Below are 86,160 nucleotides of genomic sequence, written 5' to 3' on the forward strand. Positions count from 1 at the left end.
CTCGTCGGGGCCGTCGGCCAGGCGCAGGGTGCGGGCCTGGGCCCAGAGGGCGGCGAGCGGGGTGTCCTGGCTGACGCCCGCGCCGCCGTACCCCTGGATGGCCTTGTCGATCACCCACTCCGCCGTCGCCGGGGTGGCGATCTTGATGGCCTGGATCTCGGTGTGCGCGCCCTTGTTGCCGACGGTGTCCATCAGCCAGGCGGTCTTGAGCACCAGCAGCCGGGCCTGCTCGATGCGGACCCGGGACTCGGCGATCCACTCCCGGACCACGCCCTGCTCGGCCAGCGGCCGGCCGAACGCGATCCGCTGGTTGGCCCGGCGGCACAGCAGCTCCAGGGCCCGCTCGGCCATGCCGATCAGCCGCATGCAGTGGTGGATGCGGCCCGGGCCGAGCCGGGCCTGGGCGATGGCGAAGCCGGCGCCCTCGGCCCCGACCAGGTTCTCCGCCGGCACCCGGACGCCCGTGAAGTCGATCTCCGCGTGCCCGCCGTGCGAGGCGTCGCTGTAGCCGAACACCGTCATCCCGCGCCGCACGGTCACCCCCGGGGTGTCCCGGGGCACCAGGATCATGCTCTGCTGGCGGTGCCGGTCGGCGTCGGGGTCGGTCTTGCCCATCACGACGAAGATCTCGCAGCGCGGGTCCATCGCCCCGGACGACCACCACTTGCGGCCGTCGACCACGTACTCCTCGCCGTCGCGGGTGATCCGGGTGGCGATGTTGGTGGCGTCGGAGGAGGCCACCTCCGGCTCGGTCATGCAGAACGCCGAGCGGATCTCGCCGGCGAGCAACGGCTTCAGCCAGCGCTCCCGCTGCGCCTCGGAGCCGAACTCCGACAGCAGCTCCATGTTGCCGGTGTCCGGGGCGGCGCAGTTGACCGCCTCCGGGGCCAGGTGCGGGCTGCGCCCGGTCAGCTCCGCCAGCGGCGCGTACTGGAGGTTCGTGAGCCCGGCGCCGTAGCGCGGGTCGGGGAGGAAGAGGTTCCACAGGTCGCGCCGGCGCGCCTCGGCCTTCAGCTCCGCCAGCACGGGCGACCGCGACCACGGGTCGCCGGCCGCCGCGACCTGCTCGGCGTGCACCGCCTCGGCCGGGTACACGCACTCGTCGAGGAACGCGGTCAGCCGCGCGCGCAGCTCCTCGGTGCGGGCGTCGAACCGGAAGTCCATCACTTCTCCCTGACTGCGCGCAGCCCGTGCTCGACCAGCGGCGCCACCAGCTCGCCGATCCGGTCGAAGCCCCCGCCGAGCGTCTGCCCGAGGGTATGCCGGTAGTGGATACCCTCGCAGATCACCGCGAGCTTGAAGCAGCCCAGGGCCACGTGCCAGTGCAGCGGGCCGACGTCGACGTCGCTGCGGCCGGCGTACCGGTCGATCAGCTCGGCCCCCGAGGGGAAGCCGGCGCGGGGGCCGAGCCCGTCGGCGACCGGGTTGTCGACGACCGCGTCGCTGTCGCCGAGCACGGTCCAGTACGTCAGCAGGAGCCCGAGGTCGGCCAGCGGGTCGCCGAGGGTGGCCATCTCCCAGTCCAGCACGGCCCGCACCGACACCGGGCCGGGGTGCGGGCCCGCCGGCGCTCCGGCCCCGAGGGCGCCGTGCACCTCCCCGGCGGCGGCCGGGTCGGGTGCGCTCGCGCCGGTGCCGACGGTGGCGAGGAGGTTGTCCAGCCGGTAGTCGCCGTGCACGATCCGGCCCGCGTTCGTGCCCTCGGGGACGGAGCCGGCGAGCGCGTCGCGCAGCTCGTCGACGCCCGGCAGCGGGCGGCTGCGGGACTGGTCGAGCTGGCCGGCCCAGCGCCGGACCTGCCGGCCCAGGAAGCCCTCGGGGCGGCCGAAGTCGGCCAGCCCGACCGCGGCGGGCTCGACCGCGTGCAGGGCGGCCAGGGTGTCCATCATCGCCGTGGCCAGGTCGCGCCGCTGCCCGTCGGTCAGCGGGTCGGTCTGCGACCGGCTGCGGAACACCTCCCCGTCGACCTTCTCCATCAGGTAGAAGGGCGCGCCGATCACGTCGGTGTCGGGGCAGAACAGCAGGGCCTCGGGGACCGGCACGGCGGTCGGGGCGAGCGCGGAGATGATCCGGTGTTCCCGGGCCATGTCGTGCGCGGTGGCCAGCACGTGCCCGAGCGGGGGCCGGCGCAGCACCACCTCGTGCCCGTCGGAGCGGAGCAGGTAGGTCAGGTTGGACTTGCCACCGGCGATCAGCCGGGCCCGCAGCGGCGCGGCGGCCAGCTCGGGGCGACGCGCGCCCAGGTACGCGGCGAGCCGGTCGAGGTCCAGCCCTCTCGGAGCACCCGCGCCGGCGCCGCTGCCCACGTCGGCGACGGCCGGATCAGTCATCCGAATAGTTGATGGCACCTCAGCCGTCCTGTCAAGGCGGGTTTTTCCCCGGGGACACGCTGCGGCAACAGGGGCGAAATGGTCAACCGGCAGGCTGGTGCCCAGCCTGCCGGCCGTCACGTGCCGGCCCGCCCAGCGGAGGGACGACCATGTTGCTGAGAGTTCGGGTGACCCTGCCGGACCGTCCCGGCACCCTCGGCCAGGTGGCCCGCACACTCGGGGTCTCCGGTGCCGACATCGTCCAGGTCGTCGTCCTGGAACGGCTCGGCGGGCGGGCGGTCGACGACTTCACCGTGGTCTGGCCGGGGGCGGCCCGGGTGGAGCGGCTGCTGGCCGGCCTGGCCGCCATCCCCGGGGTCCGGGTCGACGGCGTCTGGCGGGCTATCGGAGCGCCGACCACCACCGGGCAGGACGCCGAGCTGCTGGCCCAGGTCGCCGGCAACCCGGCCGACGGGCTGGCCACCCTGGTCGACGCCGTGCCCGGGCTGCTCGCCGCGGACTGGGCGGTGGCGGCGGTGGTCCCGCTGGACTGGGCGTCGCGCACGGGCGCGGCCGGCGGCGACGCCACCGTGGCGCACGCGAGTTGGCGGGCGCCCGTCCCGCCCGCGCTGCCCGAGGTGACCCCGCTGCGGGCCCGCGCGTTGACCAGCACCGACGGCACCCACTACGCGATCGCCCCGTTCGGCCGGGCCGGCCTGGTGCTCGTGGTGGCCCGGGACCAGACCGGGATGCTGACCCCCGCCGCGTTCCACTGCACCGAGGTGGACCGCCTCACCCAACTGGTCCGGGCCAGCGCGGTGATCCTCGGCGACCGGCTGGACCTGGTGGGGACACCCCCGGTGGTGGCCGGCGGTTGAGCGACCGGGCCCCGGTGCGGGGCCCGTCGGTCGGTTGGATCCCGATGCGGGACCCGGCCGACGGAAACGGTGCGGACCCGGCCGATGCGGCCGGGTCCGCACCGCGTCGGGGCCGGCGACCGCGCGCGCCCTCGGCGGTGTCCCGGCCTGTGGTGGGGGTCATGCGGCGGTTCCCGGGTCGTCACCGCCGGGCAACGGCCCGGCAACAGCGGCCCGGCATCGTCGTGGACGGGGAAGGGAGACAATCATGGCGCTGTGGCGGATCCGAGCCACCGTGGACGACCGGCCGGGCTACCTGTCGGTCCTCACGGCGAGCCTCGCGTTGCGCGGGGTCAACATCCTCACCGTGCAGGTGCACACCACCGAGGTGGGCGTGGTCGACGACTTCCTCGTCGACGCGCCCGACTCGCTCGACGAGGCGGAGCTGGTCGCCGCCGTGGAACGGGGCCGGGGGCGGGACTGCTGGGTGGCGCGCAGCGAGGCGCGCGGCCTGGCCGACCAGCCGACCCGGGTGCTCGGGCTGGCCACCCGGCTGGTCCGGGAGCCGGAGGCGACGGGGGAGGTGCTCCGCACGCTGCTGGGTGCCGACGAGGTCACCTGGCGATCCGCCCCCGTAGGCGGCGGCATCACCGGCACCACGATGGCGCTGCCCGACCCGACCGGTGGGTCGTACGAGCTGAGCCGGGGCGCGCCGACCTTCACCCCGGCCGAGTACGCCCGCGCCCAGGCGCTCGTCGAACTCGCGGCGACCGCGGCCCGCCGGGCCGCCGACCAGGTCACCCTGGTCCTGCCCGACGGGGCCGAGCTGGTCGTCCGTCCGGCCGGCGCCGACGACCTGGCCGGCGCGCTGGAGCTGCACCGGCGGTGCTCGGCGCGGACCCGGCAGCGCCGGTATCTCTGCGGGGCGGCTCTTCCCGCGCCGGCCCGGCTGCGCCGGCTGCTGGAGCCGACCCGGGGCCTGACCCTCGTCGCGACCACGACCGGTTCCGGCGGGGCGGCGGAGCCGGTCGTCGCGATGGCGAACCTGCTCGCCGAGGGCGACGAGGCCGAGGTGGCGCTGCTGGTGCGCGACGACTGGCAGCGGCGTGGGCTCGGCACGGCCCTGCTGCGCCGGCTGGTGGGCCACGCCGAGCGGGCCGGTCTCGCGGCCCTGCTGTTGCACGTGCAGGCGGAGAACGCGCCGATGCTGCGTACCCTGGGCCGGCTCGCCAGGCCGACGGCCACGGAGCGCGACGGCGCGCTGGTCACCGTCACGGTGCCGCTCGTCTCCGCCAGGGTGCCCGGGGCGGTGCCGGCCCAGGGCCGGTAGGCGGGGCGCCCGTTGCGCCGCCGGCGGCCGGCCGTCCGGCTACGCCGAGCGGGGCCGGCCCGAGACGCAGAAGCGGTTGCCCTCGGTGTCGGCGAGCACGACGTACGGCGAGGCTCCCGGTTCGAGCTGCGCCGGGTAGTGCGGCCAGTCGACCCGCCGGGCGCCGAGCCCGACGAGGCGTTCCACCTCGCCGTCGAGATCCCGGCCGCCGGCGGTCAGGTCCAGGTGGACGCGCGGGAACTCGTCGGCCCGGCTCTCGCTGAGGTCCATCGCGAGCGCCGGGCCGGGAACGCCGGGCGGCGGCGCGAGCACGATCCACTCGTCGCCCGGATAGCGCGGCGGTCGCCGCGCGTAGCCCAGGGCGGCGGCCCAGAACCGGGCCGCCCGCTCGCAGTCGGACACTCCCACCGAGACCTGCGAGATCATCGCCATCGGGCGATGGTATCGCCGACGCGGCGGCGGCAGGGGCCCGCCGACGGGCGGCGGGCCCCTGCGCGCCCCGCCTGTCAGGTGGCCGGGTAGCTGCTGTAGTCGGGGAAGTTGCCGTAGAGGCGGTCCTCGCCGCCGACCGTGACGGCCTGCACCAACAGGTCGCCGCCGACGAAGGCGCCCTTCCAGGAGGCGCCCCGACCGCCGAACGGCTCGTCCCGGTCGCCGCGCGAGCGTGGCTTGTTGATGCCGACCTTGAACGCCTGGAGGTCGACCGCGAGCTTGCCGGCCAGCTCCTCGTCGTCGCAGGCGAGGCTGGCGACCAGCGCGCCGTTGGAGGCGTTCATCGCGGCCAGCAGCTCGTCGGTGGTGTCCACCACCACGATCGTGTCGACCGGCCCGAACGGCTCGGCGTGCATCAGCCGGGACCGGCCGGGCGGGGCGAGCAGCACCGACGGGGCCACGTACGCCGAGGTGTCCTGGCCGTCGAGGAACGGCGCCCCGGCCAGCTTGCCCCGGTGCAGCGGGACCGCGCCGCCGCGGACCGCCTCGTCGACCTTGCGGCGCAGCTCGTCGGCCTTGGCCCCGCTGATCAGCGGGCCGAAGTCCAGCTCGGGCAGCGGGTCGCCGGCCCGCCAGTCCTCGTCCACCGCGAGTGGATGGCCGAACCGGATCGAGCGGACCACCGGCAGGTACATGTCGAGGAACTCGTCGACCAGGTCGCGCTGCACCACGAACCGGGGGTACGCGGTGCACCGCTGCTTGCCGTACTCGAAGCCCTTGCGCAGGTGCCCGGCGAGCAGGTCCCACCGGGAGAAGTCCCAGATGCCCCAGGCGTTGAGGCCTTCCTGTTCGATGAAGTGCCGCTTGTCGGAGTCGAGCAGCGCGGCGGCGACCTTCCCGCCGTTGGACCGCCCGCCGACGAACGCCACCGCACCGATCTCCGGGGCGCGCACCAGCACCTCGGACAGCTCCTCGCCGCCGCCGGAGAGCAGGGTTGCGGGGAGCCCGGCGCGGCGCATCAGCGCGTGCGCGACGGTGAGGCAGACGGCACCGCCCTGGGACGGGGTCTTCGCGATCACCGCGTTCCCGGCGAGCAGCTGCACCAGTTCGGCGTGCACGAGCACGCTCATCGGGTAGTTCCAGCTCGCGATGTTGCTGACCGGGCCGGGCAGCGGCTCCCGGCCGTCGGCCAGCATCCGGTCGATCTCGCCGACGTACCAGCGGACGCCGTCGAGGGCCCGGTCCACGTCGGCGCAGGCCAGCCGCCACGGCTTGCCGATCTCCCAGACCAGCAGCAGGGCGAGCAGGTCGCGGTGGGCGGTGAGGGCGTCCAGGGCGTCGGTGACCCGGGCCTTCCGTTCGGCGAGCGGGGTCCGCGCCCAGTCGCGGTGCGCGCCGGCGGCGAAGACGACCGCGGCGTGGGCGGCGTCGGCATCGAGCCGGGGCAGGTTGACCAGGACCGTGTTGTCGACCGGGGTGCGAACGGGGTGCGGCACCCCGCCGGCCCGCCAGTCGCCCTCGACGAGGTTGCGCAAAGTGGTCACGCCGGCCGCCTCGGGCCCGAAGGCCTCGGGCGTGGCGGCCACCGCGCGGGCGAGGGTCTCGGCCCAGGCGGTGCCGTCGGCGAGTCGTAGAGCCATCGGGTCTCCTCAGGGTGAACCGGGGAGCGGCGGCGTCGATGGCACCGCTGGTGGCCGTACTGTCCCGTGTCGATACGCGGCCGGCAACAGTACGTTCGTATCTCAGGACGCGAGTCGCCTGCGCGTTCGCCCGCTTCTCGCCCTCCGAGCCGGATCGGTCGACCCCTGTCGGTGGGCGCGGGTCAACGACCGAGGGCGGTGATCGCCTCGGCGGTCGAGCAGACGGTGCCGATGCGGGGGAACACGTAGTCCACGGCGAACTCGTGGGCGTGCGCGTGCAGGCCGCTCATCGCGTCCTGCGGGAGCACGACGCGGTAGCCGAGCTCGTCGGCGATCCGGGCGGTCTGCTCGACCCCGAAGTTGGTCGCGATGCCGGCGACGACCAGCGTGTCGACGCCCCGCTCACGCAGCGCGGCGGCCAGGCCGGTGCCGTGGAACGCGCCCCAGGTGTGCTTGACGATCTCCAGGTCCCCGTCGCGCGGGGCCGCCTCCGGCACCAGTTCGCTCCCCGCCGGCTGCGGGTCGGCCCCGGGGCGCTCGACCCGGACCGCGACCACCAGGGCGCCGGCCGCGCGGGCGGCGTCGGCGAGGGCGGCGCACCGGGCGACCACCTCGGCCCCCGCGTGCGGGGCGGTGGGCAGGTCGACGAGGCGTCGCTGGAGATCGATCATCACGACGGCGGTGCGGATCGGGTCCAGGGCTTCCACGCGCGGACCGTATCAGCGTCCCCGTCGACCGGTTGTCCCCGCCGGCGGGTCTTCCCAACGGCGCGATCCGCTCGATACATTGTCGGATATCCATGGGAGCGCTCCCGCGCCTCCTTGGCCCCCACCACACCCGCCGCCGGTGGCGGCGCCGACCCGAGCCCGACGCCCGTCCCGCGTCCGGTCGGCGCCGCCGGGGCGCCGTCCGTCAGGAGCCCGCACATGCGTCACCCGATCCGGCCCTCCCGGCCGCCGTCGCCCGCCGGGGGCCCACCGCGGCCCGCCCGCCGCAGCCGACCCTGGCTGCGGCGCCTGCTCGCCGCCGGTGTCGCCCTGGCCGGCGGCCTCGCCGTGGGCGTCGCCGCGCCGCAGGCCGCCCCCGTCGCCGCCGCGCCCGCCTTCAACTACGCCGAGGCGTTGCAGAAGTCGCTGTTCTTCTACGAGGCCCAGCAGTCCGGGAGGAAACCGGCCTGGAACCGGGTCTCCTGGCGCGGCGACTCCGCCCTCACCGACGGCTCCGACGTCGGCGTGGACCTCACCGGCGGCTGGTACGACGCCGGCGACCACGTGAAGTTCGGCTTCCCGATGGCGTTCAGCGCGACGATGCTGGCCTGGGGCGCGGTGGAGTACCGCGCCGGGTACACCGCGTCCGGGCAGCTCACCCAGCTGCTCAACAACCTGCGCTTCGTCAACGACTACTTCGTCAAGGCGCATCCGGCACCGAACGTCCTGTACGGACAGGTCGGCAAGGGCGACGACGACCACAAGTGGTGGGGACCGGCCGAGGTCATGCCGATGGCGCGGCCCGCGTACAAGATCGACGCCAGCTGCGGCGGCGCGGACCTGGCGGGGGAGACGGCGGCAGCGATGGCCGCGTCGTCGATGGTGTTCCGGCCCACCGACGCCGCCTACGCAGACAAGCTGCTCGGGCACGCGCGGCAGCTCTACACGTTCGCCGACACGGTGCGCAAGAACTACCACGAGTGCATCACCGACGCGACCAGCTTCTACCGCTCGTGGAGCGGGTACCAGGACGAGTTGGTCTGGGGCGCGATCTGGCTGCACCGGGCCACCGGTGAGGCCGGCTACCTGGCCAAGGCCGAGAGCGAGTACGACAAGCTCGGCACCGAGAACCAGACCACCACCCGGTCCTACAAGTGGACCATCGCCTGGGACAACAAGCAGTTCGGGGCGTACGTGCTGCTGGCCAACCTGACCGGCAAGCAGAAGTACGTCGACGACGCCAACCGCTGGCTGGACTACTGGACCGTCGGGGTCAACGGCCAGAAGGTGCCGTACTCGCCCGGCGGGATGGCCGTGCTCGACTCCTGGGGCGCGCTGCGGTACGCGGCCAACACCGCCTTCGCCGCGCTGGTCTACAGCGACAAGACCACCGACGCGACCCGCAAGGCCCGCTACCACGACTTCGCCGTGCGGCAGGTCAACTACGCCCTCGGCGACAACCCGCGCAGCTCCAGCTACCTGATCGGGTTCGGGGCGAACTCGCCGAAGAACCCGCACCACCGCACCGCCCACGGCTCCTGGTGGGACAGCCAGACCGTGCCGACCGAGACCCGGCACGTGCTCTACGGCGCGCTGGTCGGCGGCCCTTCGGCGGCCAACGACGCGTACACCGACAGCCGGTCCGACTACGTGATGAACGAGGTCGCCACCGACTACAACGCCGGCTTCACCTCCGCGCTCGCCCGGCTCTCCTCCGAGTACGGCGGCAGCCCGCTCGCCGGCTTCCCCGGCACCGAGACGCCCGACCTCGACGAACTGACCGTGGAGACCACGGTGATGCAGGCCGAGCCCCGCGCCACCGGGCTGAAGGCGATCATCTACAACAAGTCGGCGTTCCCGGCGCGGGCGCTGACCAACGGCAAGTTCCGCTACTACTTCCGCCCCGACGGCACCGGCCCGGTGCAGGTCACCCCCGGCTACACCCAGGGCTGCCCGTCGCCGGCCACGGCCAAGCAGCACAGCGGCGACATCTGGTACGTCGAGGTGGACTGCACCGGGCACACCATCGCCCCGGCCGGCCAGTCGCAGCACCGGATGGAGGTCCAGTTCAAGGTCGGCGTGCCGGAGGGTGGCACCTGGGACCCGACCAACGACCCGTCGTACCAGGTCACCGCCGGGCCGAACCGCAAGGTGCCGCTGTACGCCGGGACCGCCCGGGTCTGGGGCGAGGAGCCGACCTCCACGCCCACGGACACCACCCCGCCCACCGCCCCCGGCACCCCGGTCGCGTCCGCGCTCACCCCCACCTCGGTCACGCTGACCTGGCCCGCGTCCACCGACACCGGGGGCAGCGGCCTGGCCGGCTACGACATCACCCAGGAGACCGTCGGCAGCGACGCGCTGGTGCTGCACCGCAGCACCACCAACAGCCTGACCGTCTCGTCGCTCGCCCCGGCCCGCAACTACCGGTTCTGGGTGAACGCCCGCGACGGCGCCGGCAACCGCTCGACGACCTCGCCGACGGTCGCGGTGGTCACCCCCGCCGGGGGTGGCCCCGACACCACCCCGCCGACCGCGCCCGGCACCCCGACCGCGTCGGCCGTCGGCCCTACCGGGCTCACCCTCGGCTGGGGGCCGTCCACCGACGACGTCGGCGTCACCGGCTACCGGGTCTACCGCAAGACGTGGCCGGTGGACACCGCGATCGCCACGGTCACCGGCACCAGCCACCCGGTCACCGGGCTGACCCCCGCCACCGCGTACGCGTTCTACGTCGTCGCGCTGGACGCCGCCGGCAACCCGTCGATCCCGTCGCCCACCGTCACGGTGACCACCACCGGGACGCCCACCCCCACGCCGACCCCGACCGGTTCCTGCCGGGTCGGGTACGCGACCAGCGACTGGAGCACCGGGTTCACCGCCAACATCACGATCACCAACACCGGCACGACGGCGCTCACCGGCTGGAGCCTGGCGTTCGCCTTCCCCAACGCCGGGCAGCAGGCGGGCCAGGCGTGGTCGGCGAACGTCACCCAGACCGGCACCGCCGTGACCGCATCGAACCTTTCCTACAACGGGGCGCTCGCGCCGGGGGCTTCCACGAGCTTCGGCTTCAACGGCACCCACCCCGGCACCAACCCGAGGCCCACCGCGTTCACCCTGAACGGCTCCCCCTGCACGATCGCCTGACGCCACTTCCGCCCTGGTGAGACCTTGGACGGTTGCCGTTCCCACGGGACATGACAGTTCCCACGGGACGGCAACCGTCCAAGATTCATGTAGCGGGGCGCCAGCCCGCCGCCAGCAGGGCGCGGCGGAGGGTGGCCGCGACCTCGTCGGGGCGGGCGCGGACGAGCCAGGCGGGTAAGCGCAGGATCCGGTCGCCCGCCGTCCACACGTCGTTCTGTCGCCGCATGTCGGCGGCCCACTCGCGTACGTCCATGTGATGCGCGCCGTCGATCTCCACGTGCACCCCCCACTCGCGCCAGTACGCGTCCAGCCAGCGGGTCCGCCCGCCCGCGTCGGTGCGCCGGTGCTGGAGATCCGGTCGGGGCAGGCCGTGCCGCCGGCACAGCCGCAGGAAATCGATCTCCGACAGGGCCTCCGCGCCCCCGGCGATGTCGTCGACGGTCCGGCGGACGAGGTGACGCCGGTGGGCCCGGGGGAGCACGTCGACCACCGCCCGAATCTCCTCCGGCGACACCCGCCGCTGCTGACAGCCGGCGGCCAGCACCGCCTGGGCCTCGTCGACGGTGCGCGCCCAGCCAGCGGCGTCGACCAGGGCGCGGGCCGTCGTCGTCCGGGGTGGCCGGGCGAGCTGGAGATGCGCCCGTGGCAGCACCGACGTGCGGTGCACCACTACCGCCGCCATGTCGACCGGCAGCCGCCGCAGCACCGTCCGGCCGGCCCGACGGGTCGCCGGCACCAGGACGTGCAGCGGCTCCCGTCGCAGCCCCCGGACACCGGCCTCGGCCGCCGCGGTGGCCCCGGCCAACACCGAGCGGGGGCCGGTGGCGAGCACCGCCACCCACAGCTGCTGGTCCCGGGTCAGCCGGCCGCTGCCGGTGAGCAGGACGCCCCGGCAGACCGAGCGCCACCGGCCGGATCGGACCCGCCCCCGGACGACGCCGGGGCCGAGCAGGCCCGTCGCCTGGGCGGTGGTGAGGACGCCGGACTGCGCGAACGCCAGCCAGCCCAGCGGGTCCTCGCCGTCGTCGGGAATCGTGAGCACCATCCCGTGACCCTGCCCGCCCCGCGCCCATCCGTCCGCCCCGTCCGGCCGTGCGGGGTGTTCCCGTCCGGTTCTTGGACACCTACCGTCGCCGGGGAACAGCAGGTGTCCAAGAACCAGACGAGCCAGGCGGGGAAGCGCAGGATCAGTCGGCCAGGTCGCCGGCGAGGAGGTCCATCAGCAGGCCGTCGTGCCAGCGGCCGTCCTCGCCGCGCTCGTAGCGGCGCAGCACCCCGACCGGGCGGAAGCCCACCTTCGCGTACGCGCGGATCGCGGGGGTGTTGGCCGCCGCCGGGTCGATGGTGAGCCGATGGTGGCCGTGGTCGTCGATCAGGTGCCGGGCCAGGGTGCGGACGGCGTCCCCGCCCAGCCCGCTGCCGCGTACCTCCGGGTCGAGGAAGAGGTCGAGGCTGGCGTGCCGGTAGTCGGGGTCGCTCTCGGCGTACCACTGGATGGCGCCGACGACCCGGCCGTCGTGCTCGATCGCGTACACGGTCAGCACGTCGTCGGCCAGGTCGGCGCGCACGGCCCCGGTCAGGTCGTCGCCGCCGCGCCACCAGCGTCGCACCTCGGGCGTGGACCGGATCGCCGCGAGGACCGGCACGTCGGCGTCCGTCGCCGGTCGAAGCGTGACCGCCCTGCCCCTCAGCGTCGGCACCGCGCTCAGCCCCGCAGCTCGCCGTGCTCGACGCAGACCGCCGCCCAACCCACCGGCAGCACCTGCACCTTCATCCGCCGTCGGCAGTGCGCGCAGAACCGGGGCGGCTCCAGCTCGCGGGCCGCCCGGCACGCCGGGTGGCCCCCGGCGTCCGCCGGCTCCCCGCACCGGTCGCACCACACCCGCGTCGTGGTCATCGGCGTCGGCGTCACAGCGTCGCGGAGAGGGCCTTGACCGGCATCTTCAGGTCGTCCAGCAGCGCCAGGTCGTCGGTCGCCGGCCGGCCCAGCGTGGTCAGGTAGTTGCCGACGATGACCGCGTTGATGCCGCCGAGCAGGCCCTCCCGGGTGCCCAGGTCGCCGAGAGTGAGCTCCCGGCCGCCCGCGTACCGCAGGATGGTGCGCGGCATGGCCAGCCGGAACGCGGCGATGGCGCGCAGCGCGTCCTTGCCCTCGACCACCGGACGGTCGCCCAGCGGGGTGCCCGGGCGCGGGTTGAGGAAGTTCAGCGGGACCTCGTGCGGGTCCAGCGCGGCGAGCTGCGCGGCGAACTCCGCGCGCTGCTCCACCGTCTCGCCGAGGCCGAGGATGCCGCCGCAGCAGACCTCCATGCCGGACTCGCGGACCATCCTCAGCGTCTCCCACCGCTCCTCCCAGGAGTGGGTGGTGACGACGTTCGGGAAGTAGGAGCGGCAGGTCTCCAGGTTGTGGTTGTAGCGGTGCACGCCCATGTCGACCAGCTCGTCGACCTGCTCCTGGCTCAGCATGCCGAGCGACGCGGCGACCTGGATGTCGACCTCGGCCCGGATCGCGGCGACGCCCTCGCGCAGCTGCTTCATCAGCCGGGCGTCGGGGCCGCGCACGGCGGCCACGATGCAGAACTCGGTCGCCCCGGTCGCCGCGGTCTGCTTCGCCGCCTTCACCAGGGAGGGGATGTCCAGCAGGACCGAGCGGACCGGCGAGGTGAACAGCCCGGACTGCGAGCAGAAGTGGCAGTCCTCCGGGCAGCCGCCGGTCTTCAGCGAGACGATGCCCTCGACCTCGACCTCCGGCCCGCACCAGCGCATCCGCACCTCGTGCGCGAGCTGGAGGGCGGCGGGGAGGTGCTCGTCGGTCAGGTTCAGCACGGCGAGGACACCGGCCTCGTCGAGGCCGACGCCGTTCTCCAGCACCTGCTCTCGGGCCTGGTCGAGGATCTCTGGCATGGCTCGTACCCTACAAGGCCCTCCGGGCCCGGAGAAGCGCCCGACCACGCCCAGGTGGTTCCCGACCACCCCCTGCCCGCTCCCGTGCGACCCCGCCCGGGACCACCGGCGGTCCCGCGTGCCGGGGCCGCGCCACGCCGGGCGGCGGGCCCCGGGTGGTAGCTTCGCCCGGGCGTAGGCGGCCGTGGCGGACGGCCGGGATCGGCGGACGTGGGGAGCGTGGCGTGGCGGACTGGCTGGCGGTGCTGCACCGCCGTGCCGAGCTGCGGGCAAAGGCGGGACTGACCCGTCGGCTGCGCCCCCGGGCCGCCGGCGACGCCCTGGTCGACCTCGCCGGCAACGACTACCTCGGCCTGGCCACCCACCCCGAGGTCACCGCCGCGGCCGGGCGGGCCCTCGCGGCGTACGGGCTGGGCGCGACCGGCTCCCGGCTGGTACGCGGGTCCACCGACGTGCACCACGGGCTGGAGGCCGCCCTCGCGGACTGGCTCGGCACCGACGGCAGCCTGGTCTTCTCCTCCGGTTACCTGGCCAACCTCGGCGCGGTCCGGGCGCTGGCGCAGCCGCGTACCCTGCTCGTCTCGGACGCCCACAACCACGCCTCGCTGATCGACGGCTGCCGGATCTCCGGCGCGGAGACCGTGGTCACCCCGCACGCCGACCCGGCGGCGGTGGCCGCCGCGCTGGCCGCCGCGCCCGGCCGCCCGGCCGTGGTGGTCACCGAGTCGGTCTTCTCCGTCGACGGCGACCTCGCCCCGCTGGCGGAGCTGCACGCCGTGGCCCGCCGGCACGGCGCCCTGCTGCTGGTCGACGACGCGCACGCGCTCGGCGTCACGGGCCCGGCCGGCGCGGGCGGGGTGGCCGCCGCCGGGCTGGCCGGCGAGCCGGACGTGGTGGTCACCGCGACCCTGTCCAAGGCGCTGGGCGGCGCGGGGGGCGTGGTCGCCGGGCCGGCCGAGTTCGTCCGGCACCTGGTGGAGACCGGCCGGACCTTCATCTTCGACACCGCCCTGCCGCCGGCCGTGGCCGCCGGGGTCCGCGCCGCGCTGGACCTGGCCCGCGCCGGCGACGACCTGCGCGCCGAGCTGGCCGAGCGGGCCGCGGAGACCGTACGCCGGCTGCGCGCCGCCGGGCTGACCGTCTCCGCGCCGGACGCCGCCGTGGTGTCGGTGACGGCCCCGGGCCCGGAGGCGGCGACCGCCTGGGCCGCCGGCTGCGCCGACCGGGGGGTGGCCGTCGGCTGCTTCCGCCCGCCGTCCACCCCGGACAGCCGGTCCCGGCTGCGGCTGACGATCAGCGCCGGGGTGCCCCGGGCGGACTTCGAACGGGCCCTCGACGTGATCGTGGAGTGTGCCCCGTGACCGGGTGGAGGTGACGTCGTGAGCGGGGCGTGGACCGGGCCGGTGCTGGTCACCGGCACCGACACCGAGGTCGGCAAGACGGTGGTGACCGCGGCGGTTACGGCCGCCGCGCAGGCTGCCGGCCTGCGGGTCGCCGTGGTCAAGCCCGGGCAGACGGGTACGGCCACCGGCGACCCGGGCGACGTCGACTCGGTGACCCGGCTGGCCGCCCCGCTCACCGGCCGGACCCTGGCCAGCTACCCCGACCCGCTCGCCCCGCTCGCCGCCGCCCGGGTGGCGCGGCTGGCGCCGCTGGAGCTGTACGACGTAGTCGACGCCGTCCGTGAGGAGGCCGACAAGCACGACCTGGTGCTGATCGAGGGGGCCGGCGGGCTGCTCGTACCGATGGGGCTGCGTCCCTCGGGGGAGCCCTGGACGGTGGCCGACCTGGCGGTGGCGCTCGGTGCCCCCGCCGTGGTGGTTGCCCGCGCCGGGCTGGGCACCCTCAACCACACCGCGCTGACCCTCGAGGCGCTCCAGCGGCGCGCGGTGCCGGCCGGAGTGGTGATCGGCGCCTGGCCGGCGACGCCGGAGCTGGTGCACTGGGCGAACCTGACCGACCTGGTGCCCAACCTGTTCGGCGCGCTTCCTGCGGGCGCCGGGGCGATGGACCCGGGGGTGTTCCGCCGGTCCGCCCCGGGCTGGCTCACCCCGGCGCTGTACGGGGTGCTCGACGACTGGCGCGCCTGGGCCGAGGACAGCGGCTGACCACCGGCCCGGCGGGCGGCCACGGCCCGGCGGGCGGCCACGGCCCGGCGGGCGGCCACGGCCCGGCGGGCGGCCACGGCCCGGCGGGCGGCCCGCTGACTTTCGTCGGTGTCCGGGCCCGACCAGCGTCGGTAGCCTGGCCGCCATGCGGTGGGGGCGGTGGGAACGGTGGCGTGGCGGCGTCCGGGGCGGGCGGCGCGGGTTCCTGCGGGACGGGCTGCTCTGGGCGGTGGTAGCGGCGCCGATCGGCTTCGCCCGGCTCACTCCGCCGTACGAAACGGACACCGTCCCGCTCGGGCTCGGCACCCTGCTGCTGCTCGCCGTCGCCGTCCGGCTGGGCCACCGTCGGCCGCTGCCCGCGTTGGTGCTGGTCGTGCTCGGTTCCCTGCTCGACGGCAACTTCGTCTTCGCCATCCCCGTGTTCAGCTACCTGGCCGGACGGCGCAGCCCCGGGACGACCCCCGCCGCGGCGGTGTTCGGGGTGATCGCCGCCGGGGGCACCATCCTGAACGTGGGACTGCTCGGCACCGGTGCCGCCACCTGGTTCCTGCTCGCCTCGGTGCTGGTCTTCGCCGGGGTGTTCCCGTGGCTGGTCGGCCGGTACCGGCGGCAGCAGCGGGAGCTGGGGGTGGCGGGGGACCGGCACGCCGAGGCGGTGGCCCGGGAGCGGCGCGGTGCGGCCGAGCGGATCCGGCTGCGGGAGCGGGCCCGGATCGCCCAGGAGATGCACGACTCCCTCGGCCACGAGCTGAGCCTGATCGCGCTGCGCGCCGCCGCCCTCGAACTCGCCGACGACCTGCCGCCCCGGCACCGGACGGCTGCCGGGGAACTGCGTGCCAGCGTCGCCGGTGCCACCGAGCGGCTGCACGAGATCATCGGAGTGCTGCGGGAGGAGGGCACCGGCGCGGCGTCCACCCTGCCGGCCGGGGAGAGCGTCGCGGAGTTGGTCGACCGGGCCCGGGAGGCGGGGATGGCGGTGCGGCTGGACGGCGATCCCCTCGACCTGCCCGCGATGGCCGGGCACGCGGCGCACCGGGTGGTCCGGGAGGCGTTGACCAACGCCGCCCGGTACGCCCCCGGCGCACCGGTCACCGTCACCCTGGCCCGCCTCGGCGGCCGGGTCGAGGTCGGCGTGGCCAACGCCCCGCCGCCGGCCGGCCCGCTGCCCGGCCCGCCGTCCAGCGGCTCGGGCCTGCTCGCCCTCCGGGAGCGGGTACGCCTGGCCGGCGGCACGCTGACCGCAGGCCCGGGGGCGGCGGGCGGCTTCACCGTGCTGGCCCGCCTCCCACTCGCGCCCACCCCGCCGCTCGATTCCCCACCGGCACAGCCGGTCGGACAGCCGGCGGAGGGACAGCCGGTCGAGGGGCGGCCGGCGGAGGCGGAGCGGCGGCTGCGCGAGGCCCGTCGCCGGGTCCGGCGGAGCCTGGTCGCGGCGCTCGGCGCCCCGGTGGTCCTCGGGCTGGTGCTGACCCTGGTCTACTACCCGTTCGCCACGGCGGGCGCGGTCCTCGACGCCGTGGCTTTCGACCGGCTGCCGCTGGGCGCTGCCCGGCAGGAGTTGACCGGCCTGCCGCGCCGCCAGGCGGAGCCGCCGGCCGGGGCACGCCCCGGCTGCGAGTACTACACCGACGGCAACTTCCCGCTCGCGCAGGCCACCTGGCGGCTCTGCTTCTCGGACGGGCGACTCGTGGGCAAGGAGCGGATCGACTGATGACGGACCGATGGGACGACGCGCCGGAGGAAGCCCGGCCGGTGCGGGTTGTGCTGGCCGACGACGAGGCGATGATCCGGGCCGGGGTCCGGGCGATCCTCGGCGCGGACCCCGGCATCGAGGTGGTCGGCGAGGCCGGCGACGGCGCGGCGGCCGTCGAGCTGGTCCGGGCGCACCGGCCGGACGTGGCGCTGCTGGACATCAGGATGCCCCGCCTGGACGGGCTGGCCGCCGCCGCCGAGATCCGCCGGCTGGCGCCGGGCACGGCCACGGTCATGCTCACCACCTTCGGCGAGGACGACCACGTGGCCCGGGCGCTCGGGCACGGCGCGAGCGGCTTCCTGCTCAAGGCCGGCGACCCGCGGGAGCTGATCGCCGGGGTGCGGGCGGTGGCCGGCGGCGGGGCGTACCTGTCGCCGCGGATCGCCCGGCGGGTGATCGAACTGAACGGGGCCCGGATGGCCCGCCGCCCGGCGGCCCGGGACCGCACCGCCGGGCTGACCGACCGGGAGCGGGAGGTGCTCGCACTGGTCGGCGCGGGCCTGTCCAACGCCGAGATCGCCCGCCGCCTGCACCTCGTCGAGGGCACCGTGAAGAGCTATCTGACCAGCATCTTCACCCGCCTGGAGGTGCGTAACCGGGTGCAGGCGGCGATCCTCGCCCACGAGGCGGGCCTCGTCGGGACGTGATCCTCAGGCGTCGCGGTGGCGCAGGGCGGCCCGGCCGGCGGCCAGCGCGGCGGCGGCCCAGCCCGCGAGCAGCAGCAGCCCCACCACCGGCGGGTACGGGTCGGCGTCCCCGGCGAGGAAGTGTCCCCCGGCGACGCCCGGGAAGCCGTCGGCGATCCGGGTCAGCACGGCGATGCCCGGCTCCTGGAGCGACAGTGGCACGATCATCAGCACCGCGATCAGGACGATCACCGTCAGCACCGCGCTGCGCAGCACCGCGCCGAGGCCGAGCGCCAGCACCCCGACCAGCGCCAGGTAGCCCGCCGACGCCAGCACGTCGCGGACCGTGCCGCCGAGCGGGGCGTCACCCCACTCGCCGAGCACCGCGCCGGCGACCAGCGCGCCGACCCCGCCGAGCAGCAGCCCCGACCCGAAGGTCACCGCCCCGCTCACCGCGGCCTTCGCCAGCAGTACGCGACCGCGCGACGGTGTGCAGCGCAGGGTGGTCCGCAGCGTGCCGGCGCCGAACTCGGCGGTGACCGCGAGCAGGCCGATGGCCAGCACGGCGTACTGGGTGAGTTCCAGGGAATCGATGACGACGCTGCCGAGGGTGACCATCCCCCGGTCGTCGGCCGGGTCGTCGTTGGTGTTGGCGTTGGCGGCGTAGATGGCGAGCTGGCCGGCGGCGGCGGCCGTCAGCAGCACCGCCGACAGCAGCGTCCACCAGGTGGATCGCACCGACCACAGCTTGGTCCACTCGGCGGCGACCGCCCCGGCGAACGGGCCGACGGTCGGTGCGGTGCGGGTGGCGGGCTGCGCGTTCATCGGGCCTCGATCCGGTGGTGGGTGGTGGGGGAGCCGGCCGGGGTGGCGGCGTACTCGACGCTGCCGTCGGTGAGCGCCATGAATGCCTGCTCCAGCGACGCGGCCACCGGGGTCAGCTCGTGCAGGGCCACCCCCAGCTCGTACGCGAGGTCGCCGACCCGGTCGGCGGTCAGCCCGGTGACGGTCAGCCCGTGCGGTCCGTCGGCCTCGACGACGCCTCCGTCGCCGGCCAGCCGCCGGGCCAGCGCCGTCAGGCCGGCCGGCTGCGGGCCGCGTACCCGCACCGAGGCGGCGGCGGAGCCGCCCGCGATCACCTCGGCGGTGGGGGCGTCGGCGATGAGCCGGCCCCGGCCGATCACCACGAGGTGGTCGGCGGTCTGCTGCATCTCGCTCATCAGGTGGCTGGAGACCAGCACCGTCCGGCCCTGCGTGGCGAGCGAGCGGGTGAGCTGCCGGATCCAGCGCACCCCGTCCGGGTCGAGACCGTTGACCGGCTCGTCGAACAGCAGGACCGGCGGGTCGCCGAGCAGCGCCCCGGCGATGCCGAGTCGCTGACCCATGCCGAGGGAGAGGGTCCGGCCGGGCTTCGCGGCGGCCCGGTCGTCCAGGCCGACCAGGGCCAGCACCTCGTCGACCCGGCGGCGGCCGATGCCGTTGCTGCGCGCGGTGGCCAGCAGGTGGGCACGCCCGGGCCGGGCGGGGTGGATCGCCCCGGCGTCCAGCAGCGCGCCGACGGTGTGCAGCGGGTGCCGCAGCTCCCGGTACGGCCGGCCGTCGATCAGGGCGCGGCCGGCGGTGGGCCGGTCCAGACCGAGGATCATCCGCATGGTGGTGGACTTGCCCGCGCCGTTCGGGCCGAGGAACCCGGTGACCCGGCCGGGTGCGATGTCGACGGTCAGGTCGTCGACGGCGGTCGTGGGGCCGAACCGTTTGGTCAGGCCACGTAGTGTGATCATGGATCGACGGTAGGGATCCGGGCGGCCCGCCCGCTGCTGCCGATCGGCGACGACCCACCCCCACCTTCGTCAGGTCCGCCGCGCCGGCTTCCGGTCGTCCGCCGGCCAGCCCGGCCCGCCGGTGGGGCGGCTCGCGGGGGCGGTCAGGGGCGGGCGACCACGAAGGCGTCCGGCATCCGGAAGGTCAGGTTGTCCGGGTACCAGGGCGGGCGGACCACGCGCACCCCGTCGAGCAGCGGCGCGGCCTCGGCGACCACCACGGCGGCCTCCAGCCGGGCCAACTGGGCGCCGACGCAGCGGTGCGCCCCCGCCCCGAATGCCAGGTGCCGGCGGGAGCCGCGCTGCCCCGGGCGGAACTCGTCCGGGGCCGGCACCACGTCCGGGTCCCGGCCGGCGCGGGCCAGCCAGAGCACCATGCCGGTTCCCGCCGGCACCGTCGTCCCGCCCAGCGTGGCGTCCACGGCGGCCACCCGCCGCCAGGTGACGATGGGCGGCTCCAGCCGCAGCCCTTCCTCGACCACGTCGGCGACCGCGACGCTGCCGTCGCGCAGCCCGGCGCGCACCGCCGGCTCGCCGGTCAGCCGGTGCAGCAGCAGGGTGAGGAACTGCGAGGTGGTCTCCTGGCCGGCGACCAGCAGGAAGAACAACGCCCCGACGACCACGTCGGGCGGGTGCCCGGCGGCCCGCAGCCGGGCGGCGAGGCCGCCCCCGGTGGCGGCGAACCCCCGCAGCACGGTGTGGAAGCGGCCCACCTCGGCGGCGAGCGCCAGCTGCCGCGCCTCGTCGAGCGGGGCCCAGAACAGCTCCAGCGCCGCGCGGGCGAACTCCTTCACCGCGCCGACCGGGGCGTCCGGCAGCTCGACCAGCCGGGCCAGCACCAACAGCGGCAGGTCCGCGGCGAGGTCGGCGTACAGGTCGACCGGTACGCCCCCGTCGAGCGCCGCGCGCAGCCGGACCACCCGCTCGCGGACCAGCCCGGTCAGCCAGGGCCGCTGCGCGGCGACCCGGGTCGGGTGCAGTGCGTCGGCGACGATGCCGCGGATCTCCGGGTGGCTCGCCCCGCCGTTGTTCGCCAGGGTCGGCGGCAGTCTGAACCGGTGCTCGGCGAGCACCCGCAGGGCGGCCACCGGCAGCGGGGTGACCGCGTCCAGGGCGTTGTCGGGCCGGAAGGTCACCGGGTCGGCGAGCACCTGCCGGACCAGCGCGTGCCGGGTCACCACCAGGTGTACGACGCCGACGTGGTCGACGACCGTCGCCACGTCCGGCCACCGCCCGCCGACGGCGTCCCCCCACCCCCGGAACAGCACGGCGTCAACCTAGCGGGCGGCCCCCGGCGGCGCCGGGTCCAGCTCCCACACGGTGGTGTGCTTCACCCGTACGCTCTCCAGCGCCTCCGGCACCGGCACGTCGTAGGCGGCCAGCTCGCGGAACCGCTCCCGGGGCAGGAACGCCCGGCCCGGGTCGCCGACCAGCACCAGGGCGCCGGCCCGGGCGGCCCGGAGCAGGAAGCGCAGCATCCGCCGGGCCATCGCCTCGCTGTAGAAGACATCCCCGGCGAGCACCACCTCGGCGTCGGCGGCGTCGCCGTCGAGGATGTCGCCCAGCTCGGCGTCGACGCGTACCCCGTTGGCCCTGGCGTTGAGGGCGACCGCGGCCACTGCGCGCTCGTCGACCTCGACTGCGCGCACGGCCGTCGCGCCGGCGCGGGCGGCGGCGATGGCGACCAGGCCGGAGCCGGACGCGAGGTCGAGCACCCGGCGGCCGGCGACCAGCTCGGGGTGGTCGGTGACATACCGGGCGAGTCCCTGCCCGCCGGCCCAGGCGAACGCCCAGAACGGCGGCGGCTGGGAGCTGCGGAACTCGCCCTCGGTGAGCTCCCACAGCCCGATCGGCTCGTCGGCCTGGTGCAGGAGGACCTCGGGGACGAAGGTCACCGGGGCGAGCCGCGCGTGCAGCTTCACGAAGGCTGTGGAGAGTTCGGACACACGCCGATTCTCCCCGGCCGGCCCGGCCGCCGCCGGTCGGGGCCGGCCGCCGCCCGTGCTCGACGGCCGCCCGTCGACGTGGGAGCACCGATCGGACCAACATAGCTACAGACGTCGATTTTACAAAAGCTCATCTCTTGTAAAAGAGGGTGCCCCGTGCCACAGTCGGGGCGTACCCGGGAGATCGGAGGTCGGCGATGGCCGCGCGTGCCGAATCGACAGTCCCGCCCGCAGCGCCAGCCCTCCCCGGCGCCTGGCGCGACCCGCGCAGGCCGCTCTGGCCGCTCGCGCTGATGGTGCCGGCGCTGCCCTTCCTGGCCTGGTTGGCCTGGCGAGGTGGGGCGGGATCGTGGGCCTGGTGGCTCACCCCGGTGGCGGTCTTCGGCGTGATCCCCGTGGTCGACCTGCTGATCGGCGACGACCGGCGCAACCCGCCGGAGGAGGCGGTGCCGGCCCTGGCCCGGGACGGCTACTACCGTTGGCTCACCTACCTCTACCTTCCCGCCCAGTACGGCGGCCTGGTCCTCGGCTGCGCGCTCTGGGTCTCGGGCGACCTGCACCCGTTCGGCGCGGCCGGGCTGGTCGCCACCCTCGGCGTGGTCGACGGCATCGCCATCAACACCGCCCACGAGTTGGGTCACAAGCGGGAGTGGCTGGAGCGCTGGCTGTCCAAGGTGGCCCTCGCCCCGACCGGGTACGGGCACTTCTACGTCGAGCACAACCGGGGCCACCACGTCCGGGTCGCCACCCCGCCGGACCCGGCCAGCTCCCGGCTCGGGGAGAGCTTCTACGCGTTCTGGCCGCGTACCGTCTGGGGCGGCCTGCGGTCGGCCTGGCGGCTGGAGACGGCCCGGTTCCGCATCCGGGGCCGCAGCCCGTGGACGTACCGCAACGACATCCTCAACGCCTGGGCGATGACCGTCGTCCTGTTCGTCGTCCTGGTCGCCGCGTTCGGGTCGGGCGTACTGCCCTTCCTGCTGCTTCAGGGCGTCCTCGGGTTCTCTCTGCTGGAGGTGGTCAACTACCTGGAGCACTACGGCCTGGCTCGGCAGCACACCCGGGCCGGCCGGTACGAGAAGGTCGATCCCCGGCACAGCTGGAACAGCGACCGGACGGTCACCAACGTCTTCCTCTTCCAGCTCCAGCGGCACAGCGACCACCACGCCAACCCGCTGCGCCGCTACCAGACGCTGCGCAGCTTCAGCTCCTCGCCGCAGCTTCCCGCCGGGTACGCCACCATGATCGTCGCCGCCCTGGTGCCGCCCGTGTGGCGGCGGGTGATGGACCACCGGGTGCTCGCCCACTACGGCGGCGAACTGGATCTGGCCAACGTCCACCCACCGGCCGGGGCCCGGCTGCGGAAACGCCTGGGCCAGCAGGCCCCCGGTGCCCCTGGTGCCCCTGGTGCCCCTGGTGCCCCTGGTGCCCCCGGTGCCCCCGGCGCCCCCGGCGCTCCTGGCACCCCCGCGTCCACGCCTAGCCCCCGCTGACCGCCCGCGTCGTGCCGTCCGGGCGGGCTTGCGCCGGTCGGTCGGTCCTCTCGTCGGCAGTCAGCCCATGGCTGCCACGGGCTGCGGGGTGGTCAGCCCACGGCCGTCGGGGCTGCGGTGTGCGGTCGGCGCCGGCCATCAGGCCGGTCAGCCCACGCCGTCGGGCTGTGGTTGGGGCTGTCCGGCCCGGCGGGAACGCTCCTGCGCCGGGGCGGACCAGTCGAGCTGGGCCGGGTCCAGCCCCAGCTCGCGGGCGGTTGCCAGCCGGATCCACTCGGCGAACTGGCGGCGGGAGATCACCCGTTCGTGGACCGCGAACTGAACGGCGAGGCCGTCCATCACCGCGTTGATCCGCCAGGCTGCGCCGGCCGGGTCGGCGCACTCGAAGGTGCCCTCGCGCACCCCGTCGCTGATCACCGCCGCGAGATCCTCCCGCCAGCGCAGGTCCAGCCGGCGGGAGAGCTTTTCCAGCTCCGGGGCACGCAGGGACTCCGACCAGCCGTCGATCCACATCGGCCAGGAGGTCGACCGTCCGGTCGGGGTGTAGAGCTTGAGCATCCTGCGGAGTTTGGCCAGGGGGGAGCCGGACGACCGGACCACGGCGTCGAGCCGGGCGAGGTCCTGTTCCACCGCGTACTCGAAGGCCTGGGCGAGGAGCCGTTCCTTGGTGGCGAAGTGGTAGAAGACCAGCGCCTGGCTGACCCCGGCGGCCTGCGCCACGTCGGCCGTGCGGGTGTTGGCCAGCCCTCGTTCCGTGATCACGTCACAGGCCGTGCGCAACAGGGCATCCAGGCGGATCTCGGCGGCACGTCTCGTCACGCCGCTACCGTAACCTATCCGTTCGTGCACAAACAGTTACCGCTGCGGCTGATTCACACCAAGAGAGTCGGAAGACGGACAGTTTTTCCCTCTTGCCAGGCATGCCCCAAGTGCTCCTATCCAGGTTCCTAGGAAGCCTACGCGCCGGGCTCCCCGTCTCGCACGCCCGCGCACCGCTCCTTGAGCCCGGTCGAGACCACTGATTCAGGGAATCAGTGGTCTCGACGACCTGCTAGACCACTAATTCCCTGAATTCGCGTGGTCTTGCGCGGGGGAGCTTGTGCGGGGGAGGGGGCTCGCTCGCTGGGTCGGGGGGCTCTGGCGGCGGTCGGGTCGGGGCTGCGGGACGCGCGCGGGACGCGCCGGGGACGCCCCGAGTTGGCAACCGTTCCCGGACTCGGCTAAAGTTCTCATCCGTCACCGGTTAACGCCGGAGACAAGCGGACGTAGCGCAGCTGGTAGCGCATCACCTTGCCAAGGTGAGGGTCGCGGGTTCGAATCCCGTCGTCCGCTCGGAGCTGCCGCCATGCATGTCGGGGGCAACCTCGGTGGTGGAGTGGCCGAGAGGCGAGGCAACGGCCTGCAAAGCCGTCTACACGGGTTCAAATCCCGTCTCCACCTCGGCAAGTTGACGAGGGCGATTGGCGCAGTGGGAGCGCGCTTCCTTGACACGGAAGAGGTCACTGGTTCAAACCCAGTATCGCCCACCAGTAGTTGACAGGCTGAGCGACCCGTTACCGGAGTTCCGGTAACGGGTCGACTGCTGTCCGGGCCGTTTACGCGAGGCGCGGCCAAGGGATCGTGTTACGCGAGGCGCGGCCAAGGGATCGTGGCCACCGCCCTGGAGCGATCGCCTCCGTCAGCCGGTCGTTCCACGGGCGGCGTCGGCGGTGGTGGCTAGGGCGCTGTTCCGCTCCGGGTGCGCTTCCTGGCCGCGACGGTTGTCGCCTGCCCACTGTCGCCCGGCTGGGCCCTGCCTGGCGGAAGGCGCTCGTGGGGAGTGGTCCCCGACGGCGTGCAGGCCGTCCGTGGGGAGCCGTTCGACGACGTCGGCGAACGCGTTTCAGGGCACGCGTTTCAGGTGTTCAGCCGGATACCGGCAGCGGTTGAACGGCTGCTGCGGATAACGGTTCCATATAGCTGGCGATGTGCCGCAGTGTGCCGCGATATTCAACTGGCGGCATCGCGGAGCCGCGATGCGGGGTAGCAACTCGCGCGTCACGGAGGTCTGCGATGCATGACGGCAACATGAGCGCGTCAGGTGGCCGGACCGTGGACCTGCTCCGTGCGCGCCCGCCCCTGCGTCGAACACTGGTCAGCGGGCTGGCCGCGACGATGGCGTTGGTCATCCTGGTGAGCGGGACGGGGGATCTGCCCCAGCCGGTCGAAGGCCAGAATGCGATGTCGAGTACGGGGGCCGAGTCGGCCCGGGGCGAGGGTGACGCCGCCGCACCGCAGCAGCGGTGGGACGGGCCGTCGAAGACTGCCGCGGCCGCCGCGCAGCAGCAGGTGAACCGGAAGATCCCCGCCTCCCAACGATCGCGCTATCCGCAGCACTCGTTGGCGCAGCAGCCGACCGCCCCGGCCAACACCGCCTCGCTGGGGCAGCCACCGAAGGTGCCGGCGCGTGGCTACCAGCCGACCAGCAGCCGGGAGTTGGCGCAGCAGCGCGATGCCTACCAGCAGGTGTACGCCAACACCGACGGCTCCCAGACCACCGTGTTCTCCACCGCGCCGATCAACTACCGGACCCCCGGGGGCGGTTGGGCGCCGATCGACCCGAAGCTGACCGCCGACACCGCTTCGGGCTGGCGCAACGCGGCCGACGCGGTGGGTGTTCGGCTCGCCGCACGGGCCGACGCCCCGGCCCTGGCCCGCTTCGCCCTCCCCGACGGCAAGTCCGTGTCGTACGGGTTGGCCGGCGCCGCGCCGGTGCCCGGACGGGCCGACGGGGCGCTGGTCGTCTACCGCGGGGTGCTGCCCGAGGTGGACCTGGAACTGGAGTCGCGCCCCGGGGCGCTGAAGGAGACCCTGGTACTGCGCTCCGTGGACGCGCCGCGGGTGTACGACTTCCCGCTGCGCCTCGAAGGGCTCACCGCGGCGGTGCACGACAACTCGGTGCGGCTCTCCGACGCCGCCGGCACGGTGCGGGCCGTCTTCCCGCCGGGCTACGTCATCGATGCCGCACCCGTTCCGGTGACCTCGACGGCCGTCAGGTACCAGCTGCTCGGCATCGGCGGCAGGCCGACGCTGCGGGTCTCGGTCGACGACGGGTGGCTGCGCGACCAGGCCCGGGTCTACCCGGTGCGGCTGGACCCGACGGTGGAGCTGCCGGTCGCGGCAGGCACCGCCGACTCGGCCATGTACGTGCACGGCTCCAGCTCCGCCGCGGGCGGCACCGAGCTGCGGGTCGGCACGGTGAGCGGGACCAACGCCGCGTCGTACATCAAGTTCGGCGGCCTGGTGGACCGGCTGCGCTACCACACGATCTTCGGCGCGCAGCTGCAGGTGGTGAACTACGACTCCGACTCCTGCCAGGCGCGGGAGGTGACCGTGCACCCGGTGACGGCCGGGTGGTCGGCGGGCAGCGGCTACTCCTATCCCGGCCCGGCTGTCGGCGCGGCGTTGGCCGGCGAGTCGTTCGCGCACGGCTATGTCGCGTTCGGCCAGAATCAGTCGGCCTGCCCGGCTGCGGCCGAGGCGTTCGACCTTGGCGGTGCCGGGGCCGCCCTGGTGCAGCGTTGGGTCAACGGGGAACAGGCCAACAACGGCCTGTCGCTGCGTGCCTCGGCCGATCCGCTCAGCGGGAAGCGGTTCACCGGCAACGGAACGGCGAACCCGCCGAGGCTGTACGTGACGCACAGTCCGTACAACGCCTCGTACCAGATCCCGAAGCCGGTGCCCAACCCGCCGGTGCTGCAGAACCAGGCCGGCCGGGTCGCCGTGACGGTGACCAACCTCAGCGCCGAGGCGTGGCCGGTGGGCAGCTACTACCTGGCCTACCGCGCCTACAATGCGCAAACCGGCGCGGCGGTCTCCCAGCAGCGCGCGGCCAACCTGACCGCCCCGGTGGCCCGTGGCGCCAGGGTGACCCTCGACGCGACCATCAAGGCCATGCCGCCGGGCAGGTACTTCCTCGACTTCACCATGGTGCGCACCGGCGGCGTGGTCTTCACCGACCACCAGGTGCCGCCCGCCCGGATGGTGCTCGAGGTCATCGACATCCCGCCGGTCGTGCAGGAGCTCTACCCGCCGAACGGGTATTCCGCACCGACCCTGTCCCCGCAGCTGTGGGCGCGCGCGGTGGACATCGACGCGCCCCCGGGACTGTCGCTCACCTACAAGTTCGAGGTGTGTGAGCAGACGGCGTCCGGCGGCACCACCGGCTGCTTCGACTCCGGCTTCCAGGCCAAGACCGCCTGGACGGTGCCGGCCGGCCGGCTGTACTGGACCAAGACCTACCAGTGGCGGGTGATAGTCAAGGACGGCGGCAACGAGGTGTCGTCGCCGCGCTCCACGCTGCTCACCTCCGTGCCGCAGCCGGAGATCACCTCGCGGATCGCGGGCGCGACGACCGCGGCGCGCGACCGTGAGTTCGACGCGCAGACCGGCAACGTCTCCACCACCGCGGTGGATGCCACGGTCACCACGGTCGGTCCCGAGCTGAATCTGGTCCGCACCTACAACAGCCTCGACCCGCGGCGCGACGGCGCGTTCGGGGCCGGCTGGTCGACCCGCTACGACATGCGCCTCGTCGCCGACGCGGACGGCTCCGGCAACGTGCTGGTCACCTACCCGGACGGCCAGCAGGTGCGCTTCGGCAAGAACCCGGACGGCACCTTCGCCGCACCGTCCGGCCGTACCGCGTCGCTGACCTGGAACGGCACCGTCTGGACGCTGGTGGACAAGGCGAAGATGGCCTACCAGTTCTCCGCCGCCGGCCGACTGACGAAGATCACCGATGCCGCTCTGCGGTCGATCGTGTTGACCTACAGCACCACCGACGGGAAGCTGGCCCGGGCCCGGGTCTCCAACAGCCAGACCAACACCGCCGGCCGGTCGTTGGTCTTCACCTGGTCCGGTGCGCACGTGGTCAGCGTCGCCGCGGACCCGGTCAACGGCACGGCGCCGACCTGGACCTACACCTACAGTGGTGACCTGCTCACCTCGGTCTGCGCCCCGGGCAACGTCTGCACCCAGTACGGCCACGCCGCCGGTTCGCACTACCGCACCGGGATGCTGGACGCGAAGCCGGAGTCGTACTGGCGTCTGGGCGAGGCGCAGGGCGCCGCCGCCGGCAGCGAGGTCGCGGTCAACCTCGGCAAGGACGCGGGCGCCTACACGGGCGTCACCCTCGGCACGGCCGGCGCGCTGACCGGCACCGGCAACACCGCGGCCAGCTTCAACGGCACCTCCTCCGTGGTCGAGCTGCCCAAGGGCGCGGTGAAGAAGCCCCGTGACGGCGCGGTCGAGCTCTGGTTCAAGAACAGCGTCACCGGCAGCGGCGGCCCGCTGCTGGGCTACCAGGACAAGGCGCTCGGCGCCGAGTCCACCACCGGGGTGCCGGCGCTCTACGTGGGCACCGACGGCCGGCTTCGCGGCCAGTTCGGCGGCCCCACGATCGCGCCGCTGGCCTCGACCGCCGTCGTCAACGACGGGCGCTGGCACCACGTCGTGCTGTCGGCGATGGGGGGCGTGCAGACGCTCTACCTCGACGGCGCCAAGGTGGCCGAGCGCACCGGCGCGACGGTCGAGCACTCGCTGCTCACCTTCAACCAGCTCGGCGCGGCGTACGCGACCTCGCCGGCCTCCTGGCCGGCCTGGGGCGCGACGGCGCGACGGTACTTCACCGGCGCGATCGACGAGGTGGCCGTCTACTCCCACCCGCTGGGCCAGGCGGCGGTCGCCGCGCACTACCAGTACGCCGCCGGCGCGAACCAGTTGACCACGGTGACCCTGCCCAGCGGCAAGATCGCGGCGCAGTTCACGTACGACACCGCGGCCGACCGGGCCACCAAGCACACCGACCGGCACGGCGGCACCTGGACCATCGGCGCCCCGCTGGTGTACGGCGGCGCCACCGACCTGCGCCGCAGCGTGCAGGTGCTGGACCCGGCCAACCGGCCGCACCTGTACGAGTACGACGCGCTCACCGGGCAACTGCTGCGCTCGGGCACCCCGCTCGGTCTGGAGACCCGCGAGGAGGACCGGCCCTCCTCGCCCACACCGTCACCGTCACCGCCGCCGACCGAGGTGTGCTCCACCCCCGACCCGGGCGACCCGGCGTTCTGCACGATCATCCCGGGTGACGCGGGCGGGCCGGTGTTCGTGCGGCACCCGCTGGAAGGGATGGCGATCCGCACGTTCGAGTACGACGATCGCGGCAACCAGAGCGTGGTCACGAACGAGAACGGCGACGCCGTACGGATGACCTACGACGAGCGCGGCAACGTCACGTCCAAGCGGACCTGCCGTACCACCAGCGTCTGCGACACCAGCTACACGACCTATCCGGCGACCGTGACCGACCCGCTCGACCCGCGTAACGACCGGCCGACCGAGTCGCGGGACGGACGCTCGGCCAGCGCCACCGACAACACCTACCGCACCACCTACACCCACACCCCGGCCGGTGAGCTGGCGACGCAGGTCAACCCGGACGGCAGCACGGTCAGCCACACCTACACCACCGGCGGCGAGGCCGCGTACGGCGGCGGCAACGTGCCGGCCGGTCTGCTGCTGAGCAGCACCGACGCGCGCGGCAAGGTCACTCGCTACGCCTACTACCAGAACGGCGACCTGTACCGGGCCACGCAGCCGTCGGGCGCGGTCACCAGCTACACCTACGACGCGCTCGGTCGCACGCTCACCACCACGGAGACCTCGAACGCCTACCCGGCCGGGGTGGTCACCAGCTCCACCTACGACGCGCTGTCGCGGCTGGTCGGCACCACCGGGCCGGTCACGACCGACAAGGTGACCGGTCAGGCGCACCAGAAGCGCTCGACGACCGCCTACGACGTGGACGGCAACGTGACACGCGTCGACGTCGACGACGTGCGCGGTGACGACGAGACCCGCACCACCACGTGGGAGTACGACCAGCACAACCGGCCGATCAAGGTCACGGACGCGGAGGGCAACGAGACCGTCAAGAACTACGACCGGTTCGGCAACGAGACCATGGTCGTGGACGCCAACGGCAACCGGTACGACTACGCCTACACCGCGCGCAACGCGTTGGCCGAGGTCCGGCTGCGGGCGTACACCGGTGACGGGGGCCCCAGCACCGGCGACTACCTGGTGCTGCACACCTACTCGTACGACTACGCCGGGCGGATGGTCAGCGACACCGACGCGATGGGTCGGCGGCTGGAGTACCAGTACCAGGGCGACGACCAGCTGCACCGGATCGTGATGAAGAACTTCCGCGACCCCGACGGCGCCAAGCGTGACTACGTCGTGGAGGAGAACACGTACGACGGCGCCGGCAATCTCACCCGGCAGGCCGCGGCCAACGGCACCTCGGTCACCCAGCAGACGTTCACGCGGGCGGGCCAGGTCGCCAGTGTCGTGGTCAACCCCGGTGGCGCCGCGTTGACCACGTCGTACACGTACGACGCGATGGGCAACGCCACCCGGATGACGCGCACCGGCCGGGCGTCCAACGTGCCGTGGACCATGTCCACCGCCCCCGAGCAGGTCGACTACGCCTACGACGACAGCGGCAACCCGATCCGCCAGACGGTCACCGCCGGCTCGGTCGCCCGGGTCACCACCAACGCCTTCGACCAGCGTGGCCTGCTGACCGCCAGCACCGACCCGGCCGGGCGGATCACCAGCTACGAGTACGACGAGCTGGGCCGCCAGGTCAGGGCGACCGTTCCGGCGGTGGCCGCCGAGGAGAACGGCGGCGCGCCGGCCACGGTCACGCCGACCACGGTCACCGGCTACAACACCTTCGACGAGACGGTGCACCTGGCCGACGCCAGGGGCAACGTCAGCAAGTTTGCCTACAACCGGGTGGGCCGCCAGGTCGGCCAGGCCGCCCCGACGTACTGGCCGCCGGCGGGGGTGAGCTCGCTGCAACCGACCACGACGGCCCGCTACGACGCCGCGGGCAACGTGGTCGAGACCGTCGACGCTCGGGGCAACGCCACCCGATACGCCTACGACCAGCTCGGACGGCTGGTCAGCCGGGACGAGCCGACCGGCGTCACGGATCGGGCCGTGACCCGGTACAGCTACACCCGCACCGGCCAGATGCTGTCGGCGACCGGCCCCACCGGCAACCGGACCGAGGCGACCTACGACGACCTCGACCGGCAGCTCACCACGACGGTGCTGGAGCGGTACCCCACCGCCCGCACCCTCACCACGCGGTACCGCTACGACGACGCCGGCAACGTCACGTCGATGGTGTCGCCGGGCGGCGCAACCACCTCCAACGTGTACGACCCGCTCGGTCAGCTCACCCGCGTGGTCGACCCGGCCGGGGTGGCCACCAGCTACGGGTACGACTACGCCGGCCGGCAGGTGCGGGTCAGCGACGGGCTGGGCCGCACCGAGCGGGTCGACTACGACCCGCTGGGGCTGATCACCGCCGAGTCCGACGTGGCGCCGGACGGTTCGGTCCTGCGTACCCAGACCTACGGCTACGACGCCGTGGGCAACATGACCTCTTCGACCAGCCCTGGCGGCGTGACCACGACCTACGAGTACGACGCGCTCGACCGCCCGACCCGGCAGGTGGAGCCCGTCACCGCCACCACCTCGATCACCACCAGCTTCGGCTACGACGCGGCCGGCAACCGCACCCGCTACACCGACGGGCGCGGCAACCGCACCATCTCCACCTACAACAGTTGGGGGATGTTGGAGTCGCAGATCGAACCGGCCACCACCGCGCACCCCAACGCGACCGACCGCACCTGGACGGTGGCGTACGACATCGCCGGGCAGCCGGGCAAGATCACCGCGCCCGGCGGGGTGACCCGGATCCGCAGCTACGACGCGGCGGGCCGGTTGACCGGTGAGACCGGCAGCGGCGCCGGCACCCCGGAGCGCACCCTCGGCTACGACCTGACCGGCCGGCTGACCCGGGCCACCGCGCCGGTCGGCACCGACACGTTCAGTTACGACGACCGCGGCAACCTGCTCAACTCCACCGGCCGGGCCGGCACCGCCAGCTTCGGCTACGACGCCGACGGTCAGCTGACCAGCCGGGCCGACGCCTCCGGGACGGCCGCCTACACCTACAACCGGGGCCGGCTCACCGCGATCCGCGACGGCATCGCCGGGGTGACCCAGAGCTACACCTACGACAGCGCCGGGCAGCTGACCGGCATCGACTACGGCTCCGGCCGCACCCGCGCCTTCGCGTACGACAACCTGGCGCGCGTCACCAGCGACGTCACCCGCAACTCGGCCGGGCAGTCGGTCAGCTCGGTCGGCTACACCTACAACCTCGAGGACAAGCTGGTCGGCAAGAAGACGACCGGGACGGTCGGGGCGGGTAACCACACCTACGCCTACGACCTGGCCGGGCGTCTGGTCTCGTGGACCGGCCCGCAGGGCACCGTGGCATACGCCTGGGACGCCTCCGGTAACCGGACCCGGGCCGGGGCGAAGACCGCCACGTACGACGAGCGCAACCGCCTGCTGTCCGACTCGGACTACACGTACAGGTACACCGCGCGTGGCACGCTCGCCTCGCGGACCAGTTCCGGCCTGACCGAGTCGTACGCGTTCGACGCGTTCGACCGGCTCACCGCCGCCGGCACGGTGGGTTACACGTACGACGCGTTGGACCGGGTGGCGACTCGCGGCGGGGTCTCGTTCGGTTACGCGGGCACGGCCGACGACGTCGTCACCGACGGCACCGGCCGCTACTCCCGCGGGCCGGCCGGTGAGGTCGTCGCCGTCGGAACCGGTGCCGAGGAGTTGCTGGCCGTCACCGACGGGCACGGCGACGTGGTGGCCGGCATCGACCCGGCCGACACCGCCCTGACCGACGTCACCGACTCGACGGCGTACGACCCCTTCGGTGAGGTCGTCGCCACCGAGGGCGACACGGGCGACCTGGGCTTCCAGGGCGACTGGACCGACCCGACCACCGGGCAGGTCGACATGGGCGCGCGCTGGTACGAGCCGGGCACCGGCGCGTTCGTCTCCCGCGACACGGTCGACTACCGCAGCGGCGACGCGATCCTGGCCAACCGGTACACCTACGCGGCGGGCGATCCGCTGGCCAACGTCGACCCGGATGGGCGCTGGCCGTCCTGCGGTTGGTGCAAGTCGGTGATCAACAAGGTCAAGAAGACTGCCTCCAAGGCCTGGTCCGGGGTGAAGAGGGCGGCCCGTTCCGTCTGGTCCGGGGTGAAGAGGGTGGCCAGCGCCGTCTGGTCCGGGGTGAAATCCGTGGCCAGTTGGGTCGGCTCGGCGATCAAGCGGGCGGCCAATGCGATCTCCAGCGCGGCGAAGGCCATCTACCACAAGGCCCGCGCCGTCGTCGGCTGGGTCAGCGGGAAGATCAGATCCGCGGCCACCTGGGTGGGCGGCAAGGTGTCCCGCGCGATCAAGTCGGTGAGCAAGGCCACCGCCGGCGCGGTGAACTGGGCGAGGCAGAAGGCCGCACAGGCGCGGCAGGCGATCTACGTGGCGAAGCAGAGAATCACGGAGACCGCGCGACGGGCCATCGAGTACGTGGCCCGGCACAACCCGATCAGGGCTGTCGCCGCCGTGCTCAAGCCGGTGATTTCCGCCATCAAGACGGTGGTGTCGGCCGCGGCGCACATCCCGGCGGCGGTGGTCGCCACCGTCCGGGACGTCGTTGCCGACACGGTCCAGGCCACCAAGGTCATCTACCAGGCGGCTGTCCAGGCGGCCGGCGTGGTCGTCGAGACGGTGTCCAAGGCGGCCGAGGCGGTGGCGGACTTCGCCCAGGCGGCGGCGCCGTACGTGCAGAGCGCACTGAGCGTGGTCGCCGAAGCTGTCGGCGTCACCGACCTGGTCAACTGCGTGACCAAGGGCGACCTTGAGGCGTGTGCCTGGACCGTGGCGACGGTCGCCGGCTACGCCCTCGGTGGCGTCGGCGGCGGCGCGGTGCGCGCGGCGCGGGTGGGGAGCCTGGCAGTCAGGCACGCCGACGAGATCGCCGACGTCGCCCGGGGCGGGTCAAAGCTGAGGGACGCCAAGCACACCATGGACAACGTCTCCGACGTGGCCTCCTGCGCCACCGGCAACAGCTTCAGCGGCGAGACCCTGGTCCGGATGGCCGATGGCTCGACCAAGCCGATCAGCAAGGTCAAGGTGGGCGAGAAGGTGCTCGCCGCCGACCCCACGACCGGCCGTACCGGAGCCTTCGCGGTCAACGCCGTCATCGTCGGCGAGGGCGAGAAGGAGCTCGTCGAGGTCAAGGTGGACACCGACGGCGAGGCGGGCACGGCGAGCGGCACGGTCACCGCGACGCAGGGCCACCCGTTCTGGTCGCCGCAGGGCCGGCGCTGGGTGGAGGCCGGTGACCTGGCCCCCGGCGACCAGTTGCAGACGTCCACCGGCGGCACGGCGACCGCGCTGGCCACCAGGGAGTGGACCGAACGGAAGCGGGTGTACAACCTCTCCGTCGACACGCTGCACACGTTCTTCGTGATCGTCGGCGGCCTGGACATGTTGGTGCACAACACCGACCCCGCCTGCCCGGTCCACGGCCCGACCAACCTGTCCGGTTTGCTCGACAAGGCACCCAGCCCGTGCACCTGCCCGGGGGGCAGGGGCGACATCGTGAACGACGGCACCGACATCATCGGCGGCACCCTGGAGCGTCGGGAGCGGTTCAACAACGCGATCGACACGGTGGAATCGGCTCAGGGCGTCGGCGACAACTTCATCCCCGGCGAGACAGTCCTCGACCCTCTCCTCTCCGTGAGCCTCAGCGTCGGCGCACTCGGTCACACGGGACGGCTGGTCATCAAGACGATCGCCAGCCGGAGACCCCGGTGATGTCGCGTATCGCCCTTCTACCCGACAAGGAGCTAAATGTTCACAAAATATAGTCCCAGATCGCTCGGGGTGCGGACGTTGGCGGTGCTGGGGCTGCTGCTGGCGGCGTCCGCGGTGACGGTCGTCCGGCCGGCGCCCGTGTCCGCGGACGCGGCCGGGCTGGGCGGCGACTACGTCGCGCTGCCCGGCAACGCCGCGAGCGGCAACCGTTGACGGGCCTGGCCGCGGCGACCGGTCGGAACCTGTCGACGTCGGCGCCGATCGGGGGCGGCGTCTTCGCCCCGCACACCCTTCCGGCCCCGCCGGCGTAGCGCACGCACCGGGTGGGCGCGGCGTCGTCGCGCCCACCCGGTCGGCGTGGGCCGAGGTACGGGCCGGAGTACGGGATGTGCGGCGTCGTCGCCGTCCCACCGGTACTGGTTAGCGTCACCCCGACGCCGTGACACTGCGGCACGGAAGGGGTGGACATGCGACTCACCGCGGGTTTCGGAGTTCCACGTTCGTCGGCCAGCTGCGGCATCGGTGCCAGGAAGTGGGACCTGCTCGCCGTCAGCGAGGCCAGCACCGCCAACTTCTCATCTTGAACAGCCGACCGTCCATCGGGTCGTTGCCGGCACCGTCCATCGGTGACGGGAGACGACCCGCGTCGCCGGCATGATCGAAAGGATCGCTATGAATCGGTCACGATGGCGTGCCCGGCTGGCCGCCGCGCAGGTCGCGGCGCTGGCAGCGACGCTGCTGGCGGTGGCCCAACCGGCACCCGCGCGGGCTGCCGACACCGTGAGCTGCGTCGCCCAGACGTCGGTCTTCGCCGCCGCCGCCAGCGGCACGATCTATCGCTACCCCCTCAACGCGCCCGGCAGCGCGAACTCCACCTGGTCGACCGCCGTCTCCGGCGGTACGGGCTGGCAGAACTTCGGCCGGGTCGTCGGCGGCCCGGGTGGCCGGCTCTACGGCATCAACGCCAATGGCCTGTACCGCTACCGCTGGACCAGCAGCGGCTGGGAGTCGATCAACGGCGTCGGCGGTCAGCGGATCAGCACCGGCTTCACCCAGTACGCCACCGCCGGGTTCCGGAACAAGATCACCGTCGACGAGCGGGGCGACTTCTACCTCGTCGACGGCGAGGGAAGGCTGCGCGTCCACCGGTACGACGAGGCTACGGGCAAGTGGCTCTTCTCGAACCGGCTGCTCGACACCGGCTGGGGTCGTTTCGACCTTGTCGTCGCCGCCGGCCCGGGTGTGCTGTACGCCCGGGACGCCACCGACGGCCGGCTCTTCCGCTCCCGCTACGAGCCGGACAGCCAGCGTTGGCTCGAGTACCAGGAGTCCCTCGGCATTGGCTGGAACGCCTTCACCAGGGGCATCTTCTCGGCCGGCGGCGACACCCTGTTCGGCATCGACAACGGCGGGACCCTGACGCAGTACCGCTTCCGCGAGGACAACCGCACCTGGGCGATCACGCAGCGGATCGTCGGCAGCGGCTGGAACGCCTTCAGCAACGTGGCCGCCGTCACCGACGCCTGTAAGCTCACCGCGTCGCACGTGCCGGCCCGGCCGCCCGTACAGGTGGTCCAGCACGCGCCCGCGGCCGTGACGCAGGCCACCTCCAACAGCATCGAGCTCGCCCACTCCGACAACATCGGCCGGCTGCTGCACGGGCGGATGAACCCGGACAACTTCAGCTCGCTGCAACTCACCGCGGTCTCCGGCAGCGATGGGTTCAGCGGGGTGCCGGCGCTGTCCGAGACCACGCAGAACCTGGTACGGATCACGGCTCGCAACATCAACAGCGATGTCTGGACCCGCACCCAGTCCTCCGTCGGCAGCCCCGGCTGGGGCGGCTGGACCGACCTGGGCGGTCGGATGGCCTCCGGTCCCGCCGTGGTGCGACTGTCCAACGAGCGTGAGGTGGTGTTCGCGGTGGACGCGGGCGGCGCCCTGTGGGCCCGCTGGCAGGACCCGGCGCACCCGGACCTGCTGGCCTGGCGCAAGCTCGGCGGCAGCGGCCTGACCGGCACCCCGCTGGCGGTGCCGCTGGCCGACGCGAGCGCGCTGGTCGTCGTCCTGGACAGCGCCGGCACGCTGCGGGCGGCCCGGTACGCGGGCGGAACGCTGCAGGCGTGGACCAGCCTCGGCGGCAGCGGCTTCACCGGCACCCCGGCCGTGGTGGTGCTGCCCGGCCACCGGATGCGGATCTTCGCCCGGAACAGCGCGGGCCGGATCATGGCCACGGAACGCCGTGTCGACGGCACCTTCACCGGGGCGTGGGCGGCGGTCGGCGGCTCCGGCTCCGTGGTGATGGGTGCGCCGAGCGCGGTGCTGAGCCCGGCCACCGGCCGGATCGGGGTCTTCGCGCGCGGCTCCGACGGCTACATCCACTACTCCGCCGAAACGGCGCAGGGCAGCGGCGCCTGGGGCGCCTGGATCCCGGCCCAGGACGCGTTCGAGACCTACGCCGCCGATCCGACGGCATTCGGATTCATCAACGCCAACGGTCCGAACGTGGCCTACCTGACCCGGACCGCCGGCGGCACGCTGCGGCTGTACACCGTCCAGGAGGCGCTCGCCCGGGTGGGCGACGCCGATCGGGCGAGCGGGGCCACCGGCTCGACCCCGAGCCCGGTCTTCCTCCGGCAGGAACTCCCCGATCCGCCTGCCCCCCGCTGATCGGAGGCCGGAGAGGGGGCGTGGGCGGCCAGCCAACGACCCCTCTCCGGCGCACGGCGGTCATCGACCGAAGAAGCTCTCGTACATCGGTGAGCGGTAACCCGGCAGCCCCCGCGGGTCCGCCGCCTCGGTGTCCGGCCGGTGCCCGGCCGGCGATCCCCCCTCGGCCGTGGTGGCCGCCACCATCGCGCGGGCGGCGACGGTGCGCAGATAGCGGTCGCCGATCCGGCTGGCGAGGTCGCGGGCCGAGACGGCGTCGTCGAGCGCCCGCCGGGGCCGCCCACCGGCCAGCCGCGTGGCGCACCGGGCCAGCGCGGCCTCGCACTGGGTGGGCAGGTCGCCGGTGGCGGCGGTGCGGGCCATGGCCTCGGTCAGCGTCCGCTCGGCTGCGTCATGGTCGCCGGCCCGGCACTCGAGCTGGCCCAGCATGGTCAGAGCGGCGCCCTCCAGCCCGGTGGCACCGATGCGGCGGGCGACGCGCAGCGCCTCGCGCGCGCCGATGAGCGCCTGCTCCGGCTGCCCGGCATCGAACTGCGCGTCGGCCATGTTGCTCAGGCTGCCGCCGACGTGAAGCGCTGTCCCGTGCTGCCGCCGCAGCGCCAGGGCCTGTTCGTGGCGGCGCAGCGCCCGGACCGGATCGCCGGTGAGGTAGTGCAGGTTGCCCAGCGCGTCGAGGCAGGCTGACAGGCACAGGTGATCCTGGAGATCCTCGGCCACCTTCGCGCTGGCGAGCAGATCCGCCTCGGCGCCGGCCGGGTCACCGTCGGCCTGACGCAGCTTCGCCCGGTAGTAGAGGGTCACCGCGTACTCGGTGTGCAGCGCGAGCGTGGTGGTCAGGGCCAGGCCGCGATCGATCAACGCGAGCGCCTCGGCGGGGTAGCCGCTTCGCCAGAACAACGCGTAGCTCAGCCACGCCAGGCGCACCGCCAGGCGGGCCGGCTCGCCGTCCGTCTCGCTGGCCCGGGCCACCGCCGCCGCGATGTTGGGATGCTCGGTGTCCAACCACCCGCTGACCTCCACCGCGGTCTCCGGCCAGGTCTGCCACGGCCCGACGGGGTCGGGCAGCGGGTCGGTCGGGGTCCAACCGGCATTGGCCAGGGCGGTGGCGCGCTCGGCCGCCACGATGTAGGTCTCGACCAGCCGCCGTAGCGCGGCGGCGCGATCGACACTGCTCTCGTGCGCCTGCGCCTGTTCGTACGCGAGGAGGCGCAGCAGGTCGTGCATCTCGTACCGGCCGGGCTGCCGCGGCTCCAGCAGGCGTTGGTCGGCGAGTGTCTCCACCACCGTGTGCGCCTCCTCGGGCCCCCGGCCGAGCAGGGCCGCGACCGCGCCGACGCTGATCACGGCCAGCGGCACAGCGCCGATGAGCCGGAACGCGCGGGCGCACAGCCGTTCGTGTGCGTCGCCCTCGGACAGCGCCTCGTACGCCAGACGCAGGGTGCGCCGGACGCCGAGGTCGTCGTAGGACAACTCGTCGAGGCGCCGGGCGGGGTCGGCGAGCCGGTCGGCGAACGCCGCCAGTGGCCAGCCGGGCCGGCTCGCCAACCGGGCCGCGGCGACCCGCAGCGCCAACGGCAGGTTGCCGCACAGCAGGGCCAGGCGGTGCGCGGAGGCGGGGTCGGCGGCGATCCGTTCGCCCGCACCGGCTCGGCCCAGCAGGTCGACTGCGTCGGGGACGGGCAGCACGTCGACCGGCAGGTGCCGCCCGCGGGGCAGGGTGGCCAGGTGGCGGCGGCTGGTGATGATGGCGGCACTGGGCGGCCCCGCCGGCAGCAGCGCCGCGACCTGGGCCGCGGTGTGCGCGTTGTCGAGGATCACCAGGATCCGCCGGCCGGCGACGTACCGGCGGTAGGCGGCGGTCGCCTCGGCCTCGTCGACGGGCACCGCGCCGCTGGGCACGCCGAGCGCGCGCAGCAGGCGGCCGAGGGCGTCGATCGGGGGCGCGGCCGGTTCCGCGCCGCGCAGGTCCAGGTAGAGCAAGCCATCGGGGAAGTGCTCGGCGCTCAGGTGGGCCAGGTGCACCGCGAGCGCCGACTTGCCGACCCCGCCCGGACCGTGCAGCGCGATGACAGCCCCGGCGCCGGCCGCCAGTTCCGCCCGGCCGGCTGCGATCTCGGTCGTGCGCCCGACGAAGGGCTCCACCGCCGGCGGCAGGTCGTGGACGGTCGAGCTGGTCGCCCGGGGCGGGCTCACCACCGGGCCGCTCGGATCGCGGTTGTGCAGGATGTCCTCGTGCAGCTGCCGCAACCGCGGCCCCGGGTCCAGCCCGGTCTGCTCGGCCAGGGTCCGCCGGGCAGTGCGAAACGCGTCCAGGGCGCCGGTGACGTCGCCCAGGCGGTACAGGGCCAGCATCAGTTGCTCCCAGGCGTGCTGGCGCTGTGGATGACGCTCGAGCAGGGCGCGCAGCCGCCGTACCGTCTCGCCCGGGGTGCCGAGCTGCAACGTCGCCTCCGCCAGGTCCTCCTCGGCCAGCAGGTACCGCTCGGTCAGCGCGGAGACCCGACCCGCCGTCAGCGCGGACAGCGGCACGTCGGCCAGCGGGTCACCGCGCCACATGTCGACCGCCACGGTCAGTTCGGCCTGCGCCATCGCGGCGTCCCCGACGGCCAGGCAGGCTCGTCCCCGGGCGGCGGCGGCATCGAACCGGTCCACGTCGCGTTCCTGCTGACGTACCCGCAGCAGGTAGCCGCCCGCGTCGGCGACGATCCGCTGTGGCGTGTCGGGGGCGTCCAGGAGGCGGCGAAGGCCGAGCACGTAGGTGCGTAGGTTGGCCAGGGCGGAGGCCGGCGGCTCGTCGCCCCACAGCGCCGCGATCAGCTGGGCCGTCCCGACGACCTCGTTGGGCATCAGCAGCAGGGTGGCCAGCAGCTGCCGCTGTTTTCCGGAGCCGAGCGGGACCGCCTGCTCGGCGGCGCTCTCGACGGTCAACGGGCCGAGCAGGTTGAACCGCATGTGACACGATCACCTTTCGCACCCTGTGGCCCCGACTGCGCAGCGGTCTCGGCGGGCGGTGCGCGGCGCACCGCCCGCCGCTGGACAACCGTACCGCCATATCGCTGCCCAGAGGTTGCTGCCAGCGGGTACTCGGTCGACGGTCCGGCGTGCCAGCGGTGCACCATCGGCGGGAGCGGCGGCCCGTCGTACCACCGGAGGTGCCGTAGCGGCCGGGTATGGGGACAGCCAGATTGAAGTACCGTCTGCACTGTGTTCGATGAAACGCTCCATCCGGCCAGGCACAGCCGCTGATTCGGGTGTCCGAGATGGCCGGTCAGGGAGTCGGCGACGCGCCCGAGCCCGTTTCGGCGCAGCTGCGACGGCTGCGCGAGCAACTCGGTCTCACCCAGCGGGACCTGGCGGTTTCCGCGAACGTCAGCATCGCGGCGATCCGTGATCTGGAACAGGGGCGTACCCGGGTGCCCCGCACCGCCACCCTGCACGCGCTCGCCCACTACCTCGGGGCGGCGGGGGCGGACACCGCCGCCCTGCTGGGCCAGGTGGTGCCGGCGGCGCGGTCGCGGCGGGCGCAGTCCCCACGACCGGCCGGTGCCGGGTCCCTGACCGTGGCGGTGCTCGGCCCGCTGCTCCTTCGGCACGGCAACACCGAGCTGCGGCTCGGTTCGGCGAAACACCGCTGTCTGCTGGCCCGGCTGGCACTGGCCGGGGGCGAGGCGGTGGGGCGCGAGGAGCTGATGGACCTGCTCTGGGGTGAGGCTCGCCCACCGTCCGCGCTGAACATGCTGCACAGCTACATCGGCCGGCTGCGCCGCCTGTGGGGGGCGGAGGGGACAGGCGTTCTGGTTGCCGCCGGCAGCGGATATCGGCTGGCGCTCGACGCCGACCACCTTGACCTGCTGCGCTTCCGTGAGCTGGTCGCCGCAGGCCACACCGCCGACGACCCCGCGCGGGCGCTGGGGCAACTGCTCGCGGCGGCCCGGTTGTGGCGCGGCGAGACCGACGTGGAGCAGCTGCGCGGCATCCCGTTGGTCGCCGCCCTGTTCGAGCAGTACGCGACGCTGCTGTGCCAGGCCGCCGCGCTCGGCCGCCAACTGGGCGAGCAGGAGCAGGTGTTGCCGCTGCTGCGAGAGCTGGCGGAGCGGCTGGAACTGCACGAGCCACTGCACGCCGAACTGATCATGGCGGCGGTGGCGTCCGGACGGCAGGCCGAGGCGTTGGCCGCGTACGACCGGGTCCGCCGGGCACTGATCGAACAGCTCGGCGTCGACCCGGGGCCGCAGCTCCGCCACGCGTACGAGGCGGTGCTTCGGCAGCAGTGGCCGCCGACCGTCGCCCCGTCGCCCCGGACGACCTTGATCCGGCAGGTGCCGGCGGGGCCGTCCGATTTCGTCGGCCGCGAGCGGGAACTGGATCGGATCGGCGCTGAGCTGGTCCGACCCGTCCCGGCGTCGATGCGGGTCGTGCTGATCAGCGGCTCGGCCGGGGTCGGCAAGACAGCGCTTGCCCTGACCCTGGCGCATCGGCTGCGGGACGAGTATCCGGACGGTCAGTTGTACGCCGACCTGGGCAGCGGTCCCAGCGGGCGGGCGACCCCGATGGGGGTGCTGGGACGCTTCCTGCGCGCGCTCGGGGTGCCGGCCGGCCGGATAGGGCCGGACGAGGAGGAGGCGTCGGCGCTGCTGCGCAGCACCCTGGCCGACCGCCGGATGCTGCTGGTGTTGGACAACGCCCGCGACGCGGCGCAGGTGCGGGCGCTCCTGCCGGGCCCGGGCGGCAGCGACGCGCTGGTGACCAGCCGGCGCAGGCTGCCCGACCTGTCGCCCTGGCTGGTCGTCGACCTGGCGACCCTGTCCACCGTGGACGCCGTCCGGCTGATGGATTCGACCGTGGGCGCGGGTCGGGTTTCGGCCGATCCGGAGTCCGCCCGCGAGCTGGCGGCCGCCTGCGGGCAGTTGCCGCTGGCGCTGCGCATCGCCGCCGGAAGGCTGGCCAGCCGACCGGCCTGGACCACGTCGGAGCTGGCCCACCGCCTGCGCGACGAGAACCACCGGCTGACCCAGCTGAGCGCGGGCGACACCAGCGTGCTGGCCAGCTTCCAGCTCAGCTACCAGGACCTGAGCGAGCCGATCCGCCGGGCGTTCCGGCTGTGTGCGCTGCATCCCGGGGACGACTTCGGCGTCGAAGCCACCGCGGAGCTGCTCGGCGTGGGCCAGGGGGAGGCTGACCTGGTGCTGGGCGAGCTGCTGGACGCCAACATGCTGCTGCAGTACACCGCCGAGCGATTCCGCTTCCATGACCTGCTCGGGCTGTACGCGGCGCGGCTGGTGGACGAGGAGGACCCGGCCGACGCCGAGGCCGCCCGGAACCGACTGCACGCCTGGTCGCTGCGGACGGCCACGGAGGCGGTCGAACTGCTCAACCCGGGCATGGTGCGGCTGGTCACCAGTTCCGGCGGCGGGCCCTTCGCCGACCAGGAGGCGGCGCTGCGCTGGTTGGATGCGGAGGCCGGGGCGCTGTTGGCGCTGGTCGAGCGGGCGGCGGACAGCGCTCGGCCGCAACTGAGCTGGCTGCTGGCCGACCAGCTACGCGGGTACTTCCTGATCCGCCGACACGTCGACCGCTGGCTGCGTACCGCCGAAGCCGGGCTGCGGGCCGCCAGCGGGGCGGCCGACGGGGCCGGCCGGGCCGCGATGCTGCTCAGCCGCGGGCAGGCGATGTGGGCGCTGGGCCGGCACGCGCAGGCACTGGCCGACTACCGGGCCGGCGAGCGGCTGTCCCGGGGATCGGACTGGCCGGCGGCGGCCCCGTACCTGTGGCACAACATCGGCGTGGTGCGGGCCGAGCAGGGCCGCCTGGACGAGGCGGAACGGGGGTACCGGGAGGCGCTGCGGCTGTGCGGCGACCGCGCCGAGCTGGCGGCGGTGCGGGGGCTGGCGCTCAACGGGCTCGGTGCCATGTATGCCGATCAGGGCCAGCTGGCGGAGGCGGCGGAGTGCCTGCGCGACGCCCTGCGGATCAACGCGGCAGCCGGCCGGACGGCGTCGGTGCTGTCCACCCGGGGCAACCTGGGCATGGTGTTGCGCCAGCTCGGTCAGGAACGCGCGGCCGAGATGCACCTGACGGCCGCGCTGGCCGGCTACCGGCGCCGGTCCAACATGCACGGAGAGCTGTCCACCCTGGACGAGCTGAGTCAGCTCTACGCGCAGCATGGTGATGCGACCCGGGCACTGAGCGCCGCCCAGCAGGGGTACGACCTCGCGGTGATCGTCCGGGACCAGCGGGCGCAGGCTGCGTTGTTGTGCACGATGGGGGAGGCGCGTCGGGCCGGCGGCGACCCCGCCGGGGCGCTGCTCTTCCTGCGGCAGGCGCTCGACATGGCACGCCAGAACGGCTATCCCTACTTCGCCGCGCGCGCACAGGTGGGGCTGGCCGTCGTGCACCTGGGCCTGGGAGCGCACGGGCTCGCCCGGGGCTGCGCGACGGAGGCCCGTGAGCTGGCGACGGCGCACGACTTCCGGATGGTCGAGGCGGATGCGCTGGCGGCGCTCGCCCGCTGCCTGGCCGCCACCGACGCCGACGAGGCGCCGGCGACGGTCGCGGCGGCCGTCGCCGCGTACCGCGCAGTCGGCGCGCAGGTGCTGGCCGACCGCCTCCGGGATCTGCTGACGGCAGGCCGCTGACCGTCGTGCCCGGCCCGCCGGAGCGGCGGAACGTCTCTCGGCGGCGTAGCCGAGGGCGGCTCCGGCCGGGCCTGTGAGGGGCCTGTATCGACCTTGTACGGAGCCTGTATCCACCTGCGGCGATGTCGCGATAGCTTCTGCCTGCCCACCTCAGCCTGGGCGGTTGTTCGGGGTAGCTGTCGTCCGATGGGGAGCAGAAGCGATGGATCCTGCACCGGTGGCTACCACCGACGCCGTGGCGCGGCACGCCGTGCTGGCGCAGGGGCGGATCGAGGACGTGCTCGAGCGTGTCCGCAGCGAGGTCGAATGGGTGGACGTCACCCTGCTGCGGGAAGGCCTGTCTCCCCGGCTCGGAGGGATCGACGGCATGTACGTCCGGCACCTGGCCGGGCTTACGGAGGAACTGCCGCCGCTGGTGGTGCACCGGGACACGATGCGGGTGATGGACGGGTCGCACCGTCTGGCCGCGGCGCGCGGCCGAGGTCAGCGGCAGGTGCCCGTGGTGTACTTCGAGGGAACCGGCGACGAGGCCTTCGTCGTCGCGGTGCGACTCAACGCGGCCCACGGCAAGACGCTGCGCGCGGGGGACCGCGCGGCGGCGGTGCGGCGCATCCTCGGCACGTATCCCCACTGTTCAGACCGCTGGATCGCCTCGGTGTGCGGGGTCGCGCCGCGCACGGTCGCCGCGTTGCGGCAGGAGTCGGCCGACGGCCGCCAGCGGCTGGACGCCCGGATCGGCCGCGACGGCCGGCGTCACCCGCTCTCCGCCCAGGAGGGTCGCCGCGCGGCCGAGCAGATCATGCGCGAGGAGCCGGGGGCGAGCCTGCGGGTGGTGGCCCGCCGCGCCGGCGTGTCCGTCGGCACCGCGCTGGACGTGCAGCGGCGCCTGCTGGCCGCGAGCCCCGAGGGGGTCCGGCGCACCGACGGCGCGGCGCGGCAGTGGGCCGCGGCGGACGCCGGGCAGCCCGCCGTGCTGAGGATTCGCGAGCAGTTGGAATGGCTGACCCGGGAGCCGGCACTGCGCTACACGGATCAGGGCCGGGCGCTGCTGCGAATGCTGTCAGCCACGCTGGCCTTCCTCGACCGCTCCGGCCCGACGGCGGACGCGCTGCCGGACCACTGCCGGCGCTCGCTGGACGCGGTGGCGCGCGCCTGCGCCGGCGGCTGGCTCGACTTCGCCGATCAGCTCGGCGACGAGGAGGCCCTGCCGCGGGCGGCCTGAACGCCGCAACCGCGCCGCGGTGATCCGTCGCAGGGCGGGCCCGGTCGCCACCTACAGCGGCGGGGTGACGTCCCGGCGCTCCTCGACCCGGCGGTACTCCACCGGCTCGGTGGTGGTGACCACCTCGCGGCGGCGGCCCCAGACCAGCGTGGTCATGACGAGACCGAGCACGCCGGCGGCCATCAGGATCCAGCCGACGACGTCCAGGTTGACGCCGCCGAGGTTGGCGTCGAGCGCGAACGTGAGGATCGCGCCGACCGCGATCAGGAAGATGCTTGTGCCGATACCCACGACAGCCTCCTTCGGGGGATGCAGTGTGCTGTCGATGAAAGGAAGTACCCCGTGGGTGAACCGCGTAATCGGCCGGATCGGTAGGCCCGCGTGGTTCTCCCCCGGCGGTACCTTCCGGTGGCGGTCGGGCGCCGGTGGGCCGGTGCCGCCGGCGATCTTGTCGTCGGGTACAGTTCACCCGTCGCCGAGAGCATCGGCGACACGCGGACGTAGCGCAGCTGGTAGCGCATCACCTTGCCAAGGTGAGGGTCGCGGGTTCGAATCCCGTCGTCCGCTCGCGATCCGCCCCGTCGGGGTCGAACGCCGCCGGCCCCGACATGTTCAGGCCGGGTGCCCGCGGGCGATTGGCGCAGTGGGAGCGCGCTTCCTTGACACGGAAGAGGTCACTGGTTCAAACCCAGTATCGCCCACCAGAACGCACGGTCCTTCCTCCTCCGTCCCGGCCACCCGCCATGAGGGCGGCCGGCCATGTCCAGTTCGGCGGGCGGGTCGGCGTGGGGCGGGACGGTGTCGGGGAGTCCTCGTAGACTCGCCCGATGACTTCCCCCAGCGACACGCTCACCGAGACTCCGTTGGGCGTGCTCCGCCGGGTCTTCGGCTACGACGCCTTCCGCGGCGAGCAGCAGGAGATCATCGACCACGTGGTCGGCGGCGGCGACGCCCTGGTCCTGATGCCGACGGGCGGCGGCAAGTCGCTGTGTTACCAGATCCCCGCGCTGGTGCGCGACGGCGTCGCGGTGGTCGTCTCCCCGCTGATCGCGCTCATGCAGGACCAGGTCGACGCGCTCACCGCCGTCGGGGTGCGGGCCGGCTTCCTCAACTCCACCCTTGATTTCGACGCGCGGCGGCGGGTCGAGGCGGCGTTCCTCGCCGGGGAACTGGACCTGCTCTACCTTGCCCCGGAGGCGCTGGGCAGCCGCGCCACCGTCGGGCTGCTGGAGCGCGGCCGGATCGGGCTGTTCGCCATCGACGAGGCGCACTGCGTGGCGCAGTGGGGCCACGACTTCCGCCCCGACTACCTGGCGCTGTCGATGCTGCACGAGCGCTGGCCCGCCGTGCCCCGGATCGCGCTGACCGCCACGGCCACCGCCGCGACCGCCACCGAGATCGCCAGCCGACTCGGCCTCACCGGGGCCCGGCACTTCGTGGCCAGCTTCGACCGGCCCAACATCCAGTACCGGATCGCCCCCAAGCGCGAGCCCCGCAAGCAACTGCTCGACCTGATCCGCACCGAGCACCCCGGCGACGCCGGCATCGTCTACTGCCTGTCCCGGGCCTCGGTCGACAAGACGGCCGAGCTCCTGGTCGCCAACGGCGTCTCCGCGCTGCCGTACCACGCCGGCCTCGACGCGGCCACCCGCGCCGCGAACCAGAAGCGGTTCCTGCGCGAGGACGGGCTCGTCATGGTCGCCACCATCGCCTTCGGGATGGGCATCGACAAGCCGGACGTGCGGTTCGTCGCCCACCTCGACCTGCCCCGTTCGGTGGAGGGCTACTACCAGGAGACCGGCCGCGCCGGCCGGGACGGCCTGCCGTCGACCGCCTGGCTGGCGTACGGGCTCCAGGACGTCGTGCAGCAGCGCAAGATGATCGACTCCTCGGAGGGCGACCTCGCCCACCGGCGGGTGCTCGCCGCCCACCTCGACGCGATGCTGGCCCTCTGCGAGACCGTGGAGTGCCGCCGGGTGCGGCTGCTGAGCTACTTCGGCCAGGACAGCGGGCCGTGCGGCAACTGCGACACCTGCCTGGAGCCGCCCGAGTCCTGGGACGGCACGGTCGCCGCGCAGAAGCTGCTGTCGACGGTGCTGCGGCTGCACCGGGAACGCAACCAGAAGTTCGGCGCGGGGCAGTGCGTCGACATCCTGCTCGGCCGGCGCACCGAGAAGGTGACCCAGCACCGCCACGACGAGCTGACCGTGTTCGGCATCGGCGAGGAGTTGAGCGAGGCCGAGTGGCGGGGCGTGGTCCGGCAACTGCTCGCCCAGGGCCTGCTCGCCGTCGAGGGCGACTACGGCACCCTGGTCCTCACCGACACCAGCGCCGAGGTGCTGGGCCGGCGCCGGCCGGTGCCGATGCGCCGCGAGGCGGCCAAGCCGGCGCGGACCAGGGCGGCGAAGACCCGCCCCGGCGCTACTCCGGCCGTCAAGCTGTCCCCGGCGGCCGAGCCGGTGTTCGAGCGGCTGCGCGCCTGGCGGGCGGCCACCGCCAAGGAGCAGGGGGTGCCCGCGTACGTGGTGTTCCACGACGCCACGCTGCGTCAGATCGCCGTCGACCCGCCGTCGACGCTCGACGACCTGGCCCGCGTCAACGGGGTGGGGGAGGCCAAGCTCGCCCGGTACGGCGAGCAGATCCTCGTCGCCCTCGCCGGCTGACCTCAGCGAGCGAGCGGGGACGGTGCCGCCGCGCTCCGGCCGCCCGCCCCGGGCACCGGTGGGCCTGGCCCCGCAGCGGGAGGCCGTCCTGCTCGCCGCCGCCCGCTGACCCGCCGTCCGGCGTCGGCCGGCTCAGGCCCGGGCTACCGGCAGGTCGAGCACCTCGTCGATGCTACGGCGGGGGGTCGGGGCGCCCGGCTGGCCGTACCCGATGCGCATCACCATCTGCGGGGTGCCGAACCGGCCCAGGGACAGCCGCAGGGCCTCCCGTGCCCCCGGCACCTCGATCGGCTGGGAGAGCATCGACACGCCCAGCCCGGCGTCGGTGGCGGTGAGCAGCACCCGTTGCAGGGCCTGGCCGGCGATCACCTGGTCGGTGGTGGTGTTGCCCGTCGCGCCGAGCACGGCGACCAACGGCTCCGGCTCGAAGTCCCGCCCCGGGGCCCGGTCGCGCCCGCCGAAGCCGCGACTGGGCAGCAGATCCTGCGGTTCGCCCAGCGGACCGCCGGCGGCGGCCGGAATCCCGTCGGGGGCGGGCGCGGTGCGTACCCAGTCGGCCAGTTCGGCGCGGTAGGCGGGGTCGCGCTCCAGGACCCGGTTGGCGCTGCGGGCGATCTCGGCGAACGCGTTCACGGCGCTCACCCCGATCACCAGCTCCAGCCAGCCCTGCTCGGCCCGGGCCGCCTCGCCGAGCCGCCAGCGGACGTCGGCGGGCACCGGGTCGGGCCAGAACGGGCTGCGGTTGCTGAACCGGTGCGGGATGGCCGCGTACAGGCTCTGCTCGGCCGGGGTGGGGCGGCGTGGCACGTCCGGGGTGAGCCGGGCGAGCACGTCGGTCTCGGTCGGGTACGGGCGCAGCCGGACCTTCGCCGGGGTGCCCGCCACGGCCAGGGACAGCCGCAGGTTGAACAGGGCTGCCCCGCAGGCGATCCGGGCGCCCCAGCCGCTCGGGTCGGTGGCCGGCAGCCGACGCTCCCGGTCCAGCGTCACCTCGATCCCGCCGTCGCGCAGGCGGAACCGCCACGGCTGGGTGTTGAGCAGCGACGGCGCCCGGACGGCGTCCGCCGCGGCGGCCCTGAGCTGCTCGACGGTGAAGTCGGTCTCCATGGTGGTGCTCCTTCCCGTGGCAGTTCCTGCCGTCCCGTTCGATCCACACCCACAGTGCGCGATCGGGGCGGCGTGCGGGCAGGGCCGGATGTCCCCTCTGCCCCGGGCCCCCCTGCCCAGGCGGCCCGCGGTCGGCGTCGGGACCTTCGGCCCGTGCGGGTGGCGGCGCGAGAGGGTAGAAATGGGGGATGATCAGGGTGTTCCTTCTCGACGACCACGAGGTCGTCCGTCGTGGCCTTGCCGACCTGCTCACCAGCAGCGGCGGCATCGAGGTGGTGGGCGAGTCGGGCTCCGCCCAGGAGGCGGCCCGCCGCATTCCCGCGCTGCGGCCCGACGTGGCGATCCTCGACGCCCGGCTGCCCGACGGCAACGGCATCGACGTGTGCCGGGACGTCCGCGCCGTGGACTCGTCGATCAAGGGTCTGATCCTCACCTCGTACGAGGACGACGAGGCGCTGTTCGCGGCGATCATGGCCGGCGCGTCCGGCTACGTGCTGAAGCAGATCCGCGGCACCGACCTGGTCGACGCGGTGCACCGGGTGGCCGCCGGGCAGTCGCTGCTCGATCCGGCGATCACCACCCGGGTGCTGGAACGCATCCGCAGCGGCGTGGAGCAGCCCAACGAGCTGAAGGCCCTCACCGAGCAGGAGCGCCGCATCCTGGAGTACGTCGCCGAGGGGCTGACCAACCGGGAGATCGCCGGCAAGATGTTCCTCGCCGAGAAGACGGTGAAGAACTACGTCTCCAGCGTGCTGGCCAAGCTCGGCCTGGAGCGCCGCACCCAGGCTGCCGTCCTGGCCACCCGCCTGCTGGGCCCCCGCAGCTAGGCGACCGGGCCGCCGGCCGGCCCGAGGCCCTGACCGTGCCGGATCGCGTAGGTCGGTCCGCCGAGAGGGTACGCCCCGGGCGGGCAGGGAAGGCGTGCGCCAGCGTGCGGCCGAGCAACGGACCGCATCATTTGCCGTTCGGCGGTTCCAGTTCCGGCTGGCCTTCCGACTGCCGGGACGCGCCCTTGCCTTTCGACGACTAACTCCCTACTGTCCCGATAGGAAAAACAGGCTTTAGGGAGGGCTCATGGCACCATCGGACGGCCAGACCAGGCGGCAGGTCATCGGCGGCATAGCGGGAGTCGCCGGGGCAGTCGCCGCGTCGGCGCTCACGCCCGAACAAGCGCTCGCGGGCGGGCCCGAGGAGCGGCCGTTCCGCGCCGACACCTTCGGCCAGCGCCCCACGGGGCGGCCGAACGTGCTGGTCATCCTCGGCGACGACCTGGGCTGGGCCGACCTCAGCAGCTACGGATCGCCCGACATCCGAACACCCCACCTGGACCGGCTCGCCCGTGACGGGGTGCGCTTCACCAACGGCTACTCCGCCGCCGCCGTCTGCTCCCCGACCCGCTTCGCCCTCTACACCGGCCGCTACCCCGGGCGGCTGCGCGGCGGGCTGTCCGAGCCCATCGCCCGGGCCCACGAACTGGAGGGCCTGCCCCCGGGGCACCCCACGCTGGCCTCCCTGTTCAAGGGCGCGGGCTACACCACCGCCATGTACGGCAAGTGGCACTGCGGATTCCTGCCCTGGTTCAGCCCGCTGCGGTCGGGCTGGGACGAGTTCTTCGGCAACTTCTCCGGCGGCCTCGACTACTACTCCAAGGTCAGCCACCTGGGCCAGCACGACCTGTACGAGGGTGAGGTGCCGGTGGAGTCCCTGGACTACTACACCGACACGGTCGCCGACCGCGCCGCCGCGTTCGTCCGGCGCCCGCACCGCCGCCCCTGGCTGTTGAACCTGAACTTCACCAGCCCGCACTGGCCCTGGGAGGCCCCCGGCGACCGGGCGGTCAGCGCGGAGTTGACCGCGCGCCTCCGGGCGGGCGAGAGCGGCGCGCTGTTCCACCGCGACGGCGGCTCCCTCGACACGTACCGCAAGATGGTGGAGAACCTCGACCGCGCCGTCGGGCAGGTGTTGACCGCGCTGCGGCAGACCGGCCAGGAGCGGGACACGGTCGTCGTCTTCGCCAGCGACAACGGGGGCGAACGGTTCTCCCACCAGTGGCCGCTGACCGGCGGCAAGGGCGGCCTCGAGGAGGGCGGCATCCGGGTGCCCACCATCCTGCGCTGGCCCGCCCGCGTCCGGCCGGGCCAGGTCAGCCACGAGCCGGTGGTGACCCAGGACTGGACGGCGACCCTGGTCGAGATCGCCGGGGCGCGGCCGGATCCGGGGCACCCCTTCGACGGCGCGAGCCTCGCCGGCTACCTGCTGCGGGGGGAGCCGGCCCCGGAGCGGGCCCTGTTCTGGCGCACCAAGGGGAACCGCGCGCTGCGCCTGGGGCGCTGGAAGTACTTCCGCGGCGCCGGCGGGTCGGACACCCTGTACGACCTCGTCGCCGACCCGCGCGAGCAGGCCAACCGGGCCCGCCAGCAGCCGGACCTGGTCGGGGCGCTGCGCAGCCGCTGGGAGGCGATCGACGCCACCCTGCTGCGCTACCCCTGAACCGACCGGCCTGACCACTCCTCGGCGGGAGCGGGGGCCGGGCCCGGGTTCAGTCGCGGAGCGGGACGGACCAGCGCAGCTCCGTCCCGCTCGGGCTCGCCGGGCGTACCTCGAAGTCGCCGGCGTGCCGCTCGGCGCGCTCACGGAGATTGACCAGGCCGCCCCGGGCGGCGGCCGGGTCGCAGCCCCGGCCGTCGTCGGTGACGGTGACTGTGACCCAGCCGCCGTCGACCGCCACCGCCACCGCGACCCGGCTGGCCTCGGCGTGGCGGACCGCGTTGGACAGCGCCTCGCGCAGCACGGCGGTCAGGTCGGGGCGGATCGGCTCCGGAACGGCGCTGTCGATCGGCCCGGTCAGCTCCAGCGTCGGCCGGAAGCCCAGCGACCCGGCGGCCACGTCGACCGCCTCACGGATCTCGGTGCGCAGCGCCGCGCTCATCGGGGTACGCAGCTCGAAGATGGTCCGCCGGATGTCCCGGATGGTGGCGTCCAGGTCGTCGACGGCCGCGTTGATCCGCTTGGCCACCTCGGGGCGGGTGTTCATCGCGCCGCTCTGCAACTGCAGGCCGGTGGCGAACAGCCGCTGGATCACCACGTCGTGCAGGTCGCGGGCGATGCGCTCGCGGTCCTCCAGGACCACCAGCAGCTCCCGCTCCTCCTGCCCCCGGGCCCGCTCCATGGCCAGCGCGGCCTGCCCGGCGAAGCTGCCCAGCAGCGCCACGTCGTCGTCGGTGGCCCCGCCCCGGTCCGGCCCGTACGCGATCACCAGGACGCCGTGCAGGGTGTCGGCGGCGGTCAGCGGGGACACCACCGCCGGTCCGGTGGTCACCGGGGCCGGCCAGGGCGCCGCCTCGGCCAGGTTCTCCACCAGCTCGTGCCCCCGGCCGGTGACCGACCCGGCGAAGGCGGTCTCGGCGGCCGGCAGCACCGCGCCGACCAGCTCCCGGGCCCGCTCGTCGGCACCGTCGACGACCTCCACGGTGAACTCGCCGGCGTCCTCGTCGTAGAGCAGCACCACGGCCAGCTCCGCCTCGGCGACCTCCCGGGCGCGGCGGGCCACCAGCGTCAGCGCGTCGGTGCGCCGCACCTCGCCGAGCAGCACCGAGGTGATCTCGGCGGCGGCGGCCAGCCAGCGTTCCCGGCGGTGGGCCAGCGCGTACAGCCGGGCGTTCTCGATCGCCACGCCGGCCGCGGCGGCCAGGGCCACCACGATCTCCTCGTCGTCCTCGGTGAACTCGGCGGCGCCCTGCTTCTCGGCCAGGTAGAGGTTGCCGAACACCTGGTCGCGGATGCGCACCGGCACGCCGAGGAAACTGTGCATCGGCGGGTGGTTCGGCGGGAAGCCGTACGACAGCGGGTGCTTGGTGATGTCCGGCATCCGCACCGGGTGCGGGTGGTCGATGAGCAGCCCGAGCACGCCCCGGCCGTGCGGCAGCTCGCCGATGCTCGCGTGCAGCTCGGCGTCGATACCGTGCACGATGAAGTCGTGCAGCAGCCGGTCGGAGCCGATCACCCCGAGCGCGCCGTACCGGGCACCGGCCAGCTCGCAGGCGGACTGCACGATCCGTTGCAGGGTGCTGCGCAGGTCCAGGTCGGTGCCGATGCCGACCACCGCGTCGAGCAGGGCGCGCAGCCGTTCCCGGCTGGTGACCACCTCGCCCACCCGGTCCAGCATTTCCTGGAGCAACTCGTCGAGCCGGACCCGCGACAGCGGGCTCAGCCCCAGAGACGGGGTGACGTGTTCGTGCATCGGGTTCGGTGTGCTGCTGGCCACCGGCCGATGTTATCGCCCGTGGCCTCGCGGCTCATGGCCCCGGTGGCCGGGCGGAGCCTGGCCGTCACCCGCCCGTGGAGCGCACCGCGGAGGTGTCCACGACCTGCTCGGTGGGCAGCCGCGGGGTGTGCGGCGGGCCGGCGTGCGCCGGGTCCGCGAGCCCCATCCGCAGCACCAGGTACGGGTACCCCATCCCGGTGAGCACCTGGCGCAGGGCCTGCCGGGTCCCCTCCACCTCCACCACGCCGGACAGCGGCACCATCGACACGCCCAGCCGGGTGGCGGTCAGCCACGCCGCGGAGAGCGCCTCACCGGCCCGCAGCCAGCTGTCCCGCTCGTCCTCGTCGCCGAAGAGCAGCCCGTACACCGCCGTCCGGTCGTGGCCCTGGCCGACCGGCAGGATGCCGGGGCGGCCGAAGTCCCGACCCGGCACGGTGGTCTGCGGCGCCTGCTCGGGCAGCACCTCGGGCGGCAGGCCGGTGCCCGTGCCCGGGCGGCTCGTCCAGTAGGCCAGCTCCTCGCGCAGCTGCGGGTCCTCCGCCTCGACCGACCCGGCGCGCGATGCCGCGGCGGCCAGATCCATCACCTGGTCGGCGTTGAGGATCTGCAACCGGGCACCCTCGGCGGCGGCCGCCTTCGTGATGTCGTCGACAGCAGAGGTTGGCACGGGCTCGTCGCTGACCGGCCGCCGGTCGGTGTGCCGGACCTGCATGCACTGCACCGTGTGCATGGCGTCCGGGTCCGCCTCGGCGCGCTTGAGGCCGGTGAGCCGGGCCAGCAGCTCAGGATCGCTCGGGTCGGAGATCCGCTCGACCACGAAGGCCCAGCCCTCGGCAGCCAGTGCCACCCGGGCATGGTGCAGGGCCGCGCCGCAGCTCAGCGTGACCAGCCGGCCCTCCGGGTCGGCGGCGGACAGCTGGCGGTCCCGCACGACGTGCAGCTCCAGGGCGTCGGGCAGGACCCGCCAGCGCCACGGCTGCGTGTTGTGCACCGAGGGGGCGTGACCGGCCATCGCGGCGGCCTCCGCGAGGGCGGTGGTCAACGCACGGTCCGGCGTCTCGTGGCTCATCGTCACGACCTTTCGTCTCTGCCCATCGTGCCCCAGCCCGGCGGTGCTCCGGGCGGGGTTGCCGCTCCATCCTGCGGCACGGGCCGCCCGGACGCACGGGTCCGTGGGTCCCGTACCGCCGGGTGCTTCGCCTCCGCCGATCATGGCAGGTCGGACGGATGATTCGTCCGTTGGCATCCTCACCGGTACCCGTCGTTGAGAGGATCCGCAGGTGGGCACCGAGGCACGGGAGTGCGTGCCGGAGCGGCCGGTGCGGCGGCGCTGGGCGCGGGGGCGCGAGTGGGGGCCGCTGGCCGCGCTGACCGTGGGCGTGCTGGTCGGGGCGGGGCTGTGGCTCGCCGGCCGACGCGCCGGGGCGGACTGGCTGTGGGCGGCGGCGACGGTGGCCGCGCTGGCCCCGGCCGCCTGGTCGACGTTGCGCCGGCTGCGGCACCGGCAGTTCGGGGTGGACGTGATCGCCGTCCTCGCGCTGGCCGGCGCGCTCGTCGTCCGCGAGTACCTGGCCGGCGCGGTGATCGCGCTGATGCTGGCCACCGGCCGCTCGCTGGAGTCGTACGCCCAGCGCCGGGCGACCCGCGACCTGCGCGCCCTGCTGGAGCGGGCCCCGCGCTCGGCGCGGCGGCGGCGGCCCGGCGGCGGCATCGAGACGGTCCCGCTGGACCGGGTGGCGGTGGGCGACCGGCTGGTGGTCGGCCCCGGGGACGTGGTGCCCGTCGACGGGACCGTCGAGGAGGCGGCCACCCTCGACGAGTCGGTGGTGACCGGCGAGTCCCAGCTGGTCGCGCGGGCGGCGGGGGAGCCGGTGGCCAGCGGCGTCGTCAACGCCGGGGCCGGCTTCGGGCTGCGGGCCACGAAGAACGCGGCGGCCAGCACGTACGCGGGGATCGTCCGGCTTGCGGAGGAGGCCACCGCGCACAAGGCCCCGATGGTCCGGATGGCCGACCGGTACGCGGCGGCGTTCGTGCCGTTCACCCTGGTCCTGGCCGGCCTGGGCTGGCTGCTGTCCGGTGAGTTCGTGCGGGCCGTGGCGGTGCTGGTGGTGGCCACCCCCTGCCCGCTGCTGCTGGCCACCCCGATCGCGATCGTCTCCGGGCTGTCCCGGGCGGCCCGGCGCGGGGTGCTGGTCCGCGACGGCGGCTCGCTGGAACTGCTGGGTCGGGCCCGTAACCTGCTGGTCGACAAGACCGGCACGCTCACCGCAGGCCGGCCCCACGCCGCCGAGACGGTGGTCGCGCCCGGCGGCGACCGGGACGAGGTGCTGCGGTTGGCGGCCTCGGTGGAGCAGCTCTCCCCGCACGTGTTGGCCGCCGCCCTGGTGCGGCAGGCCCGGGACCGGGGCCTGCCGCTGGCCGAGCCGACCGGGGTGACCGAGGAGCCGGGGCGCGGCGTCAGCGGCCGGGTCGACGGGCGGCTGGTCCGGGTCGGCCAGCTCGACGGGGAACTGCCGCAGTGGGCGGCCGGGGCCGCCGAACGCGCCGAGCTGGCCGGGCGGTCCGTGGTCTGGGTCAGCGACGAGCGGGGGCCGCTGGGGGCGATCCTGCTGGAGGACCCGGTGCGCCCCGACGCCCGGCGGACCGTCCGGCGGCTGCGCGAGGCCGGCCTGACCCGGCTGGTCATGGTCACCGGCGACCGCCGGGCGACCGCCGAGCAGGTCGCCCGGGCCGTCGGCGTCGACGACCTGCTGGCCAGGTGCTCCCCGCAGGAGAAGGCCGCCCGGGTCCGCCAGGAGGCGGAGCGCGCCGTCACCGTGATGGTCGGCGACGGGGTGAACGACGCCCCGGCGCTGGCCGAGGCGCACGTCGGGGTGGCGATGGGGGCCACCGGGGCGACCGCGTCCGCCGGCGTCGCCGACGCGGTGCTCACCGTCGACCGGCTCGACCGGCTCGCCGACGCCGTGGAGATCGCCCGGCACGCCCGCCGGATCGCCACCCAGAGCGCCGTCGTCGGGATGGGGCTGGCCGTGGCGGCGATGCTGGTGGCGGCGGCCGGGAAACTGCCACCGGTGGCCGGCGCGTTCCTCCAGGAGGGCATCGACGTGGTGGTGATCCTCAACGCGTTGCGCGCCCTCGGCGGGGGGCTGCGCCGCCGGGAGGTCCCGGCGGCCACCGGTGAGCTGCTGGACCGGTACGCGGGCGAGCACGGCGGCGTCCGGGACGTGCTGGCCGACCTGCGGGACACCGCCGACCTGGTCGCGACCCACCCGGACTCGCCCGACTGCGTGCCCGCCCTGCGGGAGGTCCATCGGCGGCTCGTCGGGCAGGTGCTGCCGCACGAGGCGGCCGAGGAGCAGCACCTCTATCCGGCGTTGGCCGGGCCGCTCGGCGGCGACGAGGCGACCTCGACGATGAGCCGCGGGCACGTGGAGATCCGCCGCCTGGTCGACGGGATCGGCGGGCACCTGGCGCAGGCCGGCGCCGGGCCGCCGCGTCCCGACCAGGTCACCGACCTGCTCGCCACCCTGTACGGCCTCGACGCCGTCCTGCGCCTGCACCTGGCCCAGGAGGAGGAGGACTACTTCTCGCTGCGCGACTGACGTCGCTCGCGGACCACCGCGACCGGGCAGTGGGCGTGCTGGATGAGCTGTTGGCCGACCGAGCCGAGCAGCATGCCGCGCAGCCCGCCCCGGCCCCGGGTGCCGACCACCACGAGCTGGGCGTCCCGGCTCGCCTCGATCAGCGTGCGGGCCGGGCGGCCGGTCACCACGTCGACGGTCACCTCGACCTCGGGGAACGTCTCCCGCCATCTCGCCAGGGGTTCCATCAGCGCCGCCCGCTCCGCCGCCACCGCGTCGTCGGGGGCGGGGCCGCCGTCCGTCGCCGGCTCCCAGGCCCGCACCACGTGCAGCGGTACGTGCCGCTGGGCCGCCCGCTCGACGGCGAACCCGAGGGCCAGCAGCGATGTCGGCGACCCGTCGACCCCGACCACCACCCGCCCGGGGCGGCCGGCGGCGGCGTCACGGACCACCACCACCGGGCAGTGGGCGTGTGCGGTCACCGACACGGCGGTGGAGCCGACGAGCAGCCCGCCGAACCCGCCGTGACCCCGGCTGCCGAGCACCAGCAGGCCGGCCTCGGCGGAGCGTTCCTCCAGCACCAGCGCGGGCGGCCCGTCGAACACCTCGCCGTGCACGGTCAACCCGGGCCGCGCGGCGGCGGCGTCGGAGGCGGCCGTGCCGACCAGCTCCTCCACCTGCCGCCGGGCGGTCTCGTCGGGCCAGATGCCGGGGGCCACCCCGGGACCGATCCACCCGGCCACGGTCACCCACTCGAAGACGTACGCCAGGCGGACCGGCCGTCCCGTGCGCTCCGCCTCGTCCAACGCCCAGTTCAGGGCGACGGTGGCGTCGGCGGAACCGTCGTAGCCGACCAGGATCTCGTCACTCATCGGGTTCGCCTTTCGTTCGCGACTGCGGGGCTCGCAAGCTCACTCCTCGCGCTCACCGGGTTCGCCTTTCGGTGCCTCAGGGGCCGTCTCCCGGATCCAACGCCACTCGGCCACCCGCGGGTCGTCCTCGCCGAAGCGGCGGGTGTGGTCGCGGCAGGCCTGCCGGACGTCCACCATCTCCTGGCGCAGGCGCGCGGCCCGGGAGGCCAGGCCCGGCGTCCGGTCGATCACGTCGATCACCAGGTGGAACCGGTCGAGGTCGTTGAGCATCACCATGTCGAACGGCGTGGTGGTGGTGCCCTCCTCCTTGTACCCGCGTACGTGCAGGTTGTCGTGGTTGGCCCGGCGGTAGGTGAGCCGGTGGATCAGCCACGGGTAGCCGTGGTAGGCGAAGATGATCGGCTTGTCGCGGGTGAAGATGGTGTCGAACTCGCTGTCCGGCAGGCCGTGCGGGTGTTCCGAGGGCGGCTGGAGGCGCATCAGGTCGACCACGTTGACCACCCGCACCTTCAGCCCGGGCAGGTGCTGGCGGAGCAGCTCGGCGGCGGCCAGGGTCTCCAGCGTCGGCACGTCCCCGGCGCAGCCGAGCACCACGTCCGGCTCGTCGCCGTCGTCGGTGCTGGCCCAGTCCCAGATGCCCAGGCCGCGCCGGCAGTGCTGGATCGCCTCGTCCATGGTCAGCCAGTTCGGCGCGGGCTGCTTGCCCGCCACCACCACGTTGATGTAGTGCCGGCTGCGCAGGCAGTGGTCCATGGTGGACAGCAGGGTGTTGCCGTCCGGCGGCAGGTAGACCCGGACCACCTCGGCCTTCTTGTTCATCACGTGGTCGATGAAGCCCGGGTCCTGGTGGGAGAAGCCGTTGTGGTCCTGCCGCCAGACATGGCTGGAGAGCAGGTAGTTCAGCGAGGCCACCGGCTGCCGCCACGGGATGGCCCGGGTCACCTTCAGCCACTTGGCGTGCTGGTTGACCATCGAGTCGACGATGTGGATGAACGCCTCGTAGCTGGTGAAGATGCCGTGCCGGCCGGTCAGCAGGTACCCCTCCAGCCACCCCTGGCACAGGTGCTCGGAGAGCACCTCCATCACCCGGCCGTCGGGGGAGAGGTGGTCGTCGGCGGCCGTGGTCTCGGCGACGAACGCCCGGTCGGTGACCTCGAAGGCCGCGCCGAGCCGGTTGGAGGCCACCTCGTCGGGGCCGAACAGGCGGAACGTCTGCGGGTTGGCGGTGATCACGTCGCGGACCCACTTGCCGAGCACGCCGGTGGCCCCGGCCGTCGGCTCGCCGGGCCGCTCGACGTCGACCGCGTACTCGCGGAAGTCGGGCAGGTCCAGGTCGCGCAGCACCGTACCGCCGTTGGTGACCGGGTTGGCGCTCATCCTCAGGTCGCCCTTCGGCGGGAGCGCGGCCAGCTCGGCGACCGGTGCGCCGGTGGCGTCGAACAGCTCCTCCGGCCGGTAGCTGCGCAGCCAGCGCTCCAGCTCGGCCAGGTGCTCCGGGTTGTCACGCACCTCGGCGATCGGCACCTGGTGAGCGCGGAACGTCCCCTGCACCTGCTTGCCGTCGACCCTGTCCGGGCCGGTCCAGCCCTTCGGCGTACGCAGGATGATCATCGGCCAGCGGGGGCGCTCGACCGCGCCGCCGGAGCGGGCCCGGCGCTGGATGTCGGCGATCTCGTCGACCGCCCGGTCCAGGGTGGCGGCGAGGAGGTGGTGGACGGTCGTCGGGTCGTCACCGGCGACGACGTACGGCTGGTAGCCGTAGCCGCGCATCATGTCCAGCAGGTCGTCGGTGGGGATCCGGTCCAGCACCGCCGGGTTGGCGATCTTGTAACCGTTCAGGTGCAGGATGGGCAGCACCGCCCCGTCCCGGGCCGGGTTGAGAAAGACGTTGGACAGCCAGCTCCCCGCGAGCGGGCCGGTCTCCGCCTCGCCGTCGCCGATCACGCAGGCGACCAGCAGGTCCGGGTTGTCGAACGCGGCGCCGTACGCGTGGCTCAGCGCGTACCCCAGCTCGCCGCCCTCGTGGATCGAACCCGGCACCTCCGGGGCGACGTGGCTCGGGATGCCGCCGGGGAAGGAGAACTGGCGGAACAGCCGCTGCATGCCCGTCTCGTCGCGGCTCACGGAGTGGTACAGCTCGCTGTAGGTGCCCTCCAGCCAGGTGTTCGCCACCAGGGCGGGGCCGCCGTGCCCGGGGCCGGTGATGAAGATCGTCGGTAGCTTCCGGTCGACGATGATCCGGTTGAGGTGGGTGTAGAGCAGGTTCAAGCCGGGGCTGGTACCCCAGTGGCCGAGCAGCCGCGGCTTGACGTGCTCGGGTCGCAACGGCTCCCGCAGCAGCGGGTTGTCCAGCAGGTAGATCTGCCCGACGGTCAGGTAGTTGGCCGCCCGCCAGTACGCGTCCAGTTGGCGCAGCTCGTCTTCGGTCAAGGGACTGTGCAGATCTACAGCGGTGTCCATGCTGCGTTACCCTCTCGCGGATCGGGGATTTTCGCATCCGGTGTCCCGGCCTTCCCGGCGCGTCCAGCCTCGTCGCCCACCCGGGGAGCGGGCAGGGCCGTTGGTCCCGGGACGCGAGGGCGTCCGGCCCCGGGACGCGCGGGCGTCATGCCCCGTCCGGCGCGGTGGAGACGAGTCCACGGACGACGATGACCGGGGCTGGGGAGTGGTAAAGCAGCGACTGGCTGACCGCGCCGAGCATGCCGCGCAGCGGCTCGTCCCCCCTGCCGGCGACGATCGCGAGCTGCGCCGAGCGGGACCTGTCGACCAGGACATCGCCGGGGTCGCCGACGACGCTGTGGCACTCGGCCCGCACCGAGGGGTGCCGCCGTCCGTACCGGGCCACCGCCTCGGCCAGCTCGGCGCGGGCGTCCTCGGCGGACCCGGCCGTGTCGCCGTCCTCGACCGAGCGCGCCGGCTCGGTGATCCGGACGGCGAGCAGCGGGGCCGACCGGCGGGCGGCGTGGTCGAAGGCGAACCCCAGCGCCGTCCGGGAGCTCATCGACCCGTCGACGCCGACCAGCACCGGGCCCTGCGGCGGCGGCTCGGGGCGCACCACCAGCACCGGGCAGCCGGCCTGGGCGGCGAGCTGCACCGCCAGGGCGTCGGCGGGGATGCAGTCCTCGCAGCGGGACATCCCGCCGTCCCCGACGGCGACCAGGAACGCCGACTCGGAGCGGCGGATCAGCGCGGCCAGCGGGGAGCCCTCGACGATCTCCCCGGACACGGGCAGCGCCGGCTCCACCTCGCCGGCCACGGCGGCGGCCCGCTCGATCAGGTCCTCGGCCTCGGCGCGCGGGCCGGCTGCCGAGGGGGCCTCCAGGGCCGCCGCCCAGTTGAACGCGTGCAGCAGGCTGAGCGGGCGGCCGTGGTTCGCGGCGTCGCGGGCGGCCAGCCGGACGACCTGGAGGGCGTCGTCGTCCGACGAACCGATCGCGGCCACCACCGGCGCGTCGGCGATCGCGGCCATCCGGCCTCACCTCCTCCGGCGACGCGCGGCGGATCCACCTTGCCTGCACACCGAGCGTAGTCGCGGTGGCCTGCCGCCGGGCCGGGATCGGACCGACCGCCCGCGCGGTGGGCCGGACGGGGTGCCCGCCGGGCTGCGGCGGGCATCCCGGTCGCCGTCAGGCGACGGTGCGGTAGATACCCGGTCGCCGTCAGCCGACGGCGCAGGGCACCCCGTTGAGCGAGAACGCCGCCGGGACGCGGTTCTGCCCGGTCCAGCTCGCGAGGAAGCCCACCTCGGCCGTCGCGCCGGCGGGAAGTCGCGCGCCCCAGGCCGGGTTGGTCACCTCGACGGCCGAGCCGTTCTGCCGGTACCCGCCGTTCCACAGCTGGGTGACCTTCTGCCCGTCGGGGAACGCCCAGCGCAGCGTCCAGCCGTCGACCGTCCGGCTGCCGGTGTTGGTGACCCTCAGGGCACCCTGGAAGCCGCCCTGCCACTGGTTGGTGACCGCGTACCCGACCCGGCAGAGTTGCCCCGTGCCGCCGGTCGGGGTCGGGCTGGCGGTGCCGGTCGGGCTGACGGTCGGCGAGACGGTCGGGCTCGGCGATGCCGTCGCGTCTACCCTCGACGGGTCGACGATGCCCCAGTACGCGGGCTTCGCCTGGAGCTGGGTGTCGAACAGCAGCGGCGCGTCCTTGCGGGTCACCGGGAAGGCGTCCAGCCAGGTGTCGTCGTCGGCCAGCCCCCACAGGGTCACCGACGTCAGCTCGCCGGCGTAACGGCGGTACAGGTCGAAGAAGTCCCGGTACCGGTACGCCTGGGTGCGCAGCAGGTTCGCCGGCGGGCTCGGGTACGACTGGCTGTCGTCGGTGTAGATGCTCACGTCCATCTCGGTGATCTGCTGCTCGACCCCGAGCGGCACGAACTTCTGGATCATCGCCTCGGTCTCGGACAGCGACGGCCAGTTCACGTTGACGTGCATCTGGTGGCCGACGCCGTCGACCGGCACCCCCTCGGCCCGGAGCTGGGCGACCAGCGCGTACAGCTTGTCGCGCTTGGCCGGCACGTTGGTGTTGTAGTCGTTGACGTACAGCTTCGCGGTCGGGGCGACCTCGCGGGCCACCCGGAACGCGGTACGGAGGTAGTCCAGCCCGCTGATCTCGTACCACCGGCTGCGCCGCAGTCCGTCGGCCTGGCTCTCGTCGATCACCTCGTTGGCCACGTCCCAGGTGCCGATCCGGTCGCCGTACCGGCCGACGACCGTGCGGATGTGGTTCTCCAGCCGGCTCAGCAGCAGCGCCCGGTCCTCGGCGGTGGCGGTCATCGGGGTGCCGTCGGCGCGGGTGAACACCCAGGCCGGGGTCTGCTGGTGCCAGAGCAGGGTGTGCCCGCGCACCGCCATCGAGTTGCCGGTGGCGAAGTCGACCAGCGCGTCGGCGTCGGTGAACCGGAACTGGCCCTCGGCCGGCTCGGTGGCGTCCCACTTCAGCGAGTTGCCCGGGGTGACCGAGTCGAAGTGCCGGCGCAGCAGGGTGGCGTGCGCCCCGCCGACCTGCGCCATCTCGATCGCCGCGCCGATCGGGAAGTCGTCGGCGAGCACGTCCTTCAGCGCCGGGATGTCGGTCTGCACCGGCGGCGTCGGGACGTACGACACGGTGAGGTCGTCCACGTGCAGCGGGGCGGTCCCGCTGACGGTCTCGACGTACGCGGCGAGGGACTCGACGTCGTACGCGAGGGTGTATCCGCCGCGCAGCTCGGTCCAGCCGTCCGCCGTCACGGTCGTGGCCCCGACCACCTGGTCGTACGAGGCGGTGCCGCCGGTGCTGCGCTGGACGCTGAGCCTGGCCTGGGTGGCGGCCTGCCCGGCGGGGAGCCGGACGAAGACCGAGAGCGTGTAGCGGGTGCCCCTGTCGAGGGTGCCGAGCAGGTTCCGGCTCGGCCCCTGCCAGCTGCTGGTGCGGCCGGAGGTGAGCAGGCTGTACGTGCCGGAGTGGGCGACGGCGGTGCTCGGGGCGAGCGTCTCGCCGCCCCGGGGGCCCCAGCCGGTGGCGGTGCCGTCCTCGAAGGTGTCGGCGACCACGATCACCGGGTCGGCGGCGCGGGCGGGGGCGGTGGTCAGGGGTACGGCGGTGGTGAGGGCGGCCAGGGCCAGCAGCAGCCCGCCGGTGGCGAGGCGGCGGCGCGTGGCGACAGCGCGCATGGGTGTCTTCCTTCCGTGGGGTGCGGGGGTGCGCGCCCGCCGTCGGCCGGTGGCCGGGAACGGGGGAGCGGACGCGCGACGAGGGCCGGCATGAGCCCACATGCCGGTTCGCGTGTCCTGCTCCACGGACGACGGCGTCCAGCCGGACGCCGTCGATGCGCGTCGATGCTACGCGGGGGCCCGGTACGTGCGCCAGGCGTCAACTTCTGTTGACACGCGGGGTTCTGTCAATGTAAGTTGACGACATGAGTCAGGCAACGGAACTCGCGGCGGCGGCCGGCAGCACCGATCCCCGGGTCGGTCTGCGCGCCGTGCGCGCCCTGCGCCGGCTCCTCGAACGGCTGGAGGTGGTCCAGGTGGACAACGCCCGACGACAGGGCTGGTCCTGGCAGGAGATCGCCGACGCCCTTGAGGTCAGCCGGCAGGCGGTCCACAAGAAGCACGCCGGGCGACCGGCGGCCCCGAACTCCTGGGAGGCGTGATGTTCGAACGGTTCACCGACCGGGCCCGTGAGGTGGTCCGGGCGGCCCGCGACGAGGCCCGGGCCGCCGGCCGACGCCAGATCGACACCGAGCACCTGCTGCTCGCCGTCCTCGCCGACGCCGACAGCCTCGCGGCACGGGTGCTGCGCGACGCCGGCGTCCGCGCCGACGACCTGCGCGCCGCCGTCGCCCGGCACACCGCCGACGGCGGGGCGGGGCTCGCCGAGGCCGACGTCGCCGCGCTGCGCGAGATCGGCATCGACCTCTCCGCCGTCCTCGCCCGCGTCGAGGAGTCCTTCGGCCCCGACGCGCTGCGCGCCGCCGCCCCGGGCCCGCGCCGCCGCTGGCTCCGCCGGCAGCAGCCCGGCGGAGTGTTCTCGCCACGGGCGAAGAAGGTGCTGGAGCTGGCGTTGCGGGAGGCGCTCGGGCTGAGGCACCGGCACATCGGCACCGAGCACATCCTGCTCGGCCTGCTCCGCGAGGCCGGCGGGACGGCCGCCCTGGTGCTCACCGAGGCCGGGCTCGACCTGGCCGACCTACGACGCCGGGTGGAGGCCGCCCTGCGGATGGCGGCCTAGAAGGGGAGGGAGGGCCCTTCTAGGCCTCCGGCGGCGACGTCGACCCCGACGGCTGGGAGGCCCGGGTGGGCGGAAGCGGCACCTCCCTCCCCGCAAACCTGTTTTCGGTGCGCGCAACCTCACGGGTCGCCGGGTCGCCGCCCGGTCGGAGTTGCTGCACACTGGCGCCGTGGATGCTGAGCAGGACACGCGTTCGAGCGCCGCCGACGGCGGGTTGCGCTCCGCGGTGGTGGTCAACCCGGTGAAGGTGACCGATCTCGACGAGCTGCGCGAGACCGTCGACGCCGCCCTCACCGCCGCCGGCTGGCCCGAGCCGCTGTGGTTCGAGACCACCCCCGACGACCCGGGCCGAGGTCAGACCGAGGAAGCCGTCAAGGCGGGCGTCGACGTGGTCTTCGCCTGCGGCGGGGACGGCACCGTGATGTCCTGCGTCAGCGGCCTGGTCGGCACCGACGTGGCCCTGGCCGTCCTGCCCCAGGGCACCGGCAACCTGCTCGCCGCCAACCTCGGCCTCTCCACCGACCTGGCCGCCGGGCTGGAGGTGGCCGTCGAGCGGGGCCGCCGACAGCTCGACGTCGGCGAGGTCGAGAACAACTACTTCACCGTGATGGCCGGGATGGGCTTCGACGCCCAGATGCTCGACGCCACCTCGGAGACCACCAAGGCCCGCATCGGCTGGCCCGCGTACGTCGTGGGGGCCGCCCGGCACCTGCGGGACCGGCCGATGAGGGTCTCCATCCGCATCGACGACCGGCCACGGTTGCGCCGCCGGGCCCGCTCGGTGCTGATCGCCAACGTCGGCCGGCTCCAGGGCGGGGTCACCCTGCTCACCGACGCCGAACCGGACGACGGCTGGCTCGACGTCGCGGTGCTCACCCCGCGTACGCTGCGGCACTGGCTGGCCATGGGCTGGGCGCTGGCCCGACGCCGGGGCAGCGTGCCCCGGATGGAGGTCTTCCGCGCCCGCAGGGTGGAGATCACCAGTAACCGCCCTCAGCCGCGCGAGCTGGACGGCGATCTCATCGCCCCCGGCCGGCGGCTCGTGGCGGAGATCCGTCCCCGCGCCCTGTGGCTCTGCGTGCCGCAACCCGAGGAGACGCCCGACCTCGCCGTCGACGCGTCCGCAGCCGGGGAGCGGGGCGAGGAGCTGGTCGAGGAGGCGCGCCGTGAGTAGCACCAAGATGGTGCCGGAGACCCGGCTGATGTCCGACCAGGAGCTGTCGGCCGACGACGCCTGGCACACGCTGCGCCGGCAGGGCGGCTGGTGCCTGCTGCGGGACGCGTTCGTCCGGTTCCGCTACGGCGACGGGTTCAGCCACTCCCGGGCGTTCGCGTTGCAGCTCTGCCTCGCCGTGGTGCCGTTCATGATCGCCCTCACCGGCCTGATCACCGACCTCGGCGCCGACGCGGGCGGCGCGGTGGTCGCCGACACCGTCCTCGCCCTGACCCCCGGGCAGAGCGAGGCGATGGTGCAGGACCTGCTGGTCGACAGCGAGCGCACCGAGGACGCCGGCGAGCTGGCGCTGACCCTCGGCCTGCTCACCGGCCTCGTCGCGCTCACCACCACCATGGCGCAGATCGAGCGGGGCGCGAACCGGATCTACGGCGTCGAGCGGGACCGTCCGGCGCTGTGGAAGTACCTGCGCGCCGCCGTGCTCGCGGTCGCCGCGGGCGTCCCGGCGCTGACCGGCTTCCTGATCCTCGTCGGCGGCGGGGCGATGGGCGACTCGGTGCGGCGGCACTACGAGTGGGGCGAGTTCGCCCGCGGCGCGTGGGACGTGGTCCGCTGGCCGCTGAGCCTCGGGCTGACCGTGCTCGCCGTGGCCCTGCTGTTCCGGCACGCGCCCCGACGCAACCAGCCCGGCCTGTCCTGGCTGTTCTTCGGCGCCGGCATCGCCACCGCGCTGTGGTGGCTGGCCAGCCTGCTGCTGGCCGCGTACGTGCAGGTCAGCGACGGGTTCGGTCAGACGTACGGGGCGCTGACCGGGATGATGGCGCTGCTGCTCTGGGCCAACCTCACCGGGATGGCGCTGTTCGGCGGGCTGGCCTTCGCCGCCCAGCTCGAGGCGATGCGGATCGGCGTGCAGGAGCCGGCCCAGCCGGACCTGTGGCAGCCCGAGGCCGAGCGCGAGGAGATCCACGACACCGGCGAGATGACCTCGCTCTGACCCGTCGGCGATCCCCCACGGTGTACGCGACCACCGAACCGGGTAAACCGCCTCGCCAGGACAGACAAGGGAGGTGCGGGATGACCGCGGTCAAAGAGGTGGTGCGGCGACCACTCGGCCATTTCGCTGAGCGGAGCATCGTGGGGCTGGTGGCCGTCGGCGGCGCGGGGGTCGCCTTCGGCCTGCTGCTCATGCTCGTACGCTTCCGCTGGAGCCCGCTGAACGACGCCGACCACGAGGTCGCGGAGTGGTTCAACGGGCTCGTCGCGCCGCACGGCGCCCTGGTGACCGTGCTTCAGGCGATCACCGATCTGGGCGGGCGGCCGGTGCTGATCTGGCTGGTCAGCGTCGCCGTGATCGGGCTGCTGATCCGGCGTCAGGCCCGGCTGGCCGTCTACCTGATCATCACCGGGGTCGGCGGGCTGATCCTCGACCCGTCGCTGAAGGCCCTGGTCGGTCGGCTCCGCCCGGTGGTGGACGTGCCGATCGCCAGCGCCCCCGGCAACAGCTTCCCCAGCGGGCACGCCCTCGGCTCGTTCGTCGCGTACGGGGCGCTGCTGCTGGTGTTCCTGCCGGCCATGGCGCCCCGCTGGCGCAAGCCGGCGATCGCCATCGCCGCCGTGCTGGTGGCGCTGATCGGGCTGACCCGGATCGCGCTGGGCGTGCACTACGTCTCGGACGTGATCGGCGGCTGGCTGCTCGGCGCGGCCTGGTTGGGCGTCACCGCGTACGCCTTCCGGCTGTGGCGGCGCGAGCGCGGCCGGCCGGTGCCGCCGCTGACCGAGGGCCTGGAGCCCGAGGCGGGGCACGACATCGCCCCCGCCCCGGCCGAGGAGCACGTGCTGGAGCACCCCCGCTCCACCGTCGCCGAGCTGCTGGTCGGCTGGGTGCTGGTGTTCGGCGCCCTGTACGCCTTCGGCACGTTCGTCAGCTACCACGCCAAGGACACCTTCTTCGGCACCCTGGACACCGAGGTCCCGCGCTGGTTCGCCGAGCGGCACACCGACACGCTGACCGACGTGAGCTGGTGGTGGAGCAAGCTCGGCGACACCCACGCGATCCTGATCGTCTCGCTGGTCTTCTGCCCGCTGGTGCTCGCCGTGTGGCGGCGCTGGCGACCGGTGCTCTTCGTGGCGCTGGCGATGTTCGGCGAGCTGACCCTCTTCCTCGCCTCCGCCCACGTCGTCGACCGGCCCCGCCCGCCGGTGGAGAACCTGGACGGGCAGATGCCCACCTCGTCGTTCCCGTCCGGGCACATCGCCGCCACCATCTGCCTCTGGCTGGCCATCGCGGTCATCGTGTTCCCCCGCACCGACCGCTGGTGGCGGTGGATCTTCGTGGCCCTGGCCGTGATCATGCCGGTCGGCGTGGCCACCTCCCGGATGTACCGGGGCATGCACCACCCCACCGACTTCATGGGCGCGATCCTGCTCAGCGCCCTGTGGATCGGCCTGCTCTACTGGGCGATCCGCCCCAACGCCGATGTGGCCGAGGGCAATCAGCCGGCCATCTCCTCGGAGCAGGTCGACGAGCTGGACGACGAGCTGGCCAAGGCCGGCCGGCCGGACTGACCCGCGCCATGCTGCGGGTGATGACCTGGAACATCAGGACGGGCGGCCGGGACCGGACAGGTCCCGGCCGGCTGGACCGGGTGGCCCGGGTCGTCGCCGCGCAGCGGCCGGACCTGCTGGCCGTCCAGGAACTGCGGGGCTTCGACTCCGGCGGCGTGCTGGCCGGGTTCGCCGCCGAGGTGGGCATGCGGCCGTACCTGGCCCGTTCCTGCCTCGGCCAGCCGGTTGCGGTGCTGGTCCGCGCGCCGCTGCGGGTGCTCGCGGCGGGCCCGGTCCGCCGCCCGTTCCACCACGCCGCCGTACGGGTCACCGTGGCCACCGACGCCGGGCCGTTCACCCTGTTCGCCGCCCACCTCGACCCGTACACCGGGCTGCGGCGGCGGATCGAGGCCGGCTGGCTGGCCGCCGCCGTCCGCCGGGCCCCCGGGGAGCTGGCGCTGCTGGCCGGGGACCTGAACACCCTCGACCCGGGCACCGACCACTCCGCCCGGGTCGCCCGGCTGCCGCCCGCGTACCGCCGCCGTCACCTGCGTCGGGACGGCCGGACGGTGGAGACCCGGGCGGTGGCCCGACTCGCCGCCGCCGGGCTGGTCGACCTGTACGCCGCGCGCTCGCCCGGCGACGAGGGGCTGACGGCGCCCACCCGGCACGGCGGCGGCGTCGAGTTCTCCGGCATGCGGCTGGACTACCTCTTCGGCACCCGTGCACTGGCCCGGCTGGTCCGGTCCTGCGAGGTGCGGCGCGGCGGCGACACCGAGTACGCCTCCGACCATTATCCGGTGCTCGCCGAGCTCGACCTGATCCCGGCCTGATCGGTGCGCCCCGCGCCCCGGCATGCCCTCGCGGGACGGTCACCGTTGCCGGAGCTTTCTACGCTCGGCCCGTGAACACCGCCCCGACCGGGCAACCGGAACCGCCTCCGCTGCTCGCCGTGATCGCCCGGGGCGTGGCCCTGGTCGTGGTGCTGCCCGTACGGCTGGTCTGGGAACTGTTGGCCGGCTCCGCCCGGTGGCTGGCCCGCCAACTGCTCAGCCCGCTCGGCCGGGCCCTGCGGGCCTGGGTGCTGCGTCCCCTTGCCTGGCTCCTGGACCGGCTGGTCTGGATACCGCTGGTGTGGCTGACGAGGCACCTGCTCTGGCACCCGCTGGTCTGGGTCTTCCGGACGCTGGTCCGGCCCGTGGCGCGCCTGCTCGTGGGGGCGGCCGACTGGCTGATCCGCAACATGCTGGTGCCCCTGGTGCGGGCCTTCGGCCCGGCGCTGGCCGCCGTCGGGCGCGGGCTGTGGTGGCTGCTGCGGCTGGTGGCCGATGCCCTCGGGTACGCCTGGCGGCTCACGGGCCGCATCGTCGACTTTCTCCACCGGCTGCTGCTCCGCCCGGCCGGCCTGGCCCTGCGCTGGCTGTGGCGGCACACCGCCGTCCCGACCGGACGGGTCCTGCGCGCCGCCTGGCGGGCCACGGTCACCCCGACAGTCCGCTGGCTCCGCGACTCGATCCTGACCCCGATCCGCCGAGCCACCCGCGATCTCCTGACCGCCCTCGGCCTCCGCCGCTGACCCACCCCACCCACCCCGAACCCCGTCGATCTTGCACTTCGGGCCCCGGCCAAAGGGGCGAAAGCCTCATCACGGGGGCCGCAAGTGCAAGATCGCGGGAAACGGGGTGGGGCGGGGGTTAGAGGAGGAGGTTGAGGAGGACGGTCAGGGCGATCGAGGCCAGGAGCGAGAAGAGGATCATCAGGAGACAGCCGAGGCCACCGCCGAGCGGGCGGATCTCCGTGTTGCCGATGCGCATGGCGGTCCTTGTCCTAGTGCGGGGCGAGCAGGGCGCGTACCGCCGCGGCGACCTCGGCCGGGGCGGTGGTGGCGGCATTGTGGGCGGCGCCCGCGACGACAGCCGTGCGGGCGTTCGGTACCAGGCGGGTGAGCTGGTCCCGCCAGGCGGCCGGGGCCACCGGGTCGCGGGAGCCGGCGATCACCAGGGTGGGTGCGGCGACCCGGGCGGCGTCCGCCTCGATCGCGTTGCGCACCGAGTGCGAGAGGGTGGCGAACACCCGCGGAGGGCGGGCGTCCCAGACGTCGCGGAGCAGGACCGGGGCCTGCAACGGCGCCTCGCGCAGGGTGTCGACCAGCCAGCGACCGAACTGTGCTCGCCGGGTGCGGGCGGCCGGGTCGCTGGTCGGCCCGGCCAGCACCAGCGCCCGGACCCGCCCGGGGTGGCGGGCGGCCAGCGCGGCGGCCACCTCCGCGCCGAACGAGTGCCCCAGTACGCACGCGGGCGGCAGCCCGTACGCGGTCAGCCACGCCGCCAGGTGCTCGGCGTGCCGGGTGACGTCGTACGCGCCGGACGGGTGGGCGCTGAGTCCGAAGCCGGGCAGGTCCGGCACGTACACCGGGTGGGTGGGCGCCAGCGCCAGGGCCAGCGGGGTGAGGTAGCGGTGCGACACCGCCAGCCCGTGCACCAGCACCACGGGCGGGGCCCCGGTGCGCGGGTCGGCGGTGCGGCGGGTGTGCGTACGCAGGCCGTCGACCAGCCGCCACTCGCTGGTCAGCCCGGCGGCGGGTCGGGGAGCGGCCAGGGCGAGCCGCAGTTGCGCCGGGGAGAACCCCACCGGTGGGGCCGCAGCGGACGGGCCCCTCGGCCGGACCGTGGCCGTCACAGCTCGCGGAGTCGGGGGAGTAGTTCCTCCCGGGCCCAGTCCAGGAACATCGGCTGGGTGTCGCCGCCGACCTGGACGAGCGCGACGTGGGTGAAGCCGGCGTCGACGAACTTCTTGAACGCCTCCACGTGCCGCTCGGTGTCCGGGCCGCAGGAGATCCCCTCGGCGACATCCTCCTCGCGGACGGACTGGGTCGCGGCGGCGAACGCGTCGGGGTCGGGCAGGTCGGCGTTGACCTTCCAGCCCATCCCGAACCAGCGGAACTGGTCGTGCACGATCTTGCGGCACTCCGCCTCGTCCGGGCCGTAGCAGATCGCCACCTGGCCGTACCGGGGACGACCCGCGCCGCCCGCCTCGTCGTACATCTGGATGATGTGCGGGTCCGGCTCGGTGGCGACGATCCCGTCCGCGTAGTCGGCGGCCAGCGTCGCCGACTGCCGGCCGGACGCGGCGACGGCCATCGGCACCGGGCGGCCGGGCCGGTCCCAGACGTACGCGTCGGGGACGTCGTAGTGGTTGCCGGAGAAGGTCAGCGTCTCGCCGTTGAGCAGCGGCCGGATGATCTGCAACGCCTCCTCGAACATCTCGTGCCGCTGCTGCACGTGCGGCCAGCCGCCGACGATGTGTTCGTTGAGGTTCTCCCCGGCGCCCAGGCCGAGGGTGAACCGGCCGTCCGAGAGCACCCCGATCGTGCTGGCCTTCTGCGCCACGACGGCGGGGTGGTAGCGGCGGATCGGGCAGGTCACGAAGGACATCAGCTCGGCCCGGCTGGTGGCGTGGGCGACCGCCCCGAGCACCGACCAGGCGTACGGGGCGTGGCCCTGGGAGTCCAGCCAGGGGTAGTAGTGGTCGGAGATCACGAGCTGGTCGAAGCCGGCAGCCTCGGCACGCACCGCGTGGTCCACCAACTCCTTGGGGCCGGCCTGCTCGCACATCAGGGTGTAACCGACGTTGACCATCGCGACATCTCCTTCGCTCTTCCGATCGTCCCCGGATACCCCGACCGCCCGTCGTCAACCCTCGGATCCGCTTCGCCCCGTCCCCGCCCCGCCCGCCCGCGCCCCGCCCGTGCCCGCATTTTCCGGGAAAGAGTGGTCATTCCGGTGCGGTTGGCCACTCTTTCCGTGAACGAGTGGGTGGAAGCGTGGGACTTAACCGGTTCAGGGTGACTCGGCCGTGGGGATGATCGCCGGGTCGCGATGGGATCAGGTTGTCGCGGGAGGCGTGGCCGATCGCCCAGCAGGACGGGTTCGGGTGCCGTAGGCGGGCGGGCCAGCCACGGGTCCCGACGTCGGTCGGGCACTTACTGAACCGGTTGCTCCGGACAGGATATCGGCTTACGCTGATCCCTGCGCCGTCGGGAGCCGGACGGGCGGCTGACGGGCCAGTCGCCTTCTACGTCACCACCACCGCACCCCCGCCTGGGCACGGGGGGACCCCTCCCTGAGGAAGGCCATGAGAAAACGTCTCTCCGTCGCGGGCGTCGCCCTGCTGACGGTCCTCGCCGCCGTGTTCGCCTTCGGGCAGCCGGCGCACGCCGCCGCCGGCTTCTCCGTCGCCAACGGCAAGCTGTACGACGCCAACGGCACCGAGTTCGTCATGCGGGGCGTCAACCACGCCCACACCTGGTACGCGCAGCAGACCAGCTCCTTCGCCAACGTCAAGGCTCTCGGGGCGAACACCGTGCGGGTGGTGCTGGCCAGCGGCGACCGCTGGGCCAAGAACGACACCGCCGACGTCACCAACGTCATCTCGCTGTGCAAGGCCAACAAGCTGATCTGCGTGCTGGAGGTGCACGACACCACCGGCTACGGCGAGCAGGCCGGCGCGATCACCCTGGACCGGGCGGTCGACTACTGGCTCAGCATCTCCAGCGCCCTCGCCGGCCAGGAGAAGTACGTCATCGTCAACATCGGCAACGAGCCGTACGGCAACCAGGGCTACGGCACCTGGGCGACCGACTCGGCCAACGCGATCAAGCGGCTGCGCGCCGCCGGCCTGACGCACACCATCATGGTCGACGCCCCGAACTGGGGTCAGGACTGGTCGTTCACCATGCGCGACAACGCCGCGTCGGTCTTCGCGGCCGACCCGCAGAAGAACACCGTCTTCTCCATCCACATGTACGGCGTCTTCGACACCGCCGCGGAGATAACCGACTACCTGGGCCGGTTCCGCACCGCGAAGCTGCCGATCGTGGTCGGCGAGTTCGGCTTCGACCACTCCGACGGCAACCCGGACGAGGACACCATCCTGTCGTACAGCCAGGCCAACGGGATCGGGTACCTGGGCTGGTCGTGGAGCGGCAACGGCGGCGGAGTCGAGTACCTCGACATGGCCACCAACTTCAACCCGGCGGCCCTGACCACCTGGGGGCAGCGGATCTTCAACGGGGCCAACGGCATCAGGGCGACGTCGAGGGAGGCCTCGGTGTACGGCGGGGTCACCCCGACGACTCCGCCGCCCACCACGCCCCCGCCCACCACGCCCCCGCCCACCACGCCCCCGCCGACGACGCCGCCGCCCACGACTCCGCCGCCCACCGGCGGCTGCACGGCGACGTACACGATCGTCAACCAGTGGCAGGGCGGCTTCCAGGGCGAGGTCAAGGTGACCGCCGGCTCCGCCGCGATCAACGGCTGGACGACGAGGTGGACGTACGCCAACGGCCAGACCGTCACCCAGTCCTGGAACGCCACGGTGACCAGCAGCGGGTCGGCCGTGACCGCCCACAACGTGGCCTACAACGGCAGGCTCGGCACCGGGGCCAGCACCAGCTTCGGCTTCATCGGCAGCTCGGGCGGCACCAACACCGTCCCCGCCGTCACCTGCACCGCCTCCTGACACCCCGCGGTGGCCGGGTCCGTACGGACCCGGCCACCCTCTTTTCGGGTACGTGGACCCGGCCGCCCCCGTTTCCGGCACGCCGACGCGCGGCGCCGGTCCCGGCGCTGGTGTCGTCCGCAGGCGCTGACGTCGGTTGGAGGGCTGGCGCCGACGACGTCGACTCAGGCGCCGGAGTCGGCGCCGACCGAGCGGTGACACCTGCCCGATCGCCTTTGCTCTGCTGCCCCCTGTGCAACGCTCGCGGAGCGTGACGCTTCCGGTCGTCTGATCGTGCTGGCCCGGGATGTGAAGCGGCTGCGCGATGCTCGGGCTGGGTGGTGAAGCGGGCGATACCACGCCACGGCCTGCCCCGCCGTCCAAGCTCGCACGGCGGATTTCGATACCGGCCCTCAGGCCGCCACGACGTCGGCGATGACGCAGGCGATGTTGTCGGGCGCCCCGGCGGCGTGCGCCAGCTCGACCAGCCGCGCCACGACCTGGTCGGGTTCGTCGCCCGCCGCGAGCGCGGAGTGCAGCGCCGCCCGGTCGACGACCGAGGAGAGCCCGTCGGAGCACAGCAGGTAGCGGTCCCCCTCGACGGCGGTGCGCAGTGCCAGGTCCGCCTCGACGTAGGCCCCGCCGGCGCCGAGGGCCCGTACCAGCAGGGCCCGCTGTGGGTGTGCGGCGGCCCCGGCCGGGTCCAGCCTGCCCTGGTCGACGAGCGACTGCACGTAGGTGTGGTCCCGGGTCAGCGGGAACAGCTCGCCCCCGCGCAGCAGGTACGCCCGGGTGTCGCCGATGTGCACCAGCGCCAGTTGGGAACCGGAGCGCAGCAGCGCGGTGAGGGTGGTGACCGGCCGGTGCTCCGCCTCGGCAGCCTCGCGCACGGCGCGGTCGGCGTCGGCGACCGCGCCGGCCAGGAGCGTGAGCAGTTCGGCGACCGGCACGTCGGCCAGTTCCAGCGGCCGGAGGGCGGCGATGGCGGCGGCGCTCGCGGCGGCGCCGCCGGGGCCGCGCATCCCGTCGGCGACGGCCAGCAACCGCTCGCCGGCGTACGCGGCGTCCTCGTTGCTGTCCCGCAAGGCCCCGGTGTCGCAGCGGGCGGCGTGGCGGATGCCGAGGGCGGGGGTCGGATCGGACATGGTGGTGCTCCCTCCGGACAGGATGTCGACGAGGAGGGTGACGAGGCGGCCCCGGGCCGCCGTGTCGGCGCTGACCCGCCGCCAGTACGCGTCGACCGCCTCGGCCGCCGCCGCGGGCCGGAGCCCGCAGACGGTGCGGATCTCGGCCAGCGGCATGCCGATGCGGCGGAGCGCGGCGATCAGCCGGGCCTGTTCCACCTGGTCCGGGGCGTAGAGCCGGTACCCCGACTCGGGATCGACCGCGGCCGGGTGCAGCAGCCCCACCTCGTCGTAGAGCCGCAACGCCTTCGGCGTCAGGCGTACCGCCCTGGCGAACGCCCCGATGGTCAGCAGCGCCACGTCGACATCCTCCTCGTGCCGGTCGCGGCGACCGGCACGGGCCAGGCTGGGGCCTCCCCGAGGGGCAAGGTCAAGCGCGGGTCCGAAGGCGGCGGACAACTCGGCCGTTCGACATCGAGGACAGCGGTACCGACCGAGGTTCGCGCCCTTCGCCCCCACCCGCCTGGGGCTTTCGGCCCTGCGGGCAACAGCCTTCCCTGGCAGCATGGAAGGAGAGGTTGCCCGTACGGGACATGGACGGATGAGCCCGCCGCGGGGGCCGGGGAACGGAGAATGATCATGAGCGAGCAGCGTTTCGCCGGACGGGTCGCGGTCGTGACCGGAGCCGGATCGGGTATCGGGCAGGCGGTCGCCCAGCAGCTTGCGGCGGAGGGAGCCACGGTCATCGGCTGTGACGTCGATGCCGAGGGTCTCGCCGCGACCACCAAGCTCATGGAGGAGGACGGCCACCCCGGGACGATGATCGTCGCCGACATCACGGTGCAGGCCGACGTCGACCGGATCGTCGCCGCGCTGCCGGAGCAACGCGTCGACCTGTTGGCCAACGTGGCGGGGATCATGGACCACTTCCTCCCCGTCACGGAACTGGACGACGCCACCTGGGAGCGTGTTCTGGCGGTCAACCTCACCGGTCCCATGCGGCTGTGCCGGGCCGTGCTGCCGCTGATGACGGCGCGGGGCGGGGGTGCGATCGTCAACGTCGCCTCCATCGGCGGCCTCACCGGAGCGGTCGCGGGCAGCGCGTACGTCTCCTCGAAGCACGGGCTGGTCGGCCTGACCCGCTCGATCGCCAACCTGTACGCCGAGGACGGCGTTCGGGCCAACGCGGTCTGCCCCGGCGGTGTCCAGACCAACATCGGCCGCAGCGCCGCGCCGAAGTTTCCGTGGGCGTACGAGCGTCTGGAGCGGTCGTTCGGACGGGTCACCCGGACGGCCACGCCGGCCGAGGTCTCCACGCTGGTCTGCTGGCTGGGCTCCGACGAGGCGATCAACGTCAACGGGGCCGTCGTCGCCTCCGACGGAGGTTGGACCTCCTGAGTCGGCGCGGCACCGCCCCCGAGTGGGAGGAAGGGCACCCCCTCGACGGCGGCAGCCGGACGCACTGACGCGACATCAGCCCCAGCCCCAGGCGTCCGGCCAGGCCCTGCCGGGTCTGGCCGGGCGCACGGACGGGGCAGCTCCAGGGCGCGCTCGAAAGGAACCCTGCCGCCGGGGACACGCCGCGACCCTCACAGGCACTTCACAGCACGGGTGGTTACGGTCACCTGCGTGAGCTGCGACGCTCCAGCGTGGAGCGCGCGCCCGTCTACGGGAGTGGCGATGGTCTTCAAGAAGATGTTGAGCGCGTTCGGTGTCGGCGGTCCCAGTGTGGACACCGTCCTTGCCAACCCGAACACCCGGCCGGGGCTCGCCCTCGACGGGAAGGTCAACCTGGTCGGCGGCGACGCATCGGCGGCCATCGAGCAGATCGTCGTCGGCCTGGTCACCCGGGTCGAGATGGAGAGCGGCGACAGCGAGTACGCCGGTGTGATGGAGTTCCACCGGCTGCCGGTCGCCGGGGCGTTCGAGCTGGCCCCGAAGCAGCAGCTCTCGATCCCGTTCCAGCTTCCGATGCCGTGGGAGACCCCGATCACCGACGTGTACGGCCAGCGCCTGCACGGCATGACGATGGGGCTGCGCACCGAGGTGGCGGTGGCCCGAGCGGTCGACAAGAGCGACCTCGACCAGGTCAACGTCCACCCGCTGCCGGTGCAGGAGCGCATCCTGGACGCCTTCGCCCGGCTCGGCTTCCGGTTCAAGGGCGCCGACCTGGAGCGCGGCCACATCCGTGGCACGCAGCAGACGCTGCCGTTCTACCAGGAGATCGAGTTCTTCGCCGCGCCGCAGTACGCGCAGGTCATCAACGAGGTCGAGCTGACCTTCGTGACCAGTCCGCAGGGCATCGACGTGGTGCTGGAGTGCGACAAGCGGGGCGGCTTCCTCAGTGCCGGCCACGACGTCTTCGGCCGGTACAGCGTCGCGCACACGGACGCCGACCGGGTCGACTGGGCGCAGGTCGTCGACGGCTGGCTGCAGGAGACCACGTCCCGCTACGGCGGCCTGCGCGCGCAGGGCTTCGGCGCACCGCAGGGCTTCGGTGCGCCCCCCGGCTACGGAACCTCGCACGGCTACCCGATGCAGCACGGGCACGGCGGCCACGGGCACGGCGGCCACGGCCGGGGCGGCGGCATGGGCGGCATCGTCGCGGGCGCGGCGCTCGGCGCCGTCGGCGGAATGGTCGCCGGCGAGATGATCGAGGACGCGGTCGAGGGTGACTTCGCCGAGGACTGGGGCTTCGGCGGCGACGAGGAGTGACGTAGGAACGACGGTGGCCCTCCGGGAGATTCCCGGAGGGCCACCGCTCTACTCGGAGCTGATCGGTGCCGTCAGTGACGGCTCTTGCGCTCCGCGCCGCTGCGGAAGCTGCTGCCGGCCTTGGCCAGACCCCGGCTACCGAGGTAACCGATGGTCAGCAGCGTGATGAAGAACCAGGCCTGCGGGGCGCGGAAGATGTCCACGCCGACCGAGTTCTTGCCGACCAGGTACGACGCGGCCAGCACGCCGATCACCGAGGCGACGTAGACCCAGAACTCCGTCGTCATGAAGGCCTGCTTGGTCTCCGTGCCCGGCGCCTGCATCGGCTCGCGATGCCCGTCGTGCATCATCGGCATCTGCCTGGTGGGCGCTTCGTTCATCGCGCGGTTCGGCATGTCGTTCATCGCGCGGTTCGGCGCTTCCTGCGGCCGGTTCGTCGACCTGGTGGATGCAGCCTGCGTGCTCATCTTGTCCTCCTCAGGATGCGATGAGTCCTACCTGCGCTCCCTCGCCCCGCTACCGCGTTTCGGCCACGGCACGGTTGGCGTTCTCGGCGGGGGCACCCCCCGACTACCCCGGGGTCCGCCGAGGTAACACCCGCCGGCCCCCCGAATGGCGGCGTCAGCGCGGGCCTGGCGTGGGGTTTGGTCGGCCGGCCCCCGGGCACGCAGCGCGATCCGACTGATCTGCGAGGTGATGGACGTGCGTGAGGACGACATGGTGCGGGAGTCCGCCCGCAAGGCCGAGCAACGGATTGCCGGCGGTGTGTACGGGGAGGGAGCCCTCGACGAGGTCACCGTGCCGCAGACCGACGAGACGCGGGTCCTCCAGGAGGAGGACCCGGGCGACCCGGCGGACGTCCCGATCGACCCGGAGGTGCTGCGCGACGGCGGCCCGACCCGGGGCCAGGGCGCGCTGACCACGACCGGCGGTACCGCCGGCCCGGCGAGCGTCCGGCGGGTGGCCCGGCAGCCGGAACGGCACCCGGGCAAGGTCGCACCGACCACCACCGGCGACGCCACCACGGGCGGCCTGAGCACCCCGGCGGGTGGCTCGACGAGTGACCAGTCGAGCAGCGCCAGCCAGGTCGGCGACTTCACCGACGAATAACCCGCCCCGCCCCAACCCCGCCCCGCCGCCCGCCCCCTGCCCCGCCCACCGCCCGAGCCCGAGCCCGGAACTTGGACAGTTGTCGTTCCAGGGGGACGGAAACTGTCCAACATCGACATTCGGGCGCGGCGGGGCGGGCGGGTGGGGCCGGCGAGGCGGGTGGTTGGGGTGGTCGAGGTGGGGCTGGCGCGGCGGCGGGTGGCGGGGTGTCGGGTGGGGCGGGCGCGGCGGGGCGGTCGGGGTGGGGCGATTCAGGTTGGGTGGTCAGGCGGGGCGGAGGATGCCCAGGCGTTGGGTGGCGCGGGTCAGGGCGACGTAGAGGTCGCTGTGCCCGCGCGGGGACTCGGCCACGATCCGTTCCGGGTCGACCACCAGGACGGAGTCGAACTCCAGCCCCTTGGCTTGCCCGACGGTCAGCACGACCACCCGGCTCTCCAGCTCCGGGTGCTCGCCGACGGCCGCCTCCGGCAGCGCCGCGACCAGGGCGGTGCCCAGCTCGTCGACCCGGCCGGCGGGGACGATCACCCCGAGCCGCCCGTCGGCCAGGCCGGCCGCCTCGGCGACCGCCGCCTCGGTGAGCTCGCGGGGCAGCGCCTCCTCGGCGACCCGACGGTCCCACGGCGGCACCCCGCTTTCCCGTACGGAGCGCGGCGGGAGCAGGTGCGGGTCGATCTTCGTCAGCACCTCGGCGGCCACCGCCATGATCTCGGCGGGCGTGCGGTAGCTGACGGTCAGCTCCTCCAGCCGCCACCGCTGTGCCACGTACGGCTCCAGCGCGTCGGCCCACGACGGGGTGCCGGTGAGCGCCCCGGTCTGCGCCACGTCCCCGACGATCGTCATCGACCGGCTCGGGCAGCGGCGCATCAGCAGCCGCCAGGCCATGGGCGACAGCTCCTGCGCCTCGTCGACGATCACGTGCCCGAACGCCCAACTCCGGTCGGCGGCGGCGCGCTGGGCGGCGGTCAGCCCGTCGGACTCCTCCTGGCGCTCAAGCAACTGGTCGGCGTCCAGCAGGTCGGTGACGCCGAGGATCTCGCCGCCCTCGGCCTCGTCCTCCACGTCGATGGAGCGGGAGCCCCGGGCGATCTCCAACACGCCCTCGGCGTACTCGCGTTGGAAGGCCCGGATGCGCTGCCGGCGGGCCGCAGCGGTGCGGTCGTCCTCGCCGAGCAGTTCGGCGGCCTCGTCGAGGAGTGGCACGTCGGCCGGCGTCCAGCCGCCCGGCCGGCGGTGCAGCAGGGCCCGCTCGACGTCGGTCAGCTCGGGCGCGGCGGCGGCGATCCGGTCGGGGTCGGCGTACAGGTCGGTGAGCAGGCGCTGCGGGGTGAGCACCGGCCAGAGTCGATCCAGCGCGGCCCGCACCTCGGGGTCCTCGCGCAGCTCGCGGCGGATCTCCGCGACGTCGGCCTCGTCGAGCAGGTTCTCCCCGCCCAGCGGGTCCGCGCCGATCCGGTCGGCCACCTGGTCCGCCAGGGCGTGCACGATCTCGACGGCGAAGACCGCGCGGGCCAGGTTGTGCGGCCGGCCGGTGCGGCGGGCGCGGTCCCGGGCCGCCCGGACGGTCTCCGGGTCCAGCCGCAGGACCTCCCGCTCGACCTCGATCTCCAGCGGTTCGTCGGGAACCCACTGCCGGTCCCGCACCGCCTCGGTGAGCAGCTGCACCATCTCGGCACGGCCCTTGACCGCCGCGGCCTCCGCCGGCTCCGCCCGGCGGGCGCTGACCCCGGGAAAAAGGTCCCCGGGGGTACGCAGCAGCACGCCCGTCTCGGCCAGTGCCGGGAGCACCTGCGAGATGTAGCGCAGGAACGTCTCGTTCGGGCCGACCAGCAGCACGCCCCGGCTGGAGAGCACATTGCGGTGGGTGTAGAGCAGGTACGCCGCGCGGTGCAGGGCGACGGCGGTCTTGCCGGTACCCGGGCCGCCCTGGACCACCAGCGTGCCGGGCAGGTCGGCGCGGATGATCCGGTCCTGCTCGGCCTGGATGGTCTCGACGATGTCGCGCATCCGGCCGGTCCGGCCGGCGGTGAGCGCGGCGAGCAGCGACGCCTCCCCGGTCAGCTCCTCGTGCGCGGTGGGGGAGGCGGCGGCCAGGTCGAGCACCTCGTCGTTGAGGGCCGTCACCTTGCGCTGCCGGGTCCGCAGGTGCCGTCGCCGCCGTACACCCTGCGGGTTGGCGGCGGTGGCCAGGTAGAAGGCCCGGGCGGCGGGGGCCCGCCAGTCCATCAGCAGCGGGTCGTAGTCGCCGCTGGTGTCGAAGATGCCGATCCGGCCGATGTAGTGGCGCGCGCCGTCGTCGGCGTCCAGTCGGCCGAAGCAGAGCCCGTTCTCCACGGCGGAGAACTGCTCGACCTGTTCGGCGTACATCCGCACGGAGCTGTCCCGCTGGGACCGGGCCTGGAGGGTGCCGCCGGTGGTGTGCAGTTCCTCGGCGAGCCGACGGGCGGCCTGTTCCCGCATGCCGTCCAGCCGGCAGTAGAGCATGGAGACGTACTCCTGCTCGGGGCCGATCTCGTCATCGTGCCGCAGCTCGTCGGGACCCGCGGAGTGCCTTGACAAGCCGTCTCCCTAGTGATTAGGATTGCATTCGGAACGGCAATTATCGCCGTTCCTTTTTTGTGCCTGAACTGCAAAAGATACCGTGCGACGACCTCTCCCACCAAGCGAATCGGTCGGGAACCACCGCCGCCGGGGACGGAGTCGTGCGGGATGTTGCTGGGTGCCGGTCAGCGCGTCGTCTTCATCGGGGACAGCATCACCGACTGCGGCCGGCGTGATGCCGCCGCCCCCTACGGCGTCGGGTACCCGAGTCTGGTCCGCGCGTTCGTCGACGCCCGGCACCCGGAGCGCGAGCTGACCTGGGTCAACCGGGGGATCAGCGGCAACACCGTCCGGGACCTGGCGGCCCGCTGGGACGCCGACGCGATCGGCGAGCGCCCCGACTGGCTTTCCGTGATGATCGGGATCAACGACATCTGGCGCGCGTTCGTCCCCGGCCGGGAGGCCGAGGCGGTGCCGATCGACGAGTACGAGCGCACCCTGCGCGCGCTGCTGCGCCGGGCCGTGGACGCGACCGGGTGCCGGCTGGTCCTCGCCGACCCGTTCCTCATCGAGGCCGACGTCGACGAGCCGCAGCGCGCCGAGACCGACCGGTACGCCGCCGTGGTGGCCGCCCTCGCCAAGGACTTCGACGCGGTGCACGTGGACACCCAGGCGGCCTTCGACCGGGTGCTGCGGCACAGCCCGTCGAGCCGCTGGGCCGACGATCGGGTGCACCCGGGGCTGCCCGGCCATGCGGTCATCGCGGACGCCTTCCTGACCGCCCTGGCCGCCTGAGGCCCACCGGCCCGCCGGGCCGCACCGGCCCCACGCCATCGCACCGGCCCCACCCCGCGACGTGCCGGCCCCGGTGCCCGGTCGGCCGACCGGGCATCCCGGTCAGCGGCGGTCGGTGCAGACCGGGCTGGTCCGGCCGACCGTCTCCACGGACCACACCACCGCGACGGTGAAGCAGTAGTCGTCGGCCCGGTCCAGGCCGTAGACCAGCAGGCTCGTGCTGCCGGGCGGGAGGGTCTCGAACGCGCGGGGCTCCTGCCCGGGCTGCCCCTTGGCGAGCACCACCGGCCCGGTCGCGCCGGCGGGGTACGTCCAGCGCAGCGCGATGTTGTCCTGGTTGTCCCGGACGGTGAATCCGCCCGGCGGGGTGCCGGGTGAGGCGGCAGCCCGGGGACTGGCCGACGCGCCGCCGGACGGGCCGCCGCCCGGGGCGCCGGAGCCCGGTGGGGCGGTGACCGAGGGCACCGGGCCGGGTGCCGGGCGGTCGACCCGGGCGACCCCGGCGATCACCGCCGCCGTGCCGAGCACCACCACGGTCACCCCGCCGAGCACCACGAGTGGGGTGAGCCGGCGCGGCGGGGGCGCGGGCGGGCGGGGTACCAGCACCGGGAGCAGCCGGGATCGGTCCTCCCGGGTGACAGGCGGGTGCACGGCCCGCACCCCGGCCGGCTCGTCGGCGGCACCGGCCAGACCGACGACCGTCGGGGGCAGCGAGTTCGCGGCCGGCCATCCCGGCTCGTCCGGCCACCGCTCGTCGTCCTCCGGGTACGGCCGGACGTCCCGCTCGTCGTCGTCCCGGGGCCAGCCGTCGTCCACCCCGGGGTACGCGGGGGCGTGGTGGGCCACCCCGTCGGGGGGCGTCCGGGGGGCGGGCACGGCCGGCGGGTACGGGTCGTCCTCCGGCGGCCACGCCGTCTGGTACGTCGGTGGCCCCTCGGCGGCCGGCGGGACGCGGGCTGCCGGGACCACCGGTGCCTCCGCCGGCTCCTCCCGGTCGGCCGGAGGTGTCCGCGCGCAGACGTGGTCGGGGTTGGCGGCGGCCCGGGCCAGGCCCGCCACCTGTACGGCGAGCGGGTCGTCCAGGGCGAGGTGCTGCCGGCACAGCTCCCGGGCCAGGGCCAGGTGGTCGTGCGCCTCGGCGAACTCCCCGCAGTCGCGCTGCATCGCCCCGAGCCGGGCCAGCATCTTGATGCCGCTGGGGTGGCCGTCCCCGTACACCTCCCGGTGCAGCTCCCAGGCGTCCTGCAACCGCTCCCGGGCCACCTCGCACTGGCCGCGGGCGTACTCGACGGTGGCCAGGTCGGCGTGGGCGGCCAGCACCCGCAGCGACTCCGGCCCGTCGGAGGCGGTCAGCTCGATGATGACGTCGGAGTAGAGCCGGGCGGCGCGGGCGTAGCTGCCGACCCGGTGCAGCACCGCGGCGAGGGTCGCCGCCGCCGAGACCGTACGCGGGTCTGAGGGGCTGTACAGCCCGCTCGTGGCCGCGTACGCGAAAGCGGCCCAGCCCCGCGCCGAGTGGGGCTCGCCCAGCGCGACCAGCACACGGGCCTGGAGGCCGGCGGCGTCGGCCAGCTCGGGGGAGGCGTGGTCGGGGCGCGGATCGGCGTCGCTCAGCGCGTCGGAGAGCAGCTGTTGCGCGCCGGCCAGGTCGCCGGCGGACACCAGGTGGTGCGCCTGGACGGTCAAATCACCGAAGGCGGAGGACACGCCCCATCGTGGCCGTCCCGCGACAATTTGTACAACCCCCCGACTATCGCGATTCGGTCATCAACCGGTCAGGTGGTCGGCGAGCGTCTCGCTGATCCGGCGGAGCTGGTCCACCTGGGCGGGGCTGAGCGCGTCGAAGAGGTGCCGGCGCACCCCCTCGACGTGGCCGGGAGCTGCGGCGGCGAGGGCGGCATACCCGGCGTCGGTGAGCGCGGCGACCTGCCCGCGCCGGTCGGTCGGGCAGTCCTCCCGCCGGATCCAGCCGGACGCCTCCAGTCTCGCGGCGGCGTGTGAGAGCCGGCTGCGCGAGGAGCCGGTCGCGTCAGCCAGATCGCCCATCCGCAGCCGCCGGTCGGGCGCCTCGGAGAGCCGGACCAGGATCTCGTAGTACGCGTGCGGCATGCCCGAGTCGCGTTGCAGCTCGCGGTCGAGCGTGTCCATCAGCGCCCGGGTGGCGGCGACGTACGCCCGCCAGGTGCGTTGCTCGTCAGGGTCCAGCCAGCGGGTCATGGACCCCAGCATAGCCGAGCTTGTTGAACGCTCAACCAAATCGCGCTAGCCTGGGCGGCATGGGAATCCACCGCCTCAACCACGCCGTCCTCTACGTCTCCGACCTGGCCCGCAGCGTCGCCTTCTACCGGGACGTGCTGGGCTTCCGGGTCATCCCGATGACCCCCGACGGGTTCCGGGGCGCGGCCTTCCTCCAGGCCGCCGGCTCCACCAACGACCACGACCTCGGCCTGTTCGAACTCGGCCGGGCCGCCGGCCGCTCCACCGCGGGCCGGGCCACCGTCGGCCTCTACCACCTGGCCTGGGAGGTCGACACCCTCGACGAGCTCGCCGTCACCGCCGAGCGGCTGGCCGCCGCCGGCGCCCTGGTCGGCAGCTCCGACCACGGCACCACCAAGAGCCTCTACGGGCAGGACCCGGACGGGCTTGAGTTCGAGATCGTCTGGCTGGTCCCGGCCGACCGGCTCGACGACGACGCCCTGGCCGCCCGCAAGCGGATCGGCCGCCTCGACCTGGACCGCGAGCGGCAGCGCCACGGCGGTCAGACCCGCGGCGGGGTGGGCATCTCCGTCCCGGCCTGACCGCCGGGGTGGGGAGCCGCGGCCCGGGCCGGTGGGGTAGAACGACAGCATGCCGACCGACACCGTCCTGCACGAGCTGCTCGCCCGACAGCTCGAAGCCTGGTTGCCCGCAGCGCTGCACCGCGCCCGGCGGGCCACCCTCGCCCTGGCGTACGCCGGGACCGACGCGGGGGGCGCGGACGCCGCGCTGCGGGCGGTGGCGGGCCTCGCCGACCGGCTGCGCGGGTTCCGGCTGACCATCCTGGTGCTGGCCGACGGGGACCAGGCGCTGCCGGCCCGGCTGGGCGCGATCGAGGCGACCCTGCCCGCCGAGGTGGCCGTGCACGTCATGCCCGGCGACCCGGGGCGGCTGCCGGTGGCGCTCAAGGCGGCCGGGGCGGTGGGCGCGCCGCTGCTGACCGTGGCGCACGGCGCGGACCCGACGCCGGCCCTGCTGGCCGCCGCGCGGGCCGGCCGCCCGGCCGACCTGCTGCTGATCACCGGCCCCGGATCGCCCCTGCGGCCGGCGCTGGACGTGGCCGGCTTCCCGCTGGTCACCGAGGCCGACCTGGTCGCGGCGACCGACCCGGCGGGGCCGCCGGCCGGCGGGTCCGACGGGTGGCACGTGACGTTCGCGACCTCGTCGGACCGCAGCCTCCAGGCGTTCAAGGACGCGCTCTGGGCGGTCGCCTCCGGGATGCGCCTGCTCGACCCGGCCGACCCGCGGGGGCGGCCCCTCGACGTCGTCGCGGAGCCGGACCCGGGACCGCTGGCCCGGGAACTGCTCGCCGAGCTCGACCGGCACGGCCCGGGGACGGTCACCGAGCTGCGCCGACACGCCCTCACCGCGACGCCCTACCGGGCTGCCGACGCGACCCGCGCGGTGACCGGCCTGCTCGACTCGGGAACGGTGACTCGCGACCCGGAGCACGGCCGGCTCGGCGGGGACGTGGTGATCACCGCAGCGCCGGGTGGCGGCCCGGCTGCCTGAGCACGAGCACGACGGACGCCCTGCCGTAACCGCGGAGGACCGTCCCGAGGCGGCCGTGCCGGAGGACGGTCCCGAGGGGGACCGCGCCGGGTGACCATCCGGCCGGGACGCTGCCGAACCGTCGCCGGCACGTGGGGGCGTGGTCAGGCCGTCGCCGGGACGGCGAGCGGGGGGGCGCCGGGCGCGGGGGGGCCCCCCGCCAAAACGGGGGGTGAGGCCCCGGGCATGTACTGGGTAGACGACACCGGCCCCGGCCCGTGGCCGCGGTGGGCCCCG

Annotated in this window: 60 protein-coding genes, 5 tRNA genes and 2 pseudogenes (1 of these 67 cut by a window edge); 37 read left to right on the plus strand and 30 right to left on the minus strand. The window is 74.1% G+C overall.

Annotated features, from left to right (window positions below; translation table 11 throughout):
- A protein-coding gene (locus ABT023_RS15195; RefSeq protein ID WP_350885681.1) for an acyl-CoA dehydrogenase family protein crosses the window boundary here: on the minus strand, positions 1-1,164 show its 5' portion. 48 nt of this gene lie to the left of the window's left edge; the window shows 1,164 of its 1,212 coding nt (coding positions 1-1,164); the start codon lies at positions 1,162-1,164; its stop codon lies off the left edge, out of view.
- The gene (locus ABT023_RS15200) at positions 1,164-2,330 is read right to left on the minus strand and encodes a phosphotransferase family protein (RefSeq protein ID WP_350885683.1); all 1,167 of its coding nucleotides are present in this window, start codon (positions 2,328-2,330) and stop codon (positions 1,164-1,166) included. The genes ABT023_RS15195 and ABT023_RS15200 overlap by 1 nt, the downstream gene beginning before the upstream one ends.
- A 149-nt stretch (positions 2,331-2,479) precedes the next feature.
- On the opposite strand from ABT023_RS15200, the gene ABT023_RS15205 reads away from it, so the two are divergent.
- Together ABT023_RS15205 and ABT023_RS15210 are read left to right on the plus strand one after the other, a co-directional pair.
- Positions 2,480-3,187 (plus strand): ACT domain-containing protein, encoded by a 708-nt coding sequence (locus ABT023_RS15205; protein ID WP_350885685.1) that lies wholly within the window; start codon positions 2,480-2,482, stop codon positions 3,185-3,187.
- A 247-nt stretch (positions 3,188-3,434) separates the two neighbouring features.
- Positions 3,435-4,496 carry a GNAT family N-acetyltransferase gene (locus ABT023_RS15210; RefSeq protein ID WP_350885687.1) on the plus strand — a complete coding sequence of 354 codons (1,062 nt, stop codon included), beginning with the start codon at positions 3,435-3,437 and terminating at the stop codon, positions 4,494-4,496.
- 39 nt (positions 4,497-4,535) lie between these two features.
- On the opposite strand, the gene ABT023_RS15215 is transcribed toward ABT023_RS15210, so the two are convergent.
- From ABT023_RS15215 to ABT023_RS15225, 3 genes are all read right to left on the minus strand, one after another.
- Positions 4,536-4,928, minus strand: a complete 393-nt coding sequence (locus tag ABT023_RS15215) for a VOC family protein (RefSeq protein WP_350885689.1) — start codon at positions 4,926-4,928, stop codon at positions 4,536-4,538.
- A 74-nt stretch (positions 4,929-5,002) separates the two neighbouring features.
- Positions 5,003-6,568, minus strand: a complete 1,566-nt coding sequence (locus ABT023_RS15220) for an aldehyde dehydrogenase family protein (RefSeq protein WP_350885690.1) — start codon at positions 6,566-6,568, stop codon at positions 5,003-5,005.
- Between the two features lie 182 nt (positions 6,569-6,750).
- The gene (locus ABT023_RS15225; RefSeq protein ID WP_350885692.1) at positions 6,751-7,275 is read right to left on the minus strand and encodes an isochorismatase family protein; all 525 of its coding nucleotides are present in this window, start codon (positions 7,273-7,275) and stop codon (positions 6,751-6,753) included.
- A 219-nt stretch (positions 7,276-7,494) separates the two neighbouring features.
- Between ABT023_RS15225 and ABT023_RS15230 the strand changes: the two genes are divergently transcribed.
- The gene (locus ABT023_RS15230; protein WP_350885694.1) at positions 7,495-10,425 is read left to right on the plus strand and encodes a glycoside hydrolase family 9 protein; all 2,931 of its coding nucleotides are present in this window, start codon (positions 7,495-7,497) and stop codon (positions 10,423-10,425) included.
- 85 nt (positions 10,426-10,510) lie between these two features.
- Here the strand turns inward: ABT023_RS15230 and ABT023_RS15235 are convergent, their stop codons facing one another.
- From ABT023_RS15235 to bioB, 4 genes are all read right to left on the minus strand, one after another.
- Complete coding sequence (locus ABT023_RS15235; protein ID WP_350885696.1) at positions 10,511-11,470, minus strand: putative endonuclease domain-containing protein; 960 nt, start codon at positions 11,468-11,470, stop codon at positions 10,511-10,513.
- Positions 11,471-11,612: 142 nt separating this feature from the next.
- On the minus strand, positions 11,613-12,125 hold the full coding sequence (locus ABT023_RS15240) for a GNAT family N-acetyltransferase (RefSeq protein WP_350885698.1): 513 nt from the start codon (positions 12,123-12,125) through the stop codon (positions 11,613-11,615).
- Positions 12,126-12,130: 5 nt separating this feature from the next.
- Complete coding sequence (gene bsaP / locus ABT023_RS15245) at positions 12,131-12,322, minus strand: biotin synthase auxiliary protein BsaP (protein WP_350885700.1); 192 nt, start codon at positions 12,320-12,322, stop codon at positions 12,131-12,133.
- 11 nt (positions 12,323-12,333) lie between these two features.
- On the minus strand, positions 12,334-13,329 hold the full coding sequence (gene bioB, locus ABT023_RS15250) for a biotin synthase BioB (RefSeq protein WP_350885702.1): 996 nt from the start codon (positions 13,327-13,329) through the stop codon (positions 12,334-12,336).
- A gap of 224 nt (positions 13,330-13,553) precedes the next feature.
- On the opposite strand from bioB, the gene ABT023_RS15255 reads away from it, so the two are divergent.
- The 4 genes from ABT023_RS15255 (at position 13,554) to ABT023_RS15270 (ending at position 17,837) form a co-directional block, all read left to right on the plus strand.
- Positions 13,554-14,690: an 8-amino-7-oxononanoate synthase gene (locus tag ABT023_RS15255; protein WP_350885704.1), complete on the plus strand. Its 1,137-nt coding sequence runs from the start codon at positions 13,554-13,556 to the stop codon at positions 14,688-14,690.
- Between the two features lie 42 nt (positions 14,691-14,732).
- Positions 14,733-15,437 (plus strand): dethiobiotin synthase, encoded by a 705-nt coding sequence (bioD, locus tag ABT023_RS15260; RefSeq protein ID WP_350885796.1) that lies wholly within the window; start codon positions 14,733-14,735, stop codon positions 15,435-15,437.
- A gap of 145 nt (positions 15,438-15,582) precedes the next feature.
- Complete coding sequence (locus tag ABT023_RS15265) at positions 15,583-17,148, plus strand: sensor histidine kinase (protein WP_350885706.1); 1,566 nt, start codon at positions 15,583-15,585, stop codon at positions 17,146-17,148.
- Positions 17,148-17,837: a response regulator transcription factor gene (locus tag ABT023_RS15270; protein ID WP_350885708.1), complete on the plus strand. Its 690-nt coding sequence runs from the start codon at positions 17,148-17,150 to the stop codon at positions 17,835-17,837. The genes ABT023_RS15265 and ABT023_RS15270 overlap by 1 nt, the downstream gene beginning before the upstream one ends.
- A gap of 3 nt (positions 17,838-17,840) precedes the next feature.
- Here the strand turns inward: ABT023_RS15270 and ABT023_RS15275 are convergent, their stop codons facing one another.
- From ABT023_RS15275 to ABT023_RS15290, 4 genes are all read right to left on the minus strand, one after another.
- On the minus strand, positions 17,841-18,641 hold the full coding sequence (locus tag ABT023_RS15275) for an ABC transporter permease subunit (protein ID WP_350885710.1): 801 nt from the start codon (positions 18,639-18,641) through the stop codon (positions 17,841-17,843).
- Entirely contained in the window at positions 18,638-19,597 is a 960-nt protein-coding gene (locus tag ABT023_RS15280) for an ABC transporter ATP-binding protein (protein WP_350885712.1), read from the minus strand. The genes ABT023_RS15275 and ABT023_RS15280 overlap by 4 nt, the downstream gene beginning before the upstream one ends.
- A gap of 143 nt (positions 19,598-19,740) precedes the next feature.
- Positions 19,741-20,904 carry a cytochrome P450 gene (locus tag ABT023_RS15285; RefSeq protein WP_502890681.1) on the minus strand — a complete coding sequence of 388 codons (1,164 nt, stop codon included), beginning with the start codon at positions 20,902-20,904 and terminating at the stop codon, positions 19,741-19,743.
- 9 nt (positions 20,905-20,913) lie between these two features.
- Positions 20,914-21,582: a class I SAM-dependent methyltransferase gene (locus ABT023_RS15290; RefSeq protein ID WP_350885714.1), complete on the minus strand. Its 669-nt coding sequence runs from the start codon at positions 21,580-21,582 to the stop codon at positions 20,914-20,916.
- Between the two features lie 197 nt (positions 21,583-21,779).
- Here ABT023_RS15290 and ABT023_RS15295 point away from each other — a divergent pair, with 197 nt between their 5' ends.
- Positions 21,780-23,072, plus strand: a complete 1,293-nt coding sequence (locus ABT023_RS15295) for an alkane 1-monooxygenase (protein ID WP_350885715.1) — start codon at positions 21,780-21,782, stop codon at positions 23,070-23,072.
- A 147-nt stretch (positions 23,073-23,219) separates the two neighbouring features.
- Here the strand turns inward: ABT023_RS15295 and ABT023_RS15300 are convergent, their stop codons facing one another.
- On the minus strand, positions 23,220-23,891 hold the full coding sequence (locus tag ABT023_RS15300) for a TetR/AcrR family transcriptional regulator (RefSeq protein ID WP_350885717.1): 672 nt from the start codon (positions 23,889-23,891) through the stop codon (positions 23,220-23,222).
- Between the two features lie 440 nt (positions 23,892-24,331).
- Here ABT023_RS15300 and ABT023_RS15305 point away from each other — a divergent pair.
- From ABT023_RS15305 to ABT023_RS15330, 6 genes are all read left to right on the plus strand, one after another.
- Positions 24,332-24,404 (plus strand) — tRNA-Gly (locus tag ABT023_RS15305).
- 37 nt (positions 24,405-24,441) lie between these two features.
- Positions 24,442-24,512: transfer RNA gene (locus ABT023_RS15310), tRNA-Cys, on the plus strand.
- Positions 24,513-24,526: 14 nt separating this feature from the next.
- Positions 24,527-24,601 (plus strand) — tRNA-Val (locus tag ABT023_RS15315).
- 523 nt (positions 24,602-25,124) lie between these two features.
- Entirely contained in the window at positions 25,125-34,892 is a 9,768-nt protein-coding gene (locus ABT023_RS15320) for an RHS repeat-associated core domain-containing protein (protein WP_350885719.1), read from the plus strand.
- A gap of 36 nt (positions 34,893-34,928) precedes the next feature.
- Positions 34,929-35,105: a hypothetical protein gene (locus tag ABT023_RS15325; RefSeq protein ID WP_350885721.1), complete on the plus strand. Its 177-nt coding sequence runs from the start codon at positions 34,929-34,931 to the stop codon at positions 35,103-35,105.
- A gap of 459 nt (positions 35,106-35,564) precedes the next feature.
- The gene (locus ABT023_RS15330) at positions 35,565-37,562 is read left to right on the plus strand and encodes a tachylectin-related carbohydrate-binding protein (RefSeq protein ID WP_350885723.1); all 1,998 of its coding nucleotides are present in this window, start codon (positions 35,565-35,567) and stop codon (positions 37,560-37,562) included.
- A gap of 60 nt (positions 37,563-37,622) precedes the next feature.
- Here ABT023_RS15330 and ABT023_RS15335 read toward each other — a convergent pair whose 3' ends face one another.
- Complete coding sequence (locus tag ABT023_RS15335) at positions 37,623-40,514, minus strand: AfsR/SARP family transcriptional regulator (RefSeq protein WP_350885725.1); 2,892 nt, start codon at positions 40,512-40,514, stop codon at positions 37,623-37,625.
- Between the two features lie 308 nt (positions 40,515-40,822).
- Here ABT023_RS15335 and ABT023_RS15340 point away from each other — a divergent pair, with 308 nt between their 5' ends.
- Both ABT023_RS15340 and ABT023_RS15345 read left to right on the plus strand, forming a co-directional pair.
- Complete coding sequence (locus ABT023_RS15340) at positions 40,823-44,197, plus strand: BTAD domain-containing putative transcriptional regulator (protein WP_350885727.1); 3,375 nt, start codon at positions 40,823-40,825, stop codon at positions 44,195-44,197.
- A gap of 217 nt (positions 44,198-44,414) precedes the next feature.
- Complete coding sequence (locus ABT023_RS15345; RefSeq protein ID WP_350885729.1) at positions 44,415-45,419, plus strand: ParB/RepB/Spo0J family partition protein; 1,005 nt, start codon at positions 44,415-44,417, stop codon at positions 45,417-45,419.
- A gap of 51 nt (positions 45,420-45,470) precedes the next feature.
- On the opposite strand, the gene ABT023_RS15350 is transcribed toward ABT023_RS15345, so the two are convergent.
- The gene (locus ABT023_RS15350; protein ID WP_161692301.1) at positions 45,471-45,710 is read right to left on the minus strand and encodes a DUF6458 family protein; all 240 of its coding nucleotides are present in this window, start codon (positions 45,708-45,710) and stop codon (positions 45,471-45,473) included.
- Positions 45,711-45,913: 203 nt separating this feature from the next.
- Between ABT023_RS15350 and ABT023_RS15355 the strand changes: the two genes are divergently transcribed.
- The 3 genes from ABT023_RS15355 to recQ all read left to right on the plus strand — a co-directional run bounded on the left by ABT023_RS15355 (position 45,914) and on the right by recQ (position 48,082).
- A tRNA-Gly gene (locus tag ABT023_RS15355) sits at positions 45,914-45,986 on the plus strand.
- Between the two features lie 62 nt (positions 45,987-46,048).
- Positions 46,049-46,123, plus strand: a tRNA-Val gene (locus tag ABT023_RS15360).
- A 123-nt stretch (positions 46,124-46,246) separates the two neighbouring features.
- On the plus strand, positions 46,247-48,082 hold the full coding sequence (gene recQ, locus ABT023_RS15365; RefSeq protein WP_350885731.1) for a DNA helicase RecQ: 1,836 nt from the start codon (positions 46,247-46,249) through the stop codon (positions 48,080-48,082).
- Positions 48,083-48,214: 132 nt separating this feature from the next.
- On the opposite strand, the gene ABT023_RS15370 is transcribed toward recQ, so the two are convergent.
- Positions 48,215-49,189 (minus strand): Acg family FMN-binding oxidoreductase, encoded by a 975-nt coding sequence (locus ABT023_RS15370; RefSeq protein WP_350885733.1) that lies wholly within the window; start codon positions 49,187-49,189, stop codon positions 48,215-48,217.
- A gap of 188 nt (positions 49,190-49,377) precedes the next feature.
- On the opposite strand from ABT023_RS15370, the gene ABT023_RS15375 reads away from it, so the two are divergent.
- Together ABT023_RS15375 and ABT023_RS15380 are read left to right on the plus strand one after the other, a co-directional pair.
- Positions 49,378-50,016: a response regulator gene (locus tag ABT023_RS15375; protein WP_350885735.1), complete on the plus strand. Its 639-nt coding sequence runs from the start codon at positions 49,378-49,380 to the stop codon at positions 50,014-50,016.
- Between the two features lie 247 nt (positions 50,017-50,263).
- Positions 50,264-51,679, plus strand: a complete 1,416-nt coding sequence (locus ABT023_RS15380) for a sulfatase family protein (protein WP_350885737.1) — start codon at positions 50,264-50,266, stop codon at positions 51,677-51,679.
- A 49-nt stretch (positions 51,680-51,728) separates the two neighbouring features.
- On the opposite strand, the gene ABT023_RS15385 is transcribed toward ABT023_RS15380, so the two are convergent.
- Positions 51,729-53,429, minus strand: coding sequence for a sensor histidine kinase (locus ABT023_RS15385; RefSeq protein ID WP_350885799.1), 1,701 nt, complete (start codon positions 53,427-53,429; stop codon positions 51,729-51,731).
- An 88-nt stretch (positions 53,430-53,517) separates the two neighbouring features.
- A complete protein-coding gene (locus ABT023_RS15390) occupies positions 53,518-54,522 on the minus strand; it encodes an Acg family FMN-binding oxidoreductase (protein WP_350885739.1) in 1,005 nt (334 codons plus the stop codon).
- 211 nt (positions 54,523-54,733) lie between these two features.
- On the opposite strand from ABT023_RS15390, the gene ABT023_RS15395 reads away from it, so the two are divergent.
- Positions 54,734-57,055 (plus strand): heavy metal translocating P-type ATPase, encoded by a 2,322-nt coding sequence (locus tag ABT023_RS15395; protein ID WP_350885741.1) that lies wholly within the window; start codon positions 54,734-54,736, stop codon positions 57,053-57,055.
- Here ABT023_RS15395 and ABT023_RS15400 read toward each other — a convergent pair.
- From ABT023_RS15400 to ABT023_RS15415, 4 genes are all read right to left on the minus strand, one after another.
- Positions 57,034-57,906, minus strand: coding sequence for a universal stress protein (locus ABT023_RS15400; RefSeq protein ID WP_350885743.1), 873 nt, complete (start codon positions 57,904-57,906; stop codon positions 57,034-57,036). The genes ABT023_RS15395 and ABT023_RS15400 overlap by 22 nt on opposite strands.
- A gap of 39 nt (positions 57,907-57,945) precedes the next feature.
- Positions 57,946-60,366, minus strand: a complete 2,421-nt coding sequence (locus ABT023_RS15405) for a phosphoketolase family protein (protein WP_350885745.1) — start codon at positions 60,364-60,366, stop codon at positions 57,946-57,948.
- A 145-nt stretch (positions 60,367-60,511) separates the two neighbouring features.
- The gene (locus ABT023_RS15410) at positions 60,512-61,375 is read right to left on the minus strand and encodes a universal stress protein (protein WP_350885747.1); all 864 of its coding nucleotides are present in this window, start codon (positions 61,373-61,375) and stop codon (positions 60,512-60,514) included.
- A gap of 190 nt (positions 61,376-61,565) precedes the next feature.
- The gene (locus tag ABT023_RS15415; RefSeq protein ID WP_350885749.1) at positions 61,566-63,554 is read right to left on the minus strand and encodes an endo-1,4-beta-xylanase; all 1,989 of its coding nucleotides are present in this window, start codon (positions 63,552-63,554) and stop codon (positions 61,566-61,568) included.
- Positions 63,555-63,799: 245 nt separating this feature from the next.
- On the opposite strand from ABT023_RS15415, the gene ABT023_RS15420 reads away from it, so the two are divergent.
- From ABT023_RS15420 to ABT023_RS15450, 8 genes and pseudogenes are all read left to right on the plus strand, one after another.
- Positions 63,800-64,036 (plus strand): HTH domain-containing protein, encoded by a 237-nt coding sequence (locus tag ABT023_RS15420; protein WP_350885751.1) that lies wholly within the window; start codon positions 63,800-63,802, stop codon positions 64,034-64,036.
- Positions 64,036-64,227, plus strand: a pseudogene (locus ABT023_RS29120) (Clp protease N-terminal domain-containing protein); the annotation flags it as partial. The gene ABT023_RS15420 and the pseudogene ABT023_RS29120, both read left to right, overlap by 1 nt.
- A gap of 162 nt (positions 64,228-64,389) precedes the next feature.
- Positions 64,390-64,614, plus strand: a pseudogene (locus ABT023_RS29125) (Clp protease N-terminal domain-containing protein); the annotation flags it as partial.
- A gap of 169 nt (positions 64,615-64,783) precedes the next feature.
- The gene (locus tag ABT023_RS15430; protein ID WP_350885755.1) at positions 64,784-65,788 is read left to right on the plus strand and encodes a diacylglycerol/lipid kinase family protein; all 1,005 of its coding nucleotides are present in this window, start codon (positions 64,784-64,786) and stop codon (positions 65,786-65,788) included.
- Positions 65,781-66,782, plus strand: a complete 1,002-nt coding sequence (locus ABT023_RS15435) for a YihY/virulence factor BrkB family protein (protein WP_350885757.1) — start codon at positions 65,781-65,783, stop codon at positions 66,780-66,782. The genes ABT023_RS15430 and ABT023_RS15435 overlap by 8 nt, the downstream gene beginning before the upstream one ends.
- An 80-nt stretch (positions 66,783-66,862) precedes the next feature.
- Positions 66,863-68,353, plus strand: coding sequence for a phosphatase PAP2 family protein (locus ABT023_RS15440; RefSeq protein WP_350885759.1), 1,491 nt, complete (start codon positions 66,863-66,865; stop codon positions 68,351-68,353).
- Between the two features lie 8 nt (positions 68,354-68,361).
- Positions 68,362-69,165 (plus strand): endonuclease/exonuclease/phosphatase family protein, encoded by an 804-nt coding sequence (locus ABT023_RS15445; protein WP_350885761.1) that lies wholly within the window; start codon positions 68,362-68,364, stop codon positions 69,163-69,165.
- A gap of 71 nt (positions 69,166-69,236) precedes the next feature.
- Complete coding sequence (locus ABT023_RS15450) at positions 69,237-69,908, plus strand: hypothetical protein (RefSeq protein ID WP_350885763.1); 672 nt, start codon at positions 69,237-69,239, stop codon at positions 69,906-69,908.
- A 251-nt stretch (positions 69,909-70,159) separates the two neighbouring features.
- Here the strand turns inward: ABT023_RS15450 and ABT023_RS15455 are convergent, their stop codons facing one another.
- Both ABT023_RS15455 and ABT023_RS15460 read right to left on the minus strand, forming a co-directional pair.
- Entirely contained in the window at positions 70,160-70,963 is an 804-nt protein-coding gene (locus ABT023_RS15455; RefSeq protein ID WP_350885765.1) for an alpha/beta fold hydrolase, read from the minus strand.
- Positions 70,964-71,007: 44 nt separating this feature from the next.
- Positions 71,008-71,970, minus strand: a complete 963-nt coding sequence (locus tag ABT023_RS15460) for a TIGR03557 family F420-dependent LLM class oxidoreductase (RefSeq protein WP_350885767.1) — start codon at positions 71,968-71,970, stop codon at positions 71,008-71,010.
- A gap of 496 nt (positions 71,971-72,466) precedes the next feature.
- Here ABT023_RS15460 and ABT023_RS15465 point away from each other — a divergent pair, with 496 nt between their 5' ends.
- The gene (locus ABT023_RS15465) at positions 72,467-73,855 is read left to right on the plus strand and encodes a cellulase family glycosylhydrolase (RefSeq protein ID WP_350885769.1); all 1,389 of its coding nucleotides are present in this window, start codon (positions 72,467-72,469) and stop codon (positions 73,853-73,855) included.
- 392 nt (positions 73,856-74,247) lie between these two features.
- Here ABT023_RS15465 and ABT023_RS15470 read toward each other — a convergent pair whose 3' ends face one another.
- Positions 74,248-75,318, minus strand: coding sequence for a MerR family transcriptional regulator (locus ABT023_RS15470; RefSeq protein ID WP_350885771.1), 1,071 nt, complete (start codon positions 75,316-75,318; stop codon positions 74,248-74,250).
- 279 nt (positions 75,319-75,597) lie between these two features.
- Here ABT023_RS15470 and ABT023_RS15475 point away from each other — a divergent pair, with 279 nt between their 5' ends.
- Both ABT023_RS15475 and ABT023_RS15480 read left to right on the plus strand, forming a co-directional pair.
- Positions 75,598-76,356, plus strand: a complete 759-nt coding sequence (locus tag ABT023_RS15475; protein WP_350885773.1) for an SDR family oxidoreductase — start codon at positions 75,598-75,600, stop codon at positions 76,354-76,356.
- A 282-nt stretch (positions 76,357-76,638) separates the two neighbouring features.
- Positions 76,639-77,673 carry a sporulation protein gene (locus ABT023_RS15480; protein WP_350885775.1) on the plus strand — a complete coding sequence of 345 codons (1,035 nt, stop codon included), beginning with the start codon at positions 76,639-76,641 and terminating at the stop codon, positions 77,671-77,673.
- Between the two features lie 71 nt (positions 77,674-77,744).
- Here ABT023_RS15480 and ABT023_RS15485 read toward each other — a convergent pair whose 3' ends face one another.
- On the minus strand, positions 77,745-78,140 hold the full coding sequence (locus ABT023_RS15485; protein WP_350885777.1) for a hypothetical protein: 396 nt from the start codon (positions 78,138-78,140) through the stop codon (positions 77,745-77,747).
- A gap of 235 nt (positions 78,141-78,375) precedes the next feature.
- Here ABT023_RS15485 and ABT023_RS15490 point away from each other — a divergent pair, with 235 nt between their 5' ends.
- A complete protein-coding gene (locus ABT023_RS15490) occupies positions 78,376-78,783 on the plus strand; it encodes a hypothetical protein (protein ID WP_350885779.1) in 408 nt (135 codons plus the stop codon).
- 264 nt (positions 78,784-79,047) lie between these two features.
- Here the strand turns inward: ABT023_RS15490 and ABT023_RS15495 are convergent, their stop codons facing one another.
- Complete coding sequence (locus ABT023_RS15495) at positions 79,048-81,339, minus strand: HelD family protein (RefSeq protein WP_502890682.1); 2,292 nt, start codon at positions 81,337-81,339, stop codon at positions 79,048-79,050.
- A 150-nt stretch (positions 81,340-81,489) separates the two neighbouring features.
- Here ABT023_RS15495 and ABT023_RS15500 point away from each other — a divergent pair, with 150 nt between their 5' ends.
- Positions 81,490-82,116: an SGNH/GDSL hydrolase family protein gene (locus ABT023_RS15500; RefSeq protein ID WP_350885781.1), complete on the plus strand. Its 627-nt coding sequence runs from the start codon at positions 81,490-81,492 to the stop codon at positions 82,114-82,116.
- 102 nt (positions 82,117-82,218) lie between these two features.
- Here ABT023_RS15500 and ABT023_RS15505 read toward each other — a convergent pair whose 3' ends face one another.
- Both ABT023_RS15505 and ABT023_RS15510 read right to left on the minus strand, forming a co-directional pair.
- Positions 82,219-83,823 (minus strand): tetratricopeptide repeat protein, encoded by a 1,605-nt coding sequence (locus ABT023_RS15505; protein ID WP_350885783.1) that lies wholly within the window; start codon positions 83,821-83,823, stop codon positions 82,219-82,221.
- Positions 83,824-83,883: 60 nt separating this feature from the next.
- Complete coding sequence (locus tag ABT023_RS15510) at positions 83,884-84,345, minus strand: MarR family winged helix-turn-helix transcriptional regulator (RefSeq protein ID WP_350885785.1); 462 nt, start codon at positions 84,343-84,345, stop codon at positions 83,884-83,886.
- Positions 84,346-84,392: 47 nt separating this feature from the next.
- Here ABT023_RS15510 and ABT023_RS15515 point away from each other — a divergent pair, with 47 nt between their 5' ends.
- On the plus strand, positions 84,393-84,914 hold the full coding sequence (locus tag ABT023_RS15515; protein ID WP_350885787.1) for a VOC family protein: 522 nt from the start codon (positions 84,393-84,395) through the stop codon (positions 84,912-84,914).
- A 49-nt stretch (positions 84,915-84,963) separates the two neighbouring features.
- Positions 84,964-85,884 (plus strand): hypothetical protein, encoded by a 921-nt coding sequence (locus ABT023_RS15520; protein ID WP_350885789.1) that lies wholly within the window; start codon positions 84,964-84,966, stop codon positions 85,882-85,884.
- Positions 85,885-86,160 lie beyond the last annotated feature (276 nt).

The organism is Micromonospora sp. NPDC002296 (assembly GCF_040296145.1).
In the GTDB taxonomy this organism is placed as follows: domain Bacteria; phylum Actinomycetota; class Actinomycetes; order Mycobacteriales; family Micromonosporaceae; genus Micromonospora.

What these genes read in the sequence shown, in the direction of transcription:
- ABT023_RS15200 (WP_350885683.1), bottom strand. Translation starts at nt 2,330, where the DNA reads ATGACTGATCCGGCCGTCGCCGACGTGGGCAGCGGCGCCGGCGCGGGT.
- ABT023_RS15205 (WP_350885685.1), top strand. Translation starts at nt 2,480, where the DNA reads ATGTTGCTGAGAGTTCGGGTGACCCTGCCGGACCGTCCCGGCACCCTC.
- ABT023_RS15210 (WP_350885687.1), top strand. Translation starts at nt 3,435, where the DNA reads ATGGCGCTGTGGCGGATCCGAGCCACCGTGGACGACCGGCCGGGCTAC.
- ABT023_RS15215 (WP_350885689.1), bottom strand. Translation starts at nt 4,928, where the DNA reads ATGGCGATGATCTCGCAGGTCTCGGTGGGAGTGTCCGACTGCGAGCGG.
- ABT023_RS15220 (WP_350885690.1), bottom strand. Translation starts at nt 6,568, where the DNA reads ATGGCTCTACGACTCGCCGACGGCACCGCCTGGGCCGAGACCCTCGCC.
- ABT023_RS15230 (WP_350885694.1), top strand. Translation starts at nt 7,495, where the DNA reads ATGCGTCACCCGATCCGGCCCTCCCGGCCGCCGTCGCCCGCCGGGGGC.
- ABT023_RS15235 (WP_350885696.1), bottom strand. Translation starts at nt 11,470, where the DNA reads ATGGTGCTCACGATTCCCGACGACGGCGAGGACCCGCTGGGCTGGCTG.
- bsaP (WP_350885700.1), bottom strand. Translation starts at nt 12,322, where the DNA reads ATGACCACGACGCGGGTGTGGTGCGACCGGTGCGGGGAGCCGGCGGAC.
- bioB (WP_350885702.1), bottom strand. Translation starts at nt 13,329, where the DNA reads ATGCCAGAGATCCTCGACCAGGCCCGAGAGCAGGTGCTGGAGAACGGC.
- ABT023_RS15265 (WP_350885706.1), top strand. Translation starts at nt 15,583, where the DNA reads ATGCGGTGGGGGCGGTGGGAACGGTGGCGTGGCGGCGTCCGGGGCGGG.
- ABT023_RS15270 (WP_350885708.1), top strand. Translation starts at nt 17,148, where the DNA reads ATGACGGACCGATGGGACGACGCGCCGGAGGAAGCCCGGCCGGTGCGG.
- ABT023_RS15275 (WP_350885710.1), bottom strand. Translation starts at nt 18,641, where the DNA reads ATGAACGCGCAGCCCGCCACCCGCACCGCACCGACCGTCGGCCCGTTC.
- ABT023_RS15280 (WP_350885712.1), bottom strand. Translation starts at nt 19,597, where the DNA reads ATGATCACACTACGTGGCCTGACCAAACGGTTCGGCCCCACGACCGCC.
- ABT023_RS15295 (WP_350885715.1), top strand. Translation starts at nt 21,780, where the DNA reads ATGGCCGCGCGTGCCGAATCGACAGTCCCGCCCGCAGCGCCAGCCCTC.
- ABT023_RS15320 (WP_350885719.1), top strand. Translation starts at nt 25,125, where the DNA reads ATGCATGACGGCAACATGAGCGCGTCAGGTGGCCGGACCGTGGACCTG.
- ABT023_RS15325 (WP_350885721.1), top strand. Translation starts at nt 34,929, where the DNA reads ATGTTCACAAAATATAGTCCCAGATCGCTCGGGGTGCGGACGTTGGCG.
- ABT023_RS15330 (WP_350885723.1), top strand. Translation starts at nt 35,565, where the DNA reads ATGAATCGGTCACGATGGCGTGCCCGGCTGGCCGCCGCGCAGGTCGCG.
- ABT023_RS15335 (WP_350885725.1), bottom strand. Translation starts at nt 40,514, where the DNA reads ATGCGGTTCAACCTGCTCGGCCCGTTGACCGTCGAGAGCGCCGCCGAG.
- ABT023_RS15340 (WP_350885727.1), top strand. Translation starts at nt 40,823, where the DNA reads ATGGCCGGTCAGGGAGTCGGCGACGCGCCCGAGCCCGTTTCGGCGCAG.
- recQ (WP_350885731.1), top strand. Translation starts at nt 46,247, where the DNA reads ATGACTTCCCCCAGCGACACGCTCACCGAGACTCCGTTGGGCGTGCTC.
- ABT023_RS15370 (WP_350885733.1), bottom strand. Translation starts at nt 49,189, where the DNA reads ATGGAGACCGACTTCACCGTCGAGCAGCTCAGGGCCGCCGCGGCGGAC.
- ABT023_RS15375 (WP_350885735.1), top strand. Translation starts at nt 49,378, where the DNA reads ATGATCAGGGTGTTCCTTCTCGACGACCACGAGGTCGTCCGTCGTGGC.
- ABT023_RS15380 (WP_350885737.1), top strand. Translation starts at nt 50,264, where the DNA reads ATGGCACCATCGGACGGCCAGACCAGGCGGCAGGTCATCGGCGGCATA.
- ABT023_RS15385 (WP_350885799.1), bottom strand. Translation starts at nt 53,429, where the DNA reads ATGCACGAACACGTCACCCCGTCTCTGGGGCTGAGCCCGCTGTCGCGG.
- ABT023_RS15390 (WP_350885739.1), bottom strand. Translation starts at nt 54,522, where the DNA reads ATGAGCCACGAGACGCCGGACCGTGCGTTGACCACCGCCCTCGCGGAG.
- ABT023_RS15400 (WP_350885743.1), bottom strand. Translation starts at nt 57,906, where the DNA reads ATGAGTGACGAGATCCTGGTCGGCTACGACGGTTCCGCCGACGCCACC.
- ABT023_RS15405 (WP_350885745.1), bottom strand. Translation starts at nt 60,366, where the DNA reads ATGGACACCGCTGTAGATCTGCACAGTCCCTTGACCGAAGACGAGCTG.
- ABT023_RS15410 (WP_350885747.1), bottom strand. Translation starts at nt 61,375, where the DNA reads ATGGCCGCGATCGCCGACGCGCCGGTGGTGGCCGCGATCGGTTCGTCG.
- ABT023_RS15415 (WP_350885749.1), bottom strand. Translation starts at nt 63,554, where the DNA reads ATGCGCGCTGTCGCCACGCGCCGCCGCCTCGCCACCGGCGGGCTGCTG.
- ABT023_RS15420 (WP_350885751.1), top strand. Translation starts at nt 63,800, where the DNA reads ATGAGTCAGGCAACGGAACTCGCGGCGGCGGCCGGCAGCACCGATCCC.
- ABT023_RS15440 (WP_350885759.1), top strand. Translation starts at nt 66,863, where the DNA reads ATGACCGCGGTCAAAGAGGTGGTGCGGCGACCACTCGGCCATTTCGCT.
- ABT023_RS15445 (WP_350885761.1), top strand. Translation starts at nt 68,362, where the DNA reads ATGCTGCGGGTGATGACCTGGAACATCAGGACGGGCGGCCGGGACCGG.
- ABT023_RS15460 (WP_350885767.1), bottom strand. Translation starts at nt 71,970, where the DNA reads ATGGTCAACGTCGGTTACACCCTGATGTGCGAGCAGGCCGGCCCCAAG.
- ABT023_RS15465 (WP_350885769.1), top strand. Translation starts at nt 72,467, where the DNA reads ATGAGAAAACGTCTCTCCGTCGCGGGCGTCGCCCTGCTGACGGTCCTC.
- ABT023_RS15475 (WP_350885773.1), top strand. Translation starts at nt 75,598, where the DNA reads ATGAGCGAGCAGCGTTTCGCCGGACGGGTCGCGGTCGTGACCGGAGCC.
- ABT023_RS15480 (WP_350885775.1), top strand. Translation starts at nt 76,639, where the DNA reads ATGGTCTTCAAGAAGATGTTGAGCGCGTTCGGTGTCGGCGGTCCCAGT.
- ABT023_RS15485 (WP_350885777.1), bottom strand. Translation starts at nt 78,140, where the DNA reads ATGAGCACGCAGGCTGCATCCACCAGGTCGACGAACCGGCCGCAGGAA.
- ABT023_RS15500 (WP_350885781.1), top strand. Translation starts at nt 81,490, where the DNA reads ATGTTGCTGGGTGCCGGTCAGCGCGTCGTCTTCATCGGGGACAGCATC.
- ABT023_RS15510 (WP_350885785.1), bottom strand. Translation starts at nt 84,345, where the DNA reads ATGCTGGGGTCCATGACCCGCTGGCTGGACCCTGACGAGCAACGCACC.
- ABT023_RS15515 (WP_350885787.1), top strand. Translation starts at nt 84,393, where the DNA reads ATGGGAATCCACCGCCTCAACCACGCCGTCCTCTACGTCTCCGACCTG.
- ABT023_RS15520 (WP_350885789.1), top strand. Translation starts at nt 84,964, where the DNA reads ATGCCGACCGACACCGTCCTGCACGAGCTGCTCGCCCGACAGCTCGAA.